Source organism: Microbacterium sp. BWR-S6Y (assembly GCF_041379845.1).
GTDB lineage: Bacteria > Actinomycetota > Actinomycetes > Actinomycetales > Microbacteriaceae > Microbacterium > Microbacterium hydrothermale.
In genome coordinates, this window is sequence record NZ_JBFECV010000004.1 from 57,672 (window position 1) to 171,685 (window position 114,014).

Annotated in this window: 98 protein-coding genes, 1 tRNA gene and 2 pseudogenes (2 of these 101 cut by a window edge); 59 read left to right on the forward strand and 42 right to left on the reverse strand. The window is 71.5% G+C overall.

Going from position 1 to position 114,014, the window contains the following annotated elements; all coding sequences use genetic code 11:
• The 4 genes from AB1K56_RS09725 to lysS all read left to right on the forward strand — a co-directional run.
• Window positions 1-1,585, forward strand: the 3' portion of a protein-coding gene (locus AB1K56_RS09725; RefSeq protein WP_371205488.1) for a PH domain-containing protein. Its footprint begins 134 nt before the window's first position; 1,585 of the gene's 1,719 nt are visible here — the last part of the coding sequence; its start codon lies beyond the left edge, outside the window; the stop codon is at window positions 1,583-1,585.
• Window positions 1,582-2,301: a DUF2520 domain-containing protein gene (locus tag AB1K56_RS09730; protein WP_371205489.1), complete on the forward strand. Its 720-nt coding sequence runs from the start codon at window positions 1,582-1,584 to the stop codon at window positions 2,299-2,301. The genes AB1K56_RS09725 and AB1K56_RS09730 overlap by 4 nt, the downstream gene beginning before the upstream one ends.
• Window positions 2,298-3,152 carry a pantoate--beta-alanine ligase gene (gene panC, locus AB1K56_RS09735; protein ID WP_371205490.1) on the forward strand — a complete coding sequence of 285 codons (855 nt, stop codon included), beginning with the start codon at window positions 2,298-2,300 and terminating at the stop codon, window positions 3,150-3,152. The genes AB1K56_RS09730 and panC (AB1K56_RS09735) overlap by 4 nt, the downstream gene beginning before the upstream one ends.
• Window positions 3,153-3,320: 168 nt before the next feature.
• Entirely contained in the window at window positions 3,321-4,841 is a 1,521-nt protein-coding gene (lysS, locus tag AB1K56_RS09740) for a lysine--tRNA ligase (protein WP_371205491.1), read from the forward strand.
• On the opposite strand, the gene AB1K56_RS09745 is transcribed toward lysS, so the two are convergent.
• Complete coding sequence (locus AB1K56_RS09745; protein ID WP_371205492.1) at window positions 4,792-5,943, reverse strand: DUF4192 family protein; 1,152 nt, start codon at window positions 5,941-5,943, stop codon at window positions 4,792-4,794. The two genes, lysS and AB1K56_RS09745, sit on opposite strands and share 50 nt — an antisense overlap.
• A gap of 114 nt (window positions 5,944-6,057) precedes the next feature.
• On the opposite strand from AB1K56_RS09745, the gene AB1K56_RS09750 reads away from it, so the two are divergent.
• The 3 genes from AB1K56_RS09750 to AB1K56_RS09760 all read left to right on the forward strand — a co-directional run bounded on the left by AB1K56_RS09750 (window position 6,058) and on the right by AB1K56_RS09760 (window position 8,733).
• Window positions 6,058-6,255 (forward strand): hypothetical protein, encoded by a 198-nt coding sequence (locus AB1K56_RS09750; RefSeq protein WP_136586061.1) that lies wholly within the window; start codon window positions 6,058-6,060, stop codon window positions 6,253-6,255.
• A gap of 64 nt (window positions 6,256-6,319) precedes the next feature.
• Window positions 6,320-7,786, forward strand: a complete 1,467-nt coding sequence (cls, locus tag AB1K56_RS09755) for a cardiolipin synthase (RefSeq protein WP_371205493.1) — start codon at window positions 6,320-6,322, stop codon at window positions 7,784-7,786.
• Window positions 7,787-7,992: 206 nt separating this feature from the next.
• On the forward strand, window positions 7,993-8,733 hold the full coding sequence (locus AB1K56_RS09760; protein ID WP_371205494.1) for a hypothetical protein: 741 nt from the start codon (window positions 7,993-7,995) through the stop codon (window positions 8,731-8,733).
• A gap of 19 nt (window positions 8,734-8,752) precedes the next feature.
• Here AB1K56_RS09760 and AB1K56_RS09765 read toward each other — a convergent pair whose 3' ends face one another.
• On the reverse strand, window positions 8,753-8,986 hold the full coding sequence (locus AB1K56_RS09765) for a helix-turn-helix domain-containing protein (protein WP_371205495.1): 234 nt from the start codon (window positions 8,984-8,986) through the stop codon (window positions 8,753-8,755).
• Window positions 8,983-9,609, reverse strand: coding sequence for a hypothetical protein (locus AB1K56_RS09770; protein WP_371205496.1), 627 nt, complete (start codon window positions 9,607-9,609; stop codon window positions 8,983-8,985). Before AB1K56_RS09770 ends, AB1K56_RS09765 begins: the two co-directional genes overlap by 4 nt.
• A gap of 189 nt (window positions 9,610-9,798) precedes the next feature.
• Between AB1K56_RS09770 and AB1K56_RS09775 the strand changes: the two genes are divergently transcribed.
• The 3 genes from AB1K56_RS09775 (at window position 9,799) to AB1K56_RS09785 (ending at window position 13,685) form a co-directional block, all read left to right on the forward strand.
• Complete coding sequence (locus tag AB1K56_RS09775; protein ID WP_136586056.1) at window positions 9,799-12,324, forward strand: ATP-dependent Clp protease ATP-binding subunit; 2,526 nt, start codon at window positions 9,799-9,801, stop codon at window positions 12,322-12,324.
• A gap of 72 nt (window positions 12,325-12,396) precedes the next feature.
• Window positions 12,397-12,906: an amino-acid N-acetyltransferase gene (locus AB1K56_RS09780; protein ID WP_136586055.1), complete on the forward strand. Its 510-nt coding sequence runs from the start codon at window positions 12,397-12,399 to the stop codon at window positions 12,904-12,906.
• Window positions 12,907-13,025: 119 nt separating this feature from the next.
• Entirely contained in the window at window positions 13,026-13,685 is a 660-nt protein-coding gene (locus AB1K56_RS09785; RefSeq protein ID WP_371205497.1) for a hypothetical protein, read from the forward strand.
• 105 nt (window positions 13,686-13,790) lie between these two features.
• Here the strand turns inward: AB1K56_RS09785 and AB1K56_RS09790 are convergent, their stop codons facing one another.
• Window positions 13,791-15,326 (reverse strand): amino acid permease, encoded by a 1,536-nt coding sequence (locus tag AB1K56_RS09790; protein WP_371205498.1) that lies wholly within the window; start codon window positions 15,324-15,326, stop codon window positions 13,791-13,793.
• A 149-nt stretch (window positions 15,327-15,475) separates the two neighbouring features.
• Here AB1K56_RS09790 and AB1K56_RS09795 point away from each other — a divergent pair, with 149 nt between their 5' ends.
• The 6 genes from AB1K56_RS09795 (at window position 15,476) to AB1K56_RS09820 (ending at window position 21,060) form a co-directional block, all read left to right on the forward strand.
• Complete coding sequence (locus AB1K56_RS09795; RefSeq protein WP_371205499.1) at window positions 15,476-16,831, forward strand: glutamine synthetase family protein; 1,356 nt, start codon at window positions 15,476-15,478, stop codon at window positions 16,829-16,831.
• Window positions 16,812-17,588, forward strand: a complete 777-nt coding sequence (locus AB1K56_RS09800) for a gamma-glutamyl-gamma-aminobutyrate hydrolase family protein (RefSeq protein ID WP_371205500.1) — start codon at window positions 16,812-16,814, stop codon at window positions 17,586-17,588. The genes AB1K56_RS09795 and AB1K56_RS09800 overlap by 20 nt, the downstream gene beginning before the upstream one ends.
• Entirely contained in the window at window positions 17,585-18,940 is a 1,356-nt protein-coding gene (locus AB1K56_RS09805) for an aldehyde dehydrogenase (RefSeq protein WP_371205501.1), read from the forward strand. Before AB1K56_RS09800 ends, AB1K56_RS09805 begins: the two co-directional genes overlap by 4 nt.
• A gap of 163 nt (window positions 18,941-19,103) precedes the next feature.
• Window positions 19,104-19,883 carry a 3-oxoacyl-ACP reductase gene (locus AB1K56_RS09810; RefSeq protein WP_371205502.1) on the forward strand — a complete coding sequence of 260 codons (780 nt, stop codon included), beginning with the start codon at window positions 19,104-19,106 and terminating at the stop codon, window positions 19,881-19,883.
• A gap of 23 nt (window positions 19,884-19,906) precedes the next feature.
• A complete protein-coding gene (locus AB1K56_RS09815) occupies window positions 19,907-20,623 on the forward strand; it encodes a FadR/GntR family transcriptional regulator (RefSeq protein WP_136586049.1) in 717 nt (238 codons plus the stop codon).
• A gap of 26 nt (window positions 20,624-20,649) precedes the next feature.
• The gene (locus AB1K56_RS09820; RefSeq protein WP_136586048.1) at window positions 20,650-21,060 is read left to right on the forward strand and encodes a dehydrogenase; all 411 of its coding nucleotides are present in this window, start codon (window positions 20,650-20,652) and stop codon (window positions 21,058-21,060) included.
• Window positions 21,061-21,357: 297 nt separating this feature from the next.
• Here AB1K56_RS09820 and radA read toward each other — a convergent pair whose 3' ends face one another.
• Together radA and AB1K56_RS09830 are read right to left on the reverse strand one after the other, a co-directional pair.
• A complete protein-coding gene (radA, locus tag AB1K56_RS09825; protein WP_136586047.1) occupies window positions 21,358-22,725 on the reverse strand; it encodes a DNA repair protein RadA in 1,368 nt (455 codons plus the stop codon).
• Between the two features lie 195 nt (window positions 22,726-22,920).
• Complete coding sequence (locus tag AB1K56_RS09830; protein WP_264629883.1) at window positions 22,921-23,874, reverse strand: L-lactate dehydrogenase; 954 nt, start codon at window positions 23,872-23,874, stop codon at window positions 22,921-22,923.
• 309 nt (window positions 23,875-24,183) lie between these two features.
• On the opposite strand from AB1K56_RS09830, the gene AB1K56_RS09835 reads away from it, so the two are divergent.
• Both AB1K56_RS09835 and AB1K56_RS09840 read left to right on the forward strand, forming a co-directional pair.
• Window positions 24,184-24,274, forward strand: a tRNA-Ser gene (locus tag AB1K56_RS09835).
• A gap of 241 nt (window positions 24,275-24,515) precedes the next feature.
• Window positions 24,516-25,340, forward strand: coding sequence for a DUF4344 domain-containing metallopeptidase (locus tag AB1K56_RS09840; protein ID WP_371205503.1), 825 nt, complete (start codon window positions 24,516-24,518; stop codon window positions 25,338-25,340).
• A 323-nt stretch (window positions 25,341-25,663) separates the two neighbouring features.
• Here the strand turns inward: AB1K56_RS09840 and panB are convergent, their stop codons facing one another.
• The 6 genes and pseudogenes from panB to AB1K56_RS09870 all read right to left on the reverse strand — a co-directional run.
• Window positions 25,664-26,518, reverse strand: a complete 855-nt coding sequence (panB, locus tag AB1K56_RS09845) for a 3-methyl-2-oxobutanoate hydroxymethyltransferase (RefSeq protein ID WP_371205504.1) — start codon at window positions 26,516-26,518, stop codon at window positions 25,664-25,666.
• Window positions 26,515-27,402 carry a pantoate--beta-alanine ligase gene (panC, locus tag AB1K56_RS09850; RefSeq protein WP_371205505.1) on the reverse strand — a complete coding sequence of 296 codons (888 nt, stop codon included), beginning with the start codon at window positions 27,400-27,402 and terminating at the stop codon, window positions 26,515-26,517. Before panC (AB1K56_RS09850) ends, panB begins: the two co-directional genes overlap by 4 nt.
• On the reverse strand, window positions 27,399-28,199 hold the full coding sequence (locus AB1K56_RS09855; RefSeq protein WP_371205506.1) for a DUF2520 domain-containing protein: 801 nt from the start codon (window positions 28,197-28,199) through the stop codon (window positions 27,399-27,401). Before AB1K56_RS09855 ends, panC (AB1K56_RS09850) begins: the two co-directional genes overlap by 4 nt.
• Before the next feature lie 86 nt (window positions 28,200-28,285).
• Window positions 28,286-29,314, reverse strand: a complete 1,029-nt coding sequence (locus AB1K56_RS09860) for an agmatine/peptidylarginine deiminase (protein WP_371205507.1) — start codon at window positions 29,312-29,314, stop codon at window positions 28,286-28,288.
• Window positions 29,315-29,333: 19 nt separating this feature from the next.
• Window positions 29,334-32,159 (reverse strand): aminotransferase class III-fold pyridoxal phosphate-dependent enzyme, encoded by a 2,826-nt coding sequence (locus AB1K56_RS09865; RefSeq protein WP_371205508.1) that lies wholly within the window; start codon window positions 32,157-32,159, stop codon window positions 29,334-29,336.
• Window positions 32,160-32,524: 365 nt separating this feature from the next.
• Window positions 32,525-34,198: pseudogene (locus AB1K56_RS09870) on the reverse strand (amidase); the annotation flags it as partial.
• Between the two features lie 118 nt (window positions 34,199-34,316).
• Here AB1K56_RS09870 and AB1K56_RS09875 point away from each other — a divergent pair.
• Window positions 34,317-34,997 (forward strand): phosphatase PAP2 family protein, encoded by a 681-nt coding sequence (locus AB1K56_RS09875; RefSeq protein ID WP_371205509.1) that lies wholly within the window; start codon window positions 34,317-34,319, stop codon window positions 34,995-34,997.
• 16 nt (window positions 34,998-35,013) lie between these two features.
• Window positions 35,014-35,829 carry a DUF1206 domain-containing protein gene (locus AB1K56_RS09880; protein WP_371205510.1) on the forward strand — a complete coding sequence of 272 codons (816 nt, stop codon included), beginning with the start codon at window positions 35,014-35,016 and terminating at the stop codon, window positions 35,827-35,829.
• Window positions 35,830-35,836: 7 nt separating this feature from the next.
• On the opposite strand, the gene AB1K56_RS09885 is transcribed toward AB1K56_RS09880, so the two are convergent.
• The gene (locus tag AB1K56_RS09885; RefSeq protein WP_136586036.1) at window positions 35,837-36,469 is read right to left on the reverse strand and encodes a TetR/AcrR family transcriptional regulator; all 633 of its coding nucleotides are present in this window, start codon (window positions 36,467-36,469) and stop codon (window positions 35,837-35,839) included.
• A gap of 171 nt (window positions 36,470-36,640) precedes the next feature.
• On the opposite strand from AB1K56_RS09885, the gene AB1K56_RS09890 reads away from it, so the two are divergent.
• Window positions 36,641-38,242, forward strand: a complete 1,602-nt coding sequence (locus tag AB1K56_RS09890; RefSeq protein WP_371205511.1) for an amidohydrolase — start codon at window positions 36,641-36,643, stop codon at window positions 38,240-38,242.
• Window positions 38,243-38,259: 17 nt separating this feature from the next.
• Window positions 38,260-39,615, forward strand: a complete 1,356-nt coding sequence (locus tag AB1K56_RS09895; protein WP_136586034.1) for an APC family permease — start codon at window positions 38,260-38,262, stop codon at window positions 39,613-39,615.
• 42 nt (window positions 39,616-39,657) lie between these two features.
• On the opposite strand, the gene AB1K56_RS09900 is transcribed toward AB1K56_RS09895, so the two are convergent.
• From AB1K56_RS09900 to AB1K56_RS09910, 3 genes are all read right to left on the reverse strand, one after another.
• The gene (locus tag AB1K56_RS09900) at window positions 39,658-41,364 is read right to left on the reverse strand and encodes a LamG-like jellyroll fold domain-containing protein (RefSeq protein ID WP_371205512.1); all 1,707 of its coding nucleotides are present in this window, start codon (window positions 41,362-41,364) and stop codon (window positions 39,658-39,660) included.
• Window positions 41,365-41,380: 16 nt separating this feature from the next.
• Window positions 41,381-42,037 (reverse strand): hypothetical protein, encoded by a 657-nt coding sequence (locus AB1K56_RS09905; RefSeq protein WP_371205513.1) that lies wholly within the window; start codon window positions 42,035-42,037, stop codon window positions 41,381-41,383.
• Between the two features lie 248 nt (window positions 42,038-42,285).
• Window positions 42,286-43,092, reverse strand: coding sequence for a DeoR/GlpR family DNA-binding transcription regulator (locus AB1K56_RS09910; protein WP_264629899.1), 807 nt, complete (start codon window positions 43,090-43,092; stop codon window positions 42,286-42,288).
• Window positions 43,093-43,325: 233 nt separating this feature from the next.
• Here AB1K56_RS09910 and AB1K56_RS09915 point away from each other — a divergent pair, with 233 nt between their 5' ends.
• The 5 genes from AB1K56_RS09915 to AB1K56_RS09935 all read left to right on the forward strand — a co-directional run bounded on the left by AB1K56_RS09915 (window position 43,326) and on the right by AB1K56_RS09935 (window position 48,684).
• Window positions 43,326-44,618: a sugar ABC transporter substrate-binding protein gene (locus AB1K56_RS09915; protein ID WP_136586030.1), complete on the forward strand. Its 1,293-nt coding sequence runs from the start codon at window positions 43,326-43,328 to the stop codon at window positions 44,616-44,618.
• Window positions 44,619-44,691: 73 nt separating this feature from the next.
• Window positions 44,692-45,621: a carbohydrate ABC transporter permease gene (locus tag AB1K56_RS09920; protein ID WP_371205514.1), complete on the forward strand. Its 930-nt coding sequence runs from the start codon at window positions 44,692-44,694 to the stop codon at window positions 45,619-45,621.
• Window position 45,622: 1 nt separating this feature from the next.
• The gene (locus AB1K56_RS09925; RefSeq protein WP_081322937.1) at window positions 45,623-46,522 is read left to right on the forward strand and encodes a carbohydrate ABC transporter permease; all 900 of its coding nucleotides are present in this window, start codon (window positions 45,623-45,625) and stop codon (window positions 46,520-46,522) included.
• Window positions 46,523-46,556: 34 nt separating this feature from the next.
• Entirely contained in the window at window positions 46,557-47,420 is an 864-nt protein-coding gene (locus tag AB1K56_RS09930) for a ketose-bisphosphate aldolase (RefSeq protein ID WP_058622467.1), read from the forward strand.
• Window positions 47,421-47,439: 19 nt separating this feature from the next.
• Complete coding sequence (locus AB1K56_RS09935; RefSeq protein ID WP_371205515.1) at window positions 47,440-48,684, forward strand: ADP-dependent glucokinase/phosphofructokinase; 1,245 nt, start codon at window positions 47,440-47,442, stop codon at window positions 48,682-48,684.
• 46 nt (window positions 48,685-48,730) lie between these two features.
• On the opposite strand, the gene AB1K56_RS09940 is transcribed toward AB1K56_RS09935, so the two are convergent.
• A complete protein-coding gene (locus AB1K56_RS09940) occupies window positions 48,731-49,867 on the reverse strand; it encodes an FUSC family protein (RefSeq protein ID WP_371205516.1) in 1,137 nt (378 codons plus the stop codon).
• A 67-nt stretch (window positions 49,868-49,934) separates the two neighbouring features.
• The gene (locus tag AB1K56_RS09945) at window positions 49,935-50,900 is read right to left on the reverse strand and encodes an alpha/beta fold hydrolase (protein WP_371205517.1); all 966 of its coding nucleotides are present in this window, start codon (window positions 50,898-50,900) and stop codon (window positions 49,935-49,937) included.
• 78 nt (window positions 50,901-50,978) lie between these two features.
• On the opposite strand from AB1K56_RS09945, the gene AB1K56_RS09950 reads away from it, so the two are divergent.
• The gene (locus AB1K56_RS09950) at window positions 50,979-51,218 is read left to right on the forward strand and encodes a DUF3072 domain-containing protein (protein ID WP_371205518.1); all 240 of its coding nucleotides are present in this window, start codon (window positions 50,979-50,981) and stop codon (window positions 51,216-51,218) included.
• 260 nt (window positions 51,219-51,478) lie between these two features.
• Here the strand turns inward: AB1K56_RS09950 and AB1K56_RS09955 are convergent.
• A pseudogene (locus tag AB1K56_RS09955) lies at window positions 51,479-51,766 on the reverse strand (MarR family transcriptional regulator); the annotation flags it as partial.
• Between the two features lie 266 nt (window positions 51,767-52,032).
• Here AB1K56_RS09955 and AB1K56_RS09960 point away from each other — a divergent pair.
• Both AB1K56_RS09960 and AB1K56_RS09965 read left to right on the forward strand, forming a co-directional pair.
• Entirely contained in the window at window positions 52,033-52,443 is a 411-nt protein-coding gene (locus AB1K56_RS09960) for a MarR family winged helix-turn-helix transcriptional regulator (RefSeq protein WP_371205519.1), read from the forward strand.
• Between the two features lie 103 nt (window positions 52,444-52,546).
• Window positions 52,547-52,801, forward strand: coding sequence for a three-helix bundle dimerization domain-containing protein (locus AB1K56_RS09965; RefSeq protein WP_371205520.1), 255 nt, complete (start codon window positions 52,547-52,549; stop codon window positions 52,799-52,801).
• 1 nt (window position 52,802) lies between these two features.
• Here the strand turns inward: AB1K56_RS09965 and AB1K56_RS09970 are convergent, their stop codons facing one another.
• Entirely contained in the window at window positions 52,803-53,114 is a 312-nt protein-coding gene (locus AB1K56_RS09970) for a hypothetical protein (RefSeq protein WP_136586021.1), read from the reverse strand.
• A 149-nt stretch (window positions 53,115-53,263) separates the two neighbouring features.
• Here AB1K56_RS09970 and AB1K56_RS09975 point away from each other — a divergent pair, with 149 nt between their 5' ends.
• Complete coding sequence (locus AB1K56_RS09975) at window positions 53,264-53,581, forward strand: hypothetical protein (protein WP_055959437.1); 318 nt, start codon at window positions 53,264-53,266, stop codon at window positions 53,579-53,581.
• Window positions 53,582-53,584: 3 nt separating this feature from the next.
• Here AB1K56_RS09975 and AB1K56_RS09980 read toward each other — a convergent pair whose 3' ends face one another.
• Window positions 53,585-53,911, reverse strand: coding sequence for a hypothetical protein (locus AB1K56_RS09980; RefSeq protein WP_136586020.1), 327 nt, complete (start codon window positions 53,909-53,911; stop codon window positions 53,585-53,587).
• Window positions 53,912-54,027: 116 nt separating this feature from the next.
• Here AB1K56_RS09980 and AB1K56_RS09985 point away from each other — a divergent pair, with 116 nt between their 5' ends.
• The 7 genes from AB1K56_RS09985 (at window position 54,028) to treZ (ending at window position 62,850) form a co-directional block, all read left to right on the forward strand.
• Window positions 54,028-54,180 carry a hypothetical protein gene (locus AB1K56_RS09985; protein ID WP_167494148.1) on the forward strand — a complete coding sequence of 51 codons (153 nt, stop codon included), beginning with the start codon at window positions 54,028-54,030 and terminating at the stop codon, window positions 54,178-54,180.
• 42 nt (window positions 54,181-54,222) lie between these two features.
• The gene (locus tag AB1K56_RS09990) at window positions 54,223-54,900 is read left to right on the forward strand and encodes a GTP pyrophosphokinase family protein (RefSeq protein ID WP_371205521.1); all 678 of its coding nucleotides are present in this window, start codon (window positions 54,223-54,225) and stop codon (window positions 54,898-54,900) included.
• Window positions 54,901-54,947: 47 nt separating this feature from the next.
• Entirely contained in the window at window positions 54,948-55,805 is an 858-nt protein-coding gene (locus AB1K56_RS09995) for a transposase (protein ID WP_371205522.1), read from the forward strand.
• Window positions 55,802-56,296, forward strand: a complete 495-nt coding sequence (locus AB1K56_RS10000) for a glutaminase (protein ID WP_371205523.1) — start codon at window positions 55,802-55,804, stop codon at window positions 56,294-56,296. The genes AB1K56_RS09995 and AB1K56_RS10000 overlap by 4 nt, the downstream gene beginning before the upstream one ends.
• An 81-nt stretch (window positions 56,297-56,377) precedes the next feature.
• Window positions 56,378-58,600 carry a glycogen debranching protein GlgX gene (gene glgX / locus AB1K56_RS10005; protein ID WP_371205524.1) on the forward strand — a complete coding sequence of 741 codons (2,223 nt, stop codon included), beginning with the start codon at window positions 56,378-56,380 and terminating at the stop codon, window positions 58,598-58,600.
• A gap of 5 nt (window positions 58,601-58,605) precedes the next feature.
• Complete coding sequence (gene treY, locus AB1K56_RS10010; RefSeq protein WP_371205525.1) at window positions 58,606-61,011, forward strand: malto-oligosyltrehalose synthase; 2,406 nt, start codon at window positions 58,606-58,608, stop codon at window positions 61,009-61,011.
• Between the two features lie 15 nt (window positions 61,012-61,026).
• On the forward strand, window positions 61,027-62,850 hold the full coding sequence (treZ, locus tag AB1K56_RS10015) for a malto-oligosyltrehalose trehalohydrolase (protein ID WP_371205526.1): 1,824 nt from the start codon (window positions 61,027-61,029) through the stop codon (window positions 62,848-62,850).
• A 26-nt stretch (window positions 62,851-62,876) separates the two neighbouring features.
• Here treZ and AB1K56_RS10020 read toward each other — a convergent pair whose 3' ends face one another.
• Window positions 62,877-63,995, reverse strand: a complete 1,119-nt coding sequence (locus AB1K56_RS10020) for an ROK family protein (RefSeq protein ID WP_371205527.1) — start codon at window positions 63,993-63,995, stop codon at window positions 62,877-62,879.
• Between the two features lie 49 nt (window positions 63,996-64,044).
• Here AB1K56_RS10020 and AB1K56_RS10025 point away from each other — a divergent pair, with 49 nt between their 5' ends.
• Both AB1K56_RS10025 and AB1K56_RS10030 read left to right on the forward strand, forming a co-directional pair.
• Window positions 64,045-66,174 carry an alpha-galactosidase gene (locus AB1K56_RS10025; protein ID WP_371205528.1) on the forward strand — a complete coding sequence of 710 codons (2,130 nt, stop codon included), beginning with the start codon at window positions 64,045-64,047 and terminating at the stop codon, window positions 66,172-66,174.
• A 62-nt stretch (window positions 66,175-66,236) separates the two neighbouring features.
• Window positions 66,237-66,422 carry a hypothetical protein gene (locus AB1K56_RS10030; RefSeq protein ID WP_264629915.1) on the forward strand — a complete coding sequence of 62 codons (186 nt, stop codon included), beginning with the start codon at window positions 66,237-66,239 and terminating at the stop codon, window positions 66,420-66,422.
• Window positions 66,423-66,469: 47 nt separating this feature from the next.
• Here the strand turns inward: AB1K56_RS10030 and AB1K56_RS10035 are convergent, their stop codons facing one another.
• The 7 genes from AB1K56_RS10035 to AB1K56_RS10065 all read right to left on the reverse strand — a co-directional run bounded on the left by AB1K56_RS10035 (window position 66,470) and on the right by AB1K56_RS10065 (window position 73,122).
• A complete protein-coding gene (locus AB1K56_RS10035; protein ID WP_371205529.1) occupies window positions 66,470-67,285 on the reverse strand; it encodes a tryptophan-rich sensory protein in 816 nt (271 codons plus the stop codon).
• 81 nt (window positions 67,286-67,366) lie between these two features.
• The gene (locus AB1K56_RS10040) at window positions 67,367-68,095 is read right to left on the reverse strand and encodes a GMP synthase (RefSeq protein WP_371205530.1); all 729 of its coding nucleotides are present in this window, start codon (window positions 68,093-68,095) and stop codon (window positions 67,367-67,369) included.
• A 140-nt stretch (window positions 68,096-68,235) separates the two neighbouring features.
• Window positions 68,236-69,345, reverse strand: a complete 1,110-nt coding sequence (locus AB1K56_RS10045) for an ABC transporter ATP-binding protein (RefSeq protein WP_371205531.1) — start codon at window positions 69,343-69,345, stop codon at window positions 68,236-68,238.
• Window positions 69,342-70,145, reverse strand: coding sequence for an ABC transporter permease (locus AB1K56_RS10050; RefSeq protein ID WP_371205532.1), 804 nt, complete (start codon window positions 70,143-70,145; stop codon window positions 69,342-69,344). The genes AB1K56_RS10045 and AB1K56_RS10050 overlap by 4 nt, the downstream gene beginning before the upstream one ends.
• Window positions 70,142-71,059 (reverse strand): ABC transporter permease, encoded by a 918-nt coding sequence (locus tag AB1K56_RS10055; protein ID WP_371205533.1) that lies wholly within the window; start codon window positions 71,057-71,059, stop codon window positions 70,142-70,144. The genes AB1K56_RS10050 and AB1K56_RS10055 overlap by 4 nt, the downstream gene beginning before the upstream one ends.
• Complete coding sequence (locus AB1K56_RS10060; RefSeq protein WP_371205534.1) at window positions 71,056-72,195, reverse strand: ABC transporter substrate-binding protein; 1,140 nt, start codon at window positions 72,193-72,195, stop codon at window positions 71,056-71,058. Before AB1K56_RS10060 ends, AB1K56_RS10055 begins: the two co-directional genes overlap by 4 nt.
• Window positions 72,196-72,396: 201 nt before the next feature.
• Complete coding sequence (locus AB1K56_RS10065) at window positions 72,397-73,122, reverse strand: LysR substrate-binding domain-containing protein (protein WP_371205535.1); 726 nt, start codon at window positions 73,120-73,122, stop codon at window positions 72,397-72,399.
• Between the two features lie 34 nt (window positions 73,123-73,156).
• Here AB1K56_RS10065 and AB1K56_RS10070 point away from each other — a divergent pair, with 34 nt between their 5' ends.
• Window positions 73,157-73,546 (forward strand): DUF1304 domain-containing protein, encoded by a 390-nt coding sequence (locus AB1K56_RS10070; RefSeq protein WP_371205536.1) that lies wholly within the window; start codon window positions 73,157-73,159, stop codon window positions 73,544-73,546.
• A gap of 152 nt (window positions 73,547-73,698) precedes the next feature.
• Here AB1K56_RS10070 and AB1K56_RS10075 read toward each other — a convergent pair whose 3' ends face one another.
• The 4 genes from AB1K56_RS10075 to AB1K56_RS10090 form a co-directional block, all read right to left on the reverse strand.
• Complete coding sequence (locus AB1K56_RS10075) at window positions 73,699-74,106, reverse strand: transferase (RefSeq protein ID WP_076673580.1); 408 nt, start codon at window positions 74,104-74,106, stop codon at window positions 73,699-73,701.
• A gap of 467 nt (window positions 74,107-74,573) precedes the next feature.
• Window positions 74,574-75,350 carry a DNA-formamidopyrimidine glycosylase family protein gene (locus tag AB1K56_RS10080; RefSeq protein ID WP_136586003.1) on the reverse strand — a complete coding sequence of 259 codons (777 nt, stop codon included), beginning with the start codon at window positions 75,348-75,350 and terminating at the stop codon, window positions 74,574-74,576.
• A complete protein-coding gene (locus tag AB1K56_RS10085) occupies window positions 75,343-80,064 on the reverse strand; it encodes an ATP-dependent helicase (RefSeq protein WP_371205537.1) in 4,722 nt (1,573 codons plus the stop codon). Before AB1K56_RS10085 ends, AB1K56_RS10080 begins: the two co-directional genes overlap by 8 nt.
• A gap of 98 nt (window positions 80,065-80,162) precedes the next feature.
• Entirely contained in the window at window positions 80,163-80,831 is a 669-nt protein-coding gene (locus AB1K56_RS10090) for an alpha/beta hydrolase (protein ID WP_371205538.1), read from the reverse strand.
• Between the two features lie 160 nt (window positions 80,832-80,991).
• Here AB1K56_RS10090 and AB1K56_RS10095 point away from each other — a divergent pair, with 160 nt between their 5' ends.
• The 3 genes from AB1K56_RS10095 to AB1K56_RS10105 are packed head-to-tail and all read left to right on the forward strand — an operon-like array spanning window position 80,992 to window position 84,431.
• Complete coding sequence (locus AB1K56_RS10095; RefSeq protein WP_264629927.1) at window positions 80,992-81,606, forward strand: NUDIX hydrolase family protein; 615 nt, start codon at window positions 80,992-80,994, stop codon at window positions 81,604-81,606.
• A 9-nt stretch (window positions 81,607-81,615) separates the two neighbouring features.
• Window positions 81,616-82,449 carry a helix-turn-helix domain-containing protein gene (locus AB1K56_RS10100; RefSeq protein ID WP_371205539.1) on the forward strand — a complete coding sequence of 278 codons (834 nt, stop codon included), beginning with the start codon at window positions 81,616-81,618 and terminating at the stop codon, window positions 82,447-82,449.
• Window positions 82,450-82,508: 59 nt separating this feature from the next.
• Window positions 82,509-84,431, forward strand: coding sequence for a M3 family metallopeptidase (locus AB1K56_RS10105; protein WP_371205540.1), 1,923 nt, complete (start codon window positions 82,509-82,511; stop codon window positions 84,429-84,431).
• Window positions 84,432-84,512: 81 nt separating this feature from the next.
• Here AB1K56_RS10105 and AB1K56_RS10110 read toward each other — a convergent pair whose 3' ends face one another.
• On the reverse strand, window positions 84,513-85,580 hold the full coding sequence (locus AB1K56_RS10110) for a low specificity L-threonine aldolase (RefSeq protein WP_371205541.1): 1,068 nt from the start codon (window positions 85,578-85,580) through the stop codon (window positions 84,513-84,515).
• A gap of 101 nt (window positions 85,581-85,681) precedes the next feature.
• Here AB1K56_RS10110 and AB1K56_RS10115 point away from each other — a divergent pair, with 101 nt between their 5' ends.
• Both AB1K56_RS10115 and AB1K56_RS10120 read left to right on the forward strand, forming a co-directional pair.
• Window positions 85,682-88,879, forward strand: a complete 3,198-nt coding sequence (locus tag AB1K56_RS10115; RefSeq protein ID WP_371205542.1) for a DEAD/DEAH box helicase — start codon at window positions 85,682-85,684, stop codon at window positions 88,877-88,879.
• Between the two features lie 250 nt (window positions 88,880-89,129).
• Complete coding sequence (locus AB1K56_RS10120) at window positions 89,130-90,587, forward strand: MFS transporter (RefSeq protein ID WP_371205543.1); 1,458 nt, start codon at window positions 89,130-89,132, stop codon at window positions 90,585-90,587.
• Here the strand turns inward: AB1K56_RS10120 and AB1K56_RS10125 are convergent.
• Together AB1K56_RS10125 and AB1K56_RS10130 are read right to left on the reverse strand one after the other, a co-directional pair.
• Entirely contained in the window at window positions 90,584-91,288 is a 705-nt protein-coding gene (locus AB1K56_RS10125; protein WP_371205544.1) for an SDR family NAD(P)-dependent oxidoreductase, read from the reverse strand. The genes AB1K56_RS10120 and AB1K56_RS10125 overlap by 4 nt on opposite strands.
• 188 nt (window positions 91,289-91,476) lie before the next feature.
• The gene (locus AB1K56_RS10130; protein ID WP_371205545.1) at window positions 91,477-92,874 is read right to left on the reverse strand and encodes a DUF6421 family protein; all 1,398 of its coding nucleotides are present in this window, start codon (window positions 92,872-92,874) and stop codon (window positions 91,477-91,479) included.
• A 109-nt stretch (window positions 92,875-92,983) separates the two neighbouring features.
• On the opposite strand from AB1K56_RS10130, the gene AB1K56_RS10135 reads away from it, so the two are divergent.
• The 3 genes from AB1K56_RS10135 to AB1K56_RS10145 all read left to right on the forward strand — a co-directional run bounded on the left by AB1K56_RS10135 (window position 92,984) and on the right by AB1K56_RS10145 (window position 95,483).
• Window positions 92,984-93,472, forward strand: a complete 489-nt coding sequence (locus tag AB1K56_RS10135) for an Lrp/AsnC family transcriptional regulator (RefSeq protein ID WP_136585993.1) — start codon at window positions 92,984-92,986, stop codon at window positions 93,470-93,472.
• A 141-nt stretch (window positions 93,473-93,613) separates the two neighbouring features.
• Window positions 93,614-94,783, forward strand: coding sequence for a sensor histidine kinase (locus tag AB1K56_RS10140; RefSeq protein WP_371205546.1), 1,170 nt, complete (start codon window positions 93,614-93,616; stop codon window positions 94,781-94,783).
• 49 nt (window positions 94,784-94,832) lie between these two features.
• The gene (locus AB1K56_RS10145; RefSeq protein WP_136585991.1) at window positions 94,833-95,483 is read left to right on the forward strand and encodes a response regulator transcription factor; all 651 of its coding nucleotides are present in this window, start codon (window positions 94,833-94,835) and stop codon (window positions 95,481-95,483) included.
• Window positions 95,484-95,509: 26 nt separating this feature from the next.
• Here AB1K56_RS10145 and AB1K56_RS10150 read toward each other — a convergent pair whose 3' ends face one another.
• Both AB1K56_RS10150 and AB1K56_RS10155 read right to left on the reverse strand, forming a co-directional pair.
• Entirely contained in the window at window positions 95,510-96,019 is a 510-nt protein-coding gene (locus tag AB1K56_RS10150; protein WP_371205547.1) for an N-acetyltransferase family protein, read from the reverse strand.
• Window positions 96,012-96,527: a hypothetical protein gene (locus tag AB1K56_RS10155; RefSeq protein WP_371205548.1), complete on the reverse strand. Its 516-nt coding sequence runs from the start codon at window positions 96,525-96,527 to the stop codon at window positions 96,012-96,014. Before AB1K56_RS10155 ends, AB1K56_RS10150 begins: the two co-directional genes overlap by 8 nt.
• A gap of 105 nt (window positions 96,528-96,632) precedes the next feature.
• Here AB1K56_RS10155 and AB1K56_RS10160 point away from each other — a divergent pair, with 105 nt between their 5' ends.
• Window positions 96,633-97,253, forward strand: coding sequence for a 2-phosphosulfolactate phosphatase (locus AB1K56_RS10160; RefSeq protein WP_371205549.1), 621 nt, complete (start codon window positions 96,633-96,635; stop codon window positions 97,251-97,253).
• Between the two features lie 27 nt (window positions 97,254-97,280).
• Here AB1K56_RS10160 and AB1K56_RS10165 read toward each other — a convergent pair whose 3' ends face one another.
• The 3 genes from AB1K56_RS10165 to AB1K56_RS10175 form a co-directional block, all read right to left on the reverse strand.
• Complete coding sequence (locus AB1K56_RS10165; RefSeq protein WP_136585987.1) at window positions 97,281-97,769, reverse strand: SprT-like domain-containing protein; 489 nt, start codon at window positions 97,767-97,769, stop codon at window positions 97,281-97,283.
• 30 nt (window positions 97,770-97,799) lie between these two features.
• A complete protein-coding gene (locus AB1K56_RS10170; protein WP_136585986.1) occupies window positions 97,800-98,327 on the reverse strand; it encodes a hypothetical protein in 528 nt (175 codons plus the stop codon).
• Window positions 98,328-98,421: 94 nt separating this feature from the next.
• Complete coding sequence (locus tag AB1K56_RS10175; RefSeq protein ID WP_371205550.1) at window positions 98,422-99,288, reverse strand: spermidine synthase; 867 nt, start codon at window positions 99,286-99,288, stop codon at window positions 98,422-98,424.
• A gap of 171 nt (window positions 99,289-99,459) precedes the next feature.
• Here AB1K56_RS10175 and AB1K56_RS10180 point away from each other — a divergent pair, with 171 nt between their 5' ends.
• The 5 genes from AB1K56_RS10180 (at window position 99,460) to AB1K56_RS10200 (ending at window position 110,491) form a co-directional block, all read left to right on the forward strand.
• Complete coding sequence (locus AB1K56_RS10180) at window positions 99,460-100,212, forward strand: LamB/YcsF family protein (RefSeq protein WP_371205551.1); 753 nt, start codon at window positions 99,460-99,462, stop codon at window positions 100,210-100,212.
• On the forward strand, window positions 100,206-101,948 hold the full coding sequence (locus AB1K56_RS10185; protein ID WP_371205552.1) for a 5-oxoprolinase/urea amidolyase family protein: 1,743 nt from the start codon (window positions 100,206-100,208) through the stop codon (window positions 101,946-101,948). The genes AB1K56_RS10180 and AB1K56_RS10185 overlap by 7 nt, the downstream gene beginning before the upstream one ends.
• 273 nt (window positions 101,949-102,221) lie before the next feature.
• Window positions 102,222-105,719, forward strand: coding sequence for a DNA-directed RNA polymerase subunit beta (locus AB1K56_RS10190; RefSeq protein WP_136585983.1), 3,498 nt, complete (start codon window positions 102,222-102,224; stop codon window positions 105,717-105,719).
• Window positions 105,720-105,775: 56 nt separating this feature from the next.
• Window positions 105,776-109,651 (forward strand): DNA-directed RNA polymerase subunit beta', encoded by a 3,876-nt coding sequence (gene rpoC / locus AB1K56_RS10195; protein ID WP_136585982.1) that lies wholly within the window; start codon window positions 105,776-105,778, stop codon window positions 109,649-109,651.
• Between the two features lie 240 nt (window positions 109,652-109,891).
• Window positions 109,892-110,491, forward strand: a complete 600-nt coding sequence (locus AB1K56_RS10200) for a hypothetical protein (protein ID WP_371205553.1) — start codon at window positions 109,892-109,894, stop codon at window positions 110,489-110,491.
• 13 nt (window positions 110,492-110,504) lie between these two features.
• On the opposite strand, the gene AB1K56_RS10205 is transcribed toward AB1K56_RS10200, so the two are convergent.
• Window positions 110,505-111,089, reverse strand: a complete 585-nt coding sequence (locus AB1K56_RS10205; RefSeq protein WP_136585980.1) for a hypothetical protein — start codon at window positions 111,087-111,089, stop codon at window positions 110,505-110,507.
• A gap of 123 nt (window positions 111,090-111,212) precedes the next feature.
• Here AB1K56_RS10205 and AB1K56_RS10210 point away from each other — a divergent pair, with 123 nt between their 5' ends.
• The 4 genes from AB1K56_RS10210 to AB1K56_RS10225 form a co-directional block, all read left to right on the forward strand.
• Complete coding sequence (locus AB1K56_RS10210; RefSeq protein WP_371205554.1) at window positions 111,213-112,328, forward strand: ABC transporter; 1,116 nt, start codon at window positions 111,213-111,215, stop codon at window positions 112,326-112,328.
• Between the two features lie 28 nt (window positions 112,329-112,356).
• The gene (locus AB1K56_RS10215; RefSeq protein WP_371205555.1) at window positions 112,357-112,839 is read left to right on the forward strand and encodes a hypothetical protein; all 483 of its coding nucleotides are present in this window, start codon (window positions 112,357-112,359) and stop codon (window positions 112,837-112,839) included.
• A gap of 57 nt (window positions 112,840-112,896) precedes the next feature.
• Window positions 112,897-113,559 carry a spermidine/putrescine ABC transporter substrate-binding protein gene (locus AB1K56_RS10220; protein WP_136585977.1) on the forward strand — a complete coding sequence of 221 codons (663 nt, stop codon included), beginning with the start codon at window positions 112,897-112,899 and terminating at the stop codon, window positions 113,557-113,559.
• Between the two features lie 123 nt (window positions 113,560-113,682).
• A protein-coding gene (locus tag AB1K56_RS10225; protein ID WP_371205556.1) for a serine/threonine-protein kinase crosses the window boundary here: on the forward strand, window positions 113,683-114,014 show its beginning. 805 nt of this gene lie beyond the right edge of the window; the window shows 332 of its 1,137 coding nt (coding positions 1-332); its start codon is at window positions 113,683-113,685; its stop codon lies beyond the right edge, outside the window.

Here is a 114,014-nt window from a genome sequence, read left to right on the forward strand (position 1 = left end):
CGGCGACCCGGGAGAGGCTCGCGCGGCCGGGGGAGACCCGGGGGCGCGACGCGGCCCGGTCGTCCGCTCGCCGTACAGCGACGGGGAGTGGCACCGACTGCACCCGCTGACGCCGCTGCTGCGCGGAGGCCTGTCGCTGCTCGTGATCGGTGGTCTCATCGTCGCCAACCTGCGCGAGCGGCTGCTGGAATTGTTCTTCCCCGTCTTCACCGACCTGCCGCCGGGTGAGCTCCCACCCGATCCCGTGGACTTCCTGCTCGCGAACAACCTGATCCTCATCGCGGCGGGTGTGGCGCTCGTGGTGCTGATCGTGCTGCTGGCGTTGTTCCGCCTCTCCTGGCGTTTCCACACGCTGCGCATCGGGGCGGACGATGTCGAGGTGCGCTCCGGAGTGCTCTTCCGCACGCATCGTCGCGCTCCGCTGGACCGCGTGCAAGGGGTGAATCTGACGCGCCCGATGCTCGCGCGCCTCCTCGGGCTGGCGAAGCTCGAGGTGGTCGGCGCCGGCCTCGATGCGAACGTCAAGCTCGAGTACCTGTCGGGTAAGGACGCCGAGGCGATCCGCGGCGACATCCTGCGCTTGGCCTCGGGTCGCCGCTTGGCCGGGGCCGGGGCCGACCCGCGCGACCGCCGACCTCTGGTGACCGTGGCCGCCGACACCGTGGCGGACGGACTGCAGGGGATCGTCGACGGGGAGGACTTCTCCGACGCCGAGCCCGAGAGCATCGTGCGCATCCCCCTCGGCCGTCTCGTGGCGTCGCGCGTACTGAGCGGTTCGACGCTCGTGCTCATCGCCTTCGTCATCGGCATCGTGGTCGCCGCGTCGGTATCGACGCTGTGGCTGCTGTTCACGGTCGTGCCCATGTTCCTCGCCTTCGGGGCGTATTACGTGCGTTCCGTCGCGCGGGGGCTGCGCTATTCGATCGCCCCGACGTCCGACGGGGTGAGGGTGACGTTCGGTCTGTTCACGACCGTGACAGAGGTCGTTCCGCCGGGACGCGTCCACGCCATCGAGGTGCGGCAGCCGTTGCTCTGGCGGCCGTTCGGGTGGTGGTCGGTCACGGTGAACCGTCTGTCGGGACGAGCCTCCACGGACTCCGGCACCGATCAGCTCGCGGCCGTGCTGCCCATCGGGACGCGTGCCGACGTGGAGCGCGTGCTCCGGATCCTCGCCCCCGGGCTGCCGGGCGACGAATGGACACTCGTGTTCCGCGACGGCATCCTGGGTCCGGTGGAAGACGACCCCTATCTGACGACCCCTCGGCGCGCGCGGTGGCTCCGGCCGCTGTCGTGGCGCCGCAACGGCGTGCTCCTCACCGCCGACGCCCTGCTGCTGCGTCGGGGCTGGATCTGGCGTTCGCTCACCCTGCTGCCGTTGGCCCGGCTTCAGTCGGTCGGCGTCCACCAGGGGCCGCTGGCCCGCTCCCTCCGCACGGCGACGCTCACGGGACACGTCATCGCGGGAACGGTGCAGACGACGCTCGGCGCGATCGACCGCGACGACGCGCTCCGTCTGTTCGACGCAACCGCCCGGGGCGCGGTGGCGGCGGCCGCGGGCGACCGCACGCACCGGTGGGCCGGATGAGCGGGCGGGACGGACGCCTCGGGGTGGGCGTCATCGGTGCCGGCCGCGTCGGACCCGTCATCGCGGCGGCGCTCGCCGGGGCGGGACACGCCCTGACCGGCATCACCTCCGGCTCCGACGACGATCGCGTCGAGGCGATCCTCCCCGGAGTCCCGCAGCTCACCGCCGACGAGGTCGCTCGACGCAGCGAACTCGTGGTGATCGCGGTCCCGCACGAGCAGCTCCCGGGTCTGGTCGCAGGGCTCGCCGAGGTCGGAGCGTGGCAGCCCGGGCAACTCGTTCTGCACACCGACGCCGCGTACGGAGCGAGAGTGCTCGATCCCGCGACGCAGCGGGGCGCCATCCCCCTGGCGATCCACCCCGCGATCGTCTTCACCGGTGCCTCGTCGATCGACCTGCGACAGCTGGCCCAGGCGTACGCGGCGGTGACCGCCCCTGCTCCCGTTCTCCCGATCGCGCAGGCGCTCGCGGTGGAGCTCGGGTGCGAGCCCGTCGTGGTCGCGGAGGACGACAGGCCGACGTACGCCGAGGCGATCGCGACGGCGACGGAGTTCTCGCGCTCCATCGTGCGGCAGTCGTCGGAACTGCTCCGTGGCGTGGGCGTCGACAATCCCGGCGGGTATTTGTCGGCCCTGGTCCGATCGAGCGTCGACCAGGCCCTCGTCGACGGCGGCGGCGCGGGCCGCCTCGGCGGCGACGCTACGATCGACGGATGATCGCCACCCTCGAGGATCTGCGCGCCCGACTCGACGAGATCCGAGGGACCGAGCGACGTGCCGCGGGACCCCGTGTCGCCCTCGTGTCCACGCTCGGGGCTCTCCACGACGGGCACGTCGACCTCATCACGCGCGCCAGGGAGTCGGCGGACGTCGTGGTCGTGTCGACCTTCGTCAATCCGCTGCGCTTCCGCACCGCGGAGGACACGGCCGCCTATCCCCGCACCCCCGACGTCGACGCACGCGTGCTCGGCGATCTGGGGGTCGACGTGATCTTCGCCCCGTCGGCCGCCGAGTTCCTCCCCGCCGGCACGGCGACGACGAGGGTCTCCGCGGGCGACATCGGCCTCCGCTACGAGGGGCGCGTGCGCCCGTTCTACTTCGACGGGGTGCTGACCGTCGAGGCCAAGCTGTTCAACCTCGTCTCCCCGCACGTCGCCGTGTACGGCGAGCGCGATCTGCAGCGGATCTTCCTGGTGCGACGCATGGTGCGCGACCTCGACATCCCGGTCGAGATCGAGACGGTCGCCACGGTCCGCACCGACGACGGGCTGCCGGTGTCGAGCCGGATCGCGCTCCTGGAGGACGCCGATCGACGCGCGGCCGCCAAGCTCCCGCGTGCGCTCGAGGCCGCCGCGTCGAACGCCGATCTCGGCGTGGACGCCTGCATCGCCGCCGCGCAGTCGGCGCTCATGGGTGAGCAGCGCATCGCGCTCGAATATCTGAGCGTGGTCGATCCCTCGACCTTCCTCCCGGTCGACGACGGTCACCGCGGTCGGGCGTTCGCGCTGATCGCGGCGACGGTCGGGGGTCACCGCTTCATCGACAACGCCGAGATCTCGCTGCGCTGACGCCGCCCCCGAACGTCCGCGCCGACGTCGGCGACGGGTCGCCGCGACCGGTGCGGCTCGGGGGAGCGCGCGCGGAACGCCCACGTCGGAGCGCTCGGACGAGCGCCGGCGCCCCAACGGCCGTGGGCCGGGCGAATACACTGGGGAGGACCCCGAGGAGCTTCCACGATGACCGACGCGCCTGCGAACGACGCTGCCGAACCCACCGAAGACGAGGTCTTCGAGCAGAAAGCGGTACGCCTGGCCAAGCGCGAGCGCCTGCTCGCCGAGCGTGCTGACGCCGCGGGCGGCGCCTACCCGGTCGCGGTGCCCGTCACGACCACGATCACGGCGCTGCGCGCGCGTTTCGGTGACCTGGAGGCCGGCGCGGAGACGGGAGAGACCGCGGGCGTCGCGGGTCGCGTCGTCTTCAGCCGCAACACCGGCAAGCTCTGCTTCGCGTCTCTTCAGGCCGGCGACGGCAGCCGCATCCAGGCGATGGTCTCGCAGGGTGTCGTGGGCGAGGAGTCGCTGCAGGCGTGGAAGGAGCTCGTCGACCTCGGCGATCACGTGTTCGTCTCGGGCGAGGTCATCTCGAGCCGCCGCGGTGAACTCTCGATCATGGTCGCCGAGTGGCGCATCGCCTCCAAGGCCGTGCTCCCCCTGCCGAACCTGCACACGGAGCTCAGCGAGGAGAGCCGGGTGCGCAGCCGGTTCCTCGACCTGATCGTGCGCGACCGCGCCCGCGACACCGTGCTCGCGCGCGCCAAGGTCAACGCGAGCCTCCGACGCACCTTCACCGAGCGGGACTTCGTCGAGGTCGAGACGCCGATGCTGCAGGTGCAGCACGGCGGCGCCTCCGCGCGCCCCTTCACGACCCACTCCAACGCCTTCGACACCGAGCTCTTCCTCCGCATCGCGCCGGAGCTCTACCTCAAGCGTGCGGTCGTCGGCGGCATCGATCGCGTGTACGAGATCAACCGGAACTTCCGCAACGAGGGTTCCGACTCCACGCACAGCCCCGAGTTCGCGATGCTCGAGGCATACCAGGCGTACACCGACTACAACGGCATCGCCGACCTCACCCAGACCCTGATCCAGGACGCCGCGATCGCGGTTGCGGGATCGACCACGGTCACCTGGGCGGACGGCACCGAGTACGACCTCGGCGGGGAGTGGGACCGCATCTCGATGTACGACTCGCTGTCGGCGGCATCCGGTCACGCCGTCACCCCCGAGACGTCGATCGACGAGCTGCGCGCGCTCGGCGAAGAGTCCGGCGTCGACGCGCCGCCCCACGAGACGCACGGCAAGTGGGTCGAGGAGCTGTGGGAGCACTTCGTGAAGGGCGGGCTGACGCGTCCGACCTTCGTCATGGACTTCCCTGTCGATACCAGCCCGCTGGTGCGCGAGCACCGCTCGATCGCGGGCGTGGTGGAGAAGTGGGATCTGTACGTGCGCGGCTTCGAGCTCGCCACCGGATACTCCGAGCTCGTCGACCCGGTCATCCAGCGCCAGCGTTTCGTCGAGCAGGCGAAGCTCGCCGCTCGCGGTGACGACGAGGCCATGCCCATCGACGAGGAGTTCTTGCGGGCTCTGGAGCACGGGATGCCGCCGACGGGCGGCATGGGAATGGGGATCGACCGTCTGCTGATGGCGATCACCGGCCTCGGGATCCGCGAGACGATCCTCTTCCCCCTCGTGAAGTAGGCCGCTCGAAGACCCACTCCGGCAGGCGGCCCGCGTCGAGCAGGCTCAGCATGATCGTGCTCAGGCCGTGCTGGGCGTCGATGCGGAGGGCCTCCTCGGCGTACGTGGCCGCGTGGGAAGAGCGTCCCTGGGCCCAGGCCAGCCACGCGCACGCCGACAGGGCGCCCGGTCGCCGCTCGGCGGGCAGTGCGGCGGCGGTGGCGCGGCAGAGGTCGAGAGCCGTGCGGAGCCGGGCCGGGTCGGGTCGGGCTCCTTCGCCCCACATCGGACGGGCGAGGTCTTCGGGGAACGGTCCGCCGATGCCGAACGCCGTCTGCGCGTCGAGGACGGCGTCGCCCCGTGCGGCGTTGACGGCCCACTGCATGAGCGCCACGTCGCGCAGGAGCGGACGCTCGAGGCAGAACGCCAGGGCGGCCGTCATCGACGCCGTCACCCGGTCGGCGGTGAGGGCTTTCTCGAACAGGGCCGGCGGATCGGCGACGAGCGCGGCGACCTCGTCGGCTCGCGCGCGGCGGCCGAGCGGAAGCCGGCGCCGCGCCCCCGGGGTGCTCAGCAGGTCGTCGACGTCGCGCAGAACGGCGACGAGCGCCCGGGTGGTCTCGTCGTCGACCGTCGGCAGCGCGGCGGCGGAGAACTGGTCGGTGCCGGGCAGGTCTTCGGGGATCTCGGCGGCGGCCGCGGCGATGTCGGACAGTCGACCGCGGGACGCGTCCGACGGGTCGAGGTAGCAGCCCCAGGCGTCGGGGCCGACGACGAGGGCGTCGAGCACGCGCAGGCCGCAGATGCCCGCGCGGGCGAGGACCTCGTCGACGAGATGACGCTCGGGAAGATCGCCGTCGCCCGACAGGGGCTCGTCCGTGTAGACGATCGGGACGATGGCATCCGTCGAGGCGACCTTGCACGCCATGCCGATGACGGTGGAGGCGACGCTCTCGGCCTCCCTCTGCCCGCCGCGGGGGAGATCGACGCGCATGGCGCCCGACGACTGACCGTCCGCGAATGGGACGACGACGAGGCTGGCACGCGGTGTGCACTCCAGGAGGTGGGGCACGAGGGCGAGGAAGGAAGCGGAGGAGCGGGTTCGGACGACGGTGGTGGTCATGGGCACGAGGGTGCCGCGTCGGGGCGCGAGCGCGCGGGCCGGGAAACCTCGATCGTGGAGAACCCGTCCATCGTCGCGGCTGGGGAGGAGTCGTGCGCGGGTATCCTGGTGGGTATGGACAACACCTGGGTCGCGGCGCTGTGGGCGATCCTGCCCACGATCGTCGTCTCGGTCGTGTTCTTCTTCATCCTCCGCAACGTGATCCGCATGGACCGCACCGAGCGCAAGGTCTACTCGCGCATCGAAGCCGAGGAGCGCGCGAAGCGCGGCCTTCCCCCGGTCGCCCCCGCGCGCGAGGGTTCCGCGAACTGACGATCTCGCGGCGGTTGTCGGACCCCGTCGCTACGCTGGGTGCACAACCCGCCCAGGAGGATCCGTGATCAACGCCACGTTCGACGCGAGCTGGCTCGTCATCACGCTGTTCGTCGTCGATCTCGTGGTGCGCATCGCGGCCGTGATCATCGTGCCCCGCAACCGCCGGCCCACCGCCGCGATGGCCTGGCTCCTGGCGATCTACTTCATCCCCTTCGTCGGGGTTTTCCTGTTCCTGCTGATCGGCAACCCCCGGCTCCCGCGCAAGCGCCGTCGCAAGCAGGCCGCGATCAACGAGTACATCCACGACACCAGCGCGTCGCTGGAGTTCGGCACCCTGCGGCCGAACGCCCCCGACTGGTTCCGCGCCCTGGTCCGTCTGAACCGCAACCTGGGGGCCATGCCGATCGCGGGCGACAACGCGGCGACGCTCATCGCCGACTACCAGCAGAGCCTCGATGCCATGGCCGAGGCGATCCGGCGGGCGACGCGGTACGTCCACGTCGAGTTCTACATCCTGCAGACCGACGACTCCACCGATAACTTCTTCCGCGCTCTCGAAGAGGCGGCCGAGCGCGGCGTCGTGGTCCGCGTGCTGCTCGATCACTGGGCCAATCGCGGGAAGCCGTTCTACAAGCAGACCCTCCGCCGGCTCGACGCGATGGGCGCGCACTGGCACCTCATGCTCCCCGTGCAGCCGTTGCGCGGGCGCTACCAGCGCCCCGACCTGCGCAATCACCGAAAGCTCCTCGTCATCGACGGCGACGTGGCGTACATGGGCTCGCAGAACGTCACGGACTCCTCGTACAACCTGCGCAAGAACATCCGCCGCGGTCTGCACTGGGTGGACCTCATGGTGCGCGTCGAGGGCCCGGTGGTGGCCAGCATCAACGCCGTCTTCCTCTCGGACTGGTACAGCGAGACCGACGAGACGCTCACCGACGAGATCGACCTGTTCTCGGTCAGCTCGGGGCCCGGCGACCTCGACTGCCAGATCGTGCCGTCGGGACCGGGCTTCGATTTCCAGAACAACCTCAAGCTGTTCCTCGGGCTGCTCTTCGCCGCCCGTGAGCGCATCATCATCGTCAGCCCGTACTTCGTCCCCGACGAAGCCCTGCTCCTCGCGATCACCACGGCGTGCCAGCGCGGGGTGCACGTCGAGCTCTTCGTCTCCGAAGAGGGCGACCAGGCGATGGTCTACCACGCTCAGCGCAGCTACTACGAGGCCCTCCTGCGCGCGGGGGTGGTCATCTGGATGTACCGCAAGCCGTTCATCCTGCACAGCAAGAGCGTCACGATCGACGACGAGGTCGCCGTCATCGGGTCGAGCAACATGGACATGCGCTCGTTCGGTCTGAACCTCGAGGTGTCGATGCTCGTGCGCGGCGAGGAGTTCGTGCGCGACATGCGCGCCGTCGAGCACACCTACCGCCGTCTGAGCCGGCAGCTCACTGTCGAGGAATGGCAGCGTCAGCCGCTGCGGTCGACGATCCTCGACAACCTCGCGCGCCTCACCTCGGCCCTGCAGTGACCCCGCGGAATCCCCCGTCCGGGGCGATGCCATCTTCCGTCCTCGTCGCGCGCTCAGCGCGCGAGGTTCCTCGACCGACCGACGCGCCCGTCGCGGCGAATCCCGCGACAGATGACGGACCGCTTCCGCGCCACGCGGACGGTTCGCCGCCGGCATCCAGGATTCTCCGCCATCATGGGCCGGAACTCGCCCCCCCGGAGGTTCACATGTCCCGTCACCGTCTGACGCTCGCCGCCCTCGTCGGCGCGGGCCTTCTCGCCGCCGGTGCGCTCACCGGGTGCGCCACGGGAGCCGCTCCCGGGTCCGCCTCGCCCTCGGGTACCGCCTCGTCCGCGGCTCCGGATGCCGAGACTGCGGCGCCCCCCGCCGGCGTCGAGGCGGCCTGGCTCGACGCGGGCCGTTCCGTCGCCGTCGTGACGTGGGGGAGTTCGTCGTGTCCGCCCGTCGCCGAGGGGGCCACCGCCGCCGGGGACGGCAGCGTCTCCGTCACGCTCGCGGACTCCGCGCGCACGGACTGCACGCGCGACATGGCGCCGAGGGCCACGCTGGTCAGCCTGCCGGCGGGCGTGGATCTGACCGGGGCGCTCGAGCTGACGGTGGAGGGCGTGGTCGAGGGGCGGACGACTCTCGCCGCTCTGCCCGCCCCTCCGGCGGATGCCGGCCAGTTCGCGCCAAGCGCCGGATGGGTGGACGACGCTCTCGTCGCGATCGTGACCTACGGGAGCTCGGGTTGCCCTCCCACCGTGGAGGCGGTGAGCGCCTCCGGCTCCGACATCGTCGTGCAGTTCGCCACTCCGCCGGCCGATCAGGTCTGCACGATGGACATCGCTCCGCGGGTCACCCTCGCCGACGTCGGCGACGACGCCCCCGAGGGGGAGGCGTCGGTCGTGCTCTCGGGCGGAGGGATGGAGTCGACCGACCCGATCCCGGTGCTCGGCTCGCGCTGACACGCGACGAGGATCCGGGTCAGCGCGTCACGACCAGCAGGTCGCCCACCTCGCAGTCCAGCGCACGGCAGATGGCCGACAGCGTCGAATAGCGGATCGCGCGCGCCCGGTCGTTCTTCAAGACCGAGAGGTTGACGACCGAGACGCCGACCATCTCGCTCAGGCGGGTGAGCGTCATCCCGCGGGCCTCCAGCAGCTCGTCCAGGCGGCAGTGGATGCCGGTGGGCCCGTCGTCCGCGGCGGCCGGGGTCATACGAGCCCTTCCGTGTCGCGCTGCAGGCGGTCGCCGACGGCGAAGACGGTGCTCGACAGGGCCGCGACGAAGCCGACGACGATGAGGATCGGCAGATCGATCTGCTGCGTCAGCCCGCGGTCGTAGGTGCGCTCGGACAGCCAGGCGAGGGCGCCGTTGGCGACCATGTTGTGCAAGAACGGCACCGCGAAGGCGGCGACGAGCGACACGATGCCCACCGCGACGACGAGGCGGGTGTGCCGCCGGCTGAAGATCTCGCCGCGCAGGATGCCGATGCACAGGATCAGCAGGAGCACGACCACCGCGACGACAGCGGCGGCGAAGATCCCCTCCGACAGGAACAACGCCCAGAGGGAGGCGAGGGGGAGCGACGGTGCCGTGACCACCGCGCCGGTCAGCTCGACCGGAACGGATGCTCCGTCGGGGCCGATCGGCGCCTGGGCGACCGTGTCGAGGAAGTCGATGGGGACGCGCACGTCGCGATTGCCGGCGGCGGCGACGATCGTCGCCGCGGAGCTGATCACGGCCCAGACGGCGATCGCGACGCCGGCGACGATGAAGAGCAGGAAACTGCCGGTGTCGCCGCGCGAGAGGGTGCGCGCGGCGGGACGAGGGGATGCCATGATCGCTCCTTATCGAGAATCGTTGTTATCGGTGATCGATACGGTATCGACTATCGATGGGGTTTGCACGAGCGGATGCGAGGGCGGTATGCCCACGGCGAACACGCGTCCGTGGCCTCCGGTCGCTGGTTACTCTCGATGTACGGCGCGCGGAGGCGTGCCTGTCAGCCCATTTCTGGAGGGACTGAGATGTTCGAGAGATTCACCGACCGTGCCCGTCGTGTGGTCGTCCTCGCCCAAGAAGAGGCGAAGATGCTCAACCACAACTACATCGGCACCGAGCACATCCTGCTCGGGCTGATCCACGAGGGCGAAGGTGTCGCCGCGAAGGCGCTCGAGTCCCTCGGCATCTCGCTCGACGCCGTCCGCGAGCAGGTGCAGGACATCATCGGCCAGGGCCAGCAGCAGCCGACCGGCCACATCCCCTTCACGCCGCGCGCGAAGAAGGTGCTCGAGCTGTCGTTGCGCGAGGCGCTCCAGCTCGGCCACAACTACATCGGCACCGAGCACATCCTCCTCGGCCTCATCCGCGAGGGCGAGGGTGTCGCCGCCCAGGTGCTCGTCAAGCTCGGCGCCGACCTGAACAAGGTGCGCCAGCAGGTCATCCAGCTCCTCTCGGGCTACCAGGGCAAGGAGCCCGCGGGCGTCGCCACCGGCGCCGGCGAGCAGCAGTCCTCGGGTGCCCAGGGCGGTTCGGCCGTGCTCGACCAGTTCGGTCGCAACCTCACCCAGGCCGCGCGCGACAACAAGCTCGACCCCGTCATCGGGCGCGAGAAGGAGATCGAGCGCGTGATGCAGATCCTGTCGCGCCGCTCGAAGAACAACCCCGTCCTCATCGGCGAGCCCGGTGTCGGAAAGACCGCCGTCGTCGAGGGCCTGGCCCAGGCCATCGTGAAGGGCGACGTCCCCGAGACGCTGAAGGACAAGCAGGTCTACTCGCTCGACCTCGGCTCGCTCATCGCCGGGTCCCGCTACCGCGGTGACTTCGAGGAGCGCCTGAAGAAGGTCACCAAGGAGATCCGCACGCGCGGCGACATCATCGTCTTCATCGACGAGATCCACACCCTCGTGGGCGCCGGTGCGGCCGAGGGCGCGATCGACGCGGCATCCATCCTCAAGCCCCTCCTCGCCCGCGGCGAGCTCCAGACCATCGGAGCCACCACGCTCGACGAGTACCGCAAGCACTTCGAGAAGGATGCCGCTCTCGAGCGCCGCTTCCAGCCGATCCAGGTGGCGGAGCCGAGCCTGCCCCACGCGATCAACATCCTGAAGGGCCTGCGCGACCGCTACGAGGCGCACCACAAGGTGCAGATCACCGACGGCGCGATCGTGGCCGCGGCGAACCTCGCCGACCGGTACATCAGCGACCGGTTCCTGCCCGACAAGGCGATCGACCTGATCGACGAGGCCGGCGCCCGCCTGCGCCTGTCGATCCTGTCGTCGCCGCCGGAGCTGCGCGAGTTCGACGAGAAGATCGCCAAGGTCCGCGAGCAGAAGGAGCAGGCCTCCGAGGAGCAGGACTTCGAGAAGGCCGCGTCGCTCCGCGACGAGGAGAAGTCGCTGCTCGCCGAGCGTCTGCGCCTCGAGAAGCAGTGGCGCTCGGGCGACGTCGCCTCGCACGCGGTGGTCGACGAGGGCCTGATCGCCGAGGTGCTCGCTCAGGCGACCGGCATCCCGGTGTTCAAGCTCACCGAGGAGGAGTCCAGCCGCCTCATGTTCATGGAGAAGGCCCTGCACCAGCGGGTCATCGGCCAGGAAGAGGCGATCGCAGCCCTGTCGCGCACGATCCGTCGTCAGCGTGCGGGCCTCAAGGACCCGAAGCGTCCGAGCGGTTCGTTCATCTTCGCCGGCCCCACGGGCGTCGGAAAGACCGAGCTCGCCAAGGCGCTCGCCGAGTTCCTCTTCGACGACGAGGGCGCGCTGATCTCGCTCGACATGTCGGAGTTCGGTGAGAAGCACACGGTCTCGCGACTGTTCGGTGCCCCTCCCGGATTCGTCGGCTTCGAAGAGGGCGGCCAGCTCACCGAGAAGGTGCGTCGCAAGCCGTTCTCGGTCGTGCTGTTCGACGAGATCGAGAAGGCCCACCCCGACATCTTCAACTCGCTGCTGCAGATCCTCGAAGAGGGTCGCCTGACCGACGGTCAGGGTCGCGTTATCGACTTCAAGAACACCGTGATCATCATGACGACGAACCTTGGTTCGTCGGCGATCGCCGGTGGTCCCGTGGGCTTCCAGGTCGAGGGCAGCGCCCAGACCTCGTACGAGCGCATGAAGGGCAAGGTCGACGAGGAGCTGAAGCGCCACTTCAAGCCCGAGTTCCTCAACCGCGTGGACGACGTGATCGTCTTCCCGCAGCTGAACAAGGACGAGCTGCGTCAGATCGTCGGTCTGTTCGTCAAGCGCCTGGCCGACCGCCTGCTCGACCGCGACATGACGGTGGAGCTGTCGGACGACGCGAAGGACAAGCTCATCGAGATCGGCTTCGACCCGACCCTCGGTGCGCGTCCCCTGCGCCGCGCCATGCAGCGCGAGGTCGAGGACCGTCTGAGCGAGAAGATCCTGCACGGAGAGCTCGAGTCGGGCGACCACGTGAAGGTTGGCGTCGAGAACGGACAGTTCACCTTCGACAGCGCGCCGCGCGGCGACAAGGTCGCCATCGGTGTCGGAACGGCCGGCGAGATCGCCGCCACTCCCGACACGCTCGCGGGGAGCTGAGACGCATAACAGACAGGGACCTGGATGCCACGGCATCCGGGTCCCTTCTGCGTTGCGGCGTACGCTGGTTCGATGACCTCTGCCACGCCGTTCGTCGTCCGCCCCGCCGCGACAGCCGACGTGCGACGTATCCACGAGCTGCTCGAGCCGTTCGTGCAGAAGCGCATCCTGCTGGGCAAAGACCTCGTGGTCCTCTACGGCTCGGTGCAGCAGTTCGTCGTCGCCGAGGTCGACGGCGTCGTGATCGGATGCGGCGCGCTGCACGTCATGTGGGACGACCTCGCCGAGATCCGCACGCTCATCGTGCACGACGACTGGCTGCACCACGGCGTCGGTCGAGCGATCGTGGAAGACCTCGAACAGCGGGCGCGCGATCTGGGTGTGGCCCGCCTGTTCTGCCTCACGTTCGAGGTCGACTTCTTCACGCGGCGCGGCTTCGCGCCGATCGGGGAGCAGGTCGTCGACCCCGACGTCTACTCGCAGCTCGTGCGCAGTCCCGACGAGGGCGTCGCGGAGTTTCTCGACCTGGCGCACGTGAAGCCCAACACCCTCGGCAACACCCGGATGCTCAAGCAGCTCTGAGTCGTCCGCCGCGCCGGCTGCCGCCCCTTGCGCCCGGCGAGGCGGCGAAAGCGCTGTGAGGGCGCCGGGCGGAGCGCGCCGTGGCGGGTCGGCACCGCTGCGGCGCCTACCCTGGAACCATGACCGATGCCCCCCGTAGGCGGAGGCAGTCCCCGGCGGTCTACCGTCGACGTCGTCTCGCGGCGGGGCTTCTGGCCCTCGTCGTGATCGGCCTCGTCGTGTGGCTCGTCGCGGCTCCGCCGTGGCGCTCCGCCCCGACAGCCCTCGACACGCCCGCGCCCGCCGAGAGCACCCCTGCCGCCGTCGCGAGCCCGTCCGCCCCCGCGGTGGCGTCGAGCTCGCCGTCGCCGACCGCCAGCACGCCGACCGGACCCGTGGAGTGCACCGCGGCCGACATCACCGTCGAGGCGCTCTCCGACAAGGGGCAGTATGGCCAGGGCGAGAACCCGCAGCTGTCGATCCGGCTCACCAACACCTCGGCCGGGCCGTGCACGATGAACGTCGGCACGAGCGCGCAGTCGTTCACGGTGACCAGCGGATCCGACGTGTGGTGGCGCTCGACCGACTGCCAGACCGAGCCGAGCGACATGGAGGTCACCCTCGCGGCCGGTCAGGTCGTCACCAGCTCGGCTCCCCTCACGTGGGACCGCACGCGGTCGTCGGTGGGGTCGTGCGAGAACGAGCGCCCCTACGCGCCCGGCGGTGGGGCGACATACCACCTGAGCGTCTCGATCGGCGGCATCCCCTCCGCCGGAACGGCGTCGTTCGTCCTGCAGTGAGGCCTCTGGGCCCCGAGCCCGGCTCACCGTGCGAGGCGCCCCGAAACCCTCGGCCGGCGAAGCGGAGGGGCGGATGCCGCGGCATCCGCCCCTCCGTTCCGTCGCTCAGGAGCGCCGGTCGCCGAACACCTCGCCCTCCATCGCGTCGTAGCCCTCCTTCTGCGGGTCGCCGTGCAGGCCACCCGACAGGGCGTACTCCTCCTCGGGCGACAGCACGAGGCGATGCCGGCCGTAGACGGCGAACGCGATGAAGATCACCGCGTAGACGACGATGATCGCGACGATCGCGAGCAGGTAAGCCGGGTTCAGCAGCAGTCCGAAGAACACGACCGCGGCGATGATCGCGGCCGAGTACGCCCCGAACAGGCCCCACGGGCTCTTGTACGGACGCACCGCGTGGGGGAACTTCCGCCGCAGGACGATGAACGACACCATCTGCAGGAAGTAGGCCAGCACGGCGCCCCACACGGCAATGTTCAGCACGATCGCGCCGGCCGGGCTCGCGTCGCCGCCCGCCGCCTGCACGACCACGAGGGCGACGAAGCCGAGGACGGCGCCGAACACGAGCGCGACCCAGGGGGTCTTGCGGGCTCCGGTGAGCGACAGCCAGCGCGGGTAGTACCCGGCGCGCGAGAGCGAGTACATGTTGCGGCCGTAGGCGAACATGATGCCCATCAGCGACGCCAGCAGGCCGACGAGCGCGAGGAGCGACAGCAGGGCCGCGGCCTGATCGCCGACCATCGCGCGGAAGCCGTCGAGCAGGGGTTCGAGCGAGCTGCCGGTCGCGTCGGCGCCGAGCACCCCGGTGTTCAGGAACAGCACGATCAGACCCGTGACGATGAGCGTGCCGCGGGCCCACAGTCCGGCGCGGGGGATGTCTCGCGCGGGGTCGTGCGACTCCTCGGCCGCGAGCGGGAGCTCCTCGATGCCGAGGAAGAACCACATCGCGAAGGGGAGCGCCAGCAGGATCGAGCCGACGCCGAAGGGGAGGAACTCGGTGTTGCCGTCGGTGGGGGCGATGTTCCACAGCGAGCCCCAGTCGAAGGCCCCCGTCATGAGCGACATCGCGCCGAACACGACGATGATGCCGATCGAGATGATGGAGACCACGATCGCGAAGCCGAACGAGATGTTCGCTCCCGCGGCGTTGAGGGCGATGAAGAGCGCGTAGAGGATGATCCACCAGACGAACGCCGGAAGGCTGACGCCGGTGAGCAGCTCGAGGGCGGAGTCGGCGTACTGCCCTGAGAAGTAGACGACGACGGCGGTGGTCGCGACGTATTCGATGGTCTCGGCGAGACCGGTCGCGAGGCCGCCCCACGGCCCCATCGCCGATCGGGCGAACGAGTAGGCGCCGCCGGTGTGCGGCATCGCGGCGGCCATCTCGCCGATCGAGAAGGTCAGGCCGTAGTACATGACGACGAGGATGACGAAGGCGATGAGCATTCCGCCGAAGCCCGCGAAGCCGATGCCGAAGTTCCAGCCCGAGAAGTCGCCCGAGATGACGGCGGCGACGGCGAGGCCCCACAGGCCCCACACACCCGCCGAGCGTTTCAGGGTGCGTTTCTCGAAGTAGGCGGCATCCGTCGTCGTATAGGTGGCTCCGGCGACCTTTTTGCGGGAATTGCTCGAGGTGGACATGTGACCTCCAGAAGGATGATGGCTGGCTTCGGGCTCGCCTTGCGCAAGATCATGGCCCTCTATTGGTCGACGTGTCTACCTTTGGCGTGTAAGTTCCTCGTTACGTCCTCGGATCGGAGGGCGACGGAAGGCGAGAGGAAGACGACATCATGGCGGGCAATCTCACCAGCGCGGAACTGGATGCCGCGATCGACGCGGGCGAGATCGACACGGTCGTCGTCGCCTTCCCCGACGCGCAGGGCCGTCTCGTCGGCAAGCGCGTCGCGGCACGGTTCTGGCGCGACGAGGTGCGGGGGCACGGCGCCGAAGCCTGCAACTACCTGCTCTCGGTCGACGTCGACCTCAACACCGTCGACGGCTACGCGATGTCGAGCTGGGAGAAGGGCTACGGCGACATGCTGCTCGTGCCCGATCTCGACACGCTCCGCCGCATCCCGTGGCAACCGGGAACGGCGCTCGTCTTCGCCGACCTCGCGTGGGAGGACCGCGCCGCGGTGGTGCAGTCGCCGCGCGGCATCCTGAACGCCCAGCGCGAGCGGCTCGCCGAGCGGGGTCTCACGGCCTACGCGGGGACGGAGCTCGAGTTCATCGTCTTCGAGGACTCGTTCCGCGACGCCTGGGCCAAGGGCTACACCGGGCTCACCCCCTCGACCGATTACAACGTCGACTACAACCTGCTCGCCACCACGCGTCTCGAGCCCCTGCTGCGCGACATCCGCGTCGGCATGGACGGCGCGGGCATGTACTGCGAGGGAGTGAAGGGCGAGTGCAACTTCGGTCAGCAGGAGATCGCCTTCCGCTACGCCGAGGCCCTCGAGACCGCCGACAACCACACGCTCTACAAGAACGGGGCGAAGGAGATCGCCGACCGCCACGGCAAATCGCTGACCTTCATGGCGAAGTTCAACGAGCGCGAGGGCAACAGCTGCCACATCCACCTCTCGGTGCGCGGCGACGACGGCGCCGCGGTGATGGCGGGCGACGGCGACCACGGATTCAGTCCCCTCATGCAGCACTGGATCGCCGGCATCCTGGCCACGCTCCGCGAGTTCACGCTGCTGTACGCGCCCACCATCAACTCGTACAAGCGCTACGCGAAGGGCTCGTTCGCCCCCACCGGCGTGGCCTGGGGCGTGGACAACCGCACGTGCGCGCTGCGCGTCGTCGGTCACGGCTCGTCGCTGCGCGTCGAGAACCGCGTGCCCGGGGGAGACGTCAACCCGTACCTCGCGATCTCGGCGATCATCGCGGGCGGTCTGCACGGGATCGAGAACGAGCTCGAGCTGCCCGCGCCGCTCACCGGCAACGCGTACGCCGCGGGGGTCGACACCCTCCCGACGACGCTGCGCGAGGCGGCGCGCCTGTTCAGCGAGTCGACGATCGCCCGCGCCGCCTTCGGCGACGACGTCGTCGAGCACTACCTCAACCAGGCGCGCATCGAGGTCGAGGCCTACGACGCCGCCGTCACCGACTGGGAGCGGGTCCGTGGTTTCGAGCGTCTCTGATCCGCAGCGAACCCCCGTCGTGGGGCTCACGACCTACCTCGAGCGCGCGAAACAGGGGGTCTGGGACGTGCGCGCCTCGTTCCTTCCGCAGCAGTACTTCGACGCGGTGACCGCATCGGGCGCCTCGGCGGTGCTCCTTCCCCCGCAGCCCCGACCCGAGCAGGCCGCCGCCGCCGTGCTCGACGGCATCGACGGGCTCATCCTCACCGGCGGGCTCGACGTGCAGCCCGAGCTCTACGGCGCCGAACGCCACCCCACGACCGACCCCGCGCGCGCCGACCGCGACGCGTGGGAGATCGCCCTGCTCGCGGGGGCGCGGGAGCGCGGCATCCCGGTCTTCGGCATCTGCCGAGGCCTGCAGCTCATCAACGTCGCGATGGGCGGGACGCTGCACCAGCACCTGCCCGAGGCGCTCGGCACCGAGCGCTACCGCATCGGCGGGGGCGTATTCGCCGAGAACACCGTCGACGTGGATGCCGACACCCGGCTCTCCGGCCTCGTCGGCGCCGGGGAGCTCACCGTCCACAGCTACCACCACCAGGGCGTCGACCGCGTCGCCGAGGGACTGCGGGTCACCGCGCGCACGGATGACGGGCTCGTGCAGGCCGTCGAGCTGCCGGGCGACGACTACCTCGTTGCCGTGCAGTGGCATCCGGAGGAGAACGCCGAGGACCGGCGGCTCTTCCTCGGGCTCGTCGCCGCGGCCGCGCGGTACCGGGCCGAACGTTCCGCTCACCACCAGGAAGTGTCCGCATGAGCACCTTCACCGTCATCGACCCGTCCACGGGCTCGCCCATCACGACGCTCGAGCGCGCCGAGATCGACCAGGTGGATGCCGCCGTGGCCGACGCCGTGCGCGCGCAGCGCGCGTGGGCCGCTCTCGCCCCGGTCGCCCGCGCCGACGCCCTGCGCGCCTTCGCCCGCGTCGTCGAGGCGCACGTCGAGGAGCTCGCGGCCCTCGAGGTGCGCAACTCCGGGCACCCGATCGGCTCGGCCCGGTGGGAGGCGCAGCACGTCGCGCAGGTGCTCAACTACTACTCCGGCGCCCCGGAACGCCTGATCGGTTCGCAGATCCCGGTCGCCGGCGGCCTCGACGTGACCTATCACGAGCCGTACGGCGTGGTCGGGATCATCGTGCCGTGGAACTTCCCCATGACGATCGCCGCGTGGGGCTTCGCGCCCGCGCTCGCCGCGGGCAACGCCGTCGTGCTCAAGCCCGCGGAGCTCACGCCCCTGACCGCCGTGCGCCTCGGTGAGCTCGCTCTCGAGGCCGGGCTCCCCGAGGGGCTGTTCCAGGTCGTCGTCGGATCCGGCTCGGTCGTGGGCCAGCGCTTCGTGTCGCACCCCGACGTGCACAAGGTCGTCTTCACCGGCTCGACCGAGGTGGGCACCGAGGTCGCCGCCGGATGCGCGCGGATGCTCAAGCCCGTGACCCTCGAGCTCGGCGGCAAGAGCGCGAACATCGTCTTCGCCGACGCCGACCTCGAGAAAGCCGCGGCCGGGGTTCCCGGTTCGGTCTTCGACAACGCCGGTCAGGACTGCTGCGCGCGCAGCCGCCTGCTGGTGCAGCGGAGCGTCTACGACCGGTTCCTCGAGATGCTCGAACCCGCCGTCGCGGCGTGGAAGGTCGGCGACCCGCACGACGAATCGACCCAGATGGGACCGCTCATCTCGGCATCCCATCGCTCCACCGTCCAGGGCTTCCTCGACGGGGTCGATGTGGCGTTCGGCGGCTCGGCGCCCGAGGGCGACGGCTTCTGGTTCGCCCCGGCGGTCGTGCTCGCTCAGCCGGGCGACCGCATCGCGCGCGACGAGGTCTTCGGGCCGGTGCTCGCCGTCATGCCGTTCGACGACGAAGCGGATGCCATCCGCCTCGCCAACGACACCGCCTACGGTCTCGCCGGCTCGATCTGGACCGAGAACCTGGGTCGCGGCATCCGGGTGTCCCGCGGGGTGCGCAGCGGCGTGCTGTCGGTGAACTCGCACTCCTCGGTGCGGTACGCGACCCCGTTCGGCGGCATGAAGGCCTCGGGCCTCGGCCGCGAGCTGGGCCCGGATGCCGCCGAGCACTTCACCGAGGTGAAGAACGTCTTCTACGCCACCGAGTGACCCCCCGCCCCCACCCTCCCTCCCTCTGCCGCCGGCCCAGTCTTCGGCCGGTTCGCCCCCCTCGTCCCACCTATGACGGTCCTCGTCCCCCTTATGGCCGGTCTGGAGGCCCCACACCAGCCATAAGGGGGACGAGGTCCCGCGCGAAAGGAACCACCGCACCATGACCATCGACCTCACCCAGCGCCTGCGCGACCGCGTCGCGATCGTCACCGGCGGCGCCAGCGGCATCGGCCTCGCCACCGCCCGCCGCTTCGCCGCCGAGGGCGCGCGCGTCGTGATCGCCGACCTCGACGAGACCACCGGCGTCGCCGCCGCCGAGGCGGTGGGCGGCGTGTTCCGGCAGGTGAACGTCGCCGACGAGGCCTCGGTCGACGCGCTCTTCGACGGCGTCGCCGTCGACCTCGGCAGCGTCGACATCGCCTTCAACAACGCCGGCATCTCGCCCGCCGACGACGACTCGATCGAAACGACCGAGCTGCCCGCCTGGGACCGGGTGCAGGACGTCAACCTCAAGAGCGTGTACCTGTGCTCGCGCGCGGCGCTGCGGCACATGGTGCCGGCGGGCAAGGGGTCGATCATCAACACGGCCTCCTTCGTCGCCCTCCTCGGCTCGGCCACCTCGCAGATCTCGTACACCGCGTCGAAGGGCGGCGTGCTCGCGATGACCCGCGAGCTCGGCGTGCAGTTCGCCCGACAGGGCATCCGCGTCAACGCGCTGTGCCCCGGACCCGTGAACACCCCGCTCCTGCAGGAGCTCTTCGCGAAGGACCCCGAGCGCGCGCAGCGCCGCCTCGTGCACGTGCCGATGGGCCGGTTCGCGGAACCCGAGGAGATGGCCGCGGCCGTCGCTTTCCTGGCATCCGACGACGCGTCGTTCATCACCGCGACGGCCTTCGTGGTCGACGGCGGTATCACCAACGCCTACGTCACCCCGCTCTGAGCCCGGCATGACAGGCTGAGAGGGTGAGCGAGGCGCCCCTGGACGACCTGCGGCGGGCCGTCTACCGGCCCGTCCGCAGCGGCAACGCGCTCGAGGACACCACGGCCCGCATCGTGCAGACCGTGCGTCTCGGTCTCGTCGCCCCCGGGGAGTCGCTGCCCGCCGAGCGCGAGCTCGCGTCGCTGTACGGCGTCAGCCGCGACACCGTGCGCGAGGCGATCCGCGAGCTCGCCGACGCCGGATGGCTCGAGACCCGGCGCGGCCGCTACGGCGGAACCTTCGTCGTCGACCCCGTGCCGCGTCCGTCGGAGCCCGCCGTGGTCTCAGCCGCAGAGCTCGGCGACGTCATCGCGCTGCGCGGGGTGCTCGAGCCCGGGGCCGCGTGGGCGGCGGCGGGACGATCGCTGTCCGCCGACGAGCGCGACGTGCTGTGGGCGCGGCACGAGAGCGCGGCGCACGCCGACGGAGAGGACTACCGCCGACTCGACACCCTGCTGCACCTCACGATCGCGGAACTCGCCGGCATCCCCTCCCTCGTTCCCCTGGTGGCCGACAATCGCGCGAAAGTGAACGCGTGGCTCGACACCTTCCCCCTCCTGCCCCGGAACATCGACCACTCCACCTCGCAGCACGCCGCGATCGTGTCGGCGATCCTCTCGGGCCGACCGGATGCCGCCCACGCGGCCATGCGGGATCATCTCGCGGGTTCCGAAGCCTTGCTGCGCGGGTTCCTGGCCTGACCGCGCCGCCGGATTAGGCTCGGAGGATGGCCGGGAGCAAGAAGCGCAGAGGGAAGAAGCACGACATGGACTTCAAGAACACCGCGCTGACCGACGCCCTGCAGACCCAGGACATGGCCGCGATCGCCTTCGCCCTCCGGCACGGACCGACCGTCGTCCCCCTCATGACGCCCGGCGACGCCGACAACCCGCTGAGTGTCGGGGAGGTCTGGACCTACCGCGATCCGAACACCGGGCAGGTCGCGCTGCTGCTGTTCAGCGACGCGGCGCACAAGCCCGAGACGCTGCCGCCGCACGTCGCGCTGCAGTCTCCGCAGTGGCTGCGCTCGTTCCTGGGCGCGCATCAGGATGCCATCACCACGGTGTTCATCGACATCGCGGGGCCGCACCCGATCCAGGCCTCGCCGGCCGACCTGATCGCCGCTCTCGACGCCTGACCTGCGGCGGCGGGCTGTCCGCGCCGCGCGGGGTCGCTGCGGAGCAGCGGGTTGTGCGTCGCGCGGGGCGTACGTCGCGCGGGCGAGCCACCGCGGGTGGCGCGGCGCGGGTGAAAGGCTCGAGTCGCGCGGGTGAAGGACCCGTGCAAGACTCGACGGCATGGAGTACCTGATCGCCGGTGCCGTGTGCGCCGCCGGACTTGTCATCCCCGCCGTGCTGGGCATGACCTCCCCGCACCGTCGTCGCCGGTCCGCTCCTCCCGGGCGCTGAACCATCGGCTCCTGTCTGCCGGCCGGTCAGAACCCCGGTTCGCTGTCGTCGCGCGGCACGCCGCGCACCTGCAGCTCGTTGAGCGCCTGCGCGAGCTTGCGCGATGAGGCGTCGAGCACCGTGTGATACCCCAGCCGCTTCGCCTCGGAGGCGCGCTGTGCGGCCTGCGTGACGTTGCGGATCTCGCCGGTGAGCGTGAGCTCGCCGATCGCCGCCAGCCGCTTCGACACCTTGCGGTTCTTCACGGCGTTGGCCACGGCGATCGCGATCGCGAGGTCGGCGGCGGGCTCGACCAGGCGGACGCCGCCGACCGTCGAGACGTATACGTCGCGGTCCGACAGAGTGAGGCCCATGCGGCTCTCGAGCACCGCGAGCACCATCGCGACGCGCGACGAGTCGACGCCGTTGACGATGCGGCGGGGGTTGGGAGCGGTCTGACGCACGGCCAACGCCTGGATCTCGACGGGGAGCGCCCGACGTCCTTCCATCGCGATCGTGACGCAGGTGCCCGGCTCGGGTTCGCCGTGACCGAGGAAGAGGGCGCTCGGGTCGGCGACCTCGGCGATGCCGGTGCCGGTCATGTCGAAGCAGCCGACCTCGTCGGTGGGGCCGAAGCGGTTCTTGAGCGCGCGCACGAAGCGCAGGGAGGTCTGGCGGTCGCCCTCGAAGTGGCAGACGACGTCGACGAGGTGCTCGAGGATGCGGGGACCGGCGATCGATCCGTCTTTCGTGACGTGGCCGACGATGATGACGGGGAGCCCCCGTTCCTTGGCGACGCGGATGAGGGCGGATGCCACCTCGCGCACCTGGGCGGGCTGACCGGCGGCTCCGTCGCTGTGAGCCGACGACACCGTCTGCACCGAGTCGACGATGAGAAGGCCCGGCTCGACCTGGTCGATGTGGCCGAGGATGGTGGCGAGGTCGGTCTCGGCGGCGAGGAACAGCTCGTCGTGCAGGGCGCCCGTGCGTTCGGCCCGCAGGCGCACCTGCGCGGCGGACTCCTCGCCGCTCGCGTAGAGCACGCGACGCCCGGCGCGGGCGCTCTGGGCTGCGACCTCGAGCAGGAGCGTCGACTTGCCCACGCCGGGCTCGCCGCTCAGTAGGATCGCCGCACCGGGCACGATGCCGCCGCCGAGAACGCGGTCGAACTCGCCGACCCCGCTTGTGCGGCGCGGGGCGTCTTGCGTGTCGATCTCGGTGATGCGCCGTGCGGCGCGGGCGGCGCCGGGGGCCACGGGCACGATCGAGCGGACGATCCCGGTCTGCTCGGCGGCCTCGACCACGGTGCCCCACGACTGGCACTCGCCGCACCGTCCGACCCACTTGAGCGTCGTCCATCCGCACTCGGTGCACCGGTAGGGAGCGGGGGCTGTTGCAGGACGACGGGATGCCATGCAGTCAGGCTACGCGGGGCCTCCGACATCGCACGCGCCGGGTGGCGGCATCCGGGATCTGGCGCGAGGTGCGTACGCCGACAAACGCCCCCTGTGCGGAGAAACGGGGTGCGAGAGCGTTTGTCGGGACGGAGAGCGTGTGTCGCGGGGGCGGATGCGACACCGCGCGGCGGCGTAGCGTCAGCCGCGGCGCCGTCAGCCGCGCAGCGAGTCGGCGACGGTCGTCAGCGCGTCGGCCGAACGACGAAGCAGCGTGACCTCGTGGTCGGAGAAGGGCGTCGCAGCGATGGGCACGGCGCCGCGCGCCGACACGATCGAGGGCACCGAGAGCGCCATTCCGCTGATGCCGTGGAAGTCCTCGAGCACGGTGCTGACGGGGAGGATCGCGTGCTCGTCGCGCAGGATCGCCTCGACGATCCGGGCGCTGGAGAGACCGATGGCGTAGTTCGTCGCGCCCTTTCCCTTGATCACCTTGTACGCCGCGTCGCGCACGTCGACGGCGATGGCATCCAACTGCTCCTGGTCGAAGCGCGAGCCGTCGGGCAACTCAAACTCCGTGATGGGGACCGAGCCGATCGTCGCGGTCGACCACAGCGGGAACTCGGTGTCGCCGTGCTCGCCCACGATCCACGCGTGGACGCTCGAGGTGGCGACTCCCGCGCGCTGCGCGATCTTCCAGCGCAGGCGAGAGGTGTCGAGCACGGTGCCCGAGGCGAAGATACGCCGCGTGGGCAGGCCGGTCGCCTCCTGCGCGAGCACGGTGAGGACGTCGCACGGGTTGGTGACGATGACGTAGATCGCGTTGGGGGCGACCTCGAGCAGCTTCGGCATCATGTCGCGGATGATGCGCGCGTTCGTCGCGGCGAGTTCAGTCCGCGTCTGGCCGGGGTTCTGCTTGGCCCCCGCGGTGATGACGACGACGTGCGACCCCTCGGCGACGGCGACGTCGCTGCCGCCGGTGATGTCGCTCGAACCGGTGAACTGCGTGCCGTGGGCGAGGTCGAGCACCTCGGCCTCGACCTTCTCGGTCGCGATGTCGTAGAGCGCCACGTGGCGTGCCGACCCGCGGATGAGAGCCGCGTACGCGACGCTCGCCCCCACGCTTCCCGCGCCCACGACCGTCAGTTTCGAGTTCTCGATCACGCTCATGGCTCGATCCTGGCAGCGCGCGCGGGGCGGCTCCAGAGGGGTGTTTCGACGGTGGAGGAACGGATGCCGCGGCCTCGGGCCGGGGTTCACGCGCGACGTACGAAACTCCTGAGCTCCTCGCGGCGAACGCCTCGGCGCGGGAGGATGCGAGGCCGGGGGCGCCATTTTTCAGGAGTTCCGCACGCCGGGGCGGGAGCGGCGACCTGCCGGGAGCCTGTTCTCCTGCGTCCCGCGCGCCGGCGCGGGCACGGCGACCCGCCGGAGGGCGCCGATTCGCGGCATCCGGTCTTGTGTCGTAAGCTTGTCGGCGGTGACGTGTCCGAGCGGCCGAAGGTGCAACTCTCGAAAAGTTGTGTAGGGTAACCCCCTACCGTGGGTTCAAATCCCACCGTCACCGCCACCGCGAAGGCCCCGACTCCCCTTGTAAACACTGGAGAGTCGGGGCCTTCGCTCTGTCTCCGCGGTCTGAGCCGAAGGCGCCGTCGTCGAGAGGGCCGACGGGCTCCAGATGGGCGTCGGTGCGACGGTGCCTCTGCCGATCCCGACACGGTATTCCCGAGAGACGAGACCGCGCTCGGCGCCACATCTGACGCGGAATGAGAAAGCTGATTCGATGGTGTGAGTTTTGCTATTTTCACCTCGTGAAGTCCACTCGAGCAGCCCGTACGGCGATGTCGCTGGCGGCAATCGCTTTCCTCTCCGTCCTCGCGGCGTGCGCCCCGGTGAACGAGGCTTCCTCGGGCACCGCGCGGGGTCAGGGCTCCTTCGTCGTGCAGTACGATCCGGCCTCGACCCCCGAGAATCAGACGGAGCGGACGATGTGGCAGGAGGCGGGTCTTCTCGAAGCTTTCGCCGATGAGATGAACAAGACGGTCGCCCTCCCGCAAGACGTCGCCGTCGTCGCGAAGGAGTGCCGGGAGGCGAACGCCTTCTACGATCCCGCCACGTCGTCGATCTCCCTCTGCTACGAACTCTCCGCCAGCGAACGGACTTCTCTCGAAGCGGATGCCGCGGGTGTCGACACCTCCGGTGAAGAGCCCATCGATCAGCAGCTCCTTGAGAGCGCCCGCGCTGTCCTCTACCACGAGGGCGGTCACGCCCTCCTTGCCGAGCTGGGCCTCGCCTTCACGGGGCGAGAGGAGGACGTCGCTGATCAATATTCCGTGTACGCCCTCACGGGAACCGAAGACGACGCCGACTCTCTGATCACCGTGGCGAAGATCTATTACCTCCATGCCCAGTCCGTCACGGATGTCGACGAGCTTCCGTTCTCGGACACGCACGGTCTCGATGCGCAGCGGTCGGCGAACTTCCTCTGCTACGTATACGGCGCGTATCCGCAGCGCTACGAGTACCTCATCGACGAGGGGACACTCGACGCCCATCGAGCAGGTGGATGCGGGGAGGAGTACGCGCAGCTCGCGGCGGGGTGGGAGAGCCTGCTCCGTCCTCATCTGCGTTCGTGAAGCGAGTCCTCGAGATTCGCGTCATGACCACCCGCGGGTGAGGTCATCTCTGTAGGAAGATTCCCCCACCTGCCCGTTCCGCAGCCGTCTTCCTCGCTCGGCGGAGGGCAGCGGGCGCCCCACTCCTGTTCGTCGCGCCGGGGTGGCGGGTGGCCCCGCGGCAAGGGAAAGGCCACCCGCCGCCGTTTCCGCCTTCTCGGTGGGACACGTCGCCGTCCTCATCGCGCAGTGCCCGCACGCAATGTCGGTCGACATCTTCGACGCCCGTGGGATGGTCGCATCCATCGAACCCATCGGCAGGAGGACATGATCCCGCCGCCCCGTCAGCGCCCGTCCACGAACTCCCGCACCGCCGCGGCCGCTTCGGGCGCCGCCCGGTACACGTGCTCGGCGCCGGGGAAGACGCCGTCGCGCACCTCTTGCGCGTAGGCGCGGACGCCCTCGACCATCGCGTCGCCGACGGAGGCGTAGGTCTTGACGAAGACGGGGGAGTGGCCCTCGGTGATCCCGAGCAGGTCGTGCATCACGAGCACCTGCCCCTCGGCCGCTCCCGCGCCGATCCCGATGACGGGGATGTCCAAAGCCCGGCGGATCTCGGCGACGACCTCGGCGGGCACGGCCTCGATGACGAGGGCGAAGGCTCCCGCCGCCTGCACGGCGAGGGCTTCGCGCGCGACGCGGACGGCCTCGTCGGTGGTGCGGCCCTGGGCGCGCAGGCCCCCCAGCGCCGTGGCGGTCTGGGGCGTGAGTCCGACGTGACCGACGACGGGGATGCCGGCCTCGACGATCGCGCGCAGGCGCGACAGGCGCGCGGGGTTCGCTCCCTCGATCTTGACGGCATCCGCTCCGCCCTCGCGCACGAAGCGGACGGCCGTCGACACCGCCTGCTCGTCGCTGACCTCGGTCGATCCGAACGGCAGGTCGCACAGCAGCAGCGGCGTCAGGACCGCGCGGCGCACGGCCTTGCTGAGCACGAGCATCTCGTCGACGGTCACCGCGGTGGTGTCGGGGTGACCCAGCACGACCTGCGCTCCGGAGTCGCCGACGAGCACGATGTCGACCCCGGCGCGTTCGGCGACGCGGCCCGAGACGAAGTCGTACGCCGTGACCATGACGATCGGCGTCCCCTCGTCGGCGAGGGTGCGCAGGCGTCGCAGGGTTACCGGGGGAGTCGTCACGATGCGGGTCCTTCGATGCTGATCCGGTCGTCGACGCCGGGGGTGAGGGTGACGTTGTCGATGAGGCGGACCGGGCCGACCCGCACGGCCACGAGGAGCAGCGCCGCGCGGGTCACCTGGTCGACCGGCTCGAGCGCGTCGGCGTCGACGATTTCGACGTACTCGGCAACGAGACCGGCGGCGGTGAGCTCGGCGTCGACCTCGGCGCGCAGGCGCCGGGGATCGCGGATGCCGTCGGCGAAGGCATCCTGAGCCCGCCGGAGCGCGCGCGGCACGACCGACGCGAGCTCGCGCTCGGCCGGTGAGAGCCGGGTGTTGCGGCTCGAGCGGGCCAGTCCGTCGTCGTCGCGCGAGGTCGGAAGCGCATGGATCGCGACGGGCAGTCCGAGGTCGGCGACCATGCGGCGCACGACCACCACCTGCTGCGCGTCCTTCGCGCCGAAGTAGGCGCGATCGGGCTGGACCGCGACGAGGAGCTTGGCCACGACCGTGGCCACGCCGTCGAAGTGGGAGCGGCCGCGGACGGCTCCCTCGAGGGTGCCGGTGATCGCCCCGCCGACCGAGACGGTGGTGGCGAACCCGGCCGGGTACATCTCGGCGACCGAGGGGGCGAAGACCAGGTCGGCGCCGGCGCCGGAGGCGAGCACGACATCCTCGTCCTCGTTGCGCGGGTACGCCGCGAGGTCGGCGGCCTCGCCGAACTGCGTGGGGTTGACGAAGATCGACAGCACCACGACCGCGTTCTCGGCGCGCGCGGTGCGCACGAGCGACAGGTGGCCCTCGTGGAGGGCTCCCATGGTGGGGACGAACCCGACCGAGTCGGTGCGGTGGGGGGCGAGGGCTGCGCGCAGGTCGGCGACCGTGCGGACGATGCGGGCGCTCATGACGGTGCCTCCGTGACGGCGGGGGACGGGGCGGGATGCAGCGGGCCCGCGGCGGTGCGGGGCGCGGCCGCGAGGTCGCGGGTGGCCTCGACGAGCGCGTCGAAGAGCGGCAGTCGTTCGGGGAGACGCTCGCGGACGGCCCGGCGCTGACGCGCGACCGTGGCATCGTCGCCGCGCGCGACCGGTCCGGTGAGGGCGGCGGCGGCGCCGCTCGCGGCCCAGTTGTCGACCGCGGCCCGCACGAGAGGAACCAGGGCGGATCGCTCGACGCCCGCGGTCGCCGCGAGCTGCTCGGCGATCCCCTCGAGCGTGACGAGGAAGTTCGCCGCGACCGAGGCGGCGGCGTGGTAGGCGGGCCGATCCTCGTCGCGTACGTGCACCGTCGTCATCCCGAGGATGCCGGCGATCCCGGTGGCGACATCGAGGGCGGCGGGCGTCGACCCGGCGACGGCGGCCGTGACGCCCGCGAAAGAGGTGGCGGCGCCGGTGACCGTCAGCAGGGGATGCAGGCCGAAGGCCTCGTGCGGGTGAAGCACCGACAGGTCGAGCGCTCCCGAGAGGTGCCCCACCGTGCGGCCGGGCGCGAGCGCGCTCGCCGCCGTGGCGATCTCGGCATCGGGCACGGCCAGCAGCACCACGGGGGCGTCGGCTCCAGTCGCTCCCCGGCCCGCGGGACCGAGCACGCGGACGTCGGCGGCGCGGAGAGCGGCGACGAGAGCGCGGCCCATGCGTCCGTCGCCGACGACGAGGACGGGTTCGAGCGGGGCCCGAGGGGGAGCGGAGGGGAGCGGGTTCATGAGCGTGGGGCGGCGCCCTCACGGGCGGCTTCGCCGGGTTCCACCGTACCCGCTCGCGCGTCCGCTCGCGGGCGGTACGGCGCGGCTCAGCCCACCGTCGGCTGCTGCTGCGTGATGCAGTGGATGCCGCCGCCGCGGTCGAACAGCGGACGGGCGTCGACCGACACGACGCGCCGGCCGGGATAGGCCTCGCCGATGATCTCGCGCGCCCGCGCGTCCGCCGCCTCTTCGCCGAAGCCGCACAGGACGACGCCGTCGTTGGTGACGAGGTGGTTGATGTAGCTCCAGTCGACCCAGCCCTCCTCGTCGCGCAGCGTCGCCGGCGCGGGCACACCGGTGATCGTCACCGTGCGGCCGAGCGCCGCGAACGCGTCGGAGAGTTCTCGACGCACGAGCCGGGACACCTCGGAGTCGGGGTGGGCGGCATCCGTCTGCTCGTGCACGAGCACGTGGTCGGGCGCGGCGAAGGTCGCGACGATGTCGACGTGGCCGTTCGTGCCGAACTCGTCGTAGTCGCGGGTCAGCCCGCGCGAGAGCCACACGGCATCCGTCGCTCCGATCGTGCGGGCCATCTCGGCCTCGACGCGGGCGCGGTCGGCGTGCGGGTTGCGGCGCGGGTCGAGCTGCACCGTCTCGGTGAGCAGCACGGTGCCCTGGCCGTCGACGTGCAGGCCTCCGCCTTCGGCGACGAGCAGGGAGTCGATGCGCTCGGCTCCGACGTGCTCGGCGATCACGCGCGCGAGGAGCGCCGACTTCTGCCACTCGGCCCAGTCGGGGGCGCCCCAGCCGTTGAAGATCCAGTCGACGGCGCCGAGGACGCCCGGGCGCTCCGGGTCGACGACGAAGGTGGGGCCCACGTCGCGCATCCAGAACTCGTCGAGGGGCGCTTCGACGATCTCGACGTCGGCGGAGAGCATGCGCCGGGCGCGCGCGATCTCGCTCGGGTCGACGACCATCGTGACGGGCTCGAACTGCGCGACGGCGTGCGCGACCTCGGTCCACGCGCGGTAGCCCTCCTCGCGGGTCTCGGCGCCCTCGCCGAGGGTGACGCCCTCGCGGGGGAACGCCATCCACGTGCGCTCGTGCGGGGCGGATTCGATGGGCATGCGCCACATGGCGGGCTCCTTGTCGGGGTCAGTATCCGGTGGTGAGAACGCGGTCCAGCGCGTCGACGAACACGTCGACACTGGCGCGCGTGACCACCAGCGGCGGCTTGATCTTCAGCACGTTCTGGAAGTCGCCGGTCGGCTGCATGACGACGCCGAGCTCGAGCAGGCGGTCGCAGATCGCGGCGGTCTCGGCCGTGGCGGGTTCGAGCGTCTCGCGGTCGCGCACGAATTCCACGCCGAGGTAGAGCCCCGATCCGTGCACGGTGCCGATGAGCGGATGCCGCCCGCCGAGCTCTTCGAGACGGCTCTTCAGGTGCGCGCCGACGACCCGCGCGTTCTCCTGCAGGCCCTCCTGCTCGATCACGTCGAGCACGGCCATGCCGATGGCCGACGACACGGGGGAGCCGCCGGTGGACGAGAAGAAGTAGCCCTGGGTGCGGTAGCGGTCGGCGATCTCGCGGCGCGTGATCACGGCGCCAAGGGGGTGCCCGCCACCGATCGACTTCGCGACCGCGACGATGTCGGGCACGGCGCCCTGCTGCTGGAAGCCCCAGAACCACTCGCCCAGGCGCCCGTATCCGACCTGCACCTCGTCGGCGATCGCGAGACCGCCGTGGCGGCGGATCGCGGCGTACACCTGGGTGAGGTATCCGTCGGGCAGGGCGACGCCGCCGGCGTTGCCGAAGTACGTCTCGGCGATCATTCCCGCCGGGGGACGACCGGATGCCGCGAGCTCGTCGATCACCGCGACGGCTTCGGAGGCGTACTTCGTGGCATCCGGGCCCCGGTGCTTCCCGCGGTACGAGTTGGCGGCGTCGACCGTGTGCACCCACTCGGGGCGGGTCTCGAGCGCGAACGGATTGTCGGCGATCGACGTCGACACGGCATCGCTGGCGTAGGTCCAGCCGTGGTACGCCTCGCGCATCGCGACGATATCGGGGCGACCGGTCGCGGCCATCGCCAGGCGGATCGCGAGGTCGGTGGCCTCGGAGCCGGAGTTGACGAAGAACACCGTGTCGAAGCCCTCGGGGAGGGTCGCGGCGATCCGGTCGGCGAAGTCGGCGATCGCGCGGTAGTGGAAGCGCGAGTTGGTGTTGAGCAGGTGCATCTGCCGCGCGCCGGCCTCGACGACGTGCGGGTGGGCGTGACCGACCGAGGCGACGTTGTTGACCATGTCGAGGTAGACGCGGCCGTCGACGTCGATCAGGTGCTCCCTCCACCCGCGTTCGATGCGCGGCGGGGTGCCGTAGTAGTGCTCCTGCACCTCGGCGAGCACTTCGTGTCGCCGGTGCAGCGAGTCGTCGGTCGCGGGAACGGGCGCGGGGATGCCGAGGACCGCGCCGGGATCGCCGGCCACCTCCCGCCACGCGTCGGCGAGGGCGCGTGTGGTGCGCGGCGGCGGGACGAGCCCCTCGAACGCGCGACGGGCCGAGAGGCGCACGCGCGCGGGGAGCACGCCCGCGGCGGGCTCCCCGTCGGGGGTGGTCCACACGAGCTCGGCGTCCGGGGCGAGCGGCTCGGCCGTCCACACGAGGATGTCGGTCGGCACCGTCTGCGCGGTCGAGGGGAGCGGGTCGACCGTGCCGGTCAGGCGCGCGCTCCAGGCGGGCACGGTCACGACGGCGGCGCCCGCGTCGAGAGCGGCGAGGGCGGCGGTGTCGAGCGTCGCGGTGTCGAGCCACGCACCGGCGTCGTTGAGGGGCGACTCGGTCGAGGCGTCGAGCTCGACGTGGCGACCGAGGGCGGTGAGCGTCGATCCCGTCGCGACGGGCTCGTCGCGGCGCGGCCGGCCGAGGGCCGAGCGGGTGGCGGCGGCGAGCACGGGGAGGGGGACGGATGCCGCCTGCTCGAGGATGCGGAACTCCCGATCGAGGGCGCCCGAGGCGTAGTCGTTCGCGTCGTCGAGGCGCACCTGCGCGCGCCCGCTCAGCACGAGGACCGCACCGCGCAGCACGACGAGCGGCCAGAGGGCGGTGATCTCGTCGTCGGTGAGGTCGCGGATGCGGTCGAAGGCGCGGATGGCGGGAAAAGCGCTCTCGGGTGTCGCGCCGTCGTGATGCAGCACCGACGACACGGTCACCGCGATCTCGCCCACGCGCCACGACGCGCACACGTCGCCGAAATCGATCACCGCGTCGGGCACCGTCGCACCGGGGGCGCGCAGCACGTTGTCGTCGGTGACGTCGAAGTGGCCGGCCTGCACCGGCAGGGCGTCGGCGACCGGGGCGAGCGCGGCGCGAGCGGCGTCGGCCGCGCGCTGCACGACCTCGCGCACCCCGTCGTCCGGTTCGAGGGGCAGCAGCGTGTCGATCACGCGCTCGGCGTGGCGCAGGTCCCACTGCAGCACGCGACCGCTCGCGGGATGGTCGAAGTCGGCGAGCGAGAGGCTCACCGCACCGGCGAGGGCGCCGAGCCCCTCGACGACGGCGGGGGAGAGGTACCGCGAGCCCGTGAGGGTGCTCCCCGCGATGTTCTCGATCACGCGGGCGTGGATGCGGCCCTGCGAGCTCTCCCACCACGCCGACATCGCGCCGCGGGGTCCCTCGACGAGGCGCGGGATGCGCACGTGCGGGCTGCGGCCGGCGACGAGGGCGGCCGCGGCATCCTGCATGTCGATCTCGGCCTCGCTGAACACCGGGTTGCTCAGTTTCAGCACGCCCAGCGGGAGCGATTCGCCGCGGCGGAAGACACGGAAGTTCTGGTCCTGCTGACTGCCGAGCGCGTGCACGTCGATCTCGACACCGAAGGCGTCGGCGAAGAGCGCGCGCACCTCGTCGTCGGAGAGCGTCGGGGTGGGCAGGTCGACCTGGCTGAAGTAGTCGAAGACCGGGATCGGTGCTGTTTCGCTCACGGGCTGTTCCTCGGGTGATTCGGGTGTCACAGGGGAGAGTCGGATGCCGTGCCCACGGCGCCGGCGACGGCTCCGCCGGCGTCGCGCACGGCGACGACGACGAGCGGGCCGGAGGGCGCGACCCACTCGCTCACGGGCTCACCGTACGCGTCGGCGGCGATGCGGGCCACACCGCGCAGGCGGTCGCCCTCGATCTCGACGTCGACCCGCACGCCGTCGACGTAGGCGGCGTGATCGACGGCGTGTGCGCCGGTGATCGACGCAGCGAAGCGCACGGTGCCACCCTCGTGGACGACCTCGTCGATGCGGACGTCGAGCTCTCCCTCGCCCGCCGGTCGCGGTTCGGCGAAGAGCGCCTCGTCGGGCAGGGCGGGCGTGCGGCCGGGGGCGGTGCGCCGAGCGCCGAGGCCGGCGATCGCGGCCCCCAGCTGCACGAGCCGGGTGTCGCTGTAGGCGGGGCCGGCGATCGTCAGACCCACCGGCATCCCGGTGTCGGCCATCGTGCCCATCGGAACGGTGACCGTGGGGATGCCGAGGTGGCGCGGCACGAGGTTGCCGTTCGAGACCCACACGCCGTTGCGCCACGCGATGTCGGCCGAGGCGGGGTTCACGTCGGCGTCGGCGGGGCCGACGTCGGACTGCGTGGGGAAGACGACGGCGTCGATGCCCTCGGCATCCATCCACTCCTCGAAATCGACGCGCCGGGTGTGCTCGAGTCCGCGCAGGCCCTCCTCGAGGCTCTTGACCTCGCGCCAGTCGGGCCACCACTGCTGAGCGCGGGCGACGTACTCGCCGATGTCGTACGAGATGTCGTAGTGCCAGATGCCGTACCGGTCGGGGAGCGCCCCGGGCGGGTGCGGGAAGATCAGCGCGGCGTCCGCGTCGGCGAGGCGGGGCAGCGCGGGGTCCGCGTTCGTGCGCAGGAAGGTGTCCATGGCCCACACCGCGAGGTCGCCGACCTCGTCGTCGAGGAACTCCCGCGTCACGAACCCGCCGTCGAGGAAGTCCTCGTCGCCCTCGTGCAGCTTCTCGTACCGGTCGACGACCGGGAAGTCCGTCTCGACGACTTCGGCGCCGGCCGCTTCGAGGTCGGCGCGCAGGTCGTTCCACAGGCTCATGACGCTCTCGCGCGTGACGATCGGAGAGGCGTTGCCGGGGTCGCCATTGACGTAGATGCGGGGGACGGCCAGGCGCATCCCCGTCAGTGGCAGCGGTTCGAGCGCGGCGAACGATGCGGGGCGCACCTCGGACGGCTGCGGCAGGGCGACGAACGGCTGCGTGCGCCAGAGGTCGCCCTCGGTCTGCGGGTCGTCGGCGACCACGGCATCCAGCACGTGCTGCAAGTCGGCGATCGAGCGGGTGTGGGGGACGACGACGTCCATCGTCGGCACGAGCGGCCAGTTGCCGCGCACCGAGATGACTCCGCGCGAGGGGGTGTAGGCGACGAGGGCGTTGTGCGAGGCCGGCGCGCGCCCCGACGACCACGTCTCCTCGCCGAGACCGAAGGCGCAGAAGCTCGCCGCCGTGGCCGTGCCCGATCCGTTGGACGAGCCCGATCCGAACGCCGAGGTGAGGTAGTCGCCGTTGTACGGGGACTCGGCGCGTCCGTGCACGCCGCGCTGCATGCCGCCGGCGGCCATCGGGGGCATCGTGGTCAGGCCGAGGAAGACCGCCCCGGCCGCTCGCAGGCGCTCGATCGCGAAGGCGTCGTCTCCGGCGATGAGGTCGCGGAACGCGGGGGATCCGGATGCCACGGGCAGACCCTCGACGCGATAGCTGTCCTTGGCGGTGAACGGGATGCCGTCGAGGGGGCCGATCGCCTCGCCGCGGGCGCGACGCCGGTCGCTCTCCCGCGCGTGCGCGAACGCGCGCGGATCGAGGACGGGGACGCTGTGCAGGCGGATGCCGGAGCGGTCGTACGCCGCGATGCGGTTGAAATAGCGGGCGACGAGCTCGACACTGGTGACGTCGCCGGCGTCGAGGGCGGAGCGCAGTCGGTCGATGTCGGCTTCGACGACGGTGAAGGCCTCGGTGGTCATGGCGAAAACCTACACCGTTTGTTTTATGGGAGCGAGAGGGAATTTCCCGCACCGGAGTGCTCGCACCGCTCGCGGCAAGCGGTACCGCTCCCGTGTCCGCGCCTGACACGATGCGGAGATGGAAGCCCCCACCGACGAGCCCGCCCTGCTCCCCGATCGTCCGCGCGTCGACGCGCGTCGGCCCCTCGCCCTCATCGTGGGCGTCGTCGCCGCGGTGCTCTTCGTGGCGCTGCGTCTGGCCGTCGACCTCGACGGCGGCGCGCCCCTGGCGTTCGACGTGTGGTGGGACGACGCGATGGCCGCCCTGGCGAACCCCGTGCTCGTCATCACCGCCTGGATCCCCGCCACGGTCGGCGGGACGATCGGCATGATCGCGATCGGCGTCTCGACGACGATCGTCTTCCTCCTCGTCAAACGGCCATGGGACGCGCTGAACGTCGCCTCCGCGATCGCCCTCGTCGTCCTCATCGGCGCCCCGCTCGCCGCGGTCATCGCCCGCGCGCGCCCCTCCGACTCGCTCGCCGAGACCCAGGCGACGTCGTTCCCGTCCGGGCACACCGCCGTGGCGACGACCATCGCGGTGACCCTCGCGCTCATCCTGCGCCGCGGGTGGATCTGGGCCGCGGGTGTCGTCTGGGTGCTGCTGATGATGTGGAGCCGCACGTACCTGCACGCGCACTGGCTCTCGGACGTGACGGCCGGGCTGCTCGAGGGGGTCGCCGTCTCGACGCTGGTCTGGGCGCTGATCGATGTGTGGCGCGTGCGTCGCGCGCAACGGGTGGTCGGCGACGAGGGCTGAGCGCTAGCGTGCTCGGATGACTTCCGCCTCCGCCTCCGCGTCCGCCGCCGCCGACAAAGCGCAGGATTCCACCGCCTTCCGCGTCGCGGCCCGGATCGGATACGTCGTCCTGGGCCTGCTGCACCTGCTCATCGGCGCGATCGCCGTCTCGATCGCGACCGGCGGCGGCGGCGAGAGCGCGGATCAGAGCGGAGCGGTCCAGCAGGTGGCCTCCGCTCCCGCGGGCATGCTGCTGCTGTGGGTGATCGTCATCGGCCTCGCCGCTCTCGCGGTGTGGCAGATCGCCGACGCCGTGGCGGAGCGCGACCCCGACGCGAAGAAGCGCTGGGCGCACCGCGCGAAGTACGTCGGCACCGCCGTCGCCTACGGGGCCATCGGGGTCACCGCGTTGACCGCCCTGATGGGCGGGCGATCCGAGTCCGCCGACCAGTCCCGCACGATGAGCGCGCAGCTCATGGCCTCGCCGGGCGGCCTCGTCGTGCTGGTGATCATCGGCCTCGCGGTCGCGGCGATCGGAGTTGCCTTCGTCGTGCGCGGCACCACGAAGGCGTTCATGAAGAACATCTCCGCTCCCGGGGGCGCCGCGGGGCGCGGCATCCGGATCTTCGGCATGGTGGGCTACATCGCGAAGGGCATCGCGATCGGCGTGGCCGGCATCCTGTTCCTCGTCGCGGCCTTCGCGCACGACCCGAACGCGGCGGGTGGGCTGGATGCGGCCCTGCGCTCCCTCGCGGGACTGCCGTTCGGGCAGTTCGTGCTGTGGCTCGTGGGCGCGGGCCTCGTCGTGTACGGCCTGTTCTGCTTCGCTCGCGCGCGCTACGCGCGGATGTGAGCTGCGCTCAGTCCGTGCGCGGGCGCGGACGCGCCCCGGCGATCAGCAGCGACAGACCCAGCTCGAACGCCCGCGTCGCGACCGGGTCGGCCGGGTCGTGCGCATCCAGGGCCGCGTAGGCCGCGGCGAACCGCGGCACGTCCTGCTCCTGGCCGGTCGGGTCGAAGATGACCGTCGGGCCGCTTCCGTCGAGGACGCTGCCGAGGATGAACGACTCGAACGCCGTCAGCAGCGGGAGGATGTCGTCGCTCGTCCATCCCACGCGTTCGGCGGCGACGGCGAAGTCCTCGTACTGCGACATCAGCAGCGGCGCCGAGGCGCGGTTGCCCATCAGCAGGGGGATCGCGCGCGGGTGCAGGCGGAACGCGTCGCGGTAGGAGCGCGCCCACAGCAGCAGCCCCTCCTCCCACTCCCGATCGCGCAGGAACGAGGAGTCGATGCGCGACGACACGATCGCGCGCACGTCCTCGATCAGGGCGGCGAGATTGGGGACGTGGTTGTACAGCGACGTGGGGTGCACCTTCAAGCGATCGGCGACGCGGCGGATGCTCGCTCCCTCGCTGCCGTCGCGGTCGACGAGGGCGAGGGCGGCGCGGGCGATCGCGTCGCGCGAGAGCTTGGGCTGGGTCGGCCGGGGCACGGCGGGGCCTTTCGGTGGGGTTCGACCACGCTACGCGAAGTCGCGTGTTTCGGCCGTGTAAGGCGTTCGTGACGAGTCGTCGACGCCGCCGACGATGCGCGCGAAGACGCCGTAGCGTTCTTGAAACCTACGCTGTATGTTTCTCGCAGCGCGGGATTCGAGGAGGTCTCCATGGCGGCCATCGTCTTCACGGGCGGCGCGATCCGGATCGACGGACGCTCGCCCGACGTCGACCGGCTCGTGGTCGTCGACGGCGTCATCGCCGAGCCGCGGCATCCGGTGCCCGCCGACGCCGAGCACGTCGACCTCGAGGGCGGGCTCCTGCTCCCCGCATTCCGCGACGGTCACGCCCACCCCCTCCTGGCCGGGCGCGAGCGCACGGGACCCGCGCTCCGCGACGCCGCCGACGTCGACGAGATCGTCGACCGCGTCCGCGCGTGGGCGGCCGCGTCCGACGCCGCGTGGCTCGTCGGCGGCAGCTACGACGCCACCATCGTCGAGGGCGGCCTGTTCGACGCCCGCTGGCTCGACGCGGCGACCCCCGACCGTCCCGTCGTGCTGCACGCGTGGGATTACCACACCGCCTGGGTCAACACCGCGGCGCTGCGCGCGGCCGGAGTGGATGCCGACACCCCCGACCCCGCGCTCGGCCGCATCGTCCGGCGGGCCGACGGGTCGCCGTCGGGCACCCTCGTCGAACGACCCGCGATCGACCTCGTGCTCGACCACGCCCCGCGCCCCGCGGAGGAGGACGACATCGAGGCGCTCGCCGCGGCCACCGCCCACCTCGCGGCGCAGGGCATCGCGTGGGTGCAGGAGGCGTGGACCGAGCCGCACGACGTCCCCGCCTGGATCGCGGCCGCCCGCGCCGGGCGTCTCTCCGTCGACGTCGACCTCGCGCTGCGCGCCGACCCCACCCGCTGGCCCGCCCAGGTGGAGGAGATGCGTCGCCTCGCCGCGCGGATCTCGGCCGAACCCGGTCTGACCTGCCGGACGGTGAAGTTCTTCGTCGACGGCATCCTCGAGAACCACACCGCCCACCTGCTCGAGTGCTACCACGACGCCCGCACCCGCGGCCTGCCGAACTGGCGACCCGCGGAGCTGGCCGCGGCCGTGGCGCAGTGCGACGCGGCGGGCTTCGACGTGCACCTGCACGCCATCGGCGACGCCGCCGTGCGCGCCGCGATCGACGCGGCCGAGGGCATCCGCGACAGCCTCCGCCGCGGCCGGCGGTTGACCATCGCCCACGCGCAGGTCGTCGACCCCGCCGATCTGCCGCGCCTGCGCGACCTCGACGTCGGCTTCTGCTTCCAGCCCCAGTGGGCGATGGCCGACGCCGTGATGACCGAGCTGACCCTGCCGCGGCTGGGACCCCACCGCGAACGCCAGTACCGCATGCGGGCGGCCCGCGACGCCGGGGCCCGCCTGAGCTTCGGCAGCGACTGGCCCGTCACCTCTCCCGACGTCCTCGCGGGCCTGCGCACAGCCGTCACCCGCCAGGACCCCGACGGGCTCCCCGACGGCGGCTGGCAGCCCGAGGAACGACTCACCCTCTCCGACGCCATCGACGCCGCCACGAGCGGCGTGGCCCTCCAGGCCGGCGATCACGACAGCCGCGGCACCCTGCGTCCCGGCATGATCGCCGACCTCGTCTGGCTCGACCGCGACATCCGCAGCGGCCCCGCCGACCGCATCGCCGACGCCCGCATCCGGGGCACGTGGCGACGTGGCATCCGCACCTTCCGCGCCGTCGCCGCGACGGCCGCCCACTGATCCCGAACAGGAACCCGATGTCCGCAACCGACACCTCGCTGCGGCGAGTGATGGGAGTGCCCTCCCTCGTCATCTTCGGCCTGGCCTACATGGTGCCCCTCACCGTGTTCACCACGTACGGTCTCGTCGCCGTCACCACCGGCGGTCACGTGCCGACGGCCTACCTCGTCACGCTCGTGGCGATGCTCTTCACCGCCTTCAGCTACGCCGCGCTCGTGAAGGCCTTCCCCCGCGCGGGCAGCGCCTACACGTACGCCCGCCGCGCGTTCGGGGGACACGTCGGCTTCCTGACCGGGTGGTCGCTCATGATCGACTACCTGCTGCTCCCGCTCATCAACTACGTGCTGATGGGCATCTATCTCAACGCCCAGCTCCCCGGCATCCCGCCCTGGGTGTTCGCCCTCGCGGGAGTGCTCCTGATCACGGGACTGAACATCGTCGGCATCACCGTCGTGCGCAACGCCAACCTCGTTCTCGTCGGCCTGCAGCTCGTCTTCGCCGCCGTCTTCGTCGTGTGCGCGGTGCTGCACGTGCTGCAGAACCCCGGCGTCTCGCTCCTGCAGCCGCTGTACGACGCCGGTCTGACCTTCCCCGGTCTTCTCGCCGGTGCCGCGATGCTCGCCCTGTCGTTCCTCGGCTTCGACGCGATCTCGACGCTCTCCGAGGAGGCCCGCGACGCCCAACGCACCGTGCCCCGCGCGATCATCCTCACGACGGTCATCGGCGGGCTCATCTTCACGGTCATCGCGTACGTGTCGACCCTGGTCATCCCGAACGTCGCGGATCTGGAGAACCCGGATGCCGCGGCCAACCAGATCATGGAGGTCTCGGCCGGTCGCTGGCTCGAGGTCTTCTTCCTCGTCGCCTACATCGCGGGCTGCATCGCGGCGGCGCTCGCCTCGCAGGCCAGCGTCTCGCGGATCCTCTTCGCGATGGGCCGCGACGGGGTCCTGCCGCGCTTCTTCGCCCGGCTGAGCCGCCGCTACCAGACCCCGATCGGTGCGGCGCTGTTCGTCGGCGTCGTGTCACTGGCCGCTCTCTTCGCCGACCTCAACACGGTCGCCTCGCTCATCAGCTTCGGGGCTCTCGCCGCCTTCTCGCTCGTCAACCTGTCTGTCGTGAAGCACTTCCTGTTCGACGAGCGACGCCGCGGGGCGGCGGCCATCGTGCGGTTCGGGGTGCTCCCGGGCCTCGGCTTCGCCCTCACCGCCTGGCTGTGGTTCAGCCTGTCGCCGCTGGCCCTCACGGTCGGGCTGGTGTGGATCGGCGTCGGCATCGTCTGGCTCGCCGTGCTCACCCGCGGCTTCCGCCGTCGCCCGCCCGAGGTGGAGTTCGACGACGAGGCCCCGGCTCCGGAGCGGGTGATCGCCTGAGCGGTCGCCGGTGGGCGCGCGCGAGCGACGCCCACCGGCGCCTCACCAGGCTCCGGCCTGGTAGTGCGACTGCACCTCGGCGGGCGTGAGGGCGCGTGTGTAGACGGCGCCGTACTGCAGGTTCCCGACGAAGTTGGTCGGCGGGGGAAGAACGGAGAGACCCGCATCCGGCCAGTACGTGAGTCGCCCGCACCCGAACCGCCAGTACCCGACATAGTTCTGAGCGCTGGTCGAAGGATCGCTGCCCACCAGCACGCCGTCCACGTAGAGAGCGGTGCCCTGGGGCGAGAGCGTCGCGACGACGGCATGCCAGGCCCCGTCGGCGTAGGAGCGACCGGGAGGGGTGACGATGGACATGAAGTAATTCGGGAAGGTGCCGAACACGACTCGGCCGGCCGTGTCCAGGTAGATGTGGCGGTCCCAGTAGTCGGGGTCGAGGGCGATCCCGTTTCCGTTGCCGAACCCGGCGATCTTGCCGCTGGGACGGGTGGTCGTGGAGAACCAGACCTCGAGCGAGAACGATTCGGGGTCATTCACGGGACTGGGGACGAAGAGACACTGCGAGCCCGTGAACCGGGTGGATCGGGCGGGGACGTCGTGCCGGCATCCGATCGAGGTTCTCGTCACGGGCGGCAGCGACCACGTCCCGGTGCGACCGTTGCCCGAGATGTCGGTCTCGCCGGTGCCGGTGCTGCCGCCCATGGCGTAGGCGGCGTAGACGTCGGCCGGTACCGGGCTCGCCACGCGCGAGACCGCGTCGCGGCAGGTGCGCGGCGCGACTCCCGCGGTGTCGGCCGTGTTCGTCACCGACGCCGAGAAAGCGGCTCCGGAGGTCGACAGGGTGGTCAGCACGATCACGGCGGCGATCGTGAGCAGCGCCAGGGGGAGCAGCACGGTCCGCGCGCGGCGGTCGGGGCGCTCTCGTCGCCCGTCGGCCGGAGGATCGTCGTCGGGGCGGATCGCGAGGGAGGCGAGGAAGGGCGTCAGGCACAGCAGGCACAGCACGACGCGGGTCAGGAGATCGGGGTCGGGGACCGCCGTCAGCGAGAACAGGCCCGACGGCAGCTGGTCGTTGGTGAGGACGACGGCGTGCTGACCGCTGGTCAAGCGGGTGGATCCGGCCAACACCGGCAGGATGCCGGTGTTGACGACGTTCATGAGTGCTCCGGCGCCCGCGTCGGCGGCCCGGAAGTCCAGCAGGCGCAGGTTGAACCAGGGGCGCAGCCAGAGCGTGACCGCGGTGAGCGTCACCGCCCATCCGGTGAGCCGGACCGCCCAGGACCACGACGCGCGCCCGCGGCGGAGGCGGGCGACGACCTCGACGAGGGCCGCGCCGAGCAGCAGCCACGGCGCCGCCAGGGCGAGGAACCCGATGCCGGGGACGATGGCGATCGCCGAGCCGACGACCTGGTCGGTCGAAAGGGCCCAGGCGTCGTCGGTGCCGTTCAGATCACCCCGCGTGCGCAAGACGCCGTCCTGCTCCGCGACGAGACGGTGGGTGACGGTGCGTCCGTCGACCTCGAAGGTGATCACGTCGCCGACGGCGTAGTCCGCGGACGGGCGCACCACCACGAGCGAGCCCACCGGGGCCGCCTCGGCCATGCTCGGCGTCTCGACGACGAAGGCACGAAGGCCCCCGGCGACGCCGACGACCGCGGTCGCGATGGCCAGGACGGCGATCGCGACCGCGGCGATGAGAGCGGCTCGACGTCGCGCGCGAGGGCGGGGTGCGTCGGGAAGACCGCTCACGCGCTCGCGCGGGGGATCACGACGTGAAGGTCCAGGTGAGCACCTGCGAGACCTGGAGGTTCGAGTAGGTGCCGCCGATGGAGGAGGGGAGCGTCACGGCGAACGACACGGGGATCGTGGACCCCGCGGTGACGCCGGTCGAGCCGATCTTGTTCAGCACGTCGATCGAGGCGGTGAGACCCGCGAGCGTGCCGGAGTAGAGCGTCGACGAACCCGAGGTGATCGCGACGGTCATCTGCGAGCAGAGGTCGCTCGCGGTGCCGTGACTGGTGGCGCTCGCTGCCTGGGTGCAGGTGCCGGGCGTCAGCGAGAAGGCCGTGGCCTTCACTGATCCCGTGTTCGTGATGTTGACGCTCGTGGTCACGGTCTGGCCGGGCGTCATCGTGACGTTGCCGCCGTACTTGTTGATCGTCGAGCAGGTGGCGGAGTTCGTCGACACCGATCCGCCGTCCGTGCTGTTGCAGATCGTCGTGCCCGCCGAATCGGTCTCGCGCATCGTGAGCGAGCCGGCCCCGGCGGTGTCGACGGTGTTCTGGATGGAGGCCGTGAACGCGGCCACCGTCGGGGAGAGGCCGAGCGCCAGGATCAGCGAGGCGAGGCTGCCGGCGAGGACGACGGGCAGGGCGAGCCGACGGCGTCGTCGCGCGGGCGGGGCGGGGGTGGATGAGGTCACGGGAACTCCTAAGCGGTGCTGCAGGTGAGGGGTGTGCACGCTCATCACACGCTGCGCCCGGAGGGCTCGAGATCGCGCCGCGATCGAGGGAGGCAGGGTGTCGTCGCCCCCGCCGCGACCGGCCGCCGGAGGCCGGGATGCCGCACGCTGCGGCGCCGCTGGAGGATTCGCTCTTGAATTCACCCCGAAGGCGGGGAGGAGTCACCTCGCTCTGGGCGTTGTCCTCTCCGCCCGCACGCCCTCGGTTCTCAGGGCGTGAGGACCGTGACCCCCGCCTCGGCGAGGGCGGCGGCCAGGTCGGGGGAGGGAGGGGCGTCCGTGATGAGGTAGTCGGCCTTCTCGAGCGGGGCGATCTGGGCGAACAGGCGACGGTCGAGCTTGGTCGAGTCGGCCAGGATCGCGATGCGATCGGCCTTCTGGATCATCTCGGTCATCATCGTCGCGTCGCCCAGGTTGCTCGTGGAGAACCCGGAGGCGTCCACGGCGCCGACCGCGATGAGCGCGTAGTCGGCGCGGATGTCGACGTCGGGGGCGTGGGAGTTCGTGGCCAGGGTCACCGGTCCCGTGGTCGCCTGCGTGATGGTGCGTACGGCGCCCCCGAAGATGAACAGGTCGCGGAACACCGACGGCGAGATCTCGGCGGGGATGCGCAGGTTGTTCGTCGCGATCGTGAGGTCGCGGTGGTTGCGCAGCGCGCGGGCGACGGCGAGCGTGGTCGTGCCCGCGTTGAGCATGAGCACCGACCCGTCCTCGACGAGGTCGACCGCGAGCGCGGCGATGCGCTCCTTCTCGGCGATCTGCATCTGCGATCGCACGTCGAGCCCGCGGTCCCGTCCGGGGACGGACATGGCGCTCACCGCGCCGCCGTGGGTGCGGACGACGATGCCCTCGCGATCGAGCTGATCGAGGTCGCGGCGCACCGTGTCGATCGAGACGCCGAAGTGCGAGGCGAGGTCGACCACGGTGACCTGCCCGGAGTCGGCGACGTACGCGGCGAGCTCCGCCTTGCGGCCGGCCGGCAACCGCCTCTTCGTCGTGGCTGTGGATGCGTCCATGCGGTCATCTCTAGCACAGCACGGCAACGGAATCCGCAGAATTCTCCCGAAAACAGCAAGGAACAGCAGGAAGACCCGTAGTTCCGTCGGATTCTCTGCGTTCGGATGCCGCAATTGTCACGAATCTGCATCGGAACCTTGACCGACCCCGCAAGACAGCGCATACTCATGCTGAAAGACGCAAGAACGCGCAGAACAGCGCGAAATGCAGCAGATCTCAACGAGGAGAAACGATGGACAACAGCGGGCGCCGGCGTCGGAACGCCATCAAGCTCGTCGGTGTCGCAGCAGCGGCCACGACCCTCCTGGCCATGGCGGGGTGCTCGTCGAACACCTCGGCCACCTCGGCCGACGGGGACGTCACGATCGAGTTCGCGCAGTGGTGGGAGCCGGAGCTCGGCGACGGCCAGTTCCGCGGTCTCATGGATCAGTTCGAGCAGGAGAACCCCGGCATCAAGGTCGACCTGGTGAGCGGACCCTACGCGTCGACGAAGGAGCAGCTCTTCGCCGGAGCCGCGTCGGGCACGATGCCCGACGTCGTCGGCCTCGACGGCGCCTGGGTCAGCGACTTCGCCAAGCAGGGCGTCATCGCCGACCTGTCGAAGCTCATGAGCGACTCCGGATACGACGAGAGCCAGCTCGCCAGCCAGATCAAGGTCGACGGCAGCACCTACATGATCCCGGTCGTGAACTTCGTCTACCCGATGTTCACCAACGACGGCCTCCTCTCGCAGGCGGGGGTCTCGGCCCCGCCGTCGACGCGCACCGAGTTCGCCGACGCGGCGAAGAAGATCAAGGCGCTCGGCGGCGACGTCTCGGGCTGGGTGCTCCCGCTTTCGCTCGAAGCCCCGAACGGCGTCCAGAACGACGTCATGTCGTGGGTCTGGGCCTCGGGCGGATCGATGCTGAAGGACGGCCAGCCCGACCTGACCAACTCCGACGTCTCGTCGGCGACCGACTACATTCAGCAGCTCTGGGACGACGGCGTCATCGCCCCCGGATCCTTCACCATGAAGGAGCAGGACAAGGTCGAGGAGTTCACCAACGGCCGCGTCGGGATGATGATCGACTCGCTCGCTCACATCAACCTGATCCGCGAGTCCAACCCCGACCTGAAATTCTCGATCTCGGCCATCCCGGCCGAGGACGGCTTCTCCGGCGAACGCGGCATCCCCTACGCCTCGTGGGGCATCGGCGTGGCCGAGAACTCCGAGCACAAGGACGCCGCCTTCAAGCTCGTGCAGTTCCTCATGAGCAAGGACGTCAACAGCGAGCTGTCGACGATGGCGAAGGCCTTCCCGGGCAACACCGAGAGCGTGCCCACCTTCGTCGAGGACGACGAGCTGTTCAAGACGGCCTTCGACATCTACAAGAAGGGATACCCGGCGAACGAGTTCACCGGTCTCCCCGTCGCCGAGGAGCTCATGCGCCAGTTCGGCGAGCAGTTCCAGTCCGCGCTCGACGGTCAGCAGTCCATGAGCGACGCGCTGAAGAAGTCGCAGGACGAATGGACGTCGGAGTTCTGATCCGACCCTGATCCGGGATGCCGCACCGCCCGCGCGGGTGGTGCGGCATCCCGCTCATCGAAAGCCGCACACCATGACCATGCGCACTCTCACTCCCCCCGACACCGAGGTGATCGTCACCGGACGACCCGCCTCGCGCCGCACCCGCCAGCTCCGCAAGGCCGGCGAGGCGTACGTCTTCCTCTCGCCCACCCTGATCCTGCTGTTCGTCCTGATGATCGTCCCGATCGTCATGGTCATCGGCTACTCGTTCCAGGACAACGTCATCCTGAACAAGAGCCCCGACCTGGTGGGCGTCGACAACTACGTCGCGATCCTCACCGACCCGGGCTTCTGGAAGGCCACGGGCAACACCCTCTTCTTCACGGTGACCAGCGTCGCCGCCCACCTCGTCCTGGGCCTCACCTTCGCGATGCTGCTGAACAGCCGGCTCATCGGCGCCGTGCCCCGCGCCGTCTTCCGCGGGCTCTACGTGCTCCCCTGGCTGTTCACGGTCGCCGTCATCGCGGTGCTGTGGCGCATGCTGCTCGCCCCCAACGGCATCGTCAACTTCCTGCTGAACACGAACATCGAGTGGCTCGCGTCGCCGCAGCTGGCCCTCGGCACGGTCACCTTCATCAACATCTGGGCCGGCTACCCGTTCTTCATGGTCAGCCTGCTCGCGGGCCTGCAGGGCATCCCGAGCGACCTGTACGAGGCCGCCACCGTCGACGGAGCGAGCCCCGCGCAGCGGTTCTGGAACGTCACCGTCCCGCAGCTGCGTCCGATCATCGTCAGCCTCGTGCTGCTCGACCTCATCTGGACCTCTCAGCAGTTCGCCCTCATCTGGCTGACCACGGGCGGCGGTCCCATCGACGTCACCGAGATGCTCAGCACCTTCACCTACAAGCTCGCGTTCGCGAAGTACGACTTCTCCATGGCATCCACCTCGGCGGTGCTGGTGCTGGCGATGTCGATGATCATCGCGGTGCTCTACGTCCGCCACCAGAAGGCGAGGGACTGACATGGCCCTGACCACCCCCGCGCGGCCGCGCACCGCGGCCGCACCCGCGCCCCGGCGCACGACGAACAGCCGCACGCGTCGCCGTCTCGCCCAGGCCGGCGTGCTTATCGGCCTGCTGATCGGAGCGGTCTTCGCCGCCGGTCCCGTGCTGTGGATGCTGTCGAGCTCGTTCAAGTCGAACACGCAGATCTTCGAACTGCCGCCGCGCCTGATCACCGACACCTTCTCGTTCGACGCGTACGTGTCGATCTTCACCAATCCCGAGACGGTGCGGTTCTTCATCAACAGCTACGTCGTGGCCGGGGCCGTGACGATCCTGACGCTGCTCGTCGCCATCCAGGCCGCGTACGCGTTCAGCCGCTTCGAGTTCCGCGGCAAGCGCATCGTCAACGTCATCATCGTCAGCGTTCAGGCGGTGCCGCCGATCACGCTGCTCATCCCGTACTTCGGCCTGATGGTCGGGCTCGGGCTGTACAACACCTACCCGGGCCTGATCTTCACCTACATGGTGTTCACGCTGCCCTACGCGATCATCATGATGACCGGCTACTTCAACACGCTCCCCAAGGAGCTCGACGAGGCCGTCCGCGTCGACGGGGCCGGCTCCTTCACCGCCCTGTGGCGCGTTCTCGTGCCGATCTCGATCCCGGGCATCGTGTCGGTCGGCATCTACACCTTCATGATCGCGTGGAACGAGTTCCTGTTCGCGCTCACCCTCACGCGCACGATCGACATGCGCACGGTGCCGATCGGCATCCAGCTGCTCATGGGACAGCACTCCTACGAGTGGAACCAGATCATGGCGATGAGCATCCTCGGCTCGATCCCGGTGCTGGTGCTCTTCCTCTTCTTCCAACGCTTCTTCATCAGCGGCCTCACGGCCGGCTCGGTGAAGAGCTGATCCCGCCTACCCAACCCCGAACAAGGAGAAATCCGTGCTCTACACCGGCAAGTCCATCCTCGACGTGGCGAACGCTCACAGCTTCGCCATCCCGGCCTTCAACATCAGCGACTGGGCGATGTTCACCGGGATCATGGACATCAGCGAGGAGAAGAACGCTCCGGTCATCATCGCCATCCACCCCGACGAGGTCTCGCACATCACGACCGACCTCATCCCCGCGATGCACGCCCGCGCGCACCGCTCGAGCGTCCCCGTCGCGATCCACTGGGACCACGGCGGAACGTACGAGCAGATCGTCGCCGCGATCCAGGCGGGCTTCACCTCGGTCATGATCGACGCGTCGCTGGAGCCGTTCGAGCAGAACGTCGCCCTCACCCGCAAGGTGGTCGAGGCGGCGCACGCCGTGGGCGTGCAGGTCGAGGGAGAGCTCGGCACGATCGGCGCGAACGACAGCTACGGCGAGTCGGGTGCGGCCGAGATCATCTACACGAACGTCGACGACGCGGTGCGCTTCGTCGAGCAGACCGGCGTCGACAGCCTCGCGATCGCCATCGGCACCTCGCACGGGCTCTACCCCTCCGACAAGAACCCCGAGCTGCGCCACGATCTGCTCGAGCAGATCAAGGCTGCCGTCGGCATCCCGCTGGTGCTGCACGGCGGATCCAGCAACCCGGATGCCGAACTCTCGCGCGCCGTGTCGCTCGGCATCAACAAGATCAACATCTCGAGCGACATCAAGGTGGCGTACCACGACCGCATGCGCGAGGTTCTCGGCACCGACCGGCGCCTGCGCGAGCCCAACGCGATCCAGCCCGAGTGCATCGCGGCGATGAAGGTGACCGCGGCCGAGAAGATCGACCTGTTCGGCGCCGCCGGCAAGGCCGACCTGTACTGACCGGAGGATGATCGGCGCCATGGCAGATGACCTCGTCCTCGGACTCGGCGGGACCGTCGACTACGAGATCCGATGGGATGCCGCCGTCCTGTCCGCGCTCGCGGAGGGGTACGGCATCCGTTCCGACGAGCTGACCACCACGACGCCGATCATCGACGAGCGGGCGCTCGTCGTGACGGTGCTCGCCTTCCTCGCCACGGGCGGGGGAGGCGAGCGCTTCGTTCTGTCCAGCGACATCGTCGAGCGCTTCGCCGCGCACTTCGAGGTCGAGACCACCCTCGGGGGGACGGGGGTGCGGGCCGGGATCGCCCTCGACCGCATCGGCGTCCCGACCGTGCAGCACCTCGTGAGCATCGACGACACGGTGCGGCGGCTGCTCCCGCGGTCGATGCGCGTGGTGTCGTCGGCCACGCGCGACACGCTCGACCCGCACCTGATCGTGCAGTACCCCGCGGGCGCGATCGTGCGTCTTCTCGACGGGGAGGTGAGCGCGCCCTCGTCGAACCGGATCATCTTCGCCAACGACGCCCCGAACCGCGAGATGGCGATCGCTCCCGCCCTCGGTGACGCGCTCGCGGACGCGGCGGCCTTCCTGGTGTCGGGGTTCAACACGATGCAGGATGCCGACCTGCTCGCCCATCGGCTCGACGACCTCGTCGCGGCGATGGAGAGGCTCCCCGCGGAGGCGCTCGTCTACTACGAGGACGCCGGGTTCCACCGGCGCGAGCTGTCGGCCGTCGTGCGTGCGCGCCTGCTCGCGCGCATCGACGTGTACGGCATGAACGAAGACGAACTGCAGGAGTACCTCGGCCGCGCGGTCGACCTGCTCGACCCCGACGACGTCGTGGCGGCGCTCGCCGAGGCGCACGAGCTCATCCCGGCTCCGGCGCTCGTGGTGCACACGAAGTACTGGGCGCTCGCGGTGGGGCCGCGGGCCGCGATCCATCGGGCCGCCCTCGACAGTGCGGTGCGCACCGCGGCCGCGCGCTACCGGTGGGGCGACGCCTGCACCGCGGCCCACCTCGACGACACGGCGCGCCTTGCGCGTCACGCCGGGGGAGCGGCGGTGGTCGCCGCAGCCGCGCGGCGGTTGCCGGCGGTCGGGGTCGCCGCACACGTGGTCGACACCCCGCATCCCACCACGATCGGCCTCGGCGACACGTTCGTCGGCGGGTTCCTGGCGGCGGTCCCCTCCGCGGCGCGCCGCGCGACCGCGGTCGCCCTCGAGCGGGCCCTCGACGCGGCGGCGACGATCGCGCGCTGACCCGCGCGCCGAGATGCGCCGGCCGCCTCGGCGGCGGGTGCGCGATTCAGCGCGTGGCGGTCGCGGCGTCGGGGTCGGAGAACGGGCCGCACGCCGCGATGACCCGGCGCAGCGCGACCGCGGCCTCCCACGCGTCGAGGGGTTCGTCGTCCGCGTCCACCCGTCGGAGGTGCCGCGTGTAGGCGGTGAGCGCGGCCTCGGCCTCGCGCAGCTGAGCCGCGGTGTTCTCGGGCTCGGGAGGGGTGGTCACGAGCCGCGCCACCGCGCGGACGGCCTCGGCGAGGACGCGGCGCGCCTCGTCGGGGAGGCGCGCGTCGACGTCGGATCCGCCCGTGAGCCGCGTCAGGGCGGCGGCCAGTTCGCGCGTGGCGTCGGCGGTGCCGGTGAGCGCGTCGAGGCGCCGCCGCCCGAGGTCGCGCGGGGCCTGCAGTCGGCGCCCGCGGGGGTTGTAGCGGCGGCTCTCATCGGCCAGCTCCACCTCCTCGCGCACGTCGGCCAGCGTGCCGGTGAGGCCCGCGGTCGCCTCGTCCGCGGCGGCGGGGTCGAAGGCGTGTCCGGCGAGGGCGTCGGCGATGCGGTGCAGGGCGTCGCCCAGATCGTCGCGCAGTCGGGTGAGGCGATCGTCGGCGCGGTCGACGCGCAGCGGAGGGACGACGACGAGGTTCACCACGACGCCCACGAGCACACCGAAGGCCATCGTCATGAGGTACGACGACGAGTAGCCGTCGGGGTCGGCCCCGCCCAGCAGGAGCACGAAGAGACCGGCGACGGCGACCCAGTCGCGGCCGACGCCGAGCGCGCGCACCCCCGCGAGGAGCACGCCGACGAGGATCACGGTGGCGACCGCGACGATGCGCGGCAGACCCGTGCCCACCACGGCGAGCGAGACGAGGCCCAGGCCGATGCCGAGCGCCAGGCCCACGACGGCCTGCACGCCGCTGGAGGCCGAGCGGGCCACGGTCGGGTACATGCTCACGAGCACGCCGAGCGGCGCGTAGTACGAGTACTCGCTCTGCGCGAACGGCACGAGGGGCGCCAGGTACCAGGCGAGGGCCGCGGCAGCGGCGGTCTTGGCCGCCAGCATCAGCCGATCGGCCGTGACGGCATCCGCCCACCATCGTCGAGGATCGAGCGCGGGCGGGACGGTCCGGCGCGCGGAGCGCGTGCGGGGGCGAGTCGGCACGTGTCCATGCTCGGTGGCGGACGAGCCGGTGTCCCGGGGGTTGCCCCGCTTGCGGCTGCGGGTTACGTCAGCGGCCGGGGCGGTAGGCGTCCCACAGCACGTGCGCGTGCCGGGCCTTCGCCTGCTCCACGCCGTCGTCGTCGTTGCGCGCGGCGCTGACCCACTCCGCGAGTCGGCTGGCGACGGCGCCGAGCACCATGCGCACGTCGGCGTGACGGGCGGGCGGGACCGCGGCCTCGCGCGCCGGCATCCGCCCCTTCGCCGGAAGGTCGTCGGCGATGTGACGCTTCACGAGCCGCGCGACGCCCACGGCGTGGCTGTTGACCACGCAGTGCGCGGCCCCCTCGATCTCCCACCGTCGCGCCGACCGGGCGTGCGCGACGAGGCGCGAGTGCAGGCGTCGCGGCGACGGGCGGTCGAACTCGCCGCGCACGAGGAGCAGGGTGGCCCGGCCCGCGCCGATCCGGTCCGAGATGCGGTAGCGCAGCATGTGCGGAAGGGTCTCGAGGAAGTAGAGCAGACCGCACAGCAGGTAGGCCGAGAGGGCGAGCAGGGCGATGTGCAGCGATTCGCGCACGGTCGACTGCACGAAGCGCACGGCCTGGACGAGGGCGCCCGACTCGGCTTCGTCGACGACCGGGCTCACCAGCACGGCGTGCGAGAGCGCGGGTCGACGGGCGAGCACCTCGGTCACGACCTGGGTGCCCATCGAGTGCCCGATCAGCACGGGGTCGACCAGGCCGTAGTGGTCGAGCACCCCCTCGACCTGGTCGGCGAAGAAGGCGGCGGTGGGCGGCTGCCCGGATGCCGGCACCCCGGCGAATCCGGGGAGGTCGAGGGCGTAGACGTCGCCCTCCTCGGCGAGCAGCGGCGCGAGGAACTCGAAGTAGGTCGAGGCGACGCCGATGCCCGCGATGAGGACGAACGGGCGCTGCGACCCGGCGCCGGACGACACGCGCGTCACCCGCGTGCGCACGCCCGCCGCACGGTACGTCTCGACCTGCACGTCGACGGGGCGGGGGTCGGAGGCCATCGGACCAGGATGCCGTATCCGGCTGGGCGACCTGTCAATCCCGGGGTCCGCGCCCACCGCGGCGCCTAGCCTGCCGGAATGAGCGATACCTCCCGCGAAGAAGAGACCCTGGGTGCCGTCCGCGAGGGCGACAACCCCGCCGAGAAGGACCCGTCCGACTGGGTCACCGGCGACGAGCCGATGACCGCGCCCCAGCGCAGCTACCTCGACACCCTGGCCCGCGAGGCGGACGAAGAGATCCCGGCCGACCTCACCAAGGCCGAGGCCTCGGAGCAGATCGATCGCCTGCAGAACGAGACCGGCCGCTCCACCGAGTGAGCCGCCGCGGCACCGGTCCGACGCCGGTGCCCGAGGGCCGGGGCGTCCCGCGCGAGCCGATCAGGCCGTGTGCACGCCCCGGCGTCTGCGGTCATGCCGTCGATGTCTTCTCGCTCGCCTCGCGCGATGTCGTCGAGGAAGTCGGCGACGATCCGGCGCTCGGCCGGACCGAGCTTCGCCGCGGCGGCGACCGCGGAGGCCCGTCGCACCGAGAGGATGCGCCGGGCGGGGGACGACGCGTCGATCGTCTCGCGCACGACGATCGACCGGCGGTCTCCGGGGTAGGGCTCGCGCTCGACCCACCCCGCCTCGGCGAGGCGGTCGATCAGCGCGGTGGTCGCCGCCGACGAGATCCCCAGCATGCTCGCGAGCATGCGCGGGGTGACGGGCTCGTCGTCGGGCAGGCGCTGGAGGAGGAAGCGGAGGACCTTGGCGTCGTTGGGGCCGATGCCCAGGGATTGCAGGGCGACGCGCTCGGACGCCACGCCGGAGTCGGTGAGGTCGTTGAGGGCTTTGACGACGTCGTCCGTCGATGCCGTGTCGCTCATGTCCCTCCCCGTTGTCTCTCGGTGCGCTAGTGTCTCGACAGGCGATCAAGGCGACTGTCGAGTAGGTAGCTGATCTACTTACCATCGTACCTGTCCGCCATGCGCACCGGCAGGGGGCTGGACGCGGGCCCCTGTCATAAGATGCCCTGGTGGAAAACGGGTCCGAGACGTCGCGCTACTGGTACGGCGCGAGCGAAGAAGACCGTCGTCGCCGGGCCGTCGACGTGCTGCAGGCGTTCCGCGTCTACCGCGCCGCCTAGGTCGCGATGCGCCGGCGCACGCGCGAGTCCATGTCGATGGGCGAGAACGAGCTGCTCGTCCTGCGCTACCTGTTGAAGGCCGCCGGCCAGAATCGCCAGGTGTCGCCGAGCGAGCTCACCCGCTATCTCGGCGTCTCCACGGCGTCGACGACCGCGATCGTCGATCGGCTCGAGAAGTCGGGCCACGTCACGCGCGTGCCGCACCCGAGCGACCGGCGCAGCATCTTCATCGTCGCGACCGCCGCGAGCGACGAAGAAGTGCGCGCCACCCTGGGGGCGATGCACGCGCGCATGATGGCGGCCGTCGTCGACATGACCCCCGAAGAGAGCTCCGCGGTCATCGCCTGCCTGGGGCGCCTCCAGGATGCCGTCGACCAGGTCGACCCGCACCCGGTCGACGCCGAGGCCGCTCGCTGAAGCCGTCGCGACCGCGCGGGAAGCAACGGCCCCTAAGAAGGTAGGCGGCCTTCTTTCCCGCGCAGCATTAGGCCGCCCGGCGCGGTCGTGAAACCATGAGGTCATGGACGAGAGCGCGGCGGATCGGATGCCGTCCGCGCGCGCGTCCGAGGTCGTGCACGTGGTCGACGGGGTCGAGGTCGCCTCGTTCCGCGGGGTGATCGATCGTCTGCGCGCGGACTACCCCGACGAGGACCCCGCGCACATCGAGGCCGTCGTGCTGCGCGAGTGGGAGGCCTTCTCGGCCGGTCGGCCGCTGGTCGTCCCCACCGCCGTCGAAGAGGGCGCTCGCGAGATCCTCGACCAGCCGCTCGTCTGACTCAGGCGCCGGGATGATCCGGCTCGGGGACGAGGAGCAGGCCACCGGACGAGTTCGCCGACGTCGCGAGGGCTTCGATCCACGCCCGGCTGAGCAGCGCGGGCTCGGGGTCGTCGAACACGAACCGCAGCGGGATCGACGGGTGCAGCCAGACCGTGCTGCGGCCCACCTCCTGACCGGGACCGTGCGTCCACGACAGGGTGAAGCTCTCCCCCCGCCGGAGCTTGGTCGCGATGACCACCTTGACGTGCGCGAGAGCACGGTCCTCGATCTCGATCGGCGTAGCGACGTCGCCGTAGTAGAGCGTTCCCACACGGGCACGTTAGTCGCCCCCACGCCCTCCGGGGGCCGGGGTTGCCCAGCGCGCGGGGGCGTGGCATCCCGGGCGTGCCCGCCGTGGTCGGCGATCGGGGGCGACGCGCTTCACGGACGACGCTGCGTTCCTCGACTAGGCTTCTGCGCATGGGCCGATTCATCTACGACACCGTCGCGAACGCCGTCGACATCGATGACCGCACGCTCGCGCACCTGCGCATCGTGGTGATGAACAAGCTGCGCCGCTCGGAGTCGTTCATGTTCGACGTCGAGGTCGGCGACGGCAGCGGCCGTCGCAGCTTCTGGATGCACCCCTCCGTGCCGATCCAGTTCCACTTCTACGGCAGCCGGCAGCCCCGCATCAACCGCGTCTGGGTCGAAGACCTCATGCTCGCGGCATCCGGCCCCAACGGTCTGGCCATCACGCCCGAGCCGAGCGAAGACGCCCACGTCGAAGAGGGCTGACCCCTAGCGCTTCTCGGCGTCCTGGGCGGGCGTGACGTCCTCGGGGACGAGCATGATGCCGCCGGAGGAGTTCGCGGAGTCGGCGAGACGCTCGATCCACTCCCGGCTCAGGGTGGTCGGCTCGGCGTCGTCGAACACGAAGCGCAGGGGGATGGCGGGGTGCAGCCACAGGGTGCTGCGTCCGCGCTCCTCGTCGTCGCGGTGTCGCCACGACAGGGTGAAGCTCTCGCCGCGGCGGAGCTTGGTCGAGATCACGACTTTCAGGTGGGCCAGAGCGCGGTCCTCGATGTGCACCGTGGTGCCGCTTCCGCCGTAGTGAATGGTCCCCATGGGCTTCACGATACGCCAGGGCGCCTCGGGATACGCCGCCCCCGATCCGGTGTCAAGACCACCGCTCGCGCGGCCGTCCCCTGACACAGTGGAGGGATTGCACGGAAGGAGGCGCCGTGACACATCCCCCCACCCCTCGGAATCCCGAACCGGCGGGCGAACCCGATGATCTCCCCGAGGTCTTCCAGGGTCTGATCGGTATCGACGTCGTGGACGGCGAGCTCGTCCCGCGGGCCTCCGAGCCGCCGCGCCCCGGACCTCCCGCGTGACGCTCCCAGCGACCTCGTAGTCGTCGGGGTTAGCGTCGGAGCATGTCGGACCCGCTGGACGATCAGCAGATCACCGTCTCCGGTGCCGCCCTGCGAGCGTTGCGCGACGAGTTCCAACGCTTCCTCATGGAGTACCGCTTCGGGCTCGCCGAGGTCGAGACGAAGATCTCGATCTTGCGCGAAGAGTTCCAGGAGATGCACTCCTACAACCCGATCGAGCACGTCTCAAGTCGAGTGAAGTCGCCGGACAGCCTCGTCGACAAGGTGCGGCGCAAGGGGATCGAGACCGACTTCGACTCCATCCGCGCGGCGATCACCGACATCGCCGGGATCCGCATCACGTGCAGCTTCGTCGACGACGCCTACCGCCTGTCCGAGCTGCTGACGCGGCAGGACGACATCACGGTGCGCGACGTCAAGGACTACATCGCCGAGCCGAAGGCCAACGGGTATAAGAGCCTGCACGTGATCGTCGAGGTGCCGGTGTACCTGTCGACGGGGCGGGTCGACGTGCCGGTCGAGGTGCAGTTCCGCACGATCGCCATGGATTTCTGGGCGAGCCTCGAGCACAAGATCTACTACAAGTACGACCGCCTCGTCCCCGACGACTTGCTCGCCGAGCTGAAGAACGCCGCCGACACCGCGGCCGAACTCGATGCCCGGATGGAGCGGCTGCACCGCGAGATCCGCGGACCGCGGCCCGGGATCGTCTCGCTCTGAGGGGCCGCGTCGCCGCGCCGGTGCGACACGACGGGCACAATGGGGGGATGAGCGACGACGCCGCCCGCCTCGACGAGGCCGCCGCCGAACTGCTCGCTCTGCCTCCCTCCCGCTTCACCGCCGCGCGCGCGGAGCGGGCCGCGTCCGCCGGGGGCGACCTTGGCCGCCGCATCGCGAAGCTGCGCAAGCCCACGGTCGCCGCGTGGGCGGTCAACCTGCTCGTGCGCGACGGACAGCTCGGCGAAGCCGTCGAGCTCTCGCGGGCCCTGCACGAGGCGCAGGACGATCTGGATGCCGCGGAGCTGGCCCGACTGGGACGGCAGCGCCGGCAGCTGGTGACCGCGCTCGCGCGGCGCGCGGGCGATCTGGCCTCCGAGGCGGGGACGCCGCTGAGCGCGGCGGTGACGGACGCGGTCGAGAAGACCGTCAACGCGGCCGTGGTCGATCCGGCCGTCGCGGCGGCCGTGCTGACGGGGCGGCTCGTCGCCGCGATCGACCTGGCCGCCCTCGACCCGCGGTCGCTCCTCGACGCGGTCGCCGGATCGGTGCCCGACGCCGTCCCGGCCCCGGAGCAGGCGCCGCGCGACGACCTCGCCGCACGCCGTGCGCGCAAGGCCGCGGAGCGGGCGGTGCGCGAGGCCGAACGCGCCCGGGCGGAGGCCGAGCGCGCGCGATCCACCGCGGACACGCGCCTCGCCGCCGCGCGCGAGCACGCCGACCGCGTCCACGCGCGCGTCGACGGTCTGCGCGCGGAGCTGCGCCGGGTCGAGGCCGAGGCCGCCGCGGCGGACCAGGAGCAGCGCGAGCGCGAGAGCGCGAGACACGACGCCGAGACCGCCGTGCGCGAGGCGCTGCGCACCCTCGAACGCGCGGAGGCGGCTCGAGACGCGGGGGACGACGCATGACCGGGACAGACACCGACGCCGCCGCCCTGTTCGCCTCCGCGCGGGAGCGTCTCGTCGACGCGCCGCGCGAACGCCTCGGCGACCTCCAGGAGGGGCGCCGCTTCCTCGGCATCCCGCGCGCCGCCCGCATCGTGCCCCGCGGCACCGCGTGGCATCTCGGCGTCCTGCTGCTGACCGACGACGCGGTGCTCGCGACCGGCGACATCGTGCGCTCCCGCGCGGAGGTGCGGCGCGGATTCGCCGCCGAATCCCAGCGTCGCCGGGCCGAACTCGCGGCGGCGGCCGCGCGCGGCGGCGTACCTGAGGGCGAGACGGTGCACCTCGGGTGGCATCCGATCGATCTCTCCGCCCTCGACGCGGCGTCGCGGCCGCTCGCCCTGCGCGAGGGCGACGCGCTCGTGCGGTGGAGCGCGGCCGGGGGCTGGATGCCGCTCGCGCGCTACCTCGACGAGCGGATCGAGCTGCTGCGGCATCCGCCCGAACGTGCATAGAGACCCGCGCGCATAGTCGGGGGTGGGGCGGGTGTCAACAGGCCCGACCCCGTCGGTTCGCGGAAACGACGCTGGTCTATCGTGAGCGACGTGCAGCAGGTATGGCCAGGATCCAGTTATCCCCTCGGGGCCACTTACGACGGTAACGGGACGAACTTCGCCCTGTTCAGCGAGGGGGCCGAGAAAGTCGAGCTCTGCCTCTTCGACGAGGACGGGACGGAGACGTGCGTCGAGCTGATCGACGTCGACGCGTACGTCTGGCACGCCTACCTCCCCAACATCCAGCCGGGGCAGCGCTACGGCTACCGCGTGCACGGGGAGTACGACCCCGCGAACGGCAAGCGCTTCAACCCCGCGAAGCTGCTGCTCGACCCGTACGCCAAGGCCGTCGAGGGCCAGATCGACTGGGGACAGCCCGTCTTCAGCTACGAGTTCGGCGACCCCGATTCGTTCAACGACGAGGACTCCGCCCCGCACATGATGAAGGGCGTGGTCATCAACCCGTTCTACGACTGGTCGGGCGACCGTCAGCCCAAGATCCCCTACGCCGAGAGCTTCATCTACGAGGCGCACGTCAAGGGCCTCACTCAGCTGCACCCCGACGTGCCCGAGGAGCTGCGCGGCACCTACGCCGGCATCGCGCACCCGGCCGTCATCGACCACCTGCGCAAGCTCGGCGTCACCGCGATCGAGCTCATGCCCGTGCACCAGTTCGTCAACGACTCCACCCTCGAGGAGAAGGGGCTGTCGAACTACTGGGGCTACAACACCATCGCGTTCCTCGCCCCGCAGAACACCTACTCCTCGACCGGCGACCACGGTCAGCAGGTGCAGGAGTTCAAGGCGATGGTCAAGGCCCTGCACGCCGCCGGCATCGAGGTCATCCTCGACGTGGTCTACAACCACACCGCCGAGGGCAACCACATGGGCCCGACCCTCTCGATGCGCGGCATCGACAACGAGGCGTACTACCGCCTCGAAGACGACGACAAGCGCTACTACACCGACTACACCGGCACCGGCAACAGCATGAACGTGGGCAACCCCCACACGCTGCAGCTGATCATGGACTCCCTGCGGTACTGGGTGCTGGAGATGCACGTCGACGGATTCCGCTTCGACCTGGCATCCACCCTCGCCCGCGAGTTCTACGAGGTCGACCGCCTCGCGGCCTTCTTCGAGCTCGTGCAACAGGACCCGATCGTCTCGCAGGTCAAGCTCATCGCCGAGCCGTGGGACGTAGGCCCCGGCGGCTACCAGGTCGGCAACTTCCCGCCCCAGTGGACGGAGTGGAACGGCAAGTACCGCGACACGGTCCGCGACTTCTGGCGCGGTGAGCCGCAGGCCCTCGGCGAGTTCGCCTCGCGCCTGACCGGCTCGGCCGACCTGTACGAGCACTCCGGCCGGTTCCCGGTGGCATCCATCAACTTCGTCACCGCGCACGACGGCTTCACCCTGCGCGACCTCGTGTCGTACAACGAGAAGCACAACGACGCCAACGGCGAGGACAACAACGACGGCGAATCGCACAACCGCTCCAGCAACATGGGCGTCGAAGGTCCCACCGACGACCCCGAGGTGCTGAAGCGCCGGGCCCAGCAGCAGCGCAACTTCATCGCGACGCTGCTGCTCAGCCAGGGCGTGCCGATGCTGCTGCACGGCGACGAGCTCGGTCGCACGCAGGGCGGCAACAACAACGGCTACGCCCAGGACAACGAGATCACCTGGGTGGACTGGTCGAACGTCGACACCCCGCTCATCGAGTTCACCGCGGCCCTCGCGCGACTGCGCAAGCAGCACCCCACCTTCCGTCGCAGCCGCTTCTTCGACGGCCGCCCCGTGAAGATGGAGGAGGGTGCGCCGATCCCCGACGTGGTCTGGACGCGGCCCGACGGCTCGCTCATGCAGCCCGAGGACTGGGACAACGGCTTCGGTCTCGCCGTGGGGGTCTTCCTCAACGGCCAGGGCATCCGCGAGCGCGACCGTCGCGGAGAGTCGATCAGCGACGACCACTTCCTCGTGCTCTTCAATGCCGGTGACGACAAGGTCGACTTCCGGCTGCCCGACTTCGAGTACGCCCCCAAGTGGGACGCGTACGTCGACACGGCGGGGGAGCGGGCCAACACCGAGCCGCTCAACCCCGGCGAGACGCTCCCCCTGGAGCCGAAGTCGCTCATGGTCCTGCGCGAGCACCACCTGCCCGAGCCCGAGGTCGACCACTCCGTCGCCGCCTCGCTCACCGCGCAGATCCAGGTGATCGGCACCGACGACCTGCCCGGACAAGCCCCCAAGCCGGAGATGTGAGCGAGATGCGGCATCCGCTTTCGACCTACCGCCTGCAGATCCGCGACAGCTTCACCCTCGACGACGCCGCCGAGGTCACGGGATACCTCCGTGACCTCGGGGTCTCGTGGGCGTACCTCTCGCCGTTGCTCGAAGCCACCCCGGGGTCGGACCACGGCTACGACGTCGTCGACGTCTCGCGCGTGGACCCCGCCCGCGGCGGCGCCGAGGGGCTCGACACGTTCGTCCGCGCCGCCCGCGGCGCGGAGCTCGGCATCCTGATCGACATCGTGCCCAACCACATGGGCGTCTCGGAGCCGCGCGCCAACGCGTGGTGGTGGGACGTGCTGCGTCAGGGCCGCGCCTCGGCGCACGCCGAGTCGTTCGACATCGACTGGGAGTTCGGCGACGGCAAGGTGCGGGTGCCGATCCTGGGCGCCGACCTGGCCGACGAGATCGGCGAGATCTCGTACGACCCGACGCCCGCGGACGATGCGCCCGACGGCCTGATCCGGTACTACGAGCACGCCTTCCCTGTCGCGCCGGGAACGGGGACGGATGCCGCGGCCTCGGGCTCGCGGCCCGCGATCGAACAGCTGCTCGCCGTGCAGAACTTCGAGCTGCGGTTCTGGCAGGACGAGGCCGACGACCTCAACTACCGGCGCTTCTTCGCCGTGACGACCCTCGCGGGCGTGCGCGTGGAGCTGCCCGAGGTGTTCGACGCCACGCACGCAGAGATCCTGCGCTGGGTGCGCGAGGGACTCGCCGACGGCCTGCGCGTGGACCACCCCGACGGTCTCGTCGACCCCGGCGGGTACCTCGACCGGCTCGCCGTCGCGCTCGAGGAGGCCGGCGACGGCGAGGTCGGGTACGTGCTCGGCGAGAAGATCCTCGAGCACGGCGAGGCGCTGCCCTCGTGGTGGAAGACCGCCGGCACGACCGGGTACGACGCGCTCGCCGAGATCGACCGCGTCCTCACCGATCCCGCGGGCGAGGCGGCGCTCGACGCCCTCGACGCGCGGCTGCGCGTCGACAGCGACCTCGCGCCGCTCACCGGGTGGCACGACCTGATCCACGACACCAAGCGGAAGATCGCCGACTCGATCCAGGTGTCGGAGATCCGCCGCCTCGTCCGGGGCCTGCCGGCGGCGCTGCGCGAGGAGTTCGAGGCCGACGTCCTGCAGGACGCGCTCGCCGAGATCCTCGCGTGCTTCCCCGTCTACCGCTCCTACCTCCCGGCCGGCCGCGCGCACCTCGACGCCGCCGCGGGCGAGGCCGAGGTGCGCCGCCCCGAGCTCGGCGACGTCATCGAGAAGCTCGTACCGGTCCTCGCCGACACGGGTCTCGAGGTCGCGTGGCGGTTCCAGCAGACGACCGGGCCGGTGATGGCCAAGGGCGTCGAAGACACGGCGTTCTACCGCTACACGCGGCTGGGCTCGCTCACCGAGGTCGGCGGCGACCCGGGCGAGTTCTCGCTCGACGTCGCCGGGTTCCACACCGCTCAGGCGCAGCGGCACGCGTCGTGGCCCACCGCCATGACCACGCTGTCGACGCACGACACCAAGCGCGGCGAAGACACGCGCGCCCGCATCGCGGTGCTCGCGGAGATCCCCGAGACCTGGGCCGCGCGGCTCGCGGAGTTCCAGGGCATCGCCTCGACCGGACACGGCCCCTTCGACAACCTGCTGTGGCAGGCCATCGTGGGTGCCTGGCCCGCCTCGGCCTCGACGCCCGAGGGCCTGAAGGTCTACCGCGAGCGCCTGCACGCGTACGCCGAGAAGGCGGCACGCGAAGCGAGCGAGGTCACCGGCTGGTGGGAGCAGGACGAGGCCTTCGAGGAGCGCATGCACGCGGTCGTCGACGCGGCCACCGGCCCCGCCGCCGAGCGCGTACGCGCGTTCGTCGACGAGATCTCGCCCGCGGGCTGGTCGAACGGCCTGTCGGCCAAGCTGCTGCAGATCATGGGTCCGGGCGTCCCCGACGTCTACCAGGGCTCGGAACTGTGGGAGCAGTCCCTCGTCGACCCCGACAACCGCCGCGCGGTGGACTTCGCCGAGCGCCGACGCCTGCTCGACGCGCTCGACGCGCCCGGCGCCTCGTTCCCGGCGGTGGACGCCACGGGTGCGGCCAAGCTCCTCGTCACCTCGCGCGCCCTGCGCCTGCGCCGAGAGCACCCGCTCGAGATCTACCGTCCGTTGGAGGCCGCGGGAGTGGCATCCGCTCATGTCGTGGCGTTCGACCGCGGGGGCGTGTTCACCGTCGCGACGCGCCTGCCGCACGGGCTGAAGGCCGCGGGCGGGTGGCGCGACACGGTCGTGCTGCTGCCCGACACGCCCGTGGTCGACGTACTGACCGGCCGCTCGTTCGCCGGCGACGCGACCCCTCTCTCCGATCTGCTGGCGTTCCTCCCGGTCGCCCTGCTGATCTTCTGACCGCGAGCGCGCGAGGTGCCGAGAAGTGTCGCCTCACGCGTCCCCGCAGCGACACTTCTTGGCACCTCACGCGAAAAGGAACACCTCATGAGCATCGACGTCTGGGCACCGAAGGCGGAGCGGGTGCGACTGCGCCGGCTGGATGACAGCGGGGATGCCGTCGTCGAGGACATCGAGATGGAGTCCGCCGCGGACGGGTGGTGGACCGCCCCGGTCGACCTCGCCGACGGTGAACGGTACGGCTTCGTGCTGGGCGACGGCGACGACCTGCGTCCCGACCCGCGCTCGCGGCGGCAGCCGGGCGGCGTGCACGAGGCCTCGGCGTGGTTCGACGCCTCGGTCTACGCGTGGAACGACGACGCGTGGACGGGTCGGCAGCTCGCCGGGGGCCTGATCTACGAGCTGCACCTGGGCACCTTCACCCCCGAGGGGACCCTGGACGCCGCGATCGGCCGCCTCGACCACCTCGTCGACCTCGGCGTGACCCACGTCGAGCTGCTCCCGGTGAACGGCTTCAACGGCACCTGGAACTGGGGCTACGACGGGGTGCTCTGGTACACCGTGCATGAGGGCTACGGCGGCCCCGAGGCGTACCAGCGCTTCGTCGACGCGGCCCACGCGGCGGGCCTCGCCGTCATCCAGGACGTCGTCTACAACCACCTCGGCCCCTCGGGGAACTACCTGCCCGAGTTCGGGGAGTACCTGCGCGAGGGCAGCCGCAACACGTGGGGCGACTCGGTCAACCTCGACGAGGACGCCGTGCGCGCCTACATCGTCGACAACGCGCTGATGTGGATGAGCGACTACCACGTCGACGGTCTGCGCCTCGACGCCGTGCACGCCCTGCTCGACCACCGCGAGCCGCACGTGCTGCAGGAGATCGCGGAGCGCACCGACGCCCTGTCGGCGCACCGCGGCATCCCGCTCACGACCATCGCCGAGAGCGACATGAACGATCCGAAGCTCATCCTGCCGCGCGAGGCCGGCGGCTACGGGCTGACGGCGCAGTGGTCGGACGACTGGCACCACACCGCGCACGTCGCGCTCACCGGCGAGACGATCGGGTACTACGAGGACTTCGCCGACCTGGACGCGTTCCGGAAGGTCAGCGAGGGCGGCTTCTTCCACGACGGCACCTATTCGTCGTTCCGCGAAGAGAAGCACGGCAAGCCCATCCCCGACGACGTGCCGAACTGGCGCCTCGTCACCTTCGCGCAGGACCACGACCAGATCGGCAATCGAGCCGCCGGAGACCGTCTGTCGCAGTCGCTCGGCTACGACCGGCTCGCCGCCGCCGCCGTGCTGACCCTCACCGCCCCGGGAACGCCGATGCTGTTCATGGGCGAGGAGTGGGGCGCCACGACCCCGTGGCAGTTCTTCACCTCGCACCCCGAGCCCGAGCTCGGCAAGGCCACCGCTGAGGGGCGCATCGCCGAGTTCGCGAAGATGGGCTGGGACGAGGACTCCGTGCCCGACCCCCAGGACCCCTCGACGTTCGAGAACTCGAAGCTCGACTGGGACGAGGTCGGAGAGGGCGATCACGCCCAGCTGCTCGGTCTGTACCGCGAGCTGGCGAAGATCCGGCGCGAGCGGCCCGAGCTCACCGACCCCTCGCGCGAGGGCCTCTCGGCCGCCGCGCGCGAGGCCGAGGGCGGGCGCGTGTACGAGCTGCGTCGAGGCGACCTCGTCGTGGTCGTGAACCTCTCGGATGCCGAGGCCGCGGCATCCGTCGCCTCCGGGTCGCGCGTGCTCCTGGCCACCGCCGAGGGAGTGGTGCTCGACGGCGTCGGTCTCTCGGTGCCCGCGGGAGCCTGCGCGATCGTCGCTCCGGCGCTCTGAGCGGTCCCGCCCCACCGGGCGGGTCGTCAGCGGGGGAGCGGAAGGCGGCCCATCGCCGCCTGGATGGCCACCGCCGCGGCTCCCCGGGCCCACGCGGTGAAGCCGGCGTCGTCGGGGTGGAGCGAGACGGCGGATGCCGAGGGCGGGCGGATCCGCGAGATCGCCGCCTCCGTGCGTTCACGCAGGAGATCGAACGCGTCCATCCCCTCTCCGGCGAGCACGACGTCGGACTGCAACGACAGGGTCGCCGCGAGGGCGCACAGCGTGCCGAGGGCGTCGCCCGCGTCGTCGAAGGCATCGCGGGCCGGGCGCTCTCCCTCCCGCGCGAGGGAGAGCGCCCTGTCGAAGCCGACCTCGCGCCCGAGGGCCGTCGACACGCGCGCCGCGATCGCGGTGGTGGTCAGCAGGGCATCGGCGCAGCCGCGGTGGCCCTGTGCGCAGACGGGTCCGTCGGCGCGCAGCGTCAGGTGGCCGACGGTGCCGATGCCGGCATCGGGCGTACGGACGGTGCGGCCGTCGACGACGAGACCGAGACCGACGCCCGCCCCGATGGTGACCACGGCGAATCCGGGGATGCCGCGCCCCACCCCGAACCATCGCTCGGCCTCGGCGAGGGCGACCACGTCGTTCTCGAGCGCGACCGGGGTGTCGAGCCGTTCGGAGAGCATCCGGGCGAAGGGGACGTCTCGCCACCCGAGGAAGGGGGCGTCGACGGCGATCCCGTCGGCGACGTGACCGCCCAGGCTCGCACCGACGCCCCGGATGTCGTCACGGTCGACGGCCGCGACGGCGGCGACGATCGCGGCGGCGACCCCCTCGGGGGAGAGGTCGTCGAGGGGGAGTTCGGCCCGGTCGAGCAGCTCCGCGCGGATGTCGGTCACGGCGAGGTACAGGCGCTCGCCGGTGAGTTTCACGCCGACGAAGGCGCCCGCCGCGGGGGAGATGTCGAGGGGGCGCGAGGGGCGGCCCACCGATCCGTCGATCTCGTCGTCGCGCTCGACGAGCAGCCCCGCGTCGAGCAGGGGGCGGGCGAGTCGGGTCAGGCTCGCGGGGGACAGATGCAGGCGCGCGGCGAGGGCGCGGCGCGACAGCGGTCCGTGGATCAGCACCTCCCGCGCGACGGCGGCCTCGCTGTCGGTGAGCATCGAGCACCCCCTCGCTCCGCGCAATATGTTCCGTGATAAAAATAATGCCATGCCGCATCCCCTCGAGCACGCCGTCCACCTGCGAGGCGGCGGGACGAGCGTCGTCGTCGACCTCACCGCGCAGCCCGCCCCGGCGATCATCCACTGGGGCCCCGACCTCGGCGAGCTCTCCGCCGACGACCTGACGTCGATGATCGTCGCGGCGCAGCCGCAGCGCGTCTCGGGCGGGATCGACCAGACGCCCCGGCTCACGATCGTCCCGACCGCGGCGGCCGGCTGGCCGGGCGCACCGGGATACGAGGGCGGGCGCGGCGGTGTCGTGCAGGGAACGGTCGTCTCCCTGGCATCCGTCGACTCCTCCGACGGGGCGCTGACGCTGCACCTCGTCGACGAGCAGCGCGCGCTGCGCCTGCGCGCCGAGCTGCGAGTGGATGCCGCGGGGCTCTTCACCCAACAGCTCACGGTCGTCAACGACGGCTCCGACGACCTGATCGTCCAGACGCTGCAGCCCACCTTCCCCGTTCCATGGGACGCGACCGAGATCCTCGACACCACGGGCCGGCACCTGCGCGAGCGTTCCGCGCAGCGCCACGCGTTCACCTTCGGCACGCACCTGCGCGAGAGCCGCCGCGGGCGGCCCGGCGCCGACGCCACGCTGCTGCTGGCCGCGGGGCGCCCCGGGTTCGGGTTCGAGAGCGGACTCGTGCACGGCATCCACGTCGGCTGGAGCGGAAACCAGCGCGTGTTCGCCGAGCGCCTCCCCCTGGGCGAGGCCCTTCTCGCGGGCGGCGAGATGTCGCCCTGGGGCGAGATCTCGCTCGCGCCGGGCGAGGAGGCGTCGTCCCCGATCGTCTACGGGTCGTGGGGCGACGGGCTCGACGAGCTGGCCGCGCGCTTCCACACCACCTGGCGCGCGCGTCCGCAGCACCCGCGCCGTCCCCGGCCGATCACCCTCAACACCTGGGAGGCGGTGTACTTCGACCACCGGCTGCCGAAGCTCCTCGCGCTCGCCGACGTCGCGGCGGACATCGGCGTGGAGAGGTACGTGCTCGACGACGGGTGGTTCCGCCACCGCCGCGACGACACCGCGGGCCTGGGCGACTGGTACGTCGACGAGGGCGTCTGGCCCGAGGGGCTCACCCCGCTCGCCGACCACGTCGTCGCGCGCGGCATGGAGTTCGGCCTGTGGTTCGAGCCCGAGATGGTCAACCCCGACAGCGACGTCGCGCGCGCACACCCCGAGTGGATCCTCCGCGGTCGCGACGAACTGCCGCCCTCCGCCCGCCAGCAGCAGGTGCTGAACCTCGCCCACCCCGACGCGTACACCTACCTGCGCGACCGCATGACCGAGGTGCTGCGCGCCTACCCGATCGCGTACGTCAAGTGGGACCACAACCGCGACCTCGTGGATGCCGCCACCGGACCCGGCGGCGGCTCGGCCGTGCACGCGCACACGCTCGCCGTGTACCGGCTGATCGACGAGCTGAAGGCGGCGTTCCCCGGCCTCGAGATCGAGAGCTGCGCCTCGGGGGGAGCGCGCGTGGATCTCGGCATCCTGGATCGCACCGACCGCATCTGGACGAGCGACTGCCTCGATCCGGTCGAGCGGCTCGAGACGCAGCGCCACACCGCGCTGGTCGTGCCGCCCGAGATGATGGGCATGCACCTGACCACCCCGCACGTCCACTCCACGGGGCGGACCGTCTCGCTCGCGTTCAGCGGAGCGGTCGCGCTGTTCGGGCACTTCGGTATCGAGTGGGACCTCACGACGCTCTCGGACGACGATCGAGCGCTCGTGGGCGAATGGGTGGCGCTCGCGCGCCGCGTGCGTCCGCTCGTGGCGACCGGACGCCTCGTGAACGTCGACACGACCGACCCCGGTCTCGACGTGCGGGGCGTGGTCTCGGCCGAGCGCGACCACGCGTTCTTTACAATCGCGCAGACGCAGACCCTCATCGCCTCTCCCGCGGGGCGCGTGCGCCTTCCCGGCCTCGACCCCGATCGCGCCTACCGCGTGCGGCTCGTCACGCCGGGCGGACTCGTGCAGGATCCTGCGCAATCGCCGCTGCCCTGGGCGCACCACGACACCGTGCTCACCGGGCGGCAGCTGGCCGTCGTCGGGGTGCGTCCCCCCGTCCAGAACCCCCAGCAGGCGGTGGTGGTCGAGCTCACGGCGTGATCGGGGTTGACGGCCCGCGCATCGGCTGGGAGCGTGAGGAGTCCCCTCACGAAGGAGACCCCATGACTGCCGGACTCGTCGCCGCCCTCTCGACCGGAGGCCTTCTGGTGCTCGCGGTCGCCTTCCTCGTAGCCCTTGCGGTCAACCGTTCCGGCGGAGGATGGGGCGCGCCCCGCCACCGTCCCGACAGCGAACTCGGTCGCGCCCGCGAGGAGATCCAGCGGCAGATCGACCTCGGTCGCGGCTGAGGGCGGTCGTCCGCGGCGACGGGCCCCTCAGACCCGCCCGCCGTCGATCAGTCGACGCTCGGGCGCACCAGGCGCAGCACGCTGACGATCGCCGGGGGCAGGAGCACGACGACGGCGACGATGATCGCCGTCACCCCGATCGGGGCGCTCTGGGGCTCCCCGCCGAAGCGTTCGACCGCCAACCAGCTGAGGCCCCAGGCGAGGGCGAGGGCGGGGGCCACGCGCCACGAGCTGCGCCACGCGATCGCGAGCCCGATGAGCGCCACGACGATCAGCACGGCGATGCCGATCGCGTCCGCCGCGTTCTCCCACTCGGCGGGGACCACGGTGGTGAGCCACGCGGCGGTGTTGGCGACGGTGGCGAGGGTCACCCAGCCGAGGTGCAGGCCCGTCACGCCGTCGATGAGCACGGAGTCGACGACTCCGCCGCGCGGTTCGCGCGTGGCGACGGCGACGCGGAACGTCCAGCCGAGGGCGGCGAGCAGCAGCACGATCACGACGACGGTGAGGAAGAGGGTGCCGAAGCGCGCCGCGACGAGCCAGAGACCGTTGAGGGTCATCGTGAGCGCGATGAGCCAGCCGAGCGCGCGCTGGCGCGGGTTCGTGCGCTGGCGGGGGAGGGCCTGCCAGATCGCGTAGACGATCAGGCCGAGGTAGATGATCGACCAGATCGAGAAGGCCGGGCCGGCCGGCGCGAGGTACGACCCGCTCGTGCTGAGGGCCCCGCCCTGCTGATCCTCGACGGCCGTGTTGCCGAAGGCTCCCGCGCCGATCACGGCCGCGATGAGCATGAACGACACCGCGGAGAGGACGACGATCTGACGCGCGAGGTCGGCGCCCCGCCACTGAGCTGTTGCGTTCATACCTAGAAGACTAGAAAAGCTAGGTAAATCGGCGCCGGAGGCTTGACATCGTCTCGACCTCCGCTCGCGCGGGGCGCCGGGTCAGGCGGTGACGGCGCGCGCGGCGAACGACCGCAGCAGCAGCGTGGGCTGCTCGACCGAGGCCGTGCGCACGTGCGCGGAGACCTCGTCGAAAGCGTCGGCGTCGAAGTATCCGGCATCCCGGTACACGGTCATGCGCTCGACGAAGGCCTCGGCGGTCGGCTCGGGGTGGAACTGCGTCGCCCACAGTGCCCGGCCGGCCCGATACGCCTGCACGGGGCAGTCGGCGTTCTCGGCCAGGAGCGTCGCGCCCGGCGGCACGCTCGCGGTGCCCTCCTTGTGCGCCGTGAGCGCCTCGAACCGCGGGTGGAGGATGCCGAAGAGCTCGTCCTCACGACCGGCGTCGGTGAGCGAGATGTCGGCCGGACCGGTGCCCTCGGCGTGGTCGAGGGTGACCTCGCCGCCGAGCAGGCGCGTGACGACGCCGATGCCGAAGCACGTGAACAGGGCGCTCGTGCGGCCCTCGATCGCGGCGGCGGCGAGGCGCTCGAGGTCACGCTCGAGGCGGCGCTGCTGGTCGGTCTTGTCGGGGTCGGTGACGTTGAACGGGCTGCCTCCCACGACGACCGCGGCGAACCGGTCGAGGTCGGCCGGGAGCGGCTCGCGCACGAGGTCGTGGTGCACGAGCTCGTCGTCGCGCACTCCCAAGCCGTCGCGGAACGACGCCCACTCCGCCACCGCCGCGACCCGCTGAGGGCGCGCGCAGACGTACAGGAGGGGGGCGGTCACTCAGGGATTCTATGCGCGTCCCGCCGAGACCGCGCCGGAGGGGACACACGGCGACACGGCGCGCGGGTCGCCCCGGGGCGGGGTATCGGCCGTCCCGCCCCGGTGGCGGGGAGGCGACAGGATGCCGCCCGCGCGACCCCTCAGCCGGCGACCGGGCGCGTGAGCACCGCGACGTCGTCCAGCCGTACCCGCACGCGTTCGCCCACGGTCAGCGCGAGGTCGGCCCCGTGCTGCACGTCCACGCGCGAGCCGTCCTCGGTCGTCAGCGACGAACGGCGGGTGCTGCCGAGGAATGTGCTCTGCTCCACGACACCCGCGACGCCGTCCTCGCCCGCACCGACGAGTCGGATGTTCTCCGGTCGCACGAACACCTCGCACGCCCCGTCCGGCGCCGGTGCGATGAGGGGCAGGCGTCGGCCCCACACCTCGACCGTCCCGCCGGCGACGACGCCCGGGACCAGGCTCGACGCACCGACGAACGCCGCCACCTCGGCGTCGGCGGGGCGCAGGTAGAGGTCTTCGGGACTCCCGACCTGCAGGATGCGGCCGGCGCCCATCACCGCGACGCGGTCGGAGACCGCGAGGGCCTCTTCCTGATCGTGGGTGACGAAGACGGTGGTCGTCCCCAGGCGCAGCTGGATGCGGCGGATCTCGTCGCGCAGTTGCACGCGCACCTTGGCATCCAGAGCCGACAGGGGCTCGTCGAGCAGGAGCACGCGCGGCTCGGTCACCAACGCGCGGGCGAGGGCGACGCGCTGCTGCTGTCCCCCGGAGAGCTGGTGCGCGTAGCGATCGGCCAGATGCCCGAGCCCCACCAGATCGAGGGCGTCGCCCGCGCGTCGCCGCGCCTGCGCCGTGCCGACTCCTCGGCGCCGCAGCCCGAAGGCGGCGTTGTCGAGAACGCGCAGGTGAGGGAAGAGGGAGTACGACTGGAACACCATGCCGATGTCGCGCTTGTTCGTCGGCACGGTCGAGACGTCGCGTCCGCCGATGCGCACGTCGCCTCCGCTCGCGCTCTCGAGACCGGCGATGACGCGCAGTGCCGTCGTCTTGCCGCAGCCCGAGGGCCCGAGCAGGGAGACGAACTCCCCGGGGGCGACGTCGAGATCGACGCCGTGGAGCACGCGGGTCGTGCCGTAGTCCTTCACGACACCGCGCAGCTGCACGCCGGCGCTCCCGCGCCCGCCGCTCAGCAGGGCGTTCGCGGCGGTGTCGGGGAGCGCGCGGATCGGGGAGTCGGCGGTGGTCATGAGGTCTTCCTTCCGGCGCCGATGCGTCCGACGCGGCCGATGACGAGCAGCAGCACGAACGCGAACGCGAGTGCCAGCAGCGTGAAGATGGCGGCGACCCATCCGTCCTGCTTGTTGACGACGAGCAGCGCGGTCTGCAGCGTCTGCCGGTTGAGCAGCGACGCGATGGTGAACTCGCCGAGCACGACCGCCACCGAGATGAGCGAGGCCGCGAGCAGGCCCGACCGCAGGTTGGGCAGGATCACGCGCAAGAGCACGGCGCCCCATCCCGCGCCGAGCGTGCGCGCCGCCTCGGCCAGGGTCGTGACGTCGATCGCGTCGATCGAGGCCTGGATCGAGCGGTAGGCGAACGGGAGGACCAGGATGCCGTAGGCGAAGGCGAGCGTCCACGCCCCGGTTCCGAGGGTGCGGCCGATCTGCAGGTAGATCGGCGTGAGACCCACCACCAGCACGATCGCGGGGATCGAGATCGGCAGCAGAGCGACGAACTCGAACACCCGGCGCAGCCGGGGGAATGCGAGGGCGACGAGCACCATCGTCGGGGCGAACAGGCACAGCACCAGGGCCACGGTCACGGCGGCGAGCACGAGCGAGTTGCCCAGGCCCGTCCAGATCGGACGGTACTTCGCCGCGTTCGCGGGGTCGAAGATCCCGGCCCAGTGCGTCAGCGACAGGCCCGAGGCGCCGGGCGCGGGCGCGAGCGTGAACAGCAGCGTCGCGACGAAGGGCACGGCGACGACGGCGGTCACGGCGACGCCGATGATCCAGCGCGCCGCGCGCGGGGGAGCGAGGGGATTCACGACCGCCACCTCGACGCGCGCCTCTGCACGAGGGAGTACAGCGTCATCGCGAGGGCGACGACGACGATCATGCCCAGGGCGAGGGCTCCGGCGAGGTTCTCCCGCCCCAGGACCGTCTCGCTCGTCAGCGCCGAGCGGATCTGCAGCGGCACGATCTGCGAACCCTGGCTGGCCAGGGCCGCGGCCGTCGCGTACGACGAGAAGGCGTTCGCGAACAGCAGCAGCAGGCTCGCGAGGAACGACGGCGCGAGCACCGGCATCCCGACCTGACGCCAGAACCCGGCGCGCGTGCCGCCGAGGGTCAGGTGCGCCTCCATCCACTGCGGCTTGAGCGCGGCGAGGGCCGGCATGAACGTGATGATCATCAGCGGCACCTGGAACAGCAGGTAGGCCACGGCGACCCCGGGCAGGTCGTAGAGCCACATCCCGTTCTCGTAGAGCGAGATCCCGGTGAGCTCGGCCAGCGCCACGGTCACGACGCCCTTCGCGCCGATCGCGGCGATGAGCACGAAGGCGAGCATCACCCCGCCGAACTGGGCGAGGACTCCGGATGCCGCGTCGACGGCCGTGCGCACCGCGCCCGACTCGGGGAGGCCCAGCATCGCCCAGCACACCAGCGCGCCGATGACCGCTCCGACCGCCGCCGTCACGAGCGAGAGCACCGCGGAGTTCGCGAACGTGGAGAGCACCAGCGGCTCGCCGAGGGCGGCGACGTTGTCGAGCGTGAACACCCCCGCCTTGTCGACGAATCCCGAGGCGACCGCGAGGACCGTCGGCAGGGCGAGGAAGAGCGCGATGTAGAGGACGAACGGCAGCAGGCCGACCGCGCTCCATCCGCGACGCGCCGCGCCCCGCGGTGCCGGAGCGGACGGCTCCGGCACCGCGGGGGCGACGACCTGGTCGAGGACCGTCACTGGACCGCCGTCGCCCACTTCTGTCCGAGGGTCTCGCCGGCGGTGGTCGACTGCTGCTCGGTCGGGACGACGGTGTCGGCGGGGGCGGTCGGCAGCGCCTTGGCAAGGGCTTCGTCGATCGTCCCGGCGGAGGTCATCGCCTCCATGCGGGCAGGGCGCGCTCCGCCCTTGAGCCAGAGGTTCTGCACCTCGTCGCTGTAGAGGAACTCCTGCCACAGTCGCGCCGCCGCGGGGTGCGGGGCGTCCTTGTTGATCGCCTGGTTGTAGTACCCGGCGTAGCCCGTGCCCGGCAGCACCACGGTCTTCCACGTGGGGACGGCGGAGGCCTGCGCGGCGTTGAGGTAGTCCCAGTCGAAGACGACCGGGGTCTCGCCGCTCGCGATCGTGGCGTCGGTGGGGTCGACCTTGAGGAAGTTGCCGGCCGCGTTGAGCTCGCCGAAGAAGTCGATTCCGGGCGTGAAGTCGTCGAGCGTGCCGTCGTTCTGCACGGTCGCCAGGCCCACGGCGGCGAACGCCGAGCCCGCCTGCGTCGGGTCGCCGTTGATCGCGACGGCGCCCTTGTACGCGGGCTTCAGCAGGTCGCTCAGCTGCGTCGGGGCGGGGAAGCGCGCCGAGTCGTATCCGATCGACATGTACCCGCCGTAGTCGCCGACGAACAGCCCCGAGGGCTCCTTCAGCGCGTCGGGGATCTCGTCGAAGGTCTCGACCTTGTACGCGGCGAACCGGTCGGTGTTCTGCAGGGCGACCGCCAGTCCCAGGTCGAAGACGTCGGGCGCGGTGTCGAGGCCCTCGTTGGCCGTCGCCGCCTGGATCTCCTCGGCGCTGGAGACGTCGGGGGACTGCTCGTTGACGGTGATCTCGGGGTAGCGCTGCGCGAAGAGGTCCAGGATCTCCCCGTAGTTGGCCCACGTGCGCGGGAGCGCGATCACGTTCAGCTGGCCCTCGGCCTTCGCCGCGGTCTCGAGGTCGGCCAGGGCGCCGAAGTCGGCGAGGCTCGTCGCAGTCGCGGCATCCGTGCCGCCGTCGGCGGGGGAGGCCGTGCTGCCGCCCGCGCACCCGGCGAGGGCGAGGGCCGCGACCGTGACGAGGGCGATCCCGGCGATCGGGCGACCGGCGGAGAAGCTCGGGAATGACATGGGGGGGGGGTTCCTCTCGGATCTCTCGGGAGTGCCGGCGGGCTGTGCCGCGGCGTGAGACGGAGCGAACCTATGGGGCTCTCATGACCGCGCGGAGCGCGCTGCGTGAACTCCGGGCGACGGAGGGCGGAACGGATCGCGCACGAGCGACGACGCGGCGGGGAGCCCGCGCCGGGCGGAGGAGGAGGCGGAAGAGGTCCCTCAGCGCGAGGAGCGGGCCGTCCGGCCGCGCACGATGCCGACGAACGTCTCGACGTCGTCGGTGGTGCGATCGCGCAACCACGCGAGGGCGACGGTGGAGCGGGGGCCGTCGGTGAGGACGCGGTGCTCGACGTCGCGCCGGTGGTGCGCCCGGGCGAGGGACATCGGCACGATCACGACCCCGATGCCCGCGGCGACCGTCGCGATGGCCTCCGCGGTGTCGAGGGGGGACGAGAAGGCCGGGGGCGCGGCATCCGGCACCTGCGCCTTCAGCACGTCGTCGACGGGGACGATCACGACCTCGCCCGCGAGGTCGGCCAGGGTCAGTTCGTCGGCCGCCGCGAGGTGCGACTCGGCGGCCATCACCACCACGGGGAGCTCGTCGTAGAGCTCGATCACGTGCGCGTCGTCGGGTGTCGCGAGGGGCAGACGCACCAGGGCGGCGTCAACGTCGGCCAGCGCGTCGCGCTGCGACGACACCGCGATCTCGTGCAGCTCGAGCGTCACGTGCGGGACCCGCTCGCGCCACAGGCCGATCCACTTTCCCGGGGTCGCGCCCGGGACGGCCCCGAGGCGGAACTCGCGCGGTTCGGAGGGAGGCGTCGGCTCGGCTCGGCGCGAGGGCTTCGGCGTGGGCCGTGGTCGTCCCTTCGCCGCCGCGCGCGCGGGTCCGCCGCGTCGCAAGGGACTGCCGCCGCGACCTCGGGAGCCCGAACCGTTCGCCATGGTCCCAGGCTAGTCGCGCGGTTACGCTGAACGGATGATCGGCATTCTCGCTCTCGTCTTCGCGGGGCTCGCGGCCCTGCTGCACGTCTACATCTTCGTGCTCGAGAGCGTGCGGTGGACGCAGCCGAAGACGTGGAAGGTGTTCGGCATCGCCGACCAGCGGGCAGCCGACATCACGAAGCCGCTGGCCTACAACCAGGGCTTCTACAACCTGTTCCTCGCCATCGGTGCCGCGATCGGTATCGTGCTGTGGATCGCGAACGGCACCGGCGACGTCGCGGGCCGGACGCTGCTGATCTTCTCGCTCGGGTCGATGCTCGCGGCCGCCCTCGTGCTGGTGACCTCGGGGAGCAAGTACCTGCGTCCCGCGGCGATCCAGGGGACGCTGCCGCTCATCGGTCTCGTGCTCGCGATCTTCGCCTGAGGTCGCGCGCGGCGGGGCGCTCCGCCCGCCGAGGGGGCGGATGCCGCGGGCCGGCGCGCGACGACGACCGGTGCGCGAACGCTCCCGAGACGACGAAGACCCGCACGCTCCGGGGAGTCGTGCGGGTCGATGGATGCCCGATCGGGCGGGGCTCAGGCTGCCAGGCGCAGGCCCCGGCGATCGGTGGCGACGGCCTCGCCGTCGTTGATGATCTCGTCGTCGCCGATGAGCGAGCCCACCGCGATGCGCGCGTTGTGCCCGACCTGGGTGCGAACGCCGATGTGCGCGCCCGCCCCGATGACCGCTCCCGCGCAGATGTGGGCGTGCGGTTCGATCCGGGCCTCCGGACCGATGACGGCGTCGGATTCGATCCAGGCGCCGCGTCCCACTCGAACACCGGCCGCGATCTGCACGCCGGGTTCGACGTAAGCGCCGTTCTCCACGAGCGCCGACGGGTGGACCTTCGCGCCGTGCGCGACGAGTCCGCGACCATTGACGTGCTTGCGGTATCGCAGCGTCTCGCCGTGGTCGTTCTCGATGTCGATGTAGTTCTTTCCCACGATCCCCTCCGATCGGCCTTCGGGTGTGCCGACATGTCTGACAACGGGTGGGGAATGCCCTTCATTCCCTCGAATGGTTCTTCGTCGCCCTCACCGGTATCGGTTTTCTCGATGTCGAGAGATTCCGCTCGGTGCGGGCGTTCCCGGCGTTGTGTTGTCCCCTTGTTCTCGCACGCGCGACCGGGAGTCACGGGCGGGTTGACAGCGGGGCCGCGGACGCTCGTTTTCACGCGGGAGGCCGGATGCCGTGGCCGGCGCGCGCGTGACCGTGGCGAGGGCGCGGGGGAGGTGGGGTCGGCGAGCTTGAGGGACGGGCGGTCGCCGGGCGTGCGACGGCCGCTTCCGCACGGGAGGTCGGATACCGGGGGCGTCGCGACACTCGGGGGCTGTGCGGTCTGGGCCCTGCGGAGGTGAGGTCGGCGGGCGTGCGAGGCGGAGGTGCACCCCGTCGTGGCGGGCGGACGGGCTCAGCCGGGTTGGCAGGTCGGGCACCAGAACACGTTGCGCTCGCTCGTGTTCGACGCCCCCAGGGTGGTCGCGCGGATCGGGGTGCCGCAGCGGCGGCACGGCGCCCCCTCGCGTCCGTAGACCCAGAATCGGCGTCCGGGCCGACTGTCGCCCGTGAAGGTGCGCTCGGGGCGGGGGAGGTTCGCGCGGATCATGCGCTCGCCGAGCGCGATGGTCGCCTGGGCGTCGATCTGCGTCGCGGGCGTGGTGGGGGCGATCCCGCGCACGAAGAGGAGCTCGTTCGCGTAGACGTTGCCGAAACCCGCCACGTTGCGCTGGTCGAGCAGGGCCACGTGGGCGGCGCGCTCGTCGCGCGAGACGCGGCGCACCGCCTCCGCTTCGTCCCAGTCGTCGGCCAGCAGATCGGGTCCGAGGTGCCCGATGATGTCGGGCTCGTCGGTGGTGCGGATCACCTCGACCATGGCGAGGTCGAAACCCACCGCGTCCACCCCGGTGACGCCGACGATCGCGCGCGCTTTGAACGCCGCTCGGCGCCAGCGCTCGCCGGGGCGGTAGAGGTCCCAGCGGCCCTCCATCTTGAGGTGCGAGTGCAGGGTGTACCCGCCGATGCGGTGCAGGAGGTGCTTGCCGCGGGCGGCGACCTCGTGCACGGTCTCGCCCCGCAGGTCGGCGGTGGCGCTTCCTGGCACGCGGATGTCGAAGCGGGTGACGACCTTGCCGGCGAGGGCCGCGTTCAGCTTCGCCGCGGCGCGGTAGACGGTATCGCCCTCAGGCACGAGCGGCCTCGCGCAGGGAGTCTCCGGCCGTGAGCTTGCGCAGCGTGAGCCCCTTCGGCGACTCGACGAACCCCGCTTCGCGCAGTGCGCGGCCGACGGCGGTGCCGTAGACGAATTCGCCGTTGACCTGCTCGACCGTCAGCGTCTCGAGTCGTCTCCGGCGCGCGGTCTCGGCGAGGTGCCGGGTGGCGGCCTGCAGCCGGGCGTCGTCGTCGGTGAAGGCCAGCGCGCTGCGCCCTCCGCGCTCGAGGTAGAGCGTGAGCTCGCCGTCGACCAGCACCACGAGGCCGCCGGCCTTTCGCCCGGGTCGGTGCGTGACACCCTCGATCGCGGGCCAGCCGAGGGCGGCGCCGTAGGGGTTCGCCGGATCCGTGGCCGCGAGGGTGACGGTGCGCAGCGGCGGAGGGTCGGCGACGGCGGCGAACTCGCGCAGGCGGTCGACGGTCGCCGAGGCGGCGAACTGCGCGGCACCGAGCTTCTCGATGACGTACCCCCGTCGGCAGTGACCCGCCTCTTCGAAACCGGCGAGGATGCGATAGACCTGCGCGAAGCCGCCGGGGACCCCCTCCGACTGCACGGCACCGCGGGTCACGACGCCGTAGCGGTCGAGCAGCAGGCTCGCGGTGGCGGTGGCCCGGGCCGCCGGGTCGGGCTCGCGATCGGGCAGGAGCGACCACCGTCCGCCGAGCGACGGCGGTCGCGGGGCGGAGGTCGCCCGGGGCATGGCGGCGCCGCGATACATCCGCGCGCGAGGTGCGCGGCGCGCGACGCGGTGCGACTGCCCGCCGCCGCTGAGCAGGGTGCGCACCGGGGCGAAGGTGTGGTTGGTCACGCGTCCGGCCCACGTGAGGGCCCAGAGCGCGTCGTTCACGGACTGCTCGTTCTCGGCGCCCGCGAGCTGCTTCAGCTGTGCCGCGAAGTAGGCACCTCCGCCGGCGAGGGCCGAGAGGATGCGGGCCTCGAGCGAGTCGGGGGCCGGGTCGTCGGCGTCCTCGGGGTCTTGCAGGGTGAACGGAGCGGCCTCGGCCGGGTGGAGGGCTATCCATCCGTCGCGGCCGGGCAGGGTGCCGTGGCCCGACCAGACCACCTCTCCCGTGGCGGTCAGCTCGTCGAGCAGGGCGGGGGTGTAGTCGGCGACGCGCGAGGGCAGCACGAGCGATTCCCACGCGCTCGCGGGGATGGGCACCCCGGCCAGCTGCTCGACGACGGCGAGCACGCCGTCGATGCCCTCCAGGGGGCGGCCGAGGTGCTGCCAGACCGGCAGGAACCGCGCGTACGCGGCGGGGGGCACGGGTTCGACGCTCCCGCGGATGGCCGCCAGAGAGCGCATGCGCAGACGCCGCAGCACCTCGACGTCGCACCACTCGGTCTCGTCGCCGCGTTCTGAGGCACCGGTCCCTGAGCCTGTCGAAGGGGCGGGCAGGAAGAAACCGCTCGCGAGCCGCCCCTGCGATTCGAGTCGCTGCAGGGTGAGACGGGCGACGGCGACCCCGACCCCGAGTCGCGCGGCGACCGCGTCGGTGGTGAAGGGCGCGTGGGTACGGGCGTAGCGCGCGACGAGATCGCCGAGCGGGTCGGCGAGGGGCTCGAGGAACGCGTTCGGGATGCCGACGGGCAATGCCGCCCCGAGAGCGTCGCGCAGACGCCCGGCGTCTTCGATGCCGGCCACGCGCGGGACGCCCGCGATGGTGACGCGGATCGCTCGGCGCTCGTCGACCAACGCCGCGAGATGTCGCTCGGCCTGGGCGACGGCGTCGGCGTCTCGGTCGATGCTCTCTTCGGTGCTCTCCCCCGTGTCGAGGCGTGCCGCCACCTCGGCCGCGTCGAGGGGGCCGAGGATGCGCAGCAGGTCGGCGACGCCCTCCACCCCTCGCGCGCGGCGGTCGGGCGCGAGGCGTTGCGCTTCGCGCTCGAACTGGGCGATCACGTCGGGGTCGAGCAGCTCGCGCATCTCGACCTTGCCGAGGAGCTCGCTCAGCAGGGCGGGGTCGACCGAGAGGGCGGCGGCGCGGCGCTCGGCCAGCGGCGAGTCGCCCTCGTACATGAACGCGCCCACGTAACCGAACAGCAGGTCGCGCGCGTACGGAGACGGTTGCGAAGTGGTGATCTCTACGAGGCGGATGCGACGTTCGCCGATCTGACGCGTCAGCCGCAGCAGGGCCGGGAGGTCGTAGACGTCTTGCAGCACCTCGCGCAGGGTCTCGAGAATGATGGGGAAGCTCGGATGCCGCCGCGCCACCTCCAAGAGCTGCGCGGACCGCTGCCGCTGCTGCCACAGCGGCGACCGGCGGTTCGGATTCAGGCGCGGGAGCAGCAGCGCGCGCGCCGCGCATTCGCGGAAGCGCGAGGCGAACAGCGCGGAGCCGCCGACCTCGTCGGTGACGATCTGCTCCAGCTCGTCGGGCTCGAAGACGAAGAGCTCGGCTCCGGGCGGTTCGGCCGCGGCATCCGGAACCCGCGCGATGATGCCGTCGTCGCTCGCGACAGCGGCGCCCTCGACCCCGAGACGCTCGCGGATGCGGGCGTTGACGGCCAGCGCCCAGGGGGAGTGCACCTGCATGCCGTACGGGGAATGCAGGATGATGCGCCAGTCGCCGACCTCGTCGCGGCTGCGCTCGACGGTGAGCGTCTTGTCGGTGGGGAGGCTGCCGGTGGCCTCGCGCTGCTCGGCGAGGTAGGCGAGGAGGTTGGTGATCGCGTTGTCGTCGAGTCCGGACTCGCGCAGGCGCTCTTCGGCCTTCGCGCGGTCGGCCCCGGCGATGTCGCGCGAGAACTTGCCGAGCGCCTCGCCGAGTTCGGCGGGGCGTCCGATGCCGTCGCCGTGCCAGAACGGCAGCTTGCCGGGCTGCCCGAAAGCGGGCACGACGTTCACGCGGTCGTGGGTGATCTCGACGATCCGCCAGCTCGTGGTGCCGAGCGTGAACACGTCGTTGACGCGGGACTCGTAGACCATCTCTTCATCGAGTTCGCCGACGCGGGCGTTCTGCGACTCGCCCGCGACGAAGACGCCGAACAAGCCGCGGTCGGGGATGGTTCCGCCGCTGGTCACCGCGACGCGCTGCGCCCCGGGGCGGCCGGTGAGCGTGCCGGCGTCGCGGTCCCACACCAGGCGCGGTCGCAGCTCGGCAAACTCGTCGGAGGGGTAGCGCCCGGCGAGCAGATCGAGCGTCGCCTCGTACGCCGAACGCGGCAGCGAGCGGAACGGCGCGCTGCGCTTGACCGTGTCGAACCACTCCTCGACGTCGATCGCTCCGAGCGCTGAGGCGGCCACCGTCTGCTGGGCGAGGATGTCGAGCGGGTTCTGCGGCACCGAGATGGCCTCGATGCGTCCGCCGAGCATGCGCTCGGTGACCACGGCGGTGTGCAGCACGTCGCTGCGGTGCTTGGGGAAGAGCGCTGCCCGGCTCACCTCGCCGACCTGGTGCCCCGCGCGTCCGACGCGCTGGAGCCCGGATGCCGCGCTGGGAGGGGACTCGACCTGGATGACGAGGTCGACCGAGCCCATGTCGATACCGAGCTCGAGACTGCTCGTGGCCACCACGCAGCGCAGCGCCCCCGACTTCAGCTCGTCTTCGACCTGCGCCCGCTGCTCCTTCGACACCGAGCCGTGGTGGGCCTTGGCGAGGATCGCGGCGACCCCGGCGGACGATCCCGCCTGCGCCATCGTCACAGCGGGGACCGTCGGCTCGGGGACGTCGATGCCCTGCCGTTCCGCATAGATCTCGTTGAGCCGGCCGGTCAGTCGCTCGGCGAGCCGGCGGGAGTTGGCGAACACGATCGTCGAGCGTCGCTGCAGGATGCGATCGACGATCGCCTCTTCGACGTGGGGCCACACCGAGCCGGCCATCTCGGTGCTCTCGGGGCGGTCGGAGAACCATTCGCCGTCGGTCGCCTCGTCGGGGGCCGGCGAGCCCGGAGGGGGAGGCGGATTGAGCATGTCGTCGACGGGGACGACGACCGAGAGGTCGAACGCCTTCGTCGCCTTCGGCGCCACGATGTCGACGGGCTGCGCTCCGCCGAGGAACCGCGCCACTTCGTCGATGGGGCGCACGGTGGCCGAGAGGCCGATGCGCTGCGCGGGGGCGTCGAGCAGGGCGTCGAGACGTTCGAGGCTCACCGCGAGGTGCGCGCCGCGCTTGGTCGCGGCGACCGCGTGCACCTCGTCGATGATGACCGTGTGCACCCCGCGAAGGGTCTCGGCCGCCTGACTCGTGAGCATCAGGTAGAGCGACTCGGGCGTCGTGATGAGGATGTCGGGCGGGTCGCTGACGAGCTTGCGTCGGTCGCTCGAGCTGGTGTCGCCCGAGCGGACCCCCACCGTCACGTTCGGCACGTCGATGCCCAACCGGCGCGCTGACTGGCCGATGCCGACGAGGGGCGAGCGCAGGTTGCGCTCGACGTCGACGCCCAGAGCCTTCAGCGGCGAGATGTACAGGACGCGGGTGTTCGTCGGCGGGGCCTTCGCGGCTGACTTCTTGCCGCGGCGCGGGGGCGTGGCATCCGGGGTCTCGGGCGCTTTCTCGCGGAAGATGCGGTCGATCGCGAAGAGGAAGGCCGACAGCGTCTTGCCCGAGCCGGTGGGCGCGACCACGAGGGCGTTGCGGCCCGACGAGACGGATTCCCACGCGCCCTTCTGCGCGTTGGTGGGCGCGGAGAACGCACCGCGGAACCAGTCCTGCGTCGCAGGACCGAATTTCTCGAGCACGTCGGCCATGCCGACATCCTCCCCCGGACCTCCGACATCGGGTCGGGGTTGACGTTCGCCCGCCGCGGAACGGCACGCCCGCGGAGTCCCGCGAACCGGGTCGAGGATCAGCCGGCGTTCGGAGCGGTCGTCTCGGCGAGACGCGCGTCGAGGAAGGCGCGGACGTCGTCGAGCTCGTCCTGTGAGATCGAGTGCGTGAGGCCGGGGTACACCCGTCCGCTGAGCTCGCTGTGGACGGGGAGCCACTGGGCCGTCTGATCGACCAGGGCGGGCGGGATGACGTCGTCGGCGGCCCCGCGGCCCCAGAAGACCGGGGGTCTGCGCTCGGCCAGCACCTCGTCGCCGGGCAGCTCGCCCCCGGCGGCGTAGCCGGCGAGAACGACGACGAACGAGACGGCATCGGGGTCGACGCGCAGGGCCTGCACGGCGACCGCCCCGCCCTGCGAGAAGCCGAGGAATCCCACGGGGTGCGCGCCGACCGCGCCGCGCACCCACGCGAGCACCGCCTGCGCGGCGCGCGTCACCGCCGCGGGATCGCGGCCGTCGAGCCCCTCGATCGGGTACCACGAGGCGCCCGGCATGGGCCACGGCGGCGCCAGGGGCGCGCGCACGCTCGCCACGACGAACTGCTCGGGCAGAAAGGGCACCAGACCGAACAGGTCGTGCTCGTCGGAGCCGTACCCGTGCAGCAGCACGAGCACCGGTCGGTCGCCGCGTTCGGCCGCGGGGACCGACCACCGCACGACGGACGGGTCGAGGGAGGGATGCGCGCTCATGCCGACATTGTCGCAAAGGCCTCCGACATCGCCGGGGGCGAGGCGAGCCCACGCGCGGCCCGGGACGCGCGGGGGCGGGGCGTCCGCGACGATCGCCCGCCGAGGATCCGCGGGGCGTCGATGTCGCGGCATCCGGGGCAGACGTTGATATACAGGGAGCATGCCCGTGCGCACCCCCGACCCCGAACCCGGCGACAACGGCGACGAGCGCGAGCCGCTCTCGGCGCAGTTCTCAGGCGCCCCGGGCGGCCCCAACCCCAATCCGGGCTGGTTGAGCGAGGTCGAGCTCGCCGAGGCGCGGCGACGGCTCCCGATGCTCTACGTCGAGGCCCTCCCCGTGCGCACCGACGGCATGGGAGCGGTGACGCAGGTCGGAATCCTGCTGCGCGCGACGCCGCTGGGCGAGATGACCCGCACGCTCGTTTCGGGACGTGTGCGCTACGGCGAGACGGTGCGCGATGCGCTCTTCCGCCACCTCGAGAACGACCTCGGGCCGATGGCCTTCCCCCTGCTCCCGCCGCAGCCGACGCCGTTCACGGTGGCCGAGTACTTCCCGCTCCCGGGCGTGAGCGCGTTCCACGACGACCGGCAGCACGCCGTGTCGCTGGCGTACGTCGTCCCCGTCACCGGCACGTGCGAGCCGCGCCAGGACGCCCTCGAGGTCACCTGGCTCTCGCCGCAGGAGGCGGCATCCGATGCGCTCTCGGACGAGATGGAGGGTGGGCGCGGCACGCTGATCCGGCTCGCCCTGGCCTCGGTGGGCGCCCTGCGCTGACCCGACCCGATGGACACCCCGCTCGTCGACTTGGCGATCGCGCTGCCGGTCGTGCTCGCCCTCGCGGCGCTCATCGCGATCCTGCTGCGTCGTCTCTTCGGTCCGGCCGGATCGCTCAGCCTGCCGACCATGACGGTCATCGGCGTGCTGGGAGTGAGTATCGGACTGCTGCTGTCGGCCTGGATTGGCGGGGCGGCGCGACTGTGGGTGTCGACGACCATCCTGTTCTCCGTGGGCGCGAGCGTCGGGCTGTCCGCCGTCGTCGCCGCCGTCGTCGCGACGGCGCGACGGGCGGGTGGCGACATCGACGTCGCCGCACTCGTGCGCGCCGGTGAGAGCGATCGCGTGGAGTTCAAAGAGACCGCGCGGTGGAACGTGCGGGAGCAGCGCAAGGACGCGCGGATGGAGATCGCCATCGCCAAGTCCGTCGCCGCCTTCGCGAACTCGCGCGGAGGCACCCTGGTCATCGGCGTCGCCGACGACGGCCGCGCGATCGGTCTCGAGCGCGACCTGTCGACGCTGCGCACCGCCGACCACGACCGGTTCGAGCTGTGGCTGCGCGACATGCTGTCGCAGACCCTGGGGCGCAACGCCGCGGCGCAGCCGCGCATCGTCTTCGGCCACGCGGGTGAGGGCCCGGCCGTGTGTGTGATCCAGTGCCGTCCCTCGTCGCGGCCGGTGTACCTCACGCAGCCGAAGGACGGCGGCACGACGACCGACCTGTGGGTGCGCATCGGCAACTCCAGTCGCGCGCTCGGTGTCGACGAGGCCGTGGAGTACGTCGCGCGGCACTGGCGCACCTCGCTGTCGACCGTGGTGCTGGGGCGGCCCTCGGCGCGCTGAGACGCGCCGCTGCGCACCGACCATTGCCCGCTGTCGTACCCCCTGCCTAGGGTCGGAGGATGCCGGATTCTCCCCTGGAACCCCTGACCCTGCCCCGCGACCTCGACGGGTGGCACGCGTTCGCGGCCGAGCGCCCGCGCGAGCGACTCGACCGCGTCGCCGAGATCGACGCGCGGCTCGTCGCCGAGACGTCGTCGGGAGCCCGCGAGCGTCTCGCCCTCTGGAACGAGGCCGAGCTCGCGCTCGTCGAGGCCGCCGCCCCTTCCCACCTGCTCAGCGAGTCGCACCCCGATGCCGAGGTCCGCGACGCCGCCGAGGCTCAGGCGCAGGCGGTCGAGGCGGTGCAGTCGCGTCGGCTGCTCGACCGCGAGCTGTGGGGCGTCTTCGCCGACCTCGACGCCGAGGGGCTCGACCCCGACGAGCAGCGCTTGCTCGACCAGATCCGTCGGGACTTCCGTCGCGGTGGCGTCGATCTCGCGGATGCCGATCGCGAACGCGTGCGCGAGCTGACCGATCGCGACACCGAGCTGTCGCTGACGTTCTCCCGCAACATCCGCGAGGGGCGTCGGGAGATCCGCGTGCCCGCCTCGTCGCTCGAGGGGCTGCCCGCCGATTTCATCGAGGCGCACCCCGCCGACGAGGAGGGGCTGGTCACGCTCACGACCGAGTACACCGACCTCATGCCGGTGCGCGAGTATGCGCGCGACCGGTCGCTGCGCCACGCCCTGGTCGGCGCGTACAACGACCTCGCGTGGCCGGTCAACGAGCCGGTGCTCGCCGAACTGCTCGCCGTGCGGGCGGAGCGTGCGGCGCTGCTCGGTTACGGCGATTGGGCCGACTACGAGACCGAGACCCGCATGATCGGCTCGAGCGCGGCGGTGGCCGCGTTCCTCGACCGCGTCGCCGCGGCGGCGGCCCCGGCCGCGTCCGCGGAGTACGAGCGCGTGCGGGAGCGTTTGCGCCGCGACGACCCCGACGCCGATGCCGTGACGATCGCCGACTTCTGGTACGTCCTGGGGGCGCTCAAGCGCGAGGAGTACGACGTCGACGCGCAGCTCGTGCGCTCGTACTTCCGGTTCGACCGGGTGCTCGACGGCGTGCTCGCCACCACCGGTCGCCTGCTCGACGTGACCTACGTGCCCGTCGAGACGCCGTCGTGGCACGACGACGTGCGCACGTACGACGTCGTCCGCGCGGGGGAGCGCCTCGGCCGCATCCACCTCGACCTGCACCCGCGCGAGGGCAAGTACAACCACGCGGCGTGCTTCGGCCTGGCCCCCGGCATCGCGGGGCGCGCCCTGCCCGAGTCGGTGCTGCTGTGCAATTTCTCGCGCGGACTGCTCGAGCATGACGAGGTCGTGACGTTCTTCCACGAGTTCGGGCACCTCGTGCACGACATCCTCGGCGGGCACCAGAAGTGGGCGCGCTGGACCGGCGTCGCCACCGAGTGGGACTTCGTCGAGGCGCCCAGCCAGCTCCTCGAGGAGTGGGCGTGGGATGCCGAGGCGCTCGCCGCCTTCGCGGTGAACGACGAGGGCGAGTCCATTCCCGCCGATCTCGTCGCGCGCATGCGCACCGCCGACGCGTTCGGTCGGGGGCTCGAGGTGACCCGGCAGCTCGGGCACGCGACGACGTCGTACCGCCTGCACGTGGACCGCCCCGCCGACCTCGCGTCGGCCGTCGACGGGTACTACCGCGCCGCGAGCCCGGTGGCCCCGCTCGACGGGTCGCACTCCTACGCCGGATTCGGGCACCTCACCGGCTACGGGGCCTGCTACTACACCTATCAGTGGAGTCTCGTGATCGCGCGTGACCTGCTGTCGGCCTTCGGCGACGACCTGTTCGACGCCGACACCGCCGCGCGTTATCGGCGCGAGATCCTCGAGCCGGGCGGCACGCGCGACGCGCGAGAGCTCGTCGAGGCGTTCCTCGGCCGCGAGAACACCTTCGACGCCTACCGGGACTGGCTCGCGGGAGCGTGAGACGACGAGGGCCCCGGCATCCCCTCCGGATCGGGACGGGATGCCGGGGCCCTCGCTGCACCCCGGCCCTCGGGGCCGGGGTCAGGCGGTCGTCTCGCGCGCGATCGCCGCGACGAACGCGTCGATGTCGTCTTCGGTGGTGTCGAACGAGCACATCCACCGCACCTCGCGGCGCATCTCGTCCCAGTCGTAGAAGCGGAAGCTCGCGCGCAGGCGGTCGGCGACTCCGGCGGGAAGCGTCGCGAAGACGCCGTTGGCCTGGGTGGGCTGCGTGAACTCCACGCCCCGGATCGACCCGTCGGCGAGGCCCGCCTCGACGCCCGCGCGCAGGCGCTGCGCCATCGCGTTCGAGTGCCGGGCGTTGCGCAGCCACAGGTCGTCCTCGAGCAGGGCGACCAGCTGCGCCGAGACGAAGCGCATCTTGCTCGACAGCTGCATGTCGAGCTTGCGCAGGTAGGTCAGGCCCGTGGACGCCTCGGGGTCGAGCACGACGATGGCCTCGCCGATCATCGCGCCGTTCTTCGTCCCGCCGAAGCTCAGCACGTCGACGCCGGCGTCGCGCGTGAACGCGCGGAGGGGCACGTCGAGGGCGGCGGCGGCGTTCGAGATGCGGGCGCCGTCCATGTGCAGGCGCATGCCGTGCCCGTGCGCGTGCGCGGCCAGTTCGCGGATCTCGTCGACCGTGTAGAGCGTGCCCAGCTCGGTCGACTGCGTGATCGAGACGACGAGGGGCTGCGCGCGGTGCTCGTCGCCCCAGCCCCACGCCTCGCGGTCGACGAGCTCGGGCGTCAGCTTGCCGTCGTCGGTGGGCACGGTCAGCAGCTTGATGCCGCCCACGCGCTCGGGGGCTCCGCCCTCGTCGACGTTGATGTGCGCGGTGGATGCCGAGATCACGGCGCCCCAGCGGGGGAGCATCGACTGCAGGCCGACGACGTTCGCGCCGGTGCCGTTGAACACGGGATAGGCCTCGACACCGTCGCCCAGGAGCGAGACGAACAGCTCCTGCAGGCGCGCGGTGTAGACGTCTTCGCCGTAGGCGACCTGGTGGCCCTCGTTGGCCGCGGTGATCGCGGCGAGGACGTCGGGGTGGATGCCGGAATAGTTGTCGGACGCGAAGCCGCGCACCGACGTGTCGTGGAGGGAAGTCACCCCTCCAGCGTAACTTTTCCCGACTCCTCCCCAGGGGTGATCTCCTCCACGGATCGCCCGACGCGCGACGGGGTGTCGGTGCCCCCGACGAGAATGGGGGGATGAGGTTGGATCCCGAAGCGCTCAGCATCGCGGGCGAGATGTTCTCGTCGTCCGCGATGATCCGCGCCGACCGCCTCCTCGTCTACGGCTCCGTGGAGGTGGGCGACGCGCGGTCGGTCGGCGACGTGCTCGTGGTGTCGGCCCAGTCGTTCGGCGCCGCGGGCTACGAGCACCTCGAACTGCGCGTCGCCGCCGACTTCTCCCGCGTGTCCGGGTGGTGCTCCTGCGGTCGCGGCCCCGAGTGCGAGCACTCGTGCGCGACGGCGCTCGTCCTGCTCGACCGGCTGATCGCCGCGGGGCGTCCGCCGCGCCCGGAATGGCAGCGTTCGCTCGACGAGCTGTTCGCGACCGCACCGCCCGTCGACGACGAGGCCCCCTTCGAGCTCTGCCTCTTCCTGGCGATCCGCCGCGGCGGGGGGCGCGGTTACGGAACCGCCCTGACCCTCACCGCGCGTCCCGGGGTGCGCGGCACGCGCGGAACGTGGATCAAGGGGCGCGCCGGCTGGTCTGCCCTCGCGACCCTCCCCGCCGATCCGCGCGCCCGCGCCGCGCTCGACAGCCTCGGGCGACTGGGGCGGTACGGTGCCGGCGTTTACCTGTCCGACGAATGGATGCCGCTGTCCGCCGTCCCTCCGCACTCGCTGTGGCTGCAGCTCGACGCGGTCGTCGCGGCGGGCGTCCCCCTGGTGTCGGGCGCCGGTGCGCACCACCCGGTCCGCATCGTCGACGAGCCGGTCGCGGCGGCGGTGACGCTGGATCGGCGCGGCAGCACGCTCCACGTGCGCGGGGGCGTCCAGGGCCTCGACGACGACACCGCGGCCCTCCCGTCGTGGGTGGTCGGCGAACCGGCGGTCGCCGTGGCGTTCGTCGCCGACCGCGACGGCGACGACGAGCGCATCACCCTCGCCCGGCTGTCGGCCCCCGTGTCGGGACCCGTTCGCGGGCTGCTCGCGCGCTCGGGGGCCCTCACGATCGACGAGGGCGGGACTCCGACGTTCCTGCGGGAGTATCTGCCCCGCCTGCAGCTCGACGCGCCGGTGGCGTCCCCGAGGGGCACCGTCGAGGTGCCGCCGGCTCCCCTCCCGATCCTCGAGCTCACCCTCGAGCACCGTGACGCGGCGACGACCGTCGCCTCGAGGTGGGATCGGTCGCCGACGCGAGGGCGTCGCCACGACGAGCACGAGAGGGCGGTGTGGAGCGCGGTCTCGGCGCTCGCCGACGAGATGCGGCTCGAGCTCCCCGCCCCGTACGCGACGGGTGCGGCCCCGGCGCGAGCGCTGAGTGCGAGCGAGGCGGCGCTGCTCGTGGCGGAGGGCCTGCCGCGTCTGCGTTCCCTCGCGCACGTCCGCGTCGAGACCCGGGGCGATGAGCCCGTGTACCGGGTGTCGGCCGAGGCCCCGGTCGTCCAGCTGAGCACGGGCGACGACGACGGCAGCGACTGGTTCGATCTGCACGCGCGCGTCAGCGTCGGCGACGTCGAGGTCGACTTCACCTCCCTCTACACGGCCCTGGCTCTCGGCGATCGCGTGCTGTTCGTGGGCGACGGCGAGTACGTCCGCCTCGACACCCCCGAATTCGACCGCCTCCGCGCGGTGATCGACGAGGCGCGCGCCCTCGCCGATCGCCCCGGGGCGGAGCTGGCCGTCAATCGCTACAACGTCGGTCTGTGGGACGACCTGTCCGAGCTCGGCATGATCGCCGCGCACGAGGCGGAGTGGTGGTTGCGCGTCCGCGGTCTCACCGACGACGCCGCCCTCGAACCGGTCGACCCGCCGGCGGGCCTTCGAGCGACGCTTCGCGACTACCAGCGGAGCGGTCTCGACTGGTTGCACTTCCTGCGCGTGCAGGGGCTCGGCGGCATCCTGGCCGACGACATGGGCCTCGGGAAGACCGTGCAGACCATCGCGATGATGGAGGCCGCTCGTGCCGCCGATCCGGCGATGGCCCCCTTCCTGATCGTCGCGCCCACGAGCGTGGTCGGCAACTGGGCGCGCGAGTGCGCGTCCTTCGCCCCCGAGCTCGAGGTGCGCACCGTCGCGGCGACGAGCGCGAGACGGTCGACGAGCATCGCCGAGGCGGCCGCCGGTGCGCACGTCGTCGTCACCAGCTACGCCCTGTTCCGCCTGGAGCAGGAGCAGTACGCCGAGGTCGCGTGGTCGGGGCTCGTGCTCGACGAGGCGCAGCAGATCAAGAACCCCGCCTCGCGCGGGTATCGCGCGGCGCGGAGCCTCGCGGTGCCCTTCACGCTCGTCATCACGGGCACCCCGATGGAGAACAACCTCCTCGAACTGTGGGCGCTCATGTCCCTCGTGGCTCCGGGGCTGCTCGGCACGAGGGAGTCCTTCACCGAGCTCTACCGCACCCCCATCGAGAAGCACTCGGATCGCGAGCGGCTCGACCTCCTGCGCCGTCGCATCCGACCGTTCCTCCTGCGCCGCACGAAAGAGCTCGTGGCATCCGAGCTCCCACCCAAGCAGGAGACCGTCATCGCGGTGGGGCTGCACCCCGCGCACCGCAAGCTCTACGATCGACGCTTCCACCGGGAGCGGCAGCGGCTGCTCGGCCTGCTCGACGACGATGCCGACGGCAACAGGTTCGCGATCTTCCGGTCGTTGACGATGCTGCGGCAACTGGCCCTGGACCCCTCCCTGGTCGACGAGGGCGAAGCGCCGTCGGCGAAGCTCGACGCCCTCGAGGAGCTCCTCGTCGAGGCGGCGGCCGAGGGGCACCGGGTGCTCGTGCTCAGCCAGTTCACGCGGTTCCTGCGCGCCGCACGTCAACGCGCGACCGACGCGGGCCTCGCCTCCCGGTACCTCGACGGCACGACGGTCGATCGTCAGGCGCAGATCGACGGCTTCCGCGAGGGAGACGACCCGGTCTTCTTCGTCTCGCTCAAGGCGGGCGGGGTCGGCCTCAACCTGGTGGAGGCCGACTACGTCGTGCTGCTCGATCCGTGGTGGAACCCGGCCGTCGAGGATCAGGCGATCGACCGCGCCCACCGCATCGGGCAGACGCGCCCGGTGATCGTGTACCGGTTGGTGTCGTCCGAGACCGTCGAAGAGAAGGTCGTCGCCCTGCGGGAGGCCAAGTCCGAGCTCTTCTCCCGCGTGCTCGACGGCGGCGACGACGACGACGGGGGAGCGTTCGCCGCGGGCCCCCGGCTGACCGCCGACGACATCCGGAGCCTGCTCGACTGAGCCGTGCTTCGCGCGGGCGGCGGCGCGCGACGGCCCGGGCCGGCACCCCGTGCGCGACGGCTCCGGGCGTGTGTCTCGTGCGACGGTCCCCGGGCGGGCGTCTCGCGCGCGTCGGCCGTCCACGCACGACGGCCCCGAGCCGGCGTCCCGCGCGCGACGGCCCCGGTCCGGCGTCCGACGGAATCCCCCCGCCGCGGACCGCCCGAGCCCGACCCTGGCCGATGTCGGAGGTCGGGTCTACCGTGTGTCCATGTCCGCCTCGCCGTCCGCCGCAGCCGCCGCGGTCACGCCCGCGCGGGGGCGGCGCACGTTCCTCGCTGTCGTGATCAACACGGCCGCGGCAAACGTCACGACCAGCTTCCTCTGGTTCGCGCTCACCTTCTGGGTCTATCTCGAGACGCGGTCGGTTCTCGCTACGGGAATCGTCGGCGGTGCATACATGCTGCTGCTGGCGGTCTTCGCCATGGTGTTCGGAACGCTGGTCGATCGCCATCGCAAGCACCGGGTCATGGTCGTCTCCGGCGTGGTGACCCTCGCGGCTTTCCTCCTCGCGGGGGCCCTGTGGCTGAGCTTCCCCGAGTCGGTGCTCCTCGACCTCGGCGGCCCGTGGTTCTGGCTGTTCTCGGGAATCATCCTCGGCGGCGCCGTCATCGAGAATCTCCGCAACATCGCCCTGTCGACGACGGTCACCCTCCTGGTTCCCGTGGAACGGCACGCGAACGCCAACGGGCTCGTCGGCACCGTGCAGGGCCTCGCGTTCGTCGTGACGAGCGTGTTCAGCGGGCTGTCGGTCGGGTTCCTGGGCATGGGGTGGACGCTCGCGATCGCGGTGGTGCTCACCGTCGTGGCCCTCCTCCACCTCCTGACCATCCGCATCCCCGAGCCCCCTCCTGTCGCGGGCGCGCAGCGCGGTCCGGTGGTCGACGTCGCCGGCGCCATCCGTGCGGTGCGCGCGGCGCACGGGCTGTTCGCCCTGCTGCTGTTCTCCACGTTCAACAACCTGATCGGCGGCGTCTACATGGCGCTCATGGATCCCTATGGTCTCGAGCTCTACCGTCTCGAGATCGACGGTCGGGTCTACGAGGCGGAGGTGTGGGGCGTCGTCCTGGCGGTCACGGCGACGGGCTTCATCGTCGGCGGCGGTCTCGTGGCGAAGTTCGGGCTCGGACGCAACCCGATCCGCACGATGCTGTGGATCGTCATCGCGATGGGGGCGCTGGGCGCGGTCTTCACCCTGCGCGAGTGGTGGTGGCTCTACGGGATCGGCATCTGGGTCTACATGGCCCTCATCCCGCCCGTCGAAGCGGCCGAGCAGACCGTCATCCAACGGGTCGTGCCCTTCGACACGCAGGGGCGTGTCTTCGGCTTCGCGGCTGCCTTCGAATCGGCGGCGGCGCCCGTGACCTCGTTCCTGATCGCCCCGATCGCCCAGTTCCTCGTGATCCCCTACATGAACGGCGACAGCGGGCGAGCCGCCTGGGGGTGGCTCCTCGGAGAGGGCCAGTCGCGGGGTATCGCGCTCGTGTTCGTCTTCGCGGGCCTCGTCATGGTCGCCGTCGGCGTGCTCGCGTTCTTCTCGCGGTCGTACCGCACCCTGTCGCAGCTCTACCGGTCGGCTCCGGAGCCCGCCGCGCACGCCGACCCGCGCGCCGACGCCGGAACGGCGCCCGCCCCCGGTCACGACCCCCGTCGCCCCACCGAGGTCTAGGCGCCCGCGCCCACCTCGATCACGACGTCGTTGAACGCGTCGGCGGTGTCGTCCCACAGCGCCACGAAGGCAGCGGCCAGGGCGTCCTCGAGCCCTTCGAGGCTCTTGACGCGAAAGATGACCGCCGCCGCGGAGATCGCCCGGTCCGCGTCGCGGGCGCTCTTGGCGAAGCCCTGGGCGACGGCGCGCGTCCACGCCTCGCTCGCGGCCTTGACCGCCGCGTAGTTCGCCCCGCCCGCGAGGGGGCGTGTCACCGACGTCGACGAGACGATGGCGAGTCGGCCCGCGGGCGAGGCGCGCAGGTCGTCGTCGAAGGCGCGACTGACGAGCCGCAGCGCCTCGAACGAGCGCAGCAGGAACGCGAAGTCGTCGTCGCTCTGCCCGGCCAGCCCGCCGCCGCCGCGCCACCCGCCGACCAGATGCAGCACCCCGTCCACGCGCCCGTGCACCGCGTGGACGCGCTCGCGCAGGGCGGCCACGGCGTCCGCGTCGGTGAGGTCGCACTGTTCCGTCGCGGCGCCCGGTGCCGCGAGCGCCGCGTCGGCGAGTCGCGCGGCATCCGACCCCACGATCACGACCCGGGCGCCCGCCTCCCGGAGGGTCCGCGCGGCGGAGCGTCCCGCCGCGCTCGTGCCCCCCGCGAGCAGGACCAGTCGTCCCTCGACGAGTTCGAGTTCCCGCGCCTGCACCGTGTCGCTCATCGTCGTCTCCGTCGTCGTTTCGCTCATCGTCATCCGCTTCGCTTCCCCCGAGTGTGCTCCCCGGGGGCTCCGGGCGCGACCGGTTCCGCGTGCGGCGGGCGTCCCCCTGCGTCGAGCGTCCAGAACACGTCGGTCCGGCGTCGGCCTGCTCGACGTATCCTGGCCTCTCGACGGACGCGGGATGCCGCTCAGTCGGTGCCGCGGATCCCCTCGGTCGAGGCGATCACCGGGCGCATCTTCTTCTCGAGCGCTTCGAAGAACATCGACAGCGGGAACTCGTCGTTCAAGACGGCATCCGTGTAGCCCTTGGGGAGGCCGGCGAGCACCTCGTCGGACAGGCCGCGGGCCCACACCGACGCGGGGTGCGGCGTCACGACGCTGCGCACGAGGTCGTAGGCGGCGAGCCAGTGCGCCGTCTTGGGGCGGTCGATCGAGCGCCAGTACAGCTCGTCGATGGCGTCGGCGAGGGCGACCACGGCGGCGGGGACCTCGTCCCAGTCGAAGGCCAGCGAGGTGTCGGTCCAGTGCAGCACCCGGCGCTGGTGCAGCCACGCGAACAGCAGCTGACCGCCGAGTCCGTCGTAGTTGCGCACGCGCGAGCCGGTGATGGCGAAGCGGAAGATGCGGTCGAAGATGACGGCGTACTGCACGAGCTCGGCGTGCTCGAGCATCGTGCGCTCGGCGTCGTCGAGGTCGTCGCGGGCCGAGAGGCGCTTCTGCAGCGAGACGCACTCGCGGAACGCGGTGAGATCGCACCGCAGCTCCTCGAGGGAGTACAGGAAGAACGGCATCCGCTGCTTGATCATGAACGGGTCGAACGGGAGGTCGCCGCGCATGTGAGTGCGGTCGTGGATGAGGTCCCACATCACGAAAGTCCGCTCGGTGAGCGCCTGGTCGTCGAGCATGCGGGCGGCGGCCGCGGGCAGCTCGAGCTTCGTGATCTCCGCGGCGGCGCGCGTGACGCGGCGGTAGCGGGCGGCCTCGCGGTCCTGGAAGATCGCGCCCCACGTGAAGGTCGGGATCTCGCGCATCGCGACGGTCTCGGGGAACAGCACGGCGGAGTTGGTGTCGTATCCCGAGGTGAAGTCGATCAGCCGCAGCGAGACGAACAGCCGGTTGGTGTACTCGGTCTCGAGCCGCGCGATGAACTCGGGCCAGATGGCCTCGACGAGCACCGCCTCGACGTGCCGGTCGCTCGAGCCGTTCTGCGTGTACATCGGGAAGACGACGAGGTGACGGATGCCGTCGACCCTGTGCTCCTGGGGCTGAAAGGCCACGAGCGAGTCGAGGAAGTCCGGCGTCCCCAGGCCCTCCGCCTCCCACCGCCGGAAGTCGGCGACGGATGCCGCGAGGTAGTCGGCGTCGTGGGGGAAGAGGGGTGCGAGCGCGGCGATGGCCTCGACGACATCGTCGATGAGCGGCGCGGCGGCGGCGGTGTCCTCGATGGAGCCGTCGGTGGACTGCAGGTCCTGCAGGGCGGTGGCCGCGCTCTTCAGCTGGGCCCAGGCGGGGGTGTTCTCGACCTCGTCGACCGTGCGACCGTCGAGCAGATCCCGGTCGGTGCGGGTGGGCGTCGCGATGGTCATGGCATCCTCCGATCAGGGGGTGTAAATATTCCTGTTAAAACGTCATGCTAACGGAAAACTTACGGACCCCGCCAGGGCCGTCCTCGCGCCCACTGCTACTGTCGAGCGCATGACCGAGGCCCCCGCTCGCGCCCCCCGCCTCGACGACGCCGTCGACGCCGCGATCGTCCGCGAGATCTCGATCGACGCGCGCGCGACGCTGTCGCACCTGTCGGAGCGCGTCGGCCTCTCGGTCTCGGCCGTCCAGTCGCGACTGCGCCGCCTCGAGGCGCGCGGCATCGTGCAGGGCTACCGGCCCATCCTCGACGCCGAGGCCCTCGGGCGACCGCTCGCGGCGTTCGTCGAGATCACCCCGCTCGACCCCGCGCAGCCCGACAACGCGCCCGAACTCCTCGCGCACCTCAGCGCGATCGAGGCCTGCCACTCCATCGCGGGCGAGGCGGCCTACATGCTGTTCGTGCGCGTGCCCACCCCGCGCGATCTGGAGGCGCTCATCCGCGACATCCGGGCCGCGGCGCAGGTCAACACCCGCACGACCGTGGTGCTCCAGACGTTCTTCGAAGCGCGCCCGATCGAGCCCGCCGACTTCCCCGGCTGACCCGCGCCGAGATCACACGCTCTCGCCGTCCGCACCGCGCTCCGGCGTGTGATCTCGGGCCGATCGGGTGATCTCGACACGGCCCGGGATACATCCACAGACGGATGCCGCGGCCCCGCGGTCCCGCGTAGCGTGAGGACGATGCTCTCCCTCCGCCCGCTCCAGCGCTATCAGCTGGTCACCGACCTCGGCGTCGCCGCGCTGTTCGGTCTGCTGGCCCTGCTGGTCGAGGTCGTCGGCGACGCCACCCAGAGCTTCGCCGGACCCCTCGGCGCGATCCTCGTCGCCCTCGCGCTGACCGCCGCCCTCGCGATGCGGCGCTTGCAGCCCGGTCTCGCGCTCATCCTGGCCTGGGTCGGCGCGTTCCTGCAGATGGGTTTCGGCAGGCAGCCGTCCCCGACCGACCTCGCCATCTTCGCCGTCCTCTACACGACGGCCGCCTACGGCAGCCGGCGCGTGTTCTGGTGGGGCTTCGCCTCGGGCATCGCGGGTGCCGCGATCATCCCGCTCTACCTCGTCGGCCGGGGGCTGTCGGAGCCCCCCTCCGTCAACGACTGGTTCGCCGTGGGCGCCCTGCTGCTGGCATCCGGATTCGCCCTCATGCTCGCGTGGGTGTCGGGGGCCCTCGTGCGCACGGCCCTGCGCGCCGCGGAGAACAGCCGTGCCCAGCGCGCCGCCGAGGCCGAGACGATCGCCGAGCAGCAGCGGGTGCGCATCGCGCGCGACATGCACGACGTGGTCGCCCACTCGCTCGCGGTGGTCATCGCCCAGGCCGACGGCGCCCGTTACGCCGCCGCAGGCGACCCCGCGGCGGCGTCCGACGCGCTCGCGACGATCTCGACGACCGCGCGGGCGGCGCTGACCGATGTGCGTCTTCTCCTCACACAGCTGCGTCACAGCCAGGGAGAGGGCCCGCAGCCGACCCTCGCCGACCTGGCGCAGCTGTTCGACCGCGTGCGGGCGGCCGGGGTGCACCTCGACGTGAGCGTCGACCCGCCTCCGCCGGGAGAGCCGCCCGCGGCGATCCAGCTCGCGGTGTACCGGATCATGCAGGAGGCGCTGACCAACGCCCTCCGCCACGGCGTCGACCCGCGCGTGCGCGTGCACCTGGGCTGGTTCACCGACCGCGTCGAGCTGTCGGTGCGCAACGCCCGATCGACGGCCGTCGCGGGTGCAGCCGTCGGCACCGGCGGACACGGGCTCATCGGCATGCGCGAACGCGCGCAGCTCGTCGGCGGCCGGTTGACGGCCGAGCCCGAGTACGGCGAATTCGTCGTGCGCGCGACCCTTCCGATCGGGGGCTCGCGGTGACGAGTCCGGATGCCGCACCCCCGTCCGCTCTCGAGAGAGGCCACTCCGCATGACCGCCCCCGTCCGCATCGTCCTCGTCGACGATCAGGCCCTGTTCCGCGCCGGCATCCGGATGGTGATCGACTCGCAACCCGACCTCGAGGTCGTCGGCGAGGCCTCCGACGGCCGCGAGGGCATCGAGGTGGTGCGCTCGACGCGCCCCGACCTCGTGCTGATGGACGTGCGCATGCCGGTGATGGACGGGCTGACGGCGACCGCCGAGATCCTCCGCGAGCCCGATGCGCCCCGCGTGGTGGTGCTCACGACCTTCGACCTCGACGAGGCCGCCGCGCGGGCGATCCAGGGCGGGGCGAGCGGATTCCTGCTCAAAGACGCCGAGCCGGAGTTCCTGCTCTCGGCCGTGCGCACGGTGCACGCGGGTTCGGCCGTCATCGCGGCCGAGGCCACCCGCGAGCTGTTCGCCCACATCGCCGACGGCGCGGGCGCCGAGCCCGTCCCCGCGGCCTACGGTGCGCTCACCGACCGTGAGAGGGAGATCTTCGCGCTCGCGGCGACGGGCCTCAGCAACGCCGAGATCGCCGAGAGCGAGTTCTTGTCGGAGGCGACGGTGAAGACGCACATCAGCCGCATCCTCACCAAGCTGGCCCTGCGCGATCGCGTGCAGCTCGTCGTGTTCGCGTATCGTCACGGGCTGGTCTGAGGCGCGGTCGGGCGTCGCGCCTCCCGTCATCGGGTCAGCCGCAGCTCCCGCAGGGGGCCGCCCCAGCGGTCGTCCTCCCGTGACGCGCCGTCGGGGGCGAAGCCGTGCTTCGCGTAGAAGGCGAGGGCCCGGTCGTTCCCAGAGAGCACCCAGAGGCTCGCGGGCCGGTCGCCCACCGCGGCCTCCAGCAGCGCCCGGCCGGCACCGGTGCCGTAGTGCGCCGCGAGGACGTAGAGCGCGTAGAGCTCGGCATCCGTCTCCGGTCGATCCGCGTCGCGGCTCGGGCCCGCCGACGAGAAGCCGACGACCCGCCCGTCGACGATCGCCACCCACGCGTCGCCGAGGCGCTCGGCGCCAGGCGGGGTCTCTCCGCGCAGGCGCGCCGCCCAGCGCCAGGCCGAGAGCTCGACGTCGAGTTGCTCCGACAGCGCCTCGGGGACCTGATCGGTGTGGGCCTCGCGCCAGCTCTGCACGTGCACGTGGGCGATGCACCGACTGTCGTCGGGCGTCGCCGCGCGCACGAGGAGCTCACTCATGGCGGCGTGGAGCGTCGTTGTCCTCGGGGTCGTGCGCCCACGTCGGTGCGAGGGCGCGGATGCGCGCGGCCCGCCACTGCCAGGTCGCCCACAGGCCCGGCCACAGCGCGGGGGCCGCGGCGCCGCCGATGGTGAGCCGCTCGCGCCAGAGCGTCTTTCCGGGCTCGCCGGGGGCGGCCGACACCGCCATCTGGTGATCCCACACGTCGAGCACCGCGAGCGGACCGGTCAGGGGGAGGCCCCAGTCGCGGAATACGCGGACGCGCCCGTGCGCGTCGTGCGTCTCGCGGTCGGCGACGGAGATGAGCTGGCGTCCCACCGGCATCACCCCGGCGACGCTCATCTGCACGGGCACGTCGTCGCCCGACTCGAACGTGGTGGGCATCTCGCCCAGGCCGTCCACGGCGAGCAGGGGGCCGTACAGCTCCGCGACGGCGCGCGGGGAGTGCAGGGCGCGCCAGGCGGCGTCGGGGTCGCAGTCGATCACGAACTTCAGCAGGATCCGCATGATCAGATCGTGCCCGATCCGCCGCGGGGTGTGGGGCGGGTTGACGATCGGGCTCGCGGGATCCGGGCGGCGGGGGCGACCTCCGGGTCGTTCTAGCATCGAAGGATGCCGATCGACCCCGCCCTCTCGCAGTCCGACTACCAGGTGCGCCTGGAGTGGGGCGCGGGTGGGCTGCGTCGCCTCGCTCCCGCGCACGTCGTGGTGATCGTGCAGACGCTGGGGCTGACCGCCCACGCGCTGAGCGCCATCGAGAACGCGGCCGGTCTCGACCTCGCCGAGGACGACGACGCGGCGGCCGCCCTGGCCCGTGCGGCGGCGGAGACGGGCGCGCACGTCGTGGCGGGAGGCCTGCGCAACGCCGCGGCGGTCGCCGCGCACGTGCTCGAGGTGCAGCGCTCCCGCGCCGAGCGCACGAGCATCTCCGTGCTCGCGGCGGGCGAGATCGATGACGCGGGAACGCGATTCGCCGTGGAAGACCTGCTCGGGGCCGGCGCGGTCGTCGCCGCGCTCGGCGACCTCGGGATCGATCACGCCTCGCCCGACGCCGCGGTCGCGGGAGAGGGCTTCCGCGCCCTGGGCGGAGCGGTGCGCCACCTCCTCACCGCGAGCGGAGGCGGGCGCGCGCTCGCCGCGGACGGCGGGCGCGAGGCGGTTCTCGCCGCGGCGGCGCGCGATGCGGCATCCGTCGTCCCGGTGCTGCGCGACGGGGTCTTCGTCTCCGCCTGATCGCCGGGGGCGGGCGCCGTTCGCGCCTCAGCGCGGGGTGGCGGCGGCGACGCGTTCGGCGCGGGTGATGTCGCGCCGCACCCACGACAGCGCGAAGCGCGGGTCGAAGGTCGGAGCGCACCGCGCGCACGACGTCGGCCGCGTCGCGCGCCGATGCCGATAGGCCACGTGTCCGGCGGGGCAGGTGCCCACCCAGGGCGCCAGCTCGGTCGCCGTCTCTCCGGCGTGGGTCGTGCCGCCCACGTAGCCGAGCTCGGAGGCCGTGCGCTTCCACGCGGGGCCGTGGCCGGCGGTGGCGCCCGCGAGCGCGTGCGCCACCTCGTGCAGCAGCGTCTGGTGGTTGGTGTCGTCGTCGTATCGCGCCGCGAGGTAGCGCGAGACGCTGATGCGGCGGCGGCCGTAGTCGCACAGCCCCGCGCGTCGCTTGGCGTTGTCGAACGCGAACGTCCACGACGCGTCGAGGTGCAGGGCGATCAACGCCTCGGCCCACGTGCGGACGCGCTGCAGATCGGACATGACCGGAAGGCTAGGCGGGGCCTACGACATTCAACTCGCGACGACCTCGCGCGTGCGTCGACGGTCGGCCGCGTCGATCGCCAGCAGCGTGGACTCGAGTTGAGCATCGGTGGCTCCGGCGTTCTGCCGCAGGAACAGGGCCTGCTTGAAATCGCGGCGGGCGCTGTCGAAGTCGCCCTCGTCGTAGTGCACCTTGCCGCGGTGCTGCAGGGCGAAGGCCGCGATGCTCGCCCAGCCCTGACCCTCGGCCTCTTCGGCGCACATCGTCAGCTCCTGCTCGGCGGCGGCGTACGCGCCCCGGCACTGCATGATCGTCGCGTGCAGGATGCGCGCGCGCAGGAGGTCGCGGCGCGTCCCGGCCATGCGGGCCACGCGCACCGACTGCTCCGAGATCGCGAGCGCCTCGTCGAAGCGGTCGAGCACCTTCAGCAGCCACACCCGCTCGAGAAGGGCGTGCAGGCTGCGCTGCGACCCGATCTCGTCGAGACGCTCCTGGCACTCGCGGGAGTCGGTGATCTCGCGCAGCGTGTCGGGGTCGTACCCGTGGATGTAGCTCACCGTCGCTCCTCTCGGTCGGGCAGGAGTTCCAGTCTGCGCCGACCTCGCGTCGACACCGCACGCGCCACGCGGTCGAGGAGAGAAAGCGCTGCCGTCAGCGTTCGAAGAGGGATGCCGAGGGCTTGGGCGACGGCGTCGCATCGGCATCCGTCGCAGGACGCGACCCGCGCATGAACTCGACGATCTCGGCGCCCTGGGCGACCTTCGCGGGGTGGGGCCCCGCCGCCATCAGGCGCGGCAGCCACTCGACGGGAAGCGGTGCCGCCGACGCCGCGACGACGAGGTTGCCGAACCGGCGTCCTTTGAGCACCTGCACCTCGGCGAGCACGATGACCTCGGGCAGAACCTCGCGGACGGTGGCGACCTGCCGGCGCGCGAACGCGAGCCCCGGTCCGTCGGAGACGTTGACCAGCAGCACGCCGTCGGGGGCGAGCAGGCGGGATGCCGCGCGGTAGAACTCCACGGTCGTCAGGTGCGCGGGGGTCTGCGCGCCGGAGTAGACGTCGCTGACGAGCAGGTCGACCGCACCGTCGAGGCCCGCGGGCAGCCGCCCGAGGCCCTCGCGCGCATCGCCGATGCGCACGCGCACCGAGGCGCCGCGGGGGAGGGGGAGGTTCTCGCGCACCAGGTCCCACAGCGCGGGCTCGAGTTCGATCACCTGCTGGCGGGATCCCGGCCGGGTCGCCTCGACGTAGCGGGGGAGGGTGAGGGCCCCCGCGCCCAGGTGCACGGCGGTCAGCGGCTGTCCCGGCATCCGCAGGCGGTCGATCACGGCGCCCATGCGCGCGACGTACTCGAAGTGCAGGTGCGTCGGATCGTCGAGGTCGACGTGCGACTGCGGCGTGCCGTCGACGACGAGCTCCCACCCCGACACGAATCCCGAGGGCGACACGCGCGCGACGGACCCGTCCGACAGGCGGGCCGTCGGGGCGTCGTCGGGTTCGATGCGCATGCGGGCCATGCGTTCACGCTACCGGCCCGCCCTCGTGGGCGGTTCGGGGCGCGAGGGGCATCGACGACGGGAGGTCCGCCGGGGGCCGGATGCCGCTCCGCTCGTCCGTCCCGTCCCGCGGCATCCCGTGCCGTGGTGACACCCCGCCGCTCTGTCGGGCCCCGCCGCTACCGTGGCTCCATGCACGTTGACCTCAACGCCGACCTCGGCGAGACGGTGGACGGGATGCCGACCGCCGACGACGAGGCCCTCTTCGCGGTCGTGTCGAGTGCCAACGTCGCCTGCGGCGCGCACGCGGGCGACGACGCGTCGATGCGCGCCTCGGTCGAGCGCGCGCGCCGGTTCGGAGTCGCGGTCGGCGCGCACCCCTCGTACGACGATCGCGAGAACTTCGGCCGCGTGCGCCGCGATCCCGCCCCCGCGGACCTGCGCCGGAGTATCGCGGTGCAGCTCGACGCGCTCACCGCCGCCGGTGCCGAGCTGCGCTACGTCAAACCCCACGGCGCGCTATACCACGCCGTCATCGACGACGCGGGGCAGGCCGCCGCGGTCGTCGCGGCCGTCGCCGACCACTCCGCCCGCCTCGGTCGCCCCCTGCCCGTGCTCGGCCTGCGGGGCGAGATCGCCGAGGCCGCGGCATCCGCGGGACTGCCGTTCGTGCGCGAGGCGTTCCTCGACCGCGGCTACACCCGCGACGGCGCCCTCGTCCCGCGCGGAGCCCCCGGAGCGCTGCTCGACGACGCCACCCGGGTGGCGGAGCGGGCGGTCCGGCTCGTGCGCGACGGGGTGGTCGACGCGGTCGACGGCACGACGATCCCGGTGGAGGCGGCCTCGCTCTGCCTGCACGGCGACAGCCCCGCCGCCGTCGAGACGGCCCGCGCGGTGCGCGCCGCGCTCGACGACGCCGGCATCGCGGTCCGCGCCCCGTGGTGACCTCTCCGCAGGACGACGAGCCGGCGGATGCCGTCGTCCTCAGACCCCTGGGGGATCGGGCCGTGCTGGCAGAGGTCGCCGATCTCGCCGGCGTCCTGGCGCTGCACGCGGCGCTCGCCGCCGCGCCGCCCGCGGGCGTGGACGAGCTGGTCCCGGCCGCCCGCACCGTGCTCGTCGCCTTCGACCCCGCCCGCATCGGACGTGCGGCCGTCGAGCAATGGATCCGCCGCGCGACCGGCTCGCGGACAGCGACGGCGCGACCCGGCCCCCTCGTCGAGGTGCCCGTGCGCTACGACGGCACCGATCTCGGCGAGACGGCCGCGCTGCTCGGCATCCCGGCGGTCGATCTCGTGGCCCGGCACGCGGGGGCGCACTGGACGGTCGCCTTCACCGGCTTCGCCCCGGGCTTCGCCTACCTCGTCAGCGCGGACTGGCCCTTCGACGTGCCGCGCCTCGCCCGGCCGCGCACCCGTGTGCCCGCCGGAGCCGTCGGCCTCGCGAGCGGCTTCAGCGGCGCCTATCCGCGCGAGACCCCGGGCGGCTGGCGACTGATCGGCGCGACCGACGCGGTGCTCTTCGATCCGGATGCCGCCACCCCGGTGCTGCTGCCCCCGGGAGCGCGCGTGCGCTTCGTGCCGGAGCGCGAGCGCGTCACCTCCGCGGCGCCGCTCGCGCCCGCCGAGGTCCCTGCGCCCGCTGCGGCCCCTGGGCCCGTCGAGGTCGCTGGCCCCGCCGAGGTCCCTGCGCCCGCCGAGGCCCCTGAGCCCGTCGAGGTCCCTGCGCGCTCAGAGGTCCCTGAGCCTGTCGAAGGGACCGGGACCCTCTCCCCACCGCGGCGTCCGCAGGCTCCGACGGGCTCAGCCCCCTCCCCTCTCCCGCCCCGACCCGCCCTCCGCGTGCTCGACCCGGGTGCGTTCGCCACCGTGCAAGACCTCGGCCGCCCCGGTCGCGCCGCCCTGGGCGTCGCCCGCTCGGGAGCTCTCGACCGGCGCGCCCTGCGCATCGCCAATCGCCTCGTGGGCAACGACGAGGGCGCCGCCGGCCTCGAGATCGCCGTCGGCGGCTTCGTCGCCCGAGCCGAGAGCGACACGTGGGTGTGCGTGACCGGTGCCCTCGTCGACGTCGTCGTCGCCGCTCGCGCGGTCGACATGTACGCGCCCCAGCTGGTCCCCGCCGGGAGCGAGATCCGCCTCGGTCCCGCGCGCGCGGGACTGCGCGCTCATCTCTCCGTCCGCGGCGGGATCGTCGCCACGGCCGCCCTGGGCTCGCGCTCGCGCGACGTGCTGGCCGGCCTCGGCCCCGCTCCCGTGCGCGCGGGCGACGTGCTGCACGCGGGGCGGGCGGCATCCGCTGTTCCGGCGATCGACGTCTTCCCGTGGACCGTCCCGCCCGCGCTGCACGACGTGCGGATCGCCGAGGGACCCCGCGCCGACTGGTTCACCGCCGCCGCGCGGGCGACCCTTCTCGAGGCGCGTTGGACGGTCTCGAGCGACGTCGACCGCGTGGGGATCCGCCTCGACGGCCCCGGCCTCGAGCGCGTGCGTCACGACGAACTCCCCAGCGAGGGCATGCGGCCGGGGGCGATCCAGGTGCCTCCGCACGGGCGGCCCGTCATCCTGCTGGCCGACGGTCCCGTCACGGGCGGGTATCCCGTGATCGCCGTGGTGACGGATGCCGCCCTCGACGCCCTTGCGCAGGTGCGACCGGGCGATCGGCTCCGATTCCGGCGTGCCTGACGCCCGGCGCCGCGGGGAATGACGAACGGGCGCACGCGGTTATACCGCAGGTCCGCAAACGCGTCAAGAATTGGACTGGACACGGCGAGTCCTCCCGCGTATGCTTGGACTTTGCGCTCCTCGATTCCCCCTGCCCTCATATGGTGGTCGGCTGAGCCTGCCCGTCCCCGCTTCACCGCGGCGTGCGACGTGCAGGTTTTCGGGGCAGGAACGCACTCCACCTGACGACAAGGAATCACGAGCCCCTCGCCCGGGCTTCTGGAGGTTATTCCCTTGGCTGCTGCGAGCAACGCATCCACCACCACCACCCCCAAGAGCGGACGCGGAGCATCCCGCCTCTCGTTCGCGAAGATCTCCGACAAGCTGACCGTTCCCGATCTGCTCGCGCTGCAGACCGAGTCGTTCGACTGGCTCGTCGGCAACGAGGCCTGGAAGGCGCGCGTCGCCGAGGCCCAGGCCGCCGGTCGCACCGACGTGCCCGAGATCAGCGGTCTGGAAGAGATCTTCGAGGAGATCTCCCCGATCGAAGACCTGAGCGAGACCATGCAGCTCTCGTTCACGAACCCCTACCTCGAGCCCGAGAAGTACTCGATCGAAGAGTGCAAGGAGCGCGGCAAGACCTACGCCGCCCCGCTGTACGTCGAGGCCGAGTTCATGAACCACCAGACCGGTGAGATCAAGACCCAGACGGTCTTCATGGGCGACTTCCCGCTCCAGACCGACAAGGGCACGTTCATCATCAACGGCACCGAGCGTGTCGTCGTGTCGCAGCTCGTGCGTTCGCCCGGTGTCTACTTCGACAAGACACCCGACAAGACCTCCGACAAGGACATCGTGTCGGCGCGCGTCATCCCCTCGCGCGGTGCGTGGCTCGAGTTCGAGATCGACAAGCGCGACCAGGTCGGCGTGCGCATCGACCGCAAGCGCAAGCAGTCGGTCACCGTCTTCCTCAAGGCCCTCGGTCTGACCAGCGAAGACATCCTCGCCGAGTTCAGCGGCTTCGACTCGATCGAAGAGACGCTGTCGAAGGACACGATCCTCACCAAGGAAGACGCGCTCCGCGACATCTACCGCAAGCTCCGTCCGGGCGAGCAGGTCGCCGCCGAGGCCGCCCGCGCGCTGCTCGACAACTTCTACTTCAACGCCAAGCGCTACGACCTGGCCAAGGTGGGTCGCTACAAGATCAACCAGAAGCTCGGCCTCGACAAGCCGCTCAGCGACTCGGTGCTGACCGTCGACGACATCGTCGCGACCATCAAGTACCTCGTCCGTCTGCACCGCGGCGACGCGACCTTCGACGGCACGCGCAACGGCCAGGCCGCCGAGATCCGTCTCGACACCGACGACATCGACAACTTCGGCAACCGTCGCATCCGCGCGGTCGGCGAGCTGATCCAGAACCAGGTCCGCACCGGTCTGTCGCGCATGGAGCGCGTCGTCCGCGAGCGCATGACCACGCAGGACATCGAGGCGATCACGCCGCAGACCCTGATCAACGTGCGCCCCGTCGTCGCCGCGATCAAGGAGTTCTTCGGAACCTCGCAGCTGTCGCAGTTCATGGACCAGAACAACCCGCTCGCGGGTCTGACCCACAAGCGCCGCCTCTCGGCTCTGGGCCCCGGTGGTCTGTCGCGCGAGCGTGCCGGCGTCGAGGTCCGTGACGTCCACCCCTCGCACTACGGCCGCATGTGCCCCATCGAGACGCCCGAAGGCCCGAACATCGGTCTGATCGGCTCGCTCGCCTCGTTCGCGCGCATCAACGCGTTCGGCTTCATCGAGACGCCGTACCGTCGCGTCGTCGACGGTCGCGTGACCGACACGATCGACTACCTCACCGCCAGCGAAGAGAGCGACCACATCGTCGCCCAGGCCGGTGTCGCCCTCCAGGCCGACGGCCACTTCGTGGAGGACCGCATCCTGGCCCGCCGCGGTCAGGGTGGCGAGGTCGACCTGTTCCCCGTCGACGAGATCGGCTACATGGACGTCTCGCCGCGCCAGATGGTGTCGGTGGCGACCTCGCTCATCCCGTTCCTCGAGCACGACGACGCCAACCGCGCCCTCATGGGTGCGAACATGCAGCGCCAGGCCGTGCCGCTCGTGCGCAGCGAGTCGCCCGTCGTCGGCACCGGTATGGAGGGCTTCGCCGCGATCGACGCCGGTGACGTCGTCACCGCCGACAAGTCGGGTGTCGTCCTGGAGGTCTCGGCCGACGTCGTGACCATCCAGCTCGACGAGGGCGGCACGCAGGACTACTTCCTGCGCAAGTTCGACCGCTCCAACCAGGGCACGTCCTACAACCAGCGTGTGGTCGTCTCCGCCGGTGAGCGCATCGAGGCCGGCGAGGTCATCGCCGACGGTCCCGCGACCGAGAACGGCGAGCTCGCCCTCGGCAAGAACCTCCTCGTGGCGTTCATGACGTGGGAGGGTCACAACTTCGAGGACGCGATCATCCTCAGCCAGGACCTCGTGAAGGACGACACGCTGTCGTCGATCCACATCGAGGAGTACGAGGTCGACGCGCGCGACACCAAGCTCGGCAAGGAGGAGATCACCCGTGACCTCCCCAACGTCAGCCCCGACCTGCTGAAGGACCTCGACGACCGCGGCATCATCCGCATCGGAGCCGAGGTGCGTCCCGGTGACATCCTCGTCGGCAAGGTCACGCCCAAGGGCGAGACCGAGCTCAGCGCCGAGGAGCGCCTGCTGCGCGCGATCTTCAACGAGAAGAGCCGCGAAGTCCGTGACACCTCGCTGAAGGTGCCCCACGGCGAGCAGGGCACGATCATCGCCGTCAAGGAGTTCAACGCCGAGGACGGCGACGACGAGCTCGGCTCGGGCGTCAACCGCCGCGTCGTGGTCTACATCGCCCAGAAGCGCAAGATCACCGAGGGCGACAAGCTCGCCGGCCGCCACGGCAACAAGGGCGTCATCGCCAAGATCCTCCCGATCGAGGACATGCCCTTCCTGCCCGACGGCACGCCGGTCGACATCATCCTCAACCCGCTCGGCATCCCCGGTCGAATGAACTTCGGTCAGGTCCTCGAGCTCCACCTCGGCTGGATCGCACAGCAGGGCTGGAAGGTCGAGGGCAACCCGGAGTGGGCTGCTCAGCTGCCCGAGTCGGCTCGCGAGGCCGCCCCCGGCACGAAGGTCGCGACCCCGGTGTTCGACGGCGCGTTCGAGGCCGAGATCGCGGGTCTGCTCGACTCGACGATCCCGAACCGCGACGGCGACCGCATGGTCGACTCCTCGGGTAAGACGCTGCTGTTCGACGGTCGCTCCGGCGAGCCGTTCCCGGCGCCCATCTCGGTCGGCTACATGTACATCCTGAAGCTGCACCACCTGGTCGACGACAAGATCCACGCGCGTTCGACGGGCCCCTACTCGATGATCACCCAGCAGCCGCTCGGCGGTAAGGCCCAGTTCGGTGGCCAGCGCTTCGGTGAGATGGAGGTGTGGGCGCTCGAGGCCTACGGTGCCGCGTACGCGCTGCAGGAGCTCCTCACGATCAAGTCCGACGACATCCTCGGCCGCGTCAAGGTGTACGAGGCCATCGTCAAGGGCGAGAACATCCAGGAGCCCGGCATCCCCGAGTCCTTCAAGGTGCTCATGAAGGAGATGCAGTCGCTGTGCCTGAACGTCGAGGTCCTCTCGGCCGACGGCACGGCGGTCAACCTGCGCGACACGGATGACGACGCCTTCCGCGCCGCGGAAGAGCTCGGCATCAACATCTCCAGCCGCTTCGAGTCCTCGTCGATCGACGAGATCTGAGCTTCCAGCTCAGCGACCCAGCTCAGATTTCAGAGAATTCCGACACAGGAGAACCAGTGCTCGAATCAACCACTTTCGATCAGATCCGTATCGGTCTGGCCACCGCCGACGACATCCGTCGTTGGTCCTTCGGTGAGGTCAAGAAGCCCGAGACGATCAACTACCGCACGCTGAAGCCCGAGAAGGACGGCCTCTTCGGCGAGCAGATCTTCGGACCCTCCCGCGACTGGGAGTGCGCCTGCGGCAAGTACAAGCGCGTGCGCTTCAAGGGCATCGTCTGCGAGCGCTGCGGCGTCGAGGTCACCAAGTCCTCGGTCCGCCGCGAGCGCATGGGCCACATCGAGCTCGCCGCGCCCGTCACGCACATCTGGTACTTCAAGGGCGTGCCCTCGCGCCTCGGCTACCTGCTCGACATGGCGCCGAAGGACCTCGAGAAGGTCATCTACTTCGCCGCCTACATGGTCATCTCGGTCGACGAGGACGCCCGTCACCGTGACCTGGCCACGCAGGAGAACAACATCCGCCTCGAGCTGAAGACGCTCGGCGACCGCCGCGACGCCCGCGTCGCCGCTCGCCTCGCCAAGCTCGAGGAGGAGCTCGCCGCCCTCGAGGCGGAGGGCGCCAAGGCCGACCAGAAGAAGAAGGTCAAGGACGCCGCCGAGAAGGACATGACGGCGGCCCGCAAGAACGCCGACGAGCAGATCGCCAAGCTCGAGCGCGTGTGGGAGGACTTCCGCACGCTCGAGGTCGGCGCCCTGAAGCCCGAGGACGACGTGTTCCACGAGCTCCAGGACCGCTTCGGTCAGTACTTCGAGGCCCACATGGGTGCGGAGTCGATCAAGCGTCGCCTCGAGACCTTCGACCTGCAGGCCGAGGCCGACAGCCTCCACCTGCAGATCTCGGAGGGCAAGGGCCAGCGCAAGATCCGCGCGATCAAGCGTCTGAAGGTCGTCAACTCGTTCCTGCAGACCGGCATGTCGCCGGCCTCGATGGTGCTCGACGTCGTCCCGGTGATCCCGCCGGAGCTGCGTCCGATGGTCCAGCTCGACGGTGGCCGTTTCGCCACCAGTGACCTGAACGACCTCTACCGTCGCGTGATCAACCGCAACAACCGCCTCCGTCGCCTGATCGACCTCGGTGCCCCCGAGATCATCGTCAACAACGAGAAGCGCATGCTGCAGGAGGCCGTCGACGCGCTGTTCGACAACGGTCGCCGTGGTCGCCCCGTCACCGGTACCGGCAACCGCGCCCTGAAGTCCCTGAGCGACATGCTCAAGGGAAAGCAGGGTCGCTTCCGCCAGAACCTGCTCGGAAAGCGCGTGGACTACTCGGGCCGTTCCGTCATCATCGTCGGACCCCAGCTCAAGCTCCACCAGTGCGGTCTGCCCAAGCAGATGGCTCTCGAGCTGTTCAAGCCGTTCGTGATCAAGCGCCTGATCGACCTCGGTCACTCGCAGAACATCAAGGCCGCCAAGCGCGCCGTCGAGCGCTACCGTCCCGAGGTCTGGGACGTGCTCGAGGAGATCATCCGCGAGCGTCCCGTGCTGCTGAACCGTGCACCCACCCTGCACCGTCTCGGCATCCAGGCGTTCGAGCCCCAGCTCGTCGAGGGCAAGGCGATCCAGCTGCACCCGCTCGTCTGCGCGGCGTTCAACGCCGACTTCGACGGTGACCAGATGGCCGTCCACCTGCCCCTGTCGGTCGAGGCTCAGGCCGAGGCCCGCGTGCTGATGCTCGCGTCGAACAACATCCTCAAGCCCTCGGACGGCCGCCCGGTCACCCTGCCCTCGCAGGACATGATCATCGGTCTGCACCACCTCACCACCCTCAAGGAGGGTGCCGTGGGCGAGGGCCGTGCGTTCGGTTCGGTGGGCGAGGCGATCCTGGCCAAGGACGAGGGCACCCTCGACCTGCAGGCCAAGGCGCGCATCCGCATCCCCGGCCTGACCTTCCTCGAGGGCCAGGCGCCCGAGGGCTACGAGGTCCACGGCCTCGTCGACGCCTCGCTCGGTCAGGCGATCTTCAACGACACGCTCCCCAAGGGCTACCCGTTCGTGCGCGAGCAGGCCGACAAGGGCAAGCTGTCGCAGATCGTCAACAAGCTCGCCGAGGAGTACCCGAAGGTGGAGGTCGCGGCATCGCTCGACCGCATCAAGGACGCCGGCTTCTACTGGGCCACCCGTTCGGGTGTCACCGTGGCGCTGAGCGACATCCTCACCCCGCCGAACAAGGCGGAGATCGTCGCGGGCTACGAGAAGCAGGCCGCGAAGGTCCAGGGCCAGTACGAGAAGGGTCTCACCACCGACGCCGAGCGTCGCCAGGAGCTCATCAAGATCTGGACCGAGGCCACCGACGAGGTCCAGAAGGCGATGCGGGACAACTTCCCCGCCGACAACACCATCAACCGCATGGTCTCGTCGGGCGCCCGTGGTAACTGGCTGCAGATCCGCAACATCGCGGGTATGCGAGGCCTGGTGAACAACCCCAAGGGTGAGATCATCCCGCGTCCGATCATCTCCTCGTACCGCGAGGGTCTGTCGGTCGCCGAGTACTTCATCGCGACGCACGGTGCCCGTAAGGGTCTGGCCGACACGGCCCTCCGTACAGCCGACTCGGGGTACCTGACGCGTCGTCTCGTCGACGTCTCGCAGGACGTCATCATCCGCGAAGAGGACTGCGGCACGTCGAAGGGCCTCGAGCTCCCGATCGCCGCGGCCGACTCCACCGGTTCGCTGGTGAAGGATGCCAACGTCGAGAACTCGGTGTTCGCGCGTACGCTCGCCACGGCGGTCGTCGACGCGCAGGGCACCGTGCTGGCCGAGGCCGGCGACGACGTGGGCGACGTGCTCATCGACAAGCTGGTCGCCGGTGGCGTCGAGACGATCAAGGTCCGCTCCGTGCTGACCTGCGACTCGGCCGTCGGTGTCTGCGCGAAGTGCTACGGCCGTTCGCTCGCGACCGGCAAGATCGTCGACATCGGCGAGGCCGTCGGCATCATCGCGGCCCAGTCGATCGGTGAGCCCGGTACCCAGCTGACGATGCGTACCTTCCACACCGGTGGTTCCGCGTCGGCCGACGACATCACGCAGGGTCTTCCCCGCGTGCAGGAGCTGTTCGAGGCGCGTACCCCCAAGGGTGCGTCCCCGATCGCCGAGGCCGACGGTCGCATCACGATCGACGAGACCGACAAGGCCAAGAAGGTCATCCTCACGCCCGACAACGGCGACGAGCCGGTGGTCTACCCCGTCCTGAAGCGCGCGACGCTCCTGGTCGAGGACGGCCAGCACGTCTCGGTGGGTGAGCCCCTCCAGGTCGGAACGCTCGACCCCAAGGAGGTCATGCGCGTGCAGGGTGCCCGCGAGGTGCAGAAGTACCTCGTCAACGGCGTCCAGGGCGTGTACCGCTCGCAGGGTGTGCCGATCCACGACAAGCACATCGAGGTCATCGTCCGACAGATGCTCCGCAAGGTCACCGTCGTCGACCACGGCGACACCGATCTGCTGCCCGGTGAGATGGTGGACTTCAAGCGCTACCAGACCATCAACCGCGAGACGGTCGGCGAGGGCAAGCGCCCCGCGTCGGGTCGTCCCGAGCTGATGGGTATCACCAAGGCGTCGCTCGCGACCGAGTCGTGGCTGTCGGCCGCGTCGTTCCAGGAGACCACCCGCGTCCTGACGCAGGCGGCCATGGAGGGCAAGAGCGACCCGCTGGTCGGCCTCAAGGAGAACGTCATCATCGGAAAGCTCATCCCCGCCGGAACCGGTCTTGCGAAGTACCGCAACGTCACGGTCGAGGCGACGGAAGAGGCCAAGAGCGAGCGGTACCCCAACCGCATCTTCGCCTCGGACGGCGCGTACAGCGACGCCGACCTGAGCTACGTCGACTTCGACAGCTTCTCGACGGACGACTTCACGCCCGGTACCTATAACTGATTGAGGGTGGAGCCGCTGAGCCGGCTCCGCCCTGGTCGACGGATGCCGCGCCCCGGCGCGGCATCCTGATCCCCAAAGGCCCCCGGCTCGCGCCGGGGGCCTTCGTCGTGTCCGCGCTCCCCGCGCCCCGCCCCGTTCATCGTGTCGGCGGCGTGTCGCGCCGGTGTCGGGTCGGCCGCGCGGCGTGTCGAGGAGCGGGGGAGTCGGGGGAGTGCGCCTACCGTGGATGCGGAGGAACGCATGGCCCGGATCGGTGGACGCAGCCTGTGGTTGGCATGGCCCGCGGGGGTCTTCTGCGCCGCGGCGGTCGCGGCGATGATCGTGCTGGCCGCCCCCGGCATCCCCGCGGCGGTGAGCTTCGTGGGCGACACCCTGCGCTCGGCCACGTCGACGCCGGCCGCGGTCGAGACCGCCCCGGCGGAACCCGCGCAGGACTGCCGACACCTGTACTCGCAGCCCCTGTGGTCGTCGATGGTGTGGTCGCCGGACGCGTTGCTGTGGCAGCGCCGCACGGTCGCGCTGTCGACCCCCGAGGCCGTCGCCGCCGCGTCGCCGACCGTCGTCGTGACGTGCCACTGGCGGGGCTCCGCCGGCCGGTTCGTCGAGACGACCGTGTCGACCGTGACGCCCGAGGGGGCAGCAGCGGTGTCGACGACCCTCGCCGCGCAGGGGTTCGCGTGCGCCGCCGACGGCGACACGACCCACTGCGCGCGGACGACCGGCGATGTCGTCGAGGTGCACGACCTGCGCGGCGACCGGTGGGTCTCGTCGACCCTCTCGGGATGGGCGCCCGACGACTACGCCGCGATCGTGGCATCCCACGCGTTCTCCGGCGGGTGAGCGCCCGCCGCGCTCAGCCGAAGATCGAGGTGATGATGCTCGCGGTGTAGCCCGTGGGGGCGAGGTTCGAGTACTGGGTGTCGACGAGCACGCCATCGCGCCAGAACAGGGTGCGGCCATCGTTGACGGGGTAGGTGTCGTTGATCCACGTCTTCTCGCAGCGCGTGCCCTCGTCGGGCGTGTAGCAGCTGAAGCCCTGGGTGGTGACCAGGTCGTTGAGCATGTCGAGCGCGGGGCCGCGGTCCATGCGCGAGATCTTCGTCGTCAGGCTCGTGGTGTCGGCGGCGGGGTCGCGCCAGATGCAGATCAGTGAGCCGTCCGACTGGACGCCCGACGGGCCGAGCGAGGGATCGTTCAGGGGAACCGAGCCGAGCTGCGAGAGCACGTCGGTCGAGAGCATCGCGCGGCAGTCGGCGGGGATGCGCACGGCCGTCGCGGTCTGGGTGATCGTGGGGATCGGGGTGGGGCTGACCGAGACCACGGGAGCCGACTCCTGCGGGGCGGCCTCGTCGGCGGACGGGGCGCAGGCGCTCAGTGCCAGCGCCGTCGCGCCCGCGAGCGCGGCGGCGAGGAGCGTGCGGGACAGGCGACCGGACATGCGTTCAGCCTATGCGCAGCGCCGCCTCCCGCCCAGGCGAGATGCAGAACCGCGGCACGCCTCCCGGTCGCGGGGCGGGACGCGGGATAGCCTTGCGCGGCAAGTACCGCGTGAGGAGACCCCATGAGCGACCACCAGCCGCACGGCGACCCCGTCGCGGAGCCCACGAACTCGTACGGCGACCCCGTCGCCGAACCCCGTGACGACGCGCACGACGTGGTCGGCCGCGCGCACGAGGGCCTCGCCGACGCCGAGGCCGCGCAGCGCGACGCCGTCGACCCCGCCGCCGCCCAGGCCGCGTGGGACGAGCGCGAGACCGCGGAACGCGACGCCGCCTCGGCGGTCACCGCCCGCGCGGAGCACCCCGCCCCCGTCGTGCACGACGCCTCGCCGGTCGAGCCGCAGACGAGCTCGGCCGCCAGGAGCGTGTCGTCGGCCGACCTCGACGACGAGGACGCGCGCTGGGCCGCGTACGCCGCCTCCGCCGAGCCCGAGCCGGCCACGGCCCGATACGCCACCGCCGAGACCGACGCCGCGCGCCACGACGACGCGACCACGACCGTCGCCCCCGCCGTCGCCGCGGGAGCGGTCGGCACGGCCGCCGCCGGTGCGGGTGCTGCGACGACCCCGGCCCCCGTCGCCGAGGAGCCCGCGCGGGCCGTCGGCGGACCGCAGCCGATCTTCGTCCAGGCGCCCGAGGCGCCCCGCCCCCGCGGCAACCGCGGAGCCGCCGGAGCCATCGGCCTGCTCGCCGCGCTCGTCTTCGCGGTGCTGTACCTGGCCGCGACCCTGGGCCTCGGCCTGCTCAGCGGGGCGTTCGGCGTCTCGGATCTCGGTCGAGAGGCCCTCGCCGCTCTCGCGACGGCGGGCCTGTGGGTGCCGACCGTCGCGTTCTACCTGGGCTTCTGGTTCCTGGGTGCCCTGATCAACCGCGGCCGTTGGGGTCACTGGGTCGTCTGGGGTCTGATCGTCGGCGTCATCGCCTGGGCCGGGCACCTGCTCGGTGTGCTGTTCGCCGCCCCGTTCTGGCGCATCACCTCGAGCGAGTCGCTCGACCTCCTGCAGAACAACGTGCTCGCCCCGCTCGCGATCGTGGCCTTCGTGCTGGGGCGCGAGCTGACGATCTGGTTCGGTGCCTGGGTCGCCGCGCGCGGTCGCCGCGTCACCGAGATCAACGCCGAGGCGCAGCGCGAATACGAGCGCACGCTCGAAGCCGGCCCTCAGCTCTCGCAGCGCTGACGCGAGCGCGGACACGGATGCTGCCGCGATGACGAACGAGCCGCGACCGGCGGGGGTCACCCCGCCGGTCGCGGTCGTCTTCGCCGCGATCACCTTCATCGCCCTCTCGATCGGGGGACTCGGGGTCGCGAGTCTCGCCCTGAACGCGGACGTCATCCCCGTCCGGGGGCTCGGGGCGATCCCCGGCGTCGTCGGCCAGGTCGCCGCCCTCGCGCTCTTCTCCGCGGTGCTGCTGTGGGGGCTGCGCGCCGACCCGCCGGGGTATCTCACCGCGGTGCCGTGCGCGATCGCCGCCTTCGTGGGCGAGGTGGGCGGTATCGTCCTGGGCGCGCTGGTGAGCGGGGCCGACCCGGCCCGCGGTGTCGCGGCCGCGGGCAGTGTCGCTCTGGGCTTCCCCGGCGCGGTCGTGGCCGCGGCGGGACTGCTCGCCGGCCTCGTCGGGGTCTTCCTGCGCCGCACGCGGGCCGAGGGGCCGCGCTGGCGCTGGGAGGACGACGAGGAGGGGCCGTGACGCGCTCGCGCCGTGGCATCCGCATGTCCCCGGGCGTGTCGCACTAGCGTAGGAGCCGTGGAGCGGTCGCTCGAGAGCCAGGTCGGTCAGGCGGTGGATGCCTGGCTGCGATGGCTGCCGCGCTGGGAACCCGCCCACCACCGCGGGCGGGTCGCCCCGTGCCGCCGGTGCTTCGGGTCGCCGGTCCTGTCCGCCGCGGGCCTGGGGTCCGACGTGCCGCACGGTGTGCAGCACGGACTCTCGACGCGGGTGAAGGGCATCGTCGACCACGCCGTCGCCGATTACACCGCGCGCAACCTCCCCATGCTGCAGGCCGAGCTCGACCAGCAGGCCGAGCGCAACCGCCGTCGGTCGTACCGTCCCACCGAGGGTCTCGAGCCCGAGTTCGACGGGATGCCGCTCGACCCCGACCCCGAACCCGGGTCGCCGTTCCTGTTCACGCTGTCGGGGCTCGCGGCCGAGGAGGACGCCGAGATCCCGGCCCTCCCCCCGCTGTCGGATGCCGCGAAAGCGGCCCTGCGGCAGGAGGTGGGTCTCGCCGACGACTACGCGAACATGATCGGCCGCGAGGTGTGCACGATTCTGCTGCATCACCGCCTGCGCATCCAGGCCGCGGTCGCGGAGTACGTCGAGCCGCAGATCGCCGCCCTGCTCGACGATCTGACGCGCTCCCTCGACGCGCCCTTCGATCCCCGCGAGCCCGACGCCCCGGCATCCTGAGTCGACGCCGGGACCGGTCGGCGCCTGTGCACAACGCGCACGGTCGTCAAAGACTGCTTTGTTAGCATCTTCGGGTTGTGCGCCCGCTGAGTCGCGGGTGCGTCGTCCGGGGGAGGGGGCTCGATGCCGCAGCGGCTTCCGTCGTCGCCGCCCATCCTGCCCGGGCTGGCGTACATCCGTCCCCTCGGGTCGGGCGGGTTCGCCGACGTCTTCCTCTACGGGCAGGACATGCCGCGCCGCGACGTCGCGGTGAAGGTGCTGCCGAGCGACGTGCGCGACACCGACCTGCTGCGCATGTTCAACGCCGAGGCCGACGTGCTCGCGCACCTGTCGGCGCACCCGTCGATCGTCACCGTCTACCAGGCCGGCATCTCGGCCGACGGGCGCCCCTACATCGTCATGGAGTTCTGCCCCGGCTCGCTCGCGCAGCGGTACCGCGTCGAGCGCATCCCCGT

Bases quoted from the DNA above. Each gene is read 5' to 3' on its own strand.
- AB1K56_RS09730 (WP_371205489.1), top strand. From the start codon at position 1,582: ATGAGCGGGCGGGACGGACGCCTCGGGGTGGGCGTCATCGGTGCCGGC.
- panC (WP_371205490.1), top strand. From the start codon at position 2,298: ATGATCGCCACCCTCGAGGATCTGCGCGCCCGACTCGACGAGATCCGA.
- lysS (WP_371205491.1), top strand. From the start codon at position 3,321: ATGACCGACGCGCCTGCGAACGACGCTGCCGAACCCACCGAAGACGAG.
- AB1K56_RS09745 (WP_371205492.1), bottom strand. From the start codon at position 5,943: ATGACCACCACCGTCGTCCGAACCCGCTCCTCCGCTTCCTTCCTCGCC.
- AB1K56_RS09750 (WP_136586061.1), top strand. From the start codon at position 6,058: ATGGACAACACCTGGGTCGCGGCGCTGTGGGCGATCCTGCCCACGATC.
- AB1K56_RS09760 (WP_371205494.1), top strand. From the start codon at position 7,993: ATGTCCCGTCACCGTCTGACGCTCGCCGCCCTCGTCGGCGCGGGCCTT.
- AB1K56_RS09765 (WP_371205495.1), bottom strand. From the start codon at position 8,986: ATGACCCCGGCCGCCGCGGACGACGGGCCCACCGGCATCCACTGCCGC.
- AB1K56_RS09770 (WP_371205496.1), bottom strand. From the start codon at position 9,609: ATGGCATCCCCTCGTCCCGCCGCGCGCACCCTCTCGCGCGGCGACACC.
- AB1K56_RS09775 (WP_136586056.1), top strand. From the start codon at position 9,799: ATGTTCGAGAGATTCACCGACCGTGCCCGTCGTGTGGTCGTCCTCGCC.
- AB1K56_RS09780 (WP_136586055.1), top strand. From the start codon at position 12,397: ATGACCTCTGCCACGCCGTTCGTCGTCCGCCCCGCCGCGACAGCCGAC.
- AB1K56_RS09785 (WP_371205497.1), top strand. From the start codon at position 13,026: ATGACCGATGCCCCCCGTAGGCGGAGGCAGTCCCCGGCGGTCTACCGT.
- AB1K56_RS09790 (WP_371205498.1), bottom strand. From the start codon at position 15,326: ATGTCCACCTCGAGCAATTCCCGCAAAAAGGTCGCCGGAGCCACCTAT.
- AB1K56_RS09795 (WP_371205499.1), top strand. From the start codon at position 15,476: ATGGCGGGCAATCTCACCAGCGCGGAACTGGATGCCGCGATCGACGCG.
- AB1K56_RS09805 (WP_371205501.1), top strand. From the start codon at position 17,585: ATGAGCACCTTCACCGTCATCGACCCGTCCACGGGCTCGCCCATCACG.
- AB1K56_RS09810 (WP_371205502.1), top strand. From the start codon at position 19,104: ATGACCATCGACCTCACCCAGCGCCTGCGCGACCGCGTCGCGATCGTC.
- AB1K56_RS09820 (WP_136586048.1), top strand. From the start codon at position 20,650: ATGGCCGGGAGCAAGAAGCGCAGAGGGAAGAAGCACGACATGGACTTC.
- radA (WP_136586047.1), bottom strand. From the start codon at position 22,725: ATGGCATCCCGTCGTCCTGCAACAGCCCCCGCTCCCTACCGGTGCACC.
- AB1K56_RS09830 (WP_264629883.1), bottom strand. From the start codon at position 23,874: ATGAGCGTGATCGAGAACTCGAAACTGACGGTCGTGGGCGCGGGAAGC.
- panC (WP_371205505.1), bottom strand. From the start codon at position 27,402: ATGAGCGCCCGCATCGTCCGCACGGTCGCCGACCTGCGCGCAGCCCTC.
- AB1K56_RS09855 (WP_371205506.1), bottom strand. From the start codon at position 28,199: ATGAACCCGCTCCCCTCCGCTCCCCCTCGGGCCCCGCTCGAACCCGTC.
- AB1K56_RS09860 (WP_371205507.1), bottom strand. From the start codon at position 29,314: ATGTGGCGCATGCCCATCGAATCCGCCCCGCACGAGCGCACGTGGATG.
- AB1K56_RS09875 (WP_371205509.1), top strand. From the start codon at position 34,317: ATGGAAGCCCCCACCGACGAGCCCGCCCTGCTCCCCGATCGTCCGCGC.
- AB1K56_RS09880 (WP_371205510.1), top strand. From the start codon at position 35,014: ATGACTTCCGCCTCCGCCTCCGCGTCCGCCGCCGCCGACAAAGCGCAG.
- AB1K56_RS09890 (WP_371205511.1), top strand. From the start codon at position 36,641: ATGGCGGCCATCGTCTTCACGGGCGGCGCGATCCGGATCGACGGACGC.
- AB1K56_RS09895 (WP_136586034.1), top strand. From the start codon at position 38,260: ATGTCCGCAACCGACACCTCGCTGCGGCGAGTGATGGGAGTGCCCTCC.
- AB1K56_RS09910 (WP_264629899.1), bottom strand. From the start codon at position 43,092: ATGGACGCATCCACAGCCACGACGAAGAGGCGGTTGCCGGCCGGCCGC.
- AB1K56_RS09915 (WP_136586030.1), top strand. From the start codon at position 43,326: ATGGACAACAGCGGGCGCCGGCGTCGGAACGCCATCAAGCTCGTCGGT.
- AB1K56_RS09920 (WP_371205514.1), top strand. From the start codon at position 44,692: ATGACCATGCGCACTCTCACTCCCCCCGACACCGAGGTGATCGTCACC.
- AB1K56_RS09925 (WP_081322937.1), top strand. From the start codon at position 45,623: ATGGCCCTGACCACCCCCGCGCGGCCGCGCACCGCGGCCGCACCCGCG.
- AB1K56_RS09935 (WP_371205515.1), top strand. From the start codon at position 47,440: ATGGCAGATGACCTCGTCCTCGGACTCGGCGGGACCGTCGACTACGAG.
- AB1K56_RS09945 (WP_371205517.1), bottom strand. From the start codon at position 50,900: ATGGCCTCCGACCCCCGCCCCGTCGACGTGCAGGTCGAGACGTACCGT.
- AB1K56_RS09950 (WP_371205518.1), top strand. From the start codon at position 50,979: ATGAGCGATACCTCCCGCGAAGAAGAGACCCTGGGTGCCGTCCGCGAG.
- AB1K56_RS09960 (WP_371205519.1), top strand. From the start codon at position 52,033: ATGCGCCGGCGCACGCGCGAGTCCATGTCGATGGGCGAGAACGAGCTG.
- AB1K56_RS09965 (WP_371205520.1), top strand. From the start codon at position 52,547: ATGGACGAGAGCGCGGCGGATCGGATGCCGTCCGCGCGCGCGTCCGAG.
- AB1K56_RS09975 (WP_055959437.1), top strand. From the start codon at position 53,264: ATGGGCCGATTCATCTACGACACCGTCGCGAACGCCGTCGACATCGAT.
- AB1K56_RS09980 (WP_136586020.1), bottom strand. From the start codon at position 53,911: ATGGGGACCATTCACTACGGCGGAAGCGGCACCACGGTGCACATCGAG.
- AB1K56_RS09990 (WP_371205521.1), top strand. From the start codon at position 54,223: ATGTCGGACCCGCTGGACGATCAGCAGATCACCGTCTCCGGTGCCGCC.
- AB1K56_RS09995 (WP_371205522.1), top strand. From the start codon at position 54,948: ATGAGCGACGACGCCGCCCGCCTCGACGAGGCCGCCGCCGAACTGCTC.
- AB1K56_RS10000 (WP_371205523.1), top strand. From the start codon at position 55,802: ATGACCGGGACAGACACCGACGCCGCCGCCCTGTTCGCCTCCGCGCGG.
- treY (WP_371205525.1), top strand. From the start codon at position 58,606: ATGCGGCATCCGCTTTCGACCTACCGCCTGCAGATCCGCGACAGCTTC.
- AB1K56_RS10020 (WP_371205527.1), bottom strand. From the start codon at position 63,995: ATGCTCACCGACAGCGAGGCCGCCGTCGCGCGGGAGGTGCTGATCCAC.
- AB1K56_RS10025 (WP_371205528.1), top strand. From the start codon at position 64,045: ATGCCGCATCCCCTCGAGCACGCCGTCCACCTGCGAGGCGGCGGGACG.
- AB1K56_RS10030 (WP_264629915.1), top strand. From the start codon at position 66,237: ATGACTGCCGGACTCGTCGCCGCCCTCTCGACCGGAGGCCTTCTGGTG.
- AB1K56_RS10035 (WP_371205529.1), bottom strand. From the start codon at position 67,285: ATGAACGCAACAGCTCAGTGGCGGGGCGCCGACCTCGCGCGTCAGATC.
- AB1K56_RS10045 (WP_371205531.1), bottom strand. From the start codon at position 69,345: ATGACCACCGCCGACTCCCCGATCCGCGCGCTCCCCGACACCGCCGCG.
- AB1K56_RS10060 (WP_371205534.1), bottom strand. From the start codon at position 72,195: ATGTCATTCCCGAGCTTCTCCGCCGGTCGCCCGATCGCCGGGATCGCC.
- AB1K56_RS10065 (WP_371205535.1), bottom strand. From the start codon at position 73,122: ATGGCGAACGGTTCGGGCTCCCGAGGTCGCGGCGGCAGTCCCTTGCGA.
- AB1K56_RS10070 (WP_371205536.1), top strand. From the start codon at position 73,157: ATGATCGGCATTCTCGCTCTCGTCTTCGCGGGGCTCGCGGCCCTGCTG.
- AB1K56_RS10085 (WP_371205537.1), bottom strand. From the start codon at position 80,064: ATGGCCGACGTGCTCGAGAAATTCGGTCCTGCGACGCAGGACTGGTTC.
- AB1K56_RS10090 (WP_371205538.1), bottom strand. From the start codon at position 80,831: ATGAGCGCGCATCCCTCCCTCGACCCGTCCGTCGTGCGGTGGTCGGTC.
- AB1K56_RS10095 (WP_264629927.1), top strand. From the start codon at position 80,992: ATGCCCGTGCGCACCCCCGACCCCGAACCCGGCGACAACGGCGACGAG.
- AB1K56_RS10100 (WP_371205539.1), top strand. From the start codon at position 81,616: ATGGACACCCCGCTCGTCGACTTGGCGATCGCGCTGCCGGTCGTGCTC.
- AB1K56_RS10105 (WP_371205540.1), top strand. From the start codon at position 82,509: ATGCCGGATTCTCCCCTGGAACCCCTGACCCTGCCCCGCGACCTCGAC.
- AB1K56_RS10115 (WP_371205542.1), top strand. From the start codon at position 85,682: ATGAGGTTGGATCCCGAAGCGCTCAGCATCGCGGGCGAGATGTTCTCG.
- AB1K56_RS10120 (WP_371205543.1), top strand. From the start codon at position 89,130: ATGTCCGCCTCGCCGTCCGCCGCAGCCGCCGCGGTCACGCCCGCGCGG.
- AB1K56_RS10125 (WP_371205544.1), bottom strand. From the start codon at position 91,288: ATGAGCGACACGGTGCAGGCGCGGGAACTCGAACTCGTCGAGGGACGA.
- AB1K56_RS10130 (WP_371205545.1), bottom strand. From the start codon at position 92,874: ATGACCATCGCGACGCCCACCCGCACCGACCGGGATCTGCTCGACGGT.
- AB1K56_RS10135 (WP_136585993.1), top strand. From the start codon at position 92,984: ATGACCGAGGCCCCCGCTCGCGCCCCCCGCCTCGACGACGCCGTCGAC.
- AB1K56_RS10140 (WP_371205546.1), top strand. From the start codon at position 93,614: ATGCTCTCCCTCCGCCCGCTCCAGCGCTATCAGCTGGTCACCGACCTC.
- AB1K56_RS10145 (WP_136585991.1), top strand. From the start codon at position 94,833: ATGACCGCCCCCGTCCGCATCGTCCTCGTCGACGATCAGGCCCTGTTC.
- AB1K56_RS10150 (WP_371205547.1), bottom strand. From the start codon at position 96,019: ATGAGTGAGCTCCTCGTGCGCGCGGCGACGCCCGACGACAGTCGGTGC.
- AB1K56_RS10155 (WP_371205548.1), bottom strand. From the start codon at position 96,527: ATGCGGATCCTGCTGAAGTTCGTGATCGACTGCGACCCCGACGCCGCC.
- AB1K56_RS10160 (WP_371205549.1), top strand. From the start codon at position 96,633: ATGCCGATCGACCCCGCCCTCTCGCAGTCCGACTACCAGGTGCGCCTG.
- AB1K56_RS10165 (WP_136585987.1), bottom strand. From the start codon at position 97,769: ATGTCCGATCTGCAGCGCGTCCGCACGTGGGCCGAGGCGTTGATCGCC.
- AB1K56_RS10175 (WP_371205550.1), bottom strand. From the start codon at position 99,288: ATGGCCCGCATGCGCATCGAACCCGACGACGCCCCGACGGCCCGCCTG.
- AB1K56_RS10180 (WP_371205551.1), top strand. From the start codon at position 99,460: ATGCACGTTGACCTCAACGCCGACCTCGGCGAGACGGTGGACGGGATG.
- AB1K56_RS10200 (WP_371205553.1), top strand. From the start codon at position 109,892: ATGGCCCGGATCGGTGGACGCAGCCTGTGGTTGGCATGGCCCGCGGGG.
- AB1K56_RS10205 (WP_136585980.1), bottom strand. From the start codon at position 111,089: ATGTCCGGTCGCCTGTCCCGCACGCTCCTCGCCGCCGCGCTCGCGGGC.
- AB1K56_RS10210 (WP_371205554.1), top strand. From the start codon at position 111,213: ATGAGCGACCACCAGCCGCACGGCGACCCCGTCGCGGAGCCCACGAAC.
- AB1K56_RS10215 (WP_371205555.1), top strand. From the start codon at position 112,357: ATGACGAACGAGCCGCGACCGGCGGGGGTCACCCCGCCGGTCGCGGTC.